Origin of the sequence: Pedobacter sp. MC2016-24 (genome assembly GCF_015223055.1) — a bacterium.
In the GTDB taxonomy this organism is placed as follows: Bacteria; Bacteroidota; Bacteroidia; order Sphingobacteriales; family Sphingobacteriaceae; genus Pedobacter.
Genome location: NZ_JADFBX010000001.1, coordinates 806877 through 922219, shown reverse-complemented (window position 1 = coordinate 922219; position 115343 = coordinate 806877). Strand labels below are relative to the sequence as shown.

Below are 115343 nucleotides of genomic sequence, written 5' to 3'. Positions count from 1 at the left end.
TCGTTTCCATTTTGAAATTGATTTTCATTGGATGACACTTTCATTTGAATGTCAATAATGCAATTAAGTTGCAACTGTGTTGCATGAATCACTACTTTTGAAGAAAAAACTATGGAAAATAAAACAAGCTTTGACGTGGTCATTATAGGTGGGAGCTACGCTGGATTGTCGGCTGCTATGACCCTGGGCAGATCTTTAAAAGAGGTTTTAATTGTGGACAGTCAGCGGCCCTGTAACCGGCAAACGCCGCATTCCCATAACTTCATTACTCAGGATGGTGAGAAGCCTGCTGAAATTGCTGCAAAGGCAAGGGCGCAGGTACTGGCCTATCCATCTGTAAAAATCCAGGCCGGACTGGTAACTGCGTTAGAGAAAAAGGATACAGGTTTTATGGTAAAAACAGAAGTGGGTGAAACCTTTACTGCCAAAAAGGTTTTGTTTGCTACCGGGATTGTGGACGAGATGTTGCCGGTTAAAGGATTTGAAAAATGTTGGGGTATTTCCATTCTGCATTGCCCGTATTGCCATGGGTATGAAGTGCGTAATCAGGCCTTAGCTGTACTGGCCAATGGTGATGCGGGTTTTGATTTTAGCTTGTTTATCAGGAACTGGAGTGAAAATCTGATGTTGTTTACCAATGGTCAGTCTACACTTAATGCGGTGCAAGGCGCTAAACTGGAAGATAAAGGGATTACTGTTGTAGAAACTGAAATTTCTGAATTTATACATGAAGACGGGCAGCTGCGATCGGTGGTATTCGCAGACGGGCGTGAAATTGCTTTGGATGCCATCTTTGCAAGGGTTGGATTTAAACAGCACAGTGAATTGCCATCGCAGCTGGGTTGTGCCCTGAACGAACAGGGTTTCATTCAAACCGACGATTTCCAGCGGACGAGTGTACCTGGTTTATATGCTGCCGGAGACAATTGCACGCCTTTCAGATCTGTTTCAGGAGCTGCTGCCGCAGGAACAAAGGCTGGTGCATTGATTAACAAAGAGCTTATTGAGGAGCAGGCTTAGCATTTTGGATGACATAGTAGATCAGCAGTTCGGCAATCAGTAAATTACCAAGCCATCCCAACCAGGCTACTACCTGGTAAACATCCATGGGCCGGGGTTCAAACAGCACAACAAACAGCCATTTCCATAACCTTAGGCTCAATGCCGATAAAGTTAAAGCATAGCTTCTGTACATCCAGATTTTATGGGCGCGGATATTACCGGTATAGGCTGCATAAAACGCCTTATAGGTGAACAAAATCCAAAGTATACTTAAGATGGAAAAGGCCAGTTGCGCAGTTAAACCACCATTGGCATGTATACTCATCACCAATCCGGCGGGGCCGGCAACAAATAGAATTGCCGCTACATAAAACCTGCCGAACCAGCGGTGAAAGCCAGGGTAGCTTTTTCTCAATTGTGCCGGAAATTGAATCATTCCGGCCAGGAGAATGAGCATGCTGGTGTAAACGTGACTAAAAAAAGCAATCTGATAATACCTTCTTCCCACCACATCCTCTTTGATGCTTAAAAATGCAGCCTGCAAGTTTACGGGTATGTACTGCAGCGTAATCAGCAACATCAGGTAACAGAAATAAACCAGCAAAAGATACCAGGTATAAAGTGCTGTTTTTTTAGCCCCTTCTGAAAACATCATAATTTAGACCGCTGAGGTAAATAGCTACTTTCATAGTTCAGATTTGAGGTTAAATATACGAAAGCTGTTTTATCCCAATTATTTTTTATTATTTGCGGTATGATAAGACTGAACAACGATACCCCTTCAGATGTGTTGCAGGACGTTAAAAAAGGCGATCTGGTGACAGATACTTTTAGTAAAACGGGCCTTGTTGAAGAAATTGAAATTTCTGATGATGGCTTATACCGGGTTTATAAATTTTTATTGGTTACCGGCAGGAGCATCACAGTAAAGAAATGAAAGCCATTCGGATCATCATCTGTTGTTGTTTGCTGGTGTTTACACAACAGGGTGTAAAAGCGCAATCTAAGGCAGAAATTAAACAGGCCAAACATCTTTTTGATGGGTATTGGTTTAATCAGCAAGCCAAACGTTTTCTTTTCATTACGATTGAAAACAATGGCGAGGTACTGATTAACGATTGGACAGGTTCTTTTAAAAAACGGGGACATGCAGATGCCTATAAAGCCCACATTAAGGGCAGTACATTACAAATGCCCGGAGCCGAAGATGATCATCATGCCCCCGACTGCGAGATGCTGATTAAAAATAAAAGACTGTTGTTTCAGTGTAAAGGTCTGCTGACCCATACGAATGATTTTGTGGACAAAACCTTTTTTACGAGGTTAAAGCCCCAGTGATATTTACCTTAAACTTTGAGTAAACCACGGAACCCCCTGGCTGCATAATACGATTCAGCGCCATTGTGGTAAAGGAACACTGTATCGTACCGGCGGTCGCAAAATACAGCACCGCGTAATTTCCGGATCGGAGCGGGGGTTTGTATCCAGCTGGAGGTCTTGGTGTCAAATTTTCCATGTTGCTGCAAATTCCGGTACTGTTCTTCCGATAGCAGTGTTATGCCCATCGCAGCAGCCATGTCAACGGCACTGTTTTCCGGCTTAAACTCTTTTCTGCTGTCAAGTGCTTCGCGATCATAACACAGGCTTCTGCGGCCTTTTGGACTTTCGGCGGCGCAGTCGTAAAAAACATATTCATCCGTGTGTTCATCATAATCAATCACATCCGGTTCGCCGCCTGTTTGTTCCATTTCGTAGAGTGACCAGAGTTTTTCGCCACTGGCTTCCAGTTTGGCCTGTACTTTTTCCCAGGCTACGTTTTGATGACGGCTGATGTTTTGCTCAAACCGCTTTTTCAATACACCGATTAATTCGGTCTGGTGTTCGTTTGATAATTTTTGATCACTTTTCATGCTATGTTATTTTACGATAATCAATTATTTTAATTTATCTCCAATTTCCTGTAAGCGGTTATGTGCCATATTGATGCCTTGTACAAAAGGCAATTGCAGCACCTGGTTTCTTTGAGCCTGCGATTCGTATACGCTGCGCATCACCAGCTTGCTGCTGTTGTCGCTCAGTTTCTTAAATTCCAGAAAGTCCAGCTGAACCCCAAAAGGCGTATTCTCCATTTCAAAAGTCCGGATGATTTGGTCATTCAGCACAAAACTATGGATTGTTCCATTGGCACGGAATACCACATCCCCCTTGGCATTTTTAGTCTCAAACTGATAGCTGCCGTGTGGCTTGCTTTCTAATTTCAGTACATTGGTACCCATCCATTGGGCTACAATATCAGCTTCTGCAAAGGCTTTGAAAAGCAATTCCACAGGCAGTTCAAATGTCCTGGTAATCACTACTTCTTGCTTGCCTTCCTCGGCGTTGACTTTAGTTTTTTGTTCCATATGCTGTTAGGTGGATTGATGGTTTTTCATGATGGCTTCCAGTTTGTTAAAACGCTCGTCCCACATTTGCCTGAAGGGCTCAATGAAGTCGGCTATGGCTTTCATTTTTGTAGCGTTGGTTTGATAGTATACTTCCCTGCCGTTCTGCTTTTGCTCCAGAAGTTCACATTCGGTCAGGATTTGCAGGTGTTTGGAAACCGTTGGCCTGGCCGTATCAAAATTTGTTGCTATTGCACCCGCAGTCATGGATTGTGAGGCAACCAGCAGCAATATGGCCCTCCTGGTCGGATCAGCTATGGCTTGAAATACGTCCCTTCTTAAATTCATCGTGTAGTTATTTGACTACTAATATAAGTGTAGTTATTTAACTACGCAAATGTTTTTTTATGCGTTTTACTTCTTTAAAAATATTTATTGCAGATATTTAATAAAATATGGCTTTGCATCATAAAAATGAACCTTTGCCGGTTTTTGGGTTACGAAAATTGTTTTTATGGCGTAAATGTGGTTAATTAGGGCTAGTAATTAGCTAAATAAATTATGCGCTTCACACTCTTATTTACCACATTATCTTTAATGTGTCTGGGGACAATCAAAGCCCAGGTAGCCCCTGCAGCAAATACGCAATTCAAAAAATTACCCAATGGTCTGGAAATCCTGGTTGTTAAGGACAGTACAGTGCCTTTGGTTACCATCGAGATTGCCTGTCGAAATGGTTCTTTTACTGAAACAGCTGATTACAATGGGCTGAGTCATTTGTATGAGCATTTGTTTTTCAAGGCCAATAAAGACTATCCGAGTTATGACAGTTTTACCAGTAAAAGCAACGAATTGGACATCAGTTCCAATGCCAGAACACAGGAAGAGGTAGTCAATTATTATTTTACATTGCCTGCTGCCAATTTGAAGCAGGGGATGAAGTTTATGAATTCGGCCATACGTTATCCAAAGTTTGCCAAAGCAGAAATGACCCAGGAGAACGAGATTGTAAATGCCGAGTTTACGCGGCATGAATCCAGTCCTTTGTTTGCTTTGATGGAAGCAAACTCAAGACACATGTGGGGGGATAATTATTCACGAAAAAATGTGATTGGCAATCATGATGTGATCCTTTCAGCTACACCTGCAAAAATGGATGCGATACAGGCCAAGTATTATTGGCCAAACAATTCTTTATTGGTGATTGCCGGAGATGTCAATGTGCAAGAAGCATTTGCGCAGGCCTAACAAATTTTTGGCAGCTGGAAGCGTTCTGATTTTGATCCATTTGAAAAATGGCCCATTCCGGAAATGAAACCATTGGCCAAGCATGACCATTATATCGTAGAATCAGACAAAACCCCAATTCCTTACCTGCTGATCAGCTGGCATGGCCCAGACACCAGGAACGATATTCCTGCAACTTATGCCGCTGATGTTTTTTCCTTTATCGTGAATCAGAATGGTTCAAAAATGAAGCAGGCCCTGATCAATTCCGGCCTTGCCCAGCAAGCAGATGTCAATTATTATACGCAGAAATATACAGGGCCGATCAGTTTTATGGTTAGTCCGAACCCGGGTAAAATTCAGGAGTGTTACCAGGAAGTGTTGAAGCAGATCTCCCGCTGGGATGAAGATGATTATTTGTCCGACGTTCAGATCGAGCGCGCCAAGCGTTTGTTGTCAATTGAGCAGGTAAAACGTAGGGAGGTCACTTCAGAATATGCACATTTACTTTCCTTTTGGTGGGCATCGGCTTCGGTTGACTATTATACCCATTATGAAGAGAACTTAAATAAAATTACACGGAAAGATTTGCTCGACTATGTCAGGGAATACATTAAAGATAAGCCCTATTGCGCTGGGATGATGCTGGATAAGGCTACCATTCAATCTGTTAAACCACAAGAATTTTTCAAATCCATTTAGTCGGTAATCATGAAACGATATTTATTTTTAATGCTTTTGTCGATTTGCTTTTTATCGTCATTTGCGCAGTATAAGACGGTGTCATTTGATGTCAACGGACTTAAAGTAATTTTCAGACCAACACAAAAAGAAACGGTCAGCATACGCATGTATTACAAGGGTGGCGTAATGAATTATGATCCTGAGCAGGGCGGGATTGAAAACTTAGCACTTTCGGCTGCGGCAACGTGTGGTACTACAAATTATAAAGTAGATGATTATCATGAATTGGCTGATGAATATGGAATTGAAATTCAAGGCGGATCAAAGCGCGACTATGGCATAATCGGTATGGATTGCATCAGCAAATACTTTGATCAGGGTTGGAAATTATTTGCCGCTGCCATTGTTAATCCGGTCTTCGATCCTGCAGAATTTCAGAAGGAAAAAGAGAGGGCCATATCTTCGGTTTATGCACTCAAGTCTGCTCCGGAAAGCCGGATTAATCAAATGTCTGCCGCCGTCATGTTCAATGGCAATGCCTACGGCACTGATCCATTGGGTACCGAAAAAACATTGGGTGGTTTTACGGCAGACAGTGTAAAAAACTATTACCATAACATTTTATTGAATAAGAACCGGATGTTCCTGGTGATTGCCGGCAATTTTTCAAAGGAAGCATTGGAAAAAAAGATTGCAGAAGCATTTGGCACCCTTAAAGCCAAACCCTATGCAGCAGCTGCCTATATACAAAAACCTTTAGAGGGGGAGCGTTTTTTTGCAGAGAACCGTGCATTGGCTACCAATTACCTGAGTTGCATACTGAATGCTCCGGCTTTAAACAATCCGGATCATTATCCTTTTATTTTGGGTGTTAATGCTTTAAGCAGTTTTTTATATTATGAAGTCCGCACCAAACAAGGACTTTCTTATGCACCCCGGGCCAGGGTAAACGTACAACAGATCCCTTATACTGCTATGGATGTGAGCACGACACAACCGAAAAAAGCATTTCAGGCCATGGTTAATGTATACAAGCGTATTTTATCCGGAGGTTATAGCCAGGATTTATTGGATGGCATGAAGAAGAACTACCGCAATCAATATTACAGAGATCAGGAGAGTTCCAATTCAATTGTTGATGATCTGGGCGATGCAGAGGTGCTGGGTGGATATGAGTTACATGAAAACAAAGTGTCTGTCATCAATCAGGTTAAGCTCCAGGATATGCATACTGCATTGAATAAATACTTAAAAGGGGCGGTATGGGTTTATCTTGGCGACGAACAATTGGGTAAGGCTGTTTTTCAATAAAGGGTCAAAACAATTTGGTAAGCGGTCTTTTTCTCCAGTCGGGCAATCAACCAGGCAATGAAACTCAACGTAAAGATGTCGTTGTTTTCTGCGCTGTTCAGCTGCGCTAAGACCGCTTTTTTATAGTTCACTTCCAAAGCTGCATCGGGTTTGAGCAGGTATTTTTCAACAAGCTTCAGGTACGATAATACGCGTTCCTCCGAAGTCTTCAATAAGTACTTCTTGTACCGGCGTTGGAAACTGTTTAACCGGGATATGGCCAGTTCGACATTGGCGAACTGCGCCTGTACTAAAATCTCCATCAGATTTTTTCTGATGGTCCACAGCATGCCCATCTTTTTTTCATACCAGGCATCGCTGCGAGTCAGTAAAGTCAGTTGTTTCAAACTGCTTCGGTCGTTACATAAGGCCAAAAACATGGTCAGGCAAATGCGTAAGTCCTCAATGTCTTCCGGTTTAGACGATTGCATGGTGCGGGAGAGGGATTCCTGCAATAATGCGATCGCATCCTCAGCAAAGCCGGTATAGAACAAGTTTAGCGCAGAAAGTAACTGGTGGCGTAGATAAAACAGCTTTTCATAACGGCTGTCTGTTGCCATTAAATCCATCATTTCTTTAAGATAGGATGTGCTTTTTGCAAAATCTTTTCGGCGCAGGTGAAAGTTTGCCAAAAAATATAAAATGGAGATGTGGTAAAAAAGATAGGATTGTTTTTTATGCACTTGCTCCTGCATAAATCGATTTGTTCTTTTGATATAGCGTTCAATCAAACCATAATTCTGCTGGATCGCTGCGTATTCATTGGCGATGAAAAGAATCTGGTAAATGGACTTGTACGTCATCAGGTCCTGTGCAGAAATTTTGTATTTCCGGATGGTCGTCAGGATCAGGGCTGTTAAGTTGACAATTTTCCCTTTCAGATGTATTTCCTGCAATTCCTGCCTCAAAAAGGCGTAGGCCATATTGAGTTTAGCTTCGCGTTGCATGTCCGTCTGGTTGCGCAGGAAACGTGCAGTCAATGCTTCCAGATTTTCTGCGCCAGGCAAATGTGCATACTGCAGTTTTAAAAGCAAGAGCTCATTTAACAAATTAAACTGCTCCAAATGTTCAGCCAAATGTTCTGCTTTGTTCAAGCATTTAAACGCGATCTTCACCGCATCATTTTCCAGCAAAAAGCGCCCTACCACAACCAGGCGCAGCGCGTCATGGGTTTCAGAATGGCTGCTTTCAAAGGTTTTCTGAGATAAAAAGAGCAGCAGATTGTCCTGCAGTCTTTTACGTAAAGCATGGTAGGCATCGTTGTTTTTTGCCGGACTGTAGAGCTTTTTTAAGCCATCAATGTCGTCAGTTTCTATCAAATCGAATAACTGCAGGTTTTTGACATCATCTCTTTTGTTTTTTTGCTGTAAAAACTGCCTGAAAAGTCTTTTATCGCTACTATTGAGTAAATTGATCAGCTCCTGAATTGCATCCATATCGGGGTTTTAATGGCTGTAAAGGTATAATAAATGCCAGTTAATATCGTCAGTAATTCTCAAAATCTGCTTTTTATAGCATTGTTTTACATCACATATTTGCTTCATATTAATTACTAAAACAAAATAATATGGAACCGCTACAACAAAGAACAGAAGAAAATTCAAGTGCCGTAAAACAGGCTGAAAAAATTAGAAACCCGTTTAAACCGACTGCAGCATTTATTGGTGCTTCCTGGTTTGCCTTATTGACAGGAGGGGTGGGCTATTGCATTGGCTTGTGGAATGCCACGATGGAGTTGAACGAAAAAGGGTATTACTTCACCATTTTATTGTTTGGTTTATTCGCAGTAATCTCGGTACAAAAAAGTGTCAGGGACAGGTCGGAGGGACTCGCTGTTACAGACCTTTATTACAGCCTGAGCTGGTTTGCTACGATCGCTTCAATGATCCTGTTGACAATTGGTTTATGGAATGCAGACATTACGCTCAGTGAAAAAGGCTTTTACGCGATGGCATTTTGTTTAAGCATGTTTGCTGCCATTGCCGTACAAAAAAATACCCGCGACGCCAAAATGTTCGATGATAAGGAGCTGTAACTTAGCGGTTGCCATCCCCGCAGTGCATTGCCAGGCAAGCCTGCGGGGTTATTTGACCGTTTATTTATCGCCAGGCTGCTTTAATTATTCTCTATATTTAGAAAAATAATCTCAATATGAAACAAGGTAAAAACTGGCATGACTTGCATACGGCATCATCTACTTTCGGTCAAAGGCTTGCAGATTCTGTAGCGAATGGCATGGGCTCATGGCGCTTTATTATGATACAAACGTTGGCAGTTGCTTTGTGGATGGGACTCAATGTAATTGCTTTCGTTCAACATTGGGATGCCTACCCATTCATCTTGTTGAACCTGCTATTTTCAACCCAGGCGGCCTATGCTGCACCCATCATTATGATGGCCCAGAACCGGCAGAGCCAGCGTGACCGCGTACAGGCTGAAAACGATTATAAGACCAATGTGGAGGCAAAAAAGGAAATTGAGCAGCTCATGACCCGGCTTGATCATATTGAAACGGAAAAACTGGATAAGATTATGCTCATGTTGAAAAAACTGGAGAAGCAGGGGGGAGCATAATCTTTTGCAGAGCCTCCTATCGGAATCGAACCAATGACCTACTGATTACAAGTCAGTTGCTCTACCAGCTGAGCTAAGGAGGCTTTCTTTAAAATTCCTGTATTTGACTAACATTCAAATCTCTTAAGAGATTTTGGAATTGTTTAAATGAAAGGCTGCAAAGCTAGAAAAAAGTATCTTAAAACAAAATAAAAATATTGAATTTCCGGGTACAAAGAATTTTACCTTAACATAAAGTTAACCTACCGGTAGTTTTAGCTTTTGTAGGTTTGCATTGTGAATAATTTGTCTGACTCGCAGTTACTGTCTTTAATGCAGGAAAATAATGAGCAGGCCTTTTCATGTCTGATGAACCGTTATCATCATGTGTTGTTCAGGCACATTTCCCGAAGGATCCAGTCGGCCGACGATGCTGCGGAAATTTTGCAGGACATTTTTATTTCTTTGTGGAACAAGCGTTTCTCTGTATATGCAGAAGAATCCATTTATCCCTATCTTTTTAGGGCTGCAAAGTATGAAACCATAGACTGGATTGTTAAAAGGCAAAAGCAGATAGCCAGGGAATCTGTTTTGCTGGCACAAGAAGAACAATACGATTTTCCTGCCGAGGATGTGCTGATTGCCCGCGAGCTCAACGACCTGTTAACCGCAGAGGTCAATCGGATGCCACCCACAATGCGGGCCGTGTTTCAGTTGAGCAGGGAGCAATCCCTCTCTGTCAGCGACATTGCGAAATCGCTATCATTATCAGAACAAACTGTTAAAAATAACATTTCATTTGCACTTAAGCGTTTGCGTGTTACCCTTAAGCAGGAGCATTACCTGACCGTGGCAGCGGCGATACTTTCGGCCTTACGTTAAATTAACACAAACATCATGATTGCTTAACGGTACCTGCCGGTTCTTTTTAGGGTTATAAGGCTGAATGGATACAACAAGCAAGCCGGCAGGGGCCAAAGCCCTGCTTAAAAAATACCAGGACGGAAAATGTAACCCGGAAGAAGAACGCCAGGTTTTACGTTGGTATTATTCGTTTAATGAAGCAGACGACCTCGACCTGGAAGAGACAAACAGGATTCAGCTGTTGAAGCAGGTGAACCACAACGTGCTTACCGCCATAAAAGATCAGGTTGATCCAAAGTATAAATTGAGGTTTCGCATGCGGGCAGTGATGAGTATTGCCGCATCGCTGGCGCTGTTTTTTTCTGTCGCCCTATTTTTTTACAACCAACAAATGGAGGGCCGGCACAGTGCAAAACTAAATTATAGGAAAGTAATCACACTTGCAGGCCAGCGCAAGATCATCAGCCTGGCAGATGGTTCTAAGATCTGGCTGAACAATTCCAGTACACTGCGCTACCCCGAGCACTTTGCCGACAGTACCCGCACCGTTTTTCTGGAAGGGGAAGCATTTTTTGATGTAGCCCATGATTTGCGTAAGCCCTTTATTGTTGGCACCGGAAAGCTCAGTGTCCAGGTACTTGGAACTTCTTTTAATGTAAAACATGACCAGGCCGAACATCACATGGAAGTGGTGGTGGCCAGTGGCCAGGTGGGGGTAACGGACCCGAGCAGCAAACATACCTGGATGTTGCATCCAGGAGAACAGTTGGTTTATAATACTTTAACAGAAAAATCGGAAATGCGGGTAGTCGACCCTACAGATTATACCGGTTGGCAGGCAGGAGTGCTGGTGTTTAGGCATGAAAAACTGGAGGCAGTCTGTAAACGCCTCGAAAGATGGTATGGGGTAAGTATCCTGATTAGAACAGCCGCGCTTAAGAACAGGAAGATTAGCCTGAGACAAAAAGATGAAAGTCTGGAGAAGGTGCTTAAAATGCTTGGAAAGGCAGTAGGTTTTAAATATGTAAAATTAAACGAGAAAGGAGACTATGCCATAAGCAAAAAATAATCCATATCAACAAGAGAAAGAAGGAACGGAGGCATCTGACCTCCTCCGCTCCGCTAAGCTTTCATAATCATTGAGTACGAACAAAATAATCATTTAAAAAAACTATGTACAATTCTACAAAAAGAAGTGTAATTAAACTATTATATTTTATGTCGAGATTAACTTTTCTGATCACTGTTATCACGCTCACCTTTACGGGAGTGATACTGGCGTCTGGAGTAAAGTCTCAAAACCTTAAAGCGGTGAGGCTCTCCGTGAATACAAAAGGCTTATTACTGAAGGACATTCTGGCCGATCTTGAGCACAGATCAGATTTTAACTTTGTCCTTACAGACGAAATCGGGGCGATTGGCAACATACGCCTGACAGATCAAACAATTACCCTGTACGCTATTTTAGCGGAAATCGCACAGCAAAAGAAACTGGAGTTCAGCCAGGACGGCTACCTCATTGCCCTAAGCAAACTGGCCATCCCTCCAAAGCCTGGCCACATCTCCGGAAAAGTCACAGATGAGCGGGGCGAACCATTGCCGGGTGCTTCCATCAAAATCATAGAAACCAAACAAATTGTACAAAGCGATCCTAACGGGCGCTACAACATCAGCCTCCAGCCTGGAAGTTATACCCTGGAGTTCAGTTATATCTCCTTTCAGGGCCAGCGGGTAACTGGTGTACTGGTCAATGAAAATAAAAACACGCCTTTAAACATCGTTTTAAAAGTTGATTCCAAAGGACTGAAGGAAGTCATAGTAACTTCTGGCTACAAGAAAGCTTCCATAGCCAGTCTGTATGCCTTGCAGCAGAATACCTCCAACCTTTCTGATGGAATTTCGGCCGAGCAGATTGGTGCTACGCCCGATAAACATGTAGGTGAAACGCTGAAACGCATTACCGGAGTAAGTACCACAGACAACAAAAAAGTGGTGGTACGCGGTATTGCCGAACGATATAATGTGTCACTGTTAAACGGAAGTACCTTACCAAGTACCGATGTGCAGGAACGTGATTTTGAATTTAACCTCATACCCACCAGCCTGGTAGAGCAAATTGTTGTGGCCAAATCCATCACCGCAGATATGCCTTACGGTTTTGCAGGTGGCCTTGTACAGATCACCACCAAATCAGTACCCAACAGTAATTTTTTATCCATCAGTGCCGGTACCTCATTTAACAGCATTACTACCGGAAAAGATTTTATGGGTTACGGAAGGGGCAAATACGATTATCTGGGATTTGACGACGGTACACGTAACCATTTTCCAAAAGGGCTGTATAATCTTGGCGAATATAATCCTTCATTGTCCGATGAGCAGAACACGATCAAGGCGGCGCAGATTGGCGAACAGAACAAAAGGATTGGTGGTACCGAAAGATTAGGAACCAGGATTTTTCAAGCCATGCCTTCACAAAATTACCAGTTAAGTCTGGGCAGAACATACGCCCTGGATACTGTTCAACAACGTAAAATCGGATTTGTAGCCTCGTTAAGCTACCGGAATACGCAAAACAATGATGATATTGCGAGCATGCGCAGGGGAAGATGGAGCCAGCAACCCGTTAGGGGAGATGATCCTGACGATATCAACACCGGCAATATTTATGGGTTTAACACCACCTGGGGCCTGTTGGTCAATGGTGGCTTTAAAACCGCAGATCATCAGATCAATACCTACAACCTTTATACCCGTATTTTTGACAATCGTTTTAGCCGTATTACCGGATGGACGCATGAAAATCCGAAGGATGACCTTGCTCAAAAATTCCCTTCCACACAAGAGGATGACCGGCCTAAATTTACCGACCTGCTGCAGAACAAGGTGAGCGGTACGCATAGGTTCAATGCCATTAAACTGGAATGGAGCGCAGCACGGACATCATTAAAATCACTGGAGCAAGATGCCGTGGCCGCACAGCTGAGCAGTAGGGAAATCGTCAATAAAGCGCCTTTTTCCGGCTATGGTCCAAATAGCGCATCTGAGCCTGGTTTTGGTGAAGTGCACCGGGATCAGTACATCTATCAGGAAAAGAACTTTGATGCCACATTTAGTGCAGCCTACGATTTTAAGGTTGGAAATACGGCAAATACTTTTAAAACAGGTGTAAATTACCTGAAAAAGCATGCGGATTATAACTGGGGCATCCTACCGATCAGCATGAGCAGTAAATCTACTGTTCCAATCAATCAGATTCCTATTCAGGAATGGGGCAATTACATGGGAATGGAAGATGATGGACACAATATCTTTTATTTTCCGGCAAGATACTCGCTCAATGCCTTCGAAGCCAAAAGCGTAAACAAGGGTGCTTTTATGATGATGGACCATAAATTGCTGCCAAACCTACGCGTGGTTTATGGGCTGAGGGCAGATTATTTCAGACTTGACACCATTCAAAATTCGGCAAGTTTATTACGTGACATCGCTAGCAAACTTGTTTTTGATGAGGCAAAAGACTGGTATTTTATGCCATCAGCAAATGTCACCTATACACCGGTAAAAGACCTGAATGTGCGTGCTTCTTATGCCAAATCTGCGGTACGGCCGGGATTAATGGAGAATTCACGGTTCTCCCGTTTCAATCCAAACTATGGTTCGTACGTAAAAAGCAGCGGCGTATCAAGCACCATTATCGACAATTATGATGCGAAGATCGAATGGTTCCCCGGGGCAGGAGAATTGTTATCTGTAGGTTACTTCTACAAGTATTTTGATAAACCAGCAGAATATTACAGGGTAGACCGGGAAAACAATGGCGTGGGATATATCATCATCTCTAATTCTGACTGGGCAAAGGTAAAGGGATGGGAATTTGAACTGCGTAAAAACCTGGGTTTCATTAGCGACAATGCTGCTTTCCTGAGCCATGTTTACCTGAGCGGGAACCTTACCCTGCAAAAGTCATCGGTAAGGGCACGCGAGCTGCAAACCAAAACACTTCCCAACAAAACCGATTCAGTTTATTACATCTACCAGAAGTACCCACGCGCCCTTTACGGACAAGTTCCATTGCTTTATAATGCAGGTATACAATATGCGGGCGAAAAGCTTGGGCTGAACCTTACCTACAATTATGCGGGCTACAAAACCTTCATTACTGGTATTAGTCCCGATTTGATTGAATACGAAAGGCCGCGCGCTCAAATGGATGCACAGATCAGCTACAGATTTTTAAAAGGGAAAATGGAGACCAAATTGAACATGAGCAACCTGTTCAATGCACCGTTCAGGTATTTCATTAATGACGCCAGCACCTACGAACAAAAACCGGGGACAGAAAACGAGCTCAACCTGGAATGGAATGATAAATATAGCTACAAAGAAGGCTTCTCAGAGAAATTTGAAGCGGGATATACTGATCCGGAAACGAACAGAAAAGTTGGCGACCGACAGAGTTCTACGCGTTATACAGGCCGGACATTCAGTTTGTCATTTTCTTATAACTTCTAATTCCGCACAGCAAAATGAAAACAATAAAAATTACCTATATCCTCGCATTCGTTTCGATTTTAATCTTCAGCGCCTGCGAAAAAGAAGGAACCGTTTTACTTCCTAAAATAAAAGCATTAAAACCTTTTGAAATGAGTGGATATGTACTTGGTGATACCATAGAACAATATTTCGATGGTGTTAAAGTGCGCGACTATTATGGCTGGGTTACGCTCGGGTCTGTGGCTCCCAGCATTGCTTTTGAAAATGAGGTCACCACAATGGAATTCAGAAAAAAAAGCACGGGACAAAAAATTTACGAACAAAAGTTCAAAATTACTGATGAAAATAACGTTGTACCCAAGTTCTATTTTGACGGAACTACGTTGAGTCCCCGTTATGATTATCCGGTTGCACAAGGGAAAGATTACCTCATTAATTTTTATTATGATGCGCCAAAAGGCAGTGCGGGTATTGATCTTTCGATTGATGTGCTGGAATATTATTACGATGTCGATAACAATTTGGTCGTCGTAAAAACGACGAGTTTTCCTTTGGCAAGTAACATTGAGATTGGGAAGTGGACAGATTTTATAAAGATCACGCCACCAGCACCGGTAGCGCTAACCCAGCCTGGTACCGATCTTTATCCGGTTGTGACAATGAGAAATTCGAAAACAAAAGAATACCTTATCGCTAATGATCGTGATAGGAGTACCCTGCAAATCGAAATTCCAGACGAGTTTACTTCAAGCGGAAAAGTGCAAAGCATACATCTGGCCAACAAGACCGAGAATAAAATTAACTACATGCAAGTTAATAATCTGGTACAGTTTTTTCCATAAAAGCAGGGGATTGGTGAAGTGGAGAAAACCCGGTTTAGGCCGGGTTTTCTCCGTTTGTATTTGATAGACTTGCTTAAAAGCCTGCCTGTTTTGGACTGCCGGTACCTCTTCCGCTGGTGGTGATGACCAGCAACTGGTAAGTTTTGCCCTCAATTGTTGATAATTGTTACCCCCTGCATTCCATTTTTTTTACAAACTCATCCCATCAGGAATAGCAATTAATGAGATTGTACCTTTTATTAGCAGATGACAATAACCTAATATTATAGATATTAGGTATTTTTGTTTTGAACATTTACTCCTATTAAAAAACAGATTATACAACTATGCCCTTACATATCAACATCCACGATCTAATAGCAGGACGAATCGTAGAAGATGAGCGAATAGAATATAAAAAAGGCTGGAACCCCGGTTCTGTATATAGGAGTATCTGTGCTTTTGCAAATGACTTTGATGATATTGGGGGTGGTTATATCATCATCGGGATTGAAGAGAAAAATGGAAGGCCGGTATTGCCTATCGCTGGTGTAGATGAGGAAGAAATTGATAAGATCCAAAAAGATATGATCGGGTTCAACAATCTGATCAACCCGGCATATCATGCGAAGGTGAGCATAGAAGAATATGACGGCAAGAAAATTTTAGTGATCTGGGCACTTAGTGGCAATTCCAGACCATATGAAGTTCCGGATGAGATCAAGGCCAAGGATAAAAAGTACCACTATTATATTCGTGTCATGGCCAGTTCGGTCATTGCCAATAAAGAGCAGCGAGAAGAACTGATTGCGCTGTCCAATAAAATTCCATTTGATGACAGGGGAAATACTAAAGTTGATACCAATGATATCTCTTTTACGCTTTTAAAAGAACATCTGAGGCAGACCAATAGTAGGTTATTGGAGTGGACAGATGAGCATTCTAAAACAGACGTACTGGCACTAATGGAACTTTTAAGCGGCCCTCCTGAATTGGTGCATCCCAGGAATGTGGCCTTGATGCTCTTTACTGATGATCCGGAAAAGTACTTTCCCAGTACCAGGGTTGAAATTGTTAACTTTCCGAATGGTGCTGATGACCCTGAGTTTTTTGAAGTACCAGCGATTGTCGGACCTGTACCCAATCAAATCCGTCAAACCCTTCAGTACCTTAAAACAAATATCTTAAAGCAAAAGACCAAAAAGATCGCTGGCCAGGCAGAGAGTGTGAAAGTCTGGAATTATCCTTATGAAGCTTTTGAAGAGATCATTGCGAATGCATTATATCACCGGGATTACCAGGAGCGGGAGCCGGTGGAGGTGAGGATTTACCCTGATCATATCATGGTCATCAATTATGGAGGCCCGGATCGCAGCATCAAGCCAATCGCATTCAAGAGTGGTACCATCATACCCAGGAGATACCGGAACAGGAGGCTTGGAGATTTTCTAAAAGAACTGGATTTAACTGAAGGAAAAGCCACAGGTATTCCCCGAATAAAGAAAGCTATGAAAATGAATGGATCGCCAGCGCCAGTTTTTGATACGGATGAAGACAGGTCTTATTTCCAGGTTACGCTCCACATACATCCGGAGTTTGCAGTTGAAGCCCACACAGGGAATGAAGCTACCAAACATACAACAGAAAACTTAGGCAGCATTGCAAACGGAGAAGCTAAAGTAGAAGGAAATGAGGGAGCAAACGTACAAGCAAATGAGGGAGCAAACGCTCAAGCAAAAAATAGAAAAGATGCGCTAAAAGGACAAATAGCAATACCAGGAGGACAAGTCAACATAAACGCGAAAGCAATCGAAGAAATAATTGAGGGAGCAATTGAGGGAGCAACGACAAGGAAGAGAGATAAGATAGCGAGAACACTAAAAGCAATTATAGAACACGAGAACAATCGGATACCTGAATACGTAAAGATAACAGGATATCATGCAAAGACTCTGGAATCATATATTAGACAATTGCGTGAAGCTGGGTTTATAGCTTTTACAGAAGGCGGTACTAAGATCGGAGGATATTATATCACAGATATGCTAAAAGCGAAACTGAAGGAAAGGGAAGTGTAACGAGTTCCGATAATTTAAACTGTGTCAGTTTCAAAATTAACGCCTCTCAGAAGCCTCTATTCTCCTGAAGAATTCTGTCACCAAATTTAATACCTTCAGAATTTTATTAGCCCAAATGCGAAATTGGGTACCTAATTTTGAATTTATTCTATAACTAACTGAAATGATAAGATCCAAATTATAGTGGATCACCTCTCTTTTTACAATTCTTGAGCCTTCTGTTTGAACTTGTGCAAATTTTGCATAGGTTGATATCTCCTCTAATTCTCCAGCTTTATCTATATTTCTAATGTGTTTAGCTAATGAGGTTCTGTCTGTTTTGAAAAGTACAGCAAGTTGCTGTTGGTTTAGCCAAATGCTATCATTTTCCAATGCTAGGAATCTTTCACATTAGATAATCTTTCAATGTTGGAAAATGCCAAGCAGGTTTCCAGAGTTAAACGGAGAGAAGTACTGATAGCATATGCTGCGCTGGGTTTTCGGATTTGGTAAATCTGTTTAGCTTTTTTATTCGTTTATATAAACAAAGCCGGAGATGGGGATTTGAGGGTGATACATAGGGGGATTAGTGAAATGGAGAAAACCCGGCCTAAACCGGGTTTTCTCCATTTGTATTTGACAGAATTGCTTAAAAGCCTGCCTGTTTTGGACTGCCGGCACCTTTTCCGCTGGTGGTGATGACCAGCAACTGGTAAGTTTTGCCCTCAATGGTGATGTTGGTTTTGTCGTAGGCTTCTAGAATGCTTACCCTTTTTCCCTCAAAGGTTGTTTCGTTGACCAGGTAAGATTGTTCACTGGCTTTAATACTTATTCCTTCTTTTGGGGCAGGAAGTTTAATGGCATTAAAGAGCGGTTCCAGCAATTCGTAAGACAGGTAATTACCCATGGGTTCTATTTTTTTATCGCTGAAAGCCTTTACGGTACTGGCCGTTAAGTTTCCTTTTGTTCCGGTCAGATTGATCTGGATCACATTTTTTTCTAAACTGATCGCAAAGTCAGTCAGCACTTCATCTTCTTCGGAAGGAACGTAGCTTGTTAATTCAGCCTCGCTGAATAATTTTCTGGGAATACAATATACCCCGCTTCCGGTGCAACCGTTAACTGCATTTCTATGTCGCCACCAGCGGACAGGGCCGGTTCCGTTTTTTGGTTTGCTCATTGCCGCATTTTCTTCCGCTTTTATGGTGTCTGTTTTTTTGCAGCTGTAGGCTATCGAGAACAATAAGACTATGGTCAGGACTTTTAATAATGATTTCATGATTTCAGGGTTTTAAGTAAAATTTAATGTTGTTCTGTTGGTATATCAAGGGGAGCCGATGATTGTTACCCCCTGCATTTCATTTTTTTTAAAACCACTGATTTGCGCTAATTTACTTTCAAAAAAATTATATCAATAAATATTCATGGGCGGGAATTACATGAATGATCTTTCCATTCTTTTCGAATTGATCTTTTTGTGAAGTAGTGATTAAAGCCCCTTCCTTAATATTAAATAATTCCAGGGCTTTAATCATACCATGCTTAGAAGTATCATAAAAAAAGTGTTTGATATGGAAATACAATAGTTTTGTTTACTAAACAAAACTATTGTATTTCCATATCAAAAGATATCTTTAATCTCATCGGTTTCAAATCAAATTCGAAATAAGTGGAGTCCTCATTTCAATGCATATTTTCTTAAAGATATAAGTGTAAGTAATTCTTATTATGGCTTGGAGTAATATCTAATTGAATTAAAGTATATCTTGTGAGAAGTCAATCAGCACAGTTGGAAGCATGGGAGGTGAGCGTTAGAACACCGAAGAGTGCATGCAAAAGTACTATAAACAGTAAAGCCCAACAATGTTGGGCTTTTAATTACTCAGCGGAGAGCGAGGGATTCGAACCCCCGGACCTATTACAGTCAACAGTTTTCAAGACTGCCGCGTTCGACCACTCTGCCAGCTCTCCGCGACAAAAGTACAAATATGAACCGGTTTCACAAATAAAAAACAGGCCCATAACCTCATCTATACTGATTATTAGGCTGTTTAAATTGAAATAACTTTTATTTCACGCTGAATAACGCCTTTTTTAGCCTTTCAAACCCCTTTTTCATGATCAAGATCATAGAAAAACCTGCTGCTGCTCACTTGAGGGCTGGGCAGTCCTGAATACATTTGACCATAATTTAAATGATTTCATTGTGAAAAAGGTATGGATACTCGCACTTTTATTAAGTGCAACATGTACAGGTTTTGCGCAACAAAAAGGGGAGTGGCGCGTAAGACTACGCGGAACAGTAGTTGCTCCTGACGCCAGCGCGACCATTAGTACAATCGGTGGCTCTGCAGACATCAGCACAACGGTAATTCCCGAATTGGATTTTACTTATTTTTTAACCAAAAACTTCTCGGCAAATTTAATATTAGGTACCACACGCCATAAAATAACGGCAACCCAAACTGCCCTGGGCGATGTAAACGTAGGCAAAGTATGGCTATTGCCACCAACTTTAACCTTTTTATATCATGCACCGGTTGCCAAAGGCGTTTTACCATACATAGGAGCGGGGGTAAATTATACGATTTTTTACGGTGCTAAAAACGGTCCCGCTATTGCTAAAACCGACTACGAGAATAAATTTGCTTTTGCTGCACAGGTCGGTAGTGACTTTGACATCGCCAAAAACCTCTTCCTGAATGTCGACGTAAAAAAGATCTGGTTGAGAACAGATGCTACAATAACCACACAACCGGGCGTTGCTGGTGGTGCAACCGTGGTGGCAAATACAAAAATTGATCCCTGGCTGATCAGCATTGGTATTGGAAAAAGATTTTAAGCAACTTTTATCATTCCTGTGGCTGATAAAATCCACAGGAATGATATATTTAGGCCATGAAATATGGCTACCTCCTTTTCTTACTATTGATCATTTCATGCTCCGGGCCAGCAAAAAATCCAGAGCCCAGTCCTGAAATCATCAATCAGTTTTACGATGCAGTATTTGCCGACCGCACTGCCGAGGCCTTAAAACTCATCAAAACAGGACAATTTCCGGCAGATGCTGAACCCAAAAATAAAATTCTCCCTATGCAGGCTGCCATTTGGCAAAACAACCTGCTGCTTGTCCAAACCCTTGCCGAAGGCGGGGCTAATTTAAACCCTAAAACCCTGTCGCTGGTCAACGTAGCAGCCGAAAAAGGTTTCCTTGATATTGTCAGATACTTACATGAAAAAGGTGCTGAAATCAATAAAGCACCCGCTGGAAGTTTTAGCGCGGCAGCAGCCAGTAAAAACTACGCATGTGCAAAATACCTCCTCTTAAAGGGTGCAGATCCGCGACTTGGCGAGCTGAGTAACAAATTAAATTACTTTTTAACAGCCGTTAAGCAGCACGATTACCAGGTAATTGATCTGTTGCAGCTTTCCAAATCAGATGTAGACTATAACGACTGTTCGGGTGAGACCGCTTTGATCATTGCCATCAAGGCCAATGATGCCAAAATGGTCGAATACCTCATCCATAAAGGAGCAGACAAAAGTAAACCCGAAACCTTTGACTGCGGTGATACCGAAAGTTTTGGCTTAAAACCCATTCAACTGGCAAAAAAAATGAACAACAAAACAATAATCGACTTATTAAAATAATCATTTTCTGAATCGATAAGAACGATCAAAACCTATCCTTTAAAGTGCGTTTCAACAATTTTTTAAAACAACCATTTCCGCTTCCAGAGCGTATCATACCCACAGCCCTAACCATTGGCGCAGGGATCAGTTTACTGATGCTCTTATTGCAGCCATTTGGCCTTTCAGGCGTTTCGGTTAGTCACCTTGGCTTGTTCCTGGCCGGTTACGGCCTGGTCAGCTGCCTAACCCTGCTTTTTAACGGCTTGCTGGTGCTCAGGTTGTTTTCCGATCTGCACTGGAATGTAATCCGGCAAATTGGCTGGACCTGCTGGTCGGTCTTTTGCCTGGGACTGGCAAATTATGCATATACCTATAGCTTGATCAGCGGTTTTCCATTTAGCCTCTCGGGTTTGCTTACGCTTCAGATTTATACTTTTTTTATCGGGCTCATTCCCATCACCATTTTGGTTCTGCTGCGGCAAAACAAACTGCTTCGCCTCCATAAAAACGCTGCCCAGGTTTTAAACGAGCAGGTTCCGGTTGTTCCTGTTTCCGCAGCGCCGGCCCAGGCTGTTGTTTTAACTGCCGAAAATGGCAAAACACAATTGAGCCTCCAGGTTGATGATCTGGCATTTATTGAATCCGAAGGCAATTACATCCAGGTTTATACGCGCAAAAATGGTTCAATGGCAGTCACTACCATTCGCAGCAGTATCTCTAACGCCGGAACAGAATTGGCCAGCTATCCGCAAATGATGAAATGCCATCGTGCTTTCATCGTCAACAAGGATTTTATCGAAGGCGTTAAAGGAAATGCACAGGGTTATCGATTGATAATTAAAGGATCCGACAAGGAGGTTTACGTATCCAGACAGTATACAAAGCTCATTAAAGCGTGTTTTTCGTCACAAAAGCATGCATTTCATCCCTGAAATTTTAGCCTTTCATTTCTTACCGATAACATTGCTCAGTATTCAAAAACTAAGCAAAAATGGACGTACTATTTAAAACATTACTGGTGTTGCACATTGCAGCAGGAACAATTGGATTAACTACCGGAACAATCAACATCATCGCAAAAAAAGGAGGTAAAAGGCATCGCATTGTTGGCCTGGCTTTTCTGTATAGCATGTTGCTGGTAGGCGCAACAGCATTTGTACTGTCGGTTCTGCATCCCAATTACTTTCTGTTCATCGTAGGTGTTTTTACATTATATATGGTGTGTTCCGGTACGCGATACCTGTATCTGAAAAACCTTTCCAATGGGCAGAAGCCCAAATGGATCGACTGGGTGCTGACCAGCTTTATGCTGCTTTTTGGCCTGGCATTCCTTATTTTTGGCATCTACCATTTGATTCATAAAAATGTATTCGGAGCCGTATTTATTGTCTTTGGAGCGATCGGATTAAGATTTGTGCGCACCGACTTTAGAAATTTCAGCGGTAAAGCTACGGTTTCCAATATCTGGCTCCTTGCGCACATCCAACGGATGACGGGTGCGTATATTGCTACACTGACGGCATTCCTGGTCGTTAACAATACGGCATTGCCGGGTTATATTGCCTGGTTACTTCCATCAGTGGTTTTAGTTCCTTTAATCGTGATTTGGGTTAGAAAGTATAAAGTTAAAGCCGCGAAAATTTGAGTTCCCATTCAAAACCAAATTTTTGAGATATTATTTAATATTTTGCATTATTTGTTAAATTTATTATTGTTTAAGTTTTGTATAATATTTTATTAGTTTAATATTGTTTGTTGTTGTGAATTTTTGCTCGTATTTTTGTGTCAAATCAAATATATGATGTCTGAGAATTTTACAACACCGGCAAGTTTCCTGGAGGGTAAAGCCGAACCACATGGATTTATTGATCCATATAGCGATTTCGGTTTTAAGCATATTTTCGGTAGGGAGCCTAATCGCGATTTTCTAATTAGATTTCTCAACGAGATTTTTAAAAATCGTAAGTTAATTGTCGATATACAATATAATACGAATGAATATAAAGGACCTGGAAAGGATTACAGAAAAACAATATTTGACCTGTATTGCACTGGTGATAAAGGCGAAAAATTTATTATTGAAATGCAAAATGCAAAAGCCATCAATTTCAAGGAACGTAGCATTTTTTACACAAGTAACCTGATAAACGAGCAAGGACTTGGCGTATTGGCTGATTGGGAGTACGTGCTACCAGAAATTTACTTTGTGGCAATAATGAATTTTAAGTTTGATGACAGCCACCCAGATCATTATATACACGATGTACGTTTGATCGATATCAAGACACAGGAAGATTTTTACCCTAAACTGGCATACATATTTATTGAAATGCCTAAATTTAAAAAATATGCAGGTGAATTATCGACAGAATTGGATGAGTGGTTGTATATACTCAATAACCTAAACAAAAATGAAGAAATTCCGCTATCTTTGAGAAGCAAGGCTGAATATAAAAAACTATTTGAAATTGCGGCAATTGGAAATTTAACCCGAGAAGAAATGAATGAGTACGAACAAAGTCTTAAAATCCAACGAGATAATCAAAGTACGCTAAGTTGTGCAAAAAAGGAAGGACGGGATGAAGGACGAATAGAAGGACTAGTAGAAGGACGGGATGAAGCAAATAAAAAAACTGCGATTACCTTAAAAAAGAATAATATTGATGCAGCACTAATCGCTGAAGCTACAGGTCTTACTATCGAAGAGATCAACGCATTGCTCTAACTAGTAATTTTTACTGGCATTCACCACATTGGTAATCAGCAAAAGCCATCAATTTCAAGTAACGTAGCATTATATACATGATGTACGTTTGATCGATATCAAGACACAGGAAGATTTTAACCCGAAAAAATATGAATGAGTACGAACAACGTCTTAAAATCCACCGAGATAATCTGGCCACGCTGAGTTATGCAAGAAACGAGGCAAGAATAGAAGGACGGGATGAAGCAAATAAAAAAATTGTCATTACCTTAAAAAAGAACAATATTGATATAGCACTAATCGCTGAAGCTACAGGTCTTACGATCGAAGAAATCAACGCATTGCCCTAACTAATACTTTTTACTGGCATTAACCACATTGGTAATCAAAATAAAAAATCCGGTAGCAAAACACACCCCGCCAATTAAACTGACAATTCCGGCAACAGAATAGTAAAAAGACATTCCCGATACCGGAATATTCCTGTTGTGTATAAAACTCGGCATTAAAGTAAAAAACACGGTAACCAGCAAAGCAATGCCCGATCCTACAAAAATCAACACCGCATCTGCTTTAACAATTTTAGAAAGGTAAAAACAAGAAGCTATAAATATAAGCAGTGGCGGCAGGATCGCCGAAAAACTTAGAAGAGACATGATTGAATCCATATTTTTCTTTTTATTTTAGTGCTGCAATTTTTCGGCCAGAATTAAAACATACATTATATATAAAATTGTATGTGTACTTGCAAAAAAATGCTTAGTTTTAGATGAGCTTATATCAAAATCATTATGGCTGCTTACGGCACACACACCGACCAGGAACTGTTGGAATTCATGTCTCGCGAAGACAAATACGCATTTACCGAGCTGTACAACAGGTATTGGAAAAAGATGTTGCTGGTGGCCTGGAACCATACCAAAGACAAAGTCAATGCCGAAGACCTGGTACATGAAGTATTCATTTCCTTATGGGACAAGCGGAACACGCAGGTGATCGAAAACGTGGCTGCATTTTTAACAACCTGCGTAAAGTACAGCATCTTTAAATACTACCAGAAGGAAAAGAAACGTGCGGCGCTGGCTTTAGCCAATTACGAGTTCAATGAAATTGCCGACGACGATAAAAAGCTGGATGCCCTTTTTCTAAAAGACTACATAAACGGCATCGTAGAGCAGCTTCCGGAAAAATGTAAGCTTACTTTCCAGTACAGCAGGGTAGATGGGCTGAGCAATGCAGAGATCGCCGAGAAAATGAACATCTCCGAAAAAGGCGTGGAAGCCAACCTCACCAGGGCTTTAAAAGTGGTAAAAGACAACCTCAATCATACCGGACTGGTCACTTTACTGGCTCCTGAAGTGGTTTCAGAACTGTATAAAAATATTTTTTAGTACCCATGTAGGGTAAAGTGTTTTTCAGCGTACAACCTTATAAACAACAAGTTTCTAGATTTCTATATGGAGCAGCAGGAAATAAACGGTTTAATAGAAAAGTACAAGGAAGGCATCGCCAGTCCCCAAGAAATAGATGCCCTGCAAAACTGGTACCGGAGCGTGGGTTATGCCGATGGCATTTACCCTGACCATGAAATTACCGTTAAAACCAGGATTCAGGACAGGCTCATCGCTACCATTCACCCGGTTAAACCGAATAAACTCTGGCCACGCATTGCCATCACTGCTGCTGCGGTAGCAGCCCTGATCTTCGGCGTTTGGTTATTTGAAGCCCATTATAGGAACGGTCGTCATCCTGAACTTGTTTCAGGACCTCAATACTCCAACGACGTTGCTCCGGGTAAAAACACCGCAACCCTAACCCTGGCCAATGGCAAAACCATCACCTTAAGCGATGCCAAAACCGGTGTTGTCATCCAAACATCTAAACTAACATATACCGATGGAACCGCAGTTTCCGGGCAGCACAGGCCCTCCAGGAGCGATGCCGAAGGCAGCGGGGCTAAAAATCAATTGCTTACCGCACAAACCCCGCTGGGTGGTACTTACCAGTTCACTTTGCCCGATGGCACACGTGTCTGGCTAAACGCCGACTCAAAAATTTCCTTCCCTATGCAATTTTCTGGTAAATCTCGCAAAATATTGCTTAGCGGAGAGGCTTATTTTGAAGTGCAGCACCTTGCCCTTGCTACGCCCTTCATCGTAGAAACCCCGGGCCAGCAGGTAACCGTATTGGGCACCCATTTCAACATCAATGCCTACAAAGATGAGGCAGACACCAAAACAACACTGTTACAGGGCTCGGTTAAAGTAAGCCAGGGCTCCGCGTTCTCCATCCTGAGCCCCGGGCAGCAGGCTATCCTCAGCGCTCAAAATATCAGCTTAAAAGCCGTCAATGTCAACGACGTCATCGACTGGAAAAACGGGGAATTTATTTTCAAAAACGAGCCCCTGCCCAATATCCTGCGGCGTGTGGCACGCTGGTATAACGTCACTGTAACATATCAGGCAAAATACGATCAAATACCTACTTACTCCGGCTCCGTATCGCGTTTAAACAACGTGTCGGAAGTGTTGCATATGCTTGAAAAAACGGGCGACAGCCGTTTTGAAATCAGGGGTAACCAGATTATTGTGAAGCCAAAATAAGAATCATCAATGCCGGGTTTAACCAACCCGGAAATTAACCCAAATATAAACCTTAAAATCAGTACAATGCAGCGCGTAATCCGACGGCAAAGCTAGGCCAGCAGGGGAAACAAAAAAGCCGAATAGTGAGTCTAAGCACTATCCGGCGAGTATTGAGTTAACCCAAAAACAAATTTCGACATCAGTTTAACGTATTAACCCAACAAACCAAAGGTATGAAATTAAATCCTTTTAAACCTGGTATGCCCTATGACTGGCTGCCATCAAAAATTTTACTAATTATGAGACTCGTCATAATTATCATGATCACCTGTTTTATGCAGGTTAGTGCTGCAAGCTTTGCCCAGCGCTTTACCTATGGTCCTAAAAAAGCGACCCTGGCACAGGTATTTGCCGAAATTAAAAAACAAACCGGCTTCAGGGTTTTGTACTCCGACCAAAAACTGGACGACCGTAAAGTCATTGCCGTAAACTTTAAAGATGCAGAACTCTTAGACGTGATGGATCTTTGCCTCAAAGACCAGGAACTTGTTTACGAACTTGACCGGGAAACCATATTAATCAAAGCGAAAGAGCCTTCCTTTCTGGACAGGGTGGTTGCCGCCCTTACTTATACTGACATCAGCTGCCGCGTGCTGGATGCTGATGGGAAAGCTTTACCTGGTGCTTCCGTTTCGGTTAAGGGGAAGAACAAAAAGGTAAGTACCGATAAAAATGGAAAGTTTGTGTTAAAAGGGGTAGAGGACAAGGACATCCTGGTGATCTCTTATATAGGCTATCAGCCCCTGGAGATTTTGGTGAAGGATGCGATGGTTCAGGAAAGTATTGTGTTGAAAGAAGTTGTAGGGGAATTGGATGAGGTTAAATTGATAGGATATGGTACAACTACGCAGAGGTTAGCTACTGGGAATACGAGTAGGATTACTGCTGCGGATATTGAGAAGCAACCGGTGGCGAATCCTTTGCAGACTTTGCAGGGTAGGATGCCGGGGGTGTTGGTGACGAACGGGCAGGGATTGCCGGGGACGGAAACAAAGATTCAGATCAGGGGGATTAATTCGATTCAAGGGAATAGGGATCCGTTGTATATTGTGGATGGGGTGCCTTTTTCGGCGACAGCTTTATATAGTTCTAAAACAGGAGGTGTTTTAACTAACTTTCGACATGCAGCTTCATTTCTGTCTTTCACTCCTTTTAATAGTTTGATCCCTTCAGATATCGAAAGTATTGATGTATTAAAAGATGCAGATGCAACAGCAATCTATGGTGCGAGGGGAGCTAATGGTGTAATTTTAATTACTACAAAAAAAGGAAAAGTAGGTGTTACGAAATTCGATTTTGATATGAGCCAAGGAATTTCACAAACAAGCCATTTACTCAAAGATTTTTTGCCAACTACTAAATATCTAGAATTAGAAACGGAAGGTGCTCAAAATGATGGTATTAATATTAATGATATTAAGGACTATTTACCAGAAATATTTAAATATGACCAGAACCAGAATACAGATTGGCAAAAAGTCATTCTAGGAAATACCGCTCATTTAACCAATGTAACTGGAAGTATTTCAGGAGGGAATTCAGGAACAACTTTTCTGCTGGGTGGAAATTACAGGAAAGAAGGTACGATATATCCTGGCGATTTGGGTTATATGCGCGGTGGAGCTCATATTAACTTAAATCATAATTCACAGAACAACAAATTCTATACTTCATTTAGTGCGATCTATACCTCGGACAAGAATTCCTTAATCACTCAGGGATTACCCATTTTTAATTTGCCAAATTTTCCATTGTCTAATCCAGACGGGACTAGAAATTATGGAGATAATAACAATTATCAGGCAAAATTAGAACAAAAAAGTACAACCAAGACAGATAATTTGGTTGCTAATGGACAATTTGGATATCACATTACTTCAGATCTAAATTTTAAAACCGCATTAGGCTTTAATCGGATTTCATTGAATGGTTTCAGTGTAGAACCTTTAAGCTCTTTTAACCCTGCAAATAATCCTATTAATTCTGCTCAATATGCCAATAACACTTCTACTACTGTCAATATGGAACCGCAATTAGATTATAACAAACTAGTTGGCCCAGGAAAATTGCAGGTACTTGTAGGTGGGACTTACCAATCTACAGTGTCCCAAGGCAATTTTATCAAAGGACAAAATTATAAAGATGAAAATCTCTTCGGGAATATTGGAGCCGCAGGAAATATCGATTTGCAAGGTGCTTCTCCTAATACTACGTATACACAATATAGATTGGTTTCCGCTTTTGGACGGATTAATTACAATATGAGAGACAAATATATTCTGAATGCAAATTACCGTAGGGATGGTTCTTCCAGATTCGGTCCGGACAAACAGTTTGGAAACTTTGGAACTATTGGTGCAGCCTGGATTTTTTCTAATGAAGATTTTTTTAAACGTAACATTTCTTTGATTAGTTATGGTAAATTTAGGGCAAGTTATGGTACTATCGGAAATGAACCTAGTTCAGATTATAATTTCTTACAGTCGTATAACTCTTCTCGCATATATCAGGGAAATCCAGGGTTGATTCCATCGAGAATTGGAAACCCGGATTACAAATGGGAGGTTGTTGAAAAATTGGACATAGGTTTGGATATTGGAGTATTTTCAGATAGGATTTTGATCTCCAGCTCTTGGTTCAGAAATCGAACAGATAATCAACTGGCGTATTATTCTCTTCCAGGTATAACTGGTTTTGAGATTTACGTAACAAATTTACCTGCTGTTGTCGATAACAAAGGCTTGGAGTTTTCAATTAATACAGAAAATGTAAAAGCAAAAGATTTCAATTGGCGGAGTAGTTTTAACTTATCTTTCAATACCAATACACTGGTTTCCTATCCAGGTATTGAATCTTCTACCTACAAAAATGCATATGAAATCGGAAAGTCATTAAGTATTATACGAAAGTATTCATTTTCTGAAGCAGACTCTAAAACTGGCAATGCTTTATATAATACTCATAGCGGAGAGAAAACAACTACGCCACAGTATGGGAATGATTTTTTTACGCTTGGTAAGAGCTTGCCGGATTATTATGGTGGGATTAGCAATAGTTTTACCTACAAAGGATTACAGTTAGATTTCTTATTCTGTTTTGTAAAACAGGAAGGTTATAGACCAGGATTTTCACCGGGGTATTTACATAGTTATATGCCAGAGGAGGCTTTGCGAAGGTGGCGGAAACCTGGTGATGTAACCAATGTACCAAAGGCTTCATTAGTCGGTGAGGATATTTATTATTATAATAGTTCAAGTCATTTCTGGGGAGATGCATCCTATATCAAACTTAAAAATCTTTATATCGGTTATCGGCTTCCAGGTTCTTGGTTGAACAGGGCCAAAATTAGCCAACTTAAACTGTATTTCCAGGGTCAAAACCTTTTGACCTTTACCCGATATAAAGGATCTGATCCCGAATTTCCAAGTGGTAATTTGACTGTACCAACGCTTCGAACCTTAACTGCAGGTATCCAGATAACCCTTTAACCTTTTTAATATGAAAAATTTCAACCAAAGTATAAAAATGTTGGGCTTAATCACCCTAATCATCGTGAGCGTGCTTTTTTCTTGTAAAAAGATGATTGCCATAGATGCACCTATCAACGAAAGTGTCGCTAGTAAAGTATTCAGTTCTGATGCTTCAGCCTTTAGTGCGTTAAATGGGCTTTATGCTACTTTTTTATATGACTTTGATAGGAATCAAATGTTACATCCTTCTCTGTCTTCAGATGAATTAACCACCAGTATAACAGACTATTTTGCCTTTAATACCAATGTCCTAAAAGCTGACGATTATAGTATTTCCCTTCTCTGGAATAACTTTTATAACCTCATTTATCAATCAAATTCTATTATTGAAGGTGTTCAAGAAAGTCGCTCTTTAAATGCCGGAGTGAAGGATCAATTGCTTGGAGAAAGTAAATTTATGCGTGCCTTTATGCATTTTGAACTATTGAATTTCTATGGGGATGTGCCTTTAATCACTGTTACAGATGTAAGGATCAATTCAGTTGCATTCAGAAAACCGATAGATCTAGTTTATCAGCAGATTATCACTGATCTTAAAGACGCTCAGAGTTTACTTAAGGATACTTATGTAAGTGCAGATCGGGCCAGGGTAAATAAAAGTACGGCAACTGCACTTCTTGCAAGAGTATATCTTTACCTAAAAGATTATGCAAATGCAGAGCTTCAGGCTACACATCTCATCAATAATTCTGCTTTGTACCAATTAGAATCTATAGATCAAACTTTCTTGAAATCCAGCAAAGAAACAATATTTCAAATCGCAAATTCTAATGGTTATACCGGAATCGCTGGTACTTTAATCGTAGGTTCTGGTGTGTCGCAGATCAATTATTTTTATACGTCTAGCTTCCAAAAGGCAATAGAATCGGGTGATAAAAGAAAAGATATCTGGATGAAAAGCATTGCAATTAATGGAGTCGATTATTTGTATCCTTATAAATACAGAAAGCTGAGTTCTACAGTAGGCTTATTGCCAGAGTATTTAGTCGTTTTTAGGTTAGCCGAACAATATCTGATCCGTGCCGAAGCAAGGGCACAGTTAGGAACTGACCTTAAAGGAGCAAGGGAAGATTTGAATTTCATTAGAAGAAGAGCAGGATTGCTTGATTATCAGCAGGGAACAAAAAGCGAATTGCTTGATGCAATAGAAAGGGAAAGACGAATAGAACTCAACACGGAATTCGGTCACCGGTGGTTTGATCTGAAAAGGACACAGCGGATAGATGCGGTAATGAGTGCAATAAAACCAAACTGGAAGCCGTCTTCTGCTCTATATCCAATTCCAGCTGCTGAGCTAAATAATGACCCGCACCTAATGCAAAATCCGAATTATTAAACACACAAATATGAAACTTAAAATTGTATTATTGCTTCTCGCCCAGATTGCATTGAGTCAAGCTATTTTTGCTCAGATGGTTATAAAGTCGTTGAAAAAAGGTGAACAAGTTCCTTCTGAACTATCATTAGGTAAAATTGTCAACTATAAATCTAAAAATGTGAAATTTTCTGAATTGAAGGGAAAGTTGGTAATTCTTGATTTTTGGTCAACTGGTTGTGGACCTTGTATCGCTAACTTACCAGATATGGAAAATCTACAACGAGAATTTGGAGATAAGATTGCTATTATACCTGTTACACATGAAGACTCCACTTTAATTGCTAATTATTTTAAAAGAAAAAAGCTGGGATTACCGTCAATAGTAAATGACTCATTATTATACGGTTTATTTCCTCATGTAGGTAATCCCTATGAGGTGTGGATTGATGAAACTGGCGTGGTAATAGCTACTACTGATTTTGGAGAGGTTAATTCTGCAAATATTTCTAGGTATCTTTTATCAAAAGAACATAATTTAAAAAATCGATCCAATGGTATGTTTGATCCAAATATACCATTGTTCGTAAATGGCAACGGAGGTGAGGAAAATCAGTTTGTTGCAAGATCAATATTCACAAATGAAATAGAAAATCTTCATTGGTTTGCAGACTCACACTCCGTCTTCGATGAGAAGACTAAAAGAAATAATATTAATAGCTATATAACTTTAAATAGTCAGTTATCATACTTGTTTCGAGAGTGTTTTTGGAATGCAATAAAGGAACCTCGATTACTTTGTAATCTAACAAGATTCTTTATTGAGCAAAATGATAAAGTAATTGTTCCTATGGCAGACTTTTCTTATTATCATTCTACGACAGATTCTATAGATAAATTATTAGGAAAGGAAAAGCACTGTTACAACCTCACTTTACCTGGAAATGGAGTGTCGGATTCCATTTTTTATAATAAATATATGCTCGAAGATTTGAATCGATATTCTAGTTTTAATGTTAGAATTGAGAAAAAGAAGTTACCATCGTGGGTAATTATAAATAAGAATAGACAATTTAATTATCTTTCAACGAATCTGAATAACTCTAATAGTAAGATAATATTTGATGATAATATCGAACATTCTTTTGTAGAAGAGATCGTAGATATTCCATTTAATCAGGTAATTGATTTTTTCAAAATGTATACTCTTTCTCCGCCGATGTTTAATGAAACCGGTTATAATAACGAAAAAATACACCTTAAGAATCTTCATTTGAAACATGGAAAAAGCTCAGTTGATGATGCTATTTTTCAGAAAATGAACCTGGAAGAATGGCGTGCCGCCTTCCAACGCAACGGCTTGGACATCAAAGTCGAAGACCGGGAGGTAGAAGTCATGGTTTTCAAGAAAAAAGAAACTCCCGCTAAGTAAGCCGCGCTCACCTGTTCCGTTCTAGGTTCGGAGCGGAACTACTTAAGAAAACAAAAACAACACATATGAAACCATCATGATTTTTCAAACCACACAGTGGGATAAATAAATCTGATAGCTTCATCACAAATAAAAAACAAATTATAAACAGATGAAAAAACAACTGATCACGCTGCTGGTCTTGCCACTGCTTTGGACAATTCATGCTAAAGCCCAGATCCTAAAACCTGTAAAATGGAGCTATGCCGCTAAGAAAACTTCGGATACTGAAGCAACGATCTTACTCAAAGCAGAGATCGAAGACAGCTGGCACATTTACTCTGCTTATCAAAAAGATGGCGGGCCGTTGAAAACCAGTTTTAAGTTCAGTCCATCCAAAGCATACATCCTGGTTGGCAAAATAACAGAACCCAAACCGCTATCCGTGTTTGATAAAAACTTCGGTATCCAGGTAGATTATTTTGAAAAGACCGTCACCTTTCAGCAAAAAATCAAACTCAAAGCCAAACAGACTACGGTAAAAGGCAAACTGGAGTTTATGGCCTGTACAAAATCACAATGCCTTCCACCTGATGAAGTTAATTTTTCCATTCCAATAAATTAGATATGATAGAAGAAGAAAAAATATTGAAAGACCTGGACAGGTTGATCCAGAGACACTTTCTGGAAGAGCGGAGCGCCGCATTTTATGCAAAACTGTTGAATATTCCTGCAGGATTGTTAAACAATATTACAGAAGAAAACCTGGGTAAACGCGTGCCGGGCCTGGTACGGCAATACCTGTTGAAGGAAGCCAAAATCCTGTTGTCCTGTACGGAGAATAACATGAGGCAAATTACCTTCCAGCTCAATTTTGCTTATCCGGCCTGCTTTACCCACTTTTTTAGAAGAGAAACCGGGTTGACACCCACCATGTTTAGGAAGCTACATGCCAAACTGGATGGTGTCACCCTGGAAGGTGGCAACTTAAAAGTGAATTTATAACCCCATTACATTTTAAGCAACGAGAAATGAAAAGACAACTCATATTATTTTTATTCATGCTTTGTACAGCCGGGGTTTTTGCCCAGCAAAACACCCGATGGACGGAGGCACAGGCAAATGCCTGGTACGCCAGGCAGCCCTGGCTGGTTGGCACCAATTATACCCCGGCCTATGCCATCAACCAGTTGGAGTTTTGGCAGGAAGAAACCTTTGATCTGAAAGCCATAGAAAAAGAACTGGCCTGGGCCGAAGCCCTGGGCATGAATACCCAAAGGGTGTTTTTACACGACTTATTATATAAGCAGGATAAAGAAGGTTTGTTCAGGCGCATGGATGCCTTTTTAAGCCTGTGTAAGATCCACCACATCAAACCACTGTTTGTGCTGTTTGACAGCTGCTGGGATCCGGCACCAAAGCCCGGTAAGCAAAACCCGCCCAGGCCACATACCCACAATTCGGGCTGGTTACAAAGCCCGGGCATTGCGGCCTTGCAAAACCCGGCCGAATATGCACGGTTGGAAGATTACGTAAAAGGAGTGGTTGGCCACTTTAAAAACGACAAGCGGATATTGGGCTGGGACATCTGGAACGAGCCGGAACACAGCAGCCATAAACTGTTTCCTGTTGAAGATTTAAGCGAGAAAGCTAAACTGGCTTTGGTGCTGCCTTTGCTGGAGCAATCTTTTGCCTGGGCCAGGTCGGCTTCGCCGAGCCAGCCGCTGACGGCTGCGATCTGGCAGGATTCGAACTGGTCGGTACGCGATAGTTTAACGGCTTGTCAGAAACTGATGCTGGACAATTCGGACATCATTACTTTTCACAATTATAGGGGCGGGGATAAATTTGAAATGCGTGTGAAATGGTTACAGCAGTACAACCGCCCGATCATTTGTACCGAGTATATGGCCAGGAATACCGGCAGCACTTTTGAAGCGGTACTTCCAATAGCGAAGAAGTACAAAGTAGGGGCCATCAACTGGGGTTTTGTAGCAGGTAAAACGCAGACCAATTATCCATGGCAGAGTTGGAGCGGACAGTTTACCGCCGAGCCGAAGTTGTGGTTTCATGACATCCTGCGGCCGGATGGGACAGCTTTTGATGCGAAAGAAACGGATTTGATCAAACAACTGACAAAGGCGAATTGATACTCGTCATTCCGGCGCTTGTGCTCGCGTCATTCCGGCGCAGGCCGGAAACTTAACTGAGGAGATCCTGAGATAAACTCAGGATGACGACAACAACAACAACAATACAACAACAACAATACAACAATACAACAACAACACATAAAATGAATAACGAATTTGCAAGATTAGGTCAATTAATTTTTGACCTCCACGCGGGCAAACAGTTTGACCTGAGCGAGGAAGAAAACTTTATTTTTTTAGAAGAAGAATACAAACGGATAACCATTCAACTGGGTGGAGTCTGGCATTATAAAGCCCTGGGTTGGACCTACGCACTTGATTTTCACGCCGCCGAAGGCCAGCGCTTACTCACCAAGCTCCGGATTGTAAAAGACGGAGATGAGTTACATGGCATGGATGAATTTGAGCGGGAACGCTTGATCAGGGCTTACAAAAACTTGTTCATGGGTTTGACTGAGCTGATTAGAAGGATTGACATTTTGCGTTTAGGCAAAGGCGTAGTGCCGGATGTGAATTAATTAAAGACATTAACGCTCTCCATTGTAATTTTGGTTTAGTAGCGGGACAGGTGTCATTTCCTGTTCCGCTGTATTACCATGGCAGCGCTGCCTTAGTACATCTATACATAAGAAAATGAAACTGGAAATTATGGAAACTGAACGCCTTTTTTTAAGGCGTTTAACAGACGAAGATTATGATCACATTTTTGAAAAGCTACCTGATGCTAAAATCATGGAGATGCTCAACATTAGCACTGCAACAGAATTGGCCTTAGAAAAACAGAAGCAAAAAAAGGGGTATGCCACTTTCAATAAGAAGGTGTTGATTTTTCAAATTTTTGAAAGGCATTCATTGGAGATTATCGGTTGGTGTGGGTACCATACCTGGTATATAGATCATCGTAGGGCAGAGATCGGCTATGTATTGACCAGTGAAGTGAAAAGGAATCAAGGCATCATGGCGGAAGCTTTAGCTTCCGTATTGGATTATGGGTTTAAACACATGAATCTGAACCGGATTGAAGCATTTATTGGATCGGATAATCTGGTATCCCAAAAACTAATTAAGAAATTTAAATTCAAAAAGGAAGGCTGCCTGAGGGCACATTACTTCTATAATGGGAAGTTCGAGGATTCTCTGGTTTATGGATTGTTAAAATCGGATTTAACCTTAGAAAGTTACTCTCGTCATTCCGGCGCAGGCCGTAAACTTACCTGAGTAGATCGTATAAACGTCATACTGAGTTTAGCTCAGTATCTTATGATATTAACGCTCTCTTTTTTTCATTAAGTTTTATTTGGTGCGGGGTAGAGTGGTTACTGCCCCGCTTTTTTTATGTAAACAAAAACGTGTTAACGTAAGATGTGCTGTGCCGTATCCACATCACTCCAGCGGTGACAAGAGAGTCGTTAGCTGATGTTGCTGGTATTACTGTCCATGATAGAGGTAGTAACTTGAGCGGGATTGTAACTTTTCCAGTTAAGAATGTAGATAGCTTAATCGTAAAGGCAAAGCTTGCCGAAAGAGGACTAAACGTTTCTGTGGGAGAACAACAAGCAACCCGGATGTATATGGACAATACTGGCCTTTCAACTGTCATGCCTGCTTCGATTCATTACTACAATACTATTCAAGAAATTGCAACCCTTTGTAGGGAACTGATAGCTAATAAATGACAGCGGTAACTTAATTTCGCTGCCATTCTGATTTTTACTCTGCGGTTTAAGAAAAACAAAGGTTCCGAAAAGCAATTCTCGATCTCGTACAACATTACTATCTTTGTAATGCAAGAAAGCCTTGCAGATCGAGTACCTATAAACTCACAAAAATGAGTAGACTCAAAAAGGCGGGAGCAGTGCTTAGTTTCAATTTTCTATACACTTTCCATTCATCAGTCATAACTTGAGAGTTTAGTTTCACCGTTTCATTAATTATCGGATTAACCACTTCTCCATTTGCCTTTTCTAGCATTGTAACCTTTACATTGCCACCTCTTTCAAGGATACCCAAGACAGCTGCCTTATCCTTTGTGCTTCTTCCTTGTGAGTTAGATACTCTTTTCCTCACATGGCGATTGGCATTTTTCCCACCTACATATGATTCGTCAATCTCTACTACCTTATCTCCTCCAATCATTTCAAAGCTTCCATTTCCTAGGCTAAATGTAACCTCTGCAATATGAACCATGCTGTTTTCTGCATTACTTATAGATCTCTTGCTAACTGAAGCGAAGATACCCCTTTCTTATGCGAGGTTAACAGGTACATACCTATAAACCATTTCTTTAGTGGAACTTTTGAGCTTTCGAATATTGTTCCAACTTTTGCGGTAAACTGTTCGTCACAGTCTTTATCTCCGCATTTGTATTTACCGCTTTTTAGAGCGCAAGTTTTAGTGCTTCCGTAGTGCGGACATGCACAATTTCCTTTCCACCTTAATTCTTCTAAATGCTTAATAGCTGTTTGTTTGTCTTTTAAGTACTCTACTAGTTCGAATAAGTTGGTGTAGTGTGGATTCATTTGGTTTTCTCGATCTTTGTTATAATTGGACATAAAGGTCCAATTATGACAAAAGGCGGTCCACCATTTACGTGAAAATACTTGCAAGAATTTCTGCGCCCTTAAATTATTATCGTTCCAACTCCCTTTCTTCTAATGAAAGTCCTATATAGTAGCGAAAAATTAGACGGAATAGGAATGTTAGGAATTAATATTAAAAAATATTTGGAGTTATCTAGATGATGTCTATATTTGTATTGTTAAATCCTATAAAGATGTCAAAAGATATTACAATACCTTCAAGCCATGTTAAGTATTTAGTACCTGCATATAGACAAAGAATTAATGCTATCGACGCAATGATTAAAGAGCTAGCTGCAGAGAGAAATGAACTGGAATCAGTTATTGCGAAGTATTCATCAAAAGAAGGAAATGCTCCTAGTCATAATGAAATTCAAGCTGTTACTACCCATACAGATGGATATAAATCAAATTGGACTTGGTTTGCAAAGGCTGAATTCATACTAAAAGCTTCAGAAAAGCCTCTGTCTACAGCTGAAATTGTAGAACAAATGATAAACTATGAACCGCTACTTGATAGGAGGAAGGCTTTAAGCTCTATGTCCGCAACACTAGCTGTCAAAACTACATCAGGTAAAATCAAAAGAATTATTAACAATGGTGCAGATCAAACTTATGAGTTAATTACATAAATAAAAAGCCCCATTTAAGGGGCTTAAAAAAGATACTTGATAAAGTAGACTAATGTGTAGCAATTATATACTACAGATCACATTAGAGTCATGGATATTAGAAGCTTCATCATAAGTCGTCATCTAAACACCATCATAGTCATACTTGTCAGTACAGGTTTTAGGCTGGACACCGTTAGTAATTGGGCTACTCGTAAGGGTAGCCCTTCCTGTTTACAATGTAAACATACACAACAACTTCTTCTTATGCAACAGTTATTGCTGTTATTCCTGTACCTACACTGTCTGCTCTTCCTTATAAGCTGCTTTTATAACGTCTAAACTTGGTTGTAAAATTCCTGCTTCACCATGAGTATTCTTCATATAAAGATATTTATCTTCTTCTAGATCGTATTCGGCTGAGACTTCTCCTGGGAAGTTCAGGCTAGCTTTATAATCACCTTTTAACTCTTCTATGGAGTCATATCTTTTATATACTATTTCATTTAGGTGTAACTTAAATAGGACATGCTGTTTTGCCATAATTGTAATTTTTACTTTGAAGATATGGCTTTTATCAAAACTATTAGGTATATATTCAATACCTAGACGTCAAATGTTAAATATCGTTGAATCCTACCCCCCTTTTTGTCTGTTGTATGGCAGGTTGTTTTTGGTTTCAGGAATAGCTAAAAGTGATAACTGTATCCAGTTTTGTTTCCACTTCGCTTCATAATCTGAAATGAGTTGATTAATCTGTTTTTCTAAGTCTTCTTTTTCTCTGCGGGCCTGCTCTCTCAAATTACCGTTATACATAAGTAATATTTTTACTGTAAACTTCCTACTTTACTTCTTCGGATTTTGCCAGCTTAAATTGAAGAGATGATCTTTAAGTTGTCAATTAGAAATTGCACTAGGGTAATTTGCTATATTGTCGCCTAATTTTATTGATCAATTGTCCTAAAGTAATATAACAAATGAAATGTGGTATATCGCAAAATCATGCAATTTCATTGTCAATCACAGAGCTACTGTAGTCATTTTATAAATTATGTTTATTTAAGATATTAGCGCGCTCAGAACTAATATTAGATTTATTATGCGGAACGGGCTGGTTACCTGTTTCGCGCTTTTTTTACTGCGTACAACCACCAGTAGCATCGCATCTTGAATTAGCTAGGAGGTTTGTTTTGGAAAATATTATAAAGTAGCTTGAATTGATGCTAAGAAATGATCAGATGTCATTTGCTGCCAAACTTTCTAAATGCATTAATGGTTTGGTAAACGCCATATCCAATAAAAATCCTGCTTAAAAGGATGATCAAATGTGTTTGCCAGGAGCTGTTCTCTTCTGACTGTTTTTTATATAAGGGAAATGAACTCAAAAAATCCATGAAGGAGTCAAATGTAGTCGCAACACTTGTTTTCAAATCAACTACGTTAAGCTCTAATGGTGATATGATTATCCCTTTCGACAGGCTTAGCTGATAGCTTATAAAGAGAACATAGGAAACAAACAGGGTAAATAAGATGCCTCTGGACCAACTTAAGCCGTGTTTATTAGAATAGTAATTTAGGTATAACAGCACCTTATCCCATCCAAATTTTAACTCTTTACGTAGGTAGTTCATCTCCATTGCTTTATAAATTAAAGCTGAATGTGTATTTCCTTGTTTTTCCATTGCTACCTTAAGCTGCCGATAACTTTCGCGGTAATAGATATCATTATTTATAATCTCATTTTTTTTGATATTGTAACCAAAAATTGGGTTAATTACACCAGTTTGTATGCGCGGAGGCAATATGGAATTTGAGAGTATAATATTACTAACCTCGCTTGTCGCGATTACGATCTCTTTAAACTTTCTAAAATCAACATTTACAAATTCAGTATTGCCTAAATTTGAATCGAAAACGATAAACATGGGACTTTCAGGTATCAGTTGGGTATTGGCAAAAGTTAGCTTACTATAGTTTTGTAAGTTTTTAAGCGTGATTAAGCGACTTAGTGTATTCCTAAAGAGAATATTACCAAAATTGTAGCAACCGACGTCAATAGAGGTTACAGGAATGTCTGTAAAAATCACATTTCCTTTTATGAACCCATCTAAGGAGCATGAGAAATAGTAATCTAAGTGCTGATCGCTTTGGCTATAATAATGACACTCAAAATTATTGTTGAAATCACAATTGTTTAGACTAACACCCTGGAGATTTCCATCTTGGTTGATACTCACATTCTGTTTTGCAATTATATTACTTAAATGGAGGCTTTCACATAAAAATTTATCTCTGAAAATAAACTGGTCGTTAAATGTTACAATATGAAAATCTAAAATCCCTTGCACATTGCCCTCACTAAGATCTAACATATCGTTAAAGATACATTTTCTGAAAATCATAAATCGGATATTAAGATCATCCCCATTAATGTTAAACTTGTTATTGATAATTGCCTTAAAGAAGTATACATTTTCAAAATCCCCTCCTTTAAGAGTGATTTCAGCATTAATTTCCTTACAGCTAAAATCTACCGTTTCATAATCACCAGATTCAAAATTTAAATAATTGACCGAATTAGCTCCCTTGTTAATTATCCCTTCAAATTTTATGGAGTGGAATTTACCGCCAGAAAATGTTAATGTTTCAAATTCCGGATCAATAAATAAAAGCTCGCTAGAAAATGTGCAGTTCAACAAAATTAAACCCGAAGGAAATTGGCATGAATTAAAGTTCACCTTTTTATCAAAATGACAGTTTGAAAAGGTTAGCGTTCTATCAAATTGAAGATTGTCAAACTCAACTTCCCCTAAAAAGTGACAATTGTTAATTTTGGTCAGTCTTTTCTGCCCATTAAATGGGAAACTAAAATCTTCTATGACTTTAACATTTGCCAATTGCTCTTGTCTTACCAGTTCTGCAAGTAATTTAAAATCAGTTTCTTCTCTTTTAAGCTTCGTCATGTATGATAAATATATTCCTTTTTCTCCATTGTCAGAAGATAAGTGGCATTTTCTTCCGTTGAACCGCAAATTTGATACTCAGAAATAGTTGGTGAGAAGATCTTGAACCCAATTCAGGATCCAAAAAAGCATAGGCCAAGCTTTAGCTTCAAAGCACATTGATCCCACCTTAACAGCATCTTTGTTCGCAAAACAGGTACCCTTTTGCGAACAAAGCTCGGGCAAAGTTGCCATTAAACCCGAAACGATGAGTTAAAATCATGGAGATGCTCAACATTAGCACTGCAACAGAATTGGCCTTAGAAAAACAAAAGCAAAAAAAGGGATATGCCACTTTCAATAAGAAGGTGTTGATTTTTCAAATTTTTGAAAGGCATTCATTGGAGATTATCGGTTGGTGTGGGTACCATACCTGGTATATAGATCATCGTAGGGCAGAGATCGGCTATGTATTGACCAGTGAAGTGAAAAGGAATAAAGGCATCATGGCTGAAGCTCTAGCTTCCGTATTGGACTATGGGTTTGAACACATGAATCTGAACCGGATTGAAGCATTTATTGGATCGGATAATCTGGTATCCCAAAAACTAATTGAAAAATTTAAATTCAAAAAGGAAGGCTGCCTGAGGGCACATTACTTTTACAATGGGAAGTTCGAGGATTCTCTGGTTTATGGATTGTTAAAATCGGACTGACATCAGGACATTATACCCTTTATCCCGGGACAAGCGGAATCCCCGAATATATTAAAGATATTAACGCTCTCTTTTTTTCATTAAGTTTTATTTGGTGCGGGGTAGCTGGTTACTGCCCCGCTTTTTTATGTAAACTATTTTAAAATAAATACATCGAAACTTGGTTATTGTGGTTGAAATTCTATTGATTCACACCAGGATTAAATAAAACCATTTTATGATGAATGAGTATGCAATTGCATTGCGAAAAAAGAATGATGAATTGTTGAAGGGAGCATTGGAAGCAAATTTTCCAGATTTTTTACGTTTTGTCTATCCCGATGCAGATCAGGTTGTTGATTTTAGTAAGGGAATTCAATTTATGGACAAGGAACTTTTCGCGATCATCCCTAACCGGGAGCGGAAAAGAGATGGTCGTAGGGCCGATTTGCTGGCTAAACTACATCTTAAAAACGGCACAGAAAAGTGGGTATTGCTCAATGTTGAAATTGAAGGGGGGAATGATGTTGATTTTGAAAAACGGGTTTATGAATATAACTATCGTATCCGTGATAAATACAAAGTCTCAGTAGCTACCATTGCTGTTTTTACAGGAGGTAAAAGTCAGCGCAAGCCGCGGATCTATCGGGATGAACTGCTGGGGACGGTACTTTCATTTAGTTATTTAACTTACCATATTTTTGACCACGATCAGGAAGTATTACTTAAAATGGATAATCCTTTTGCACTGATTGCGCTGGCTTGTCAAAAATCAATCCTGGAAGGCAAGATTCCGGAAAAACAACTTGGAGAGGAACGACTTATCATTGCCAAAGCATTGCTGAGCCATAATTATGACCACGACAGGATCATCAGTTTTCTGATTTTCATAAAAAACTTTATATACATTAACAATGAGGATATTAATTGTAAATTTGATCAGCTAATATCTGAACTAACAGGAGGAGAAATCAATATGGGAATTTTAGAAATAGTAAGAATGCAGGACAGGCGCGATGCCAAGCTTGAAGGAAAGTTGGAAGGACAGCATGAAGCCGCATTAAAAATTGCACGTGAACTTAAAAAAGAAGGATTAACTGTTGATTTTATTGCAAAAACAACGAAGCTTTCCCATAAAGAGATTACATCATTATAGCGCACACGATAGTATGAATCGTGTGCGAAGGATAACTTATTGCTTTCGTACACGATTCATACCATTATATATAAGGTATACACAAAACTGACCTTTAGCCTCCCACAAAAATAATATTCTGATTTTTAGTCAATAAGTCTTGAAAAAAAGTTTGTTTTGAATAAAAAATTTATATATTCGTGTACGTTAACGTTAACGCGTTTAACGAACCAAATATAGACAGGCTGTTGAGGATAGGAAATCGCTTTTATTGTAAAATAATCAAGGCGAATTTTTTTAAACTTTTTACGGGTACGTTAACGTAACGGTAATAGCCATTTTATTTAGGATTGAATTGCAGTTTAACTAAAAACAAATGGGGTCAGTAAAAGTAAATTCACTTAGTTCAAAACAAACATTAATCTCCATGTTTATCCTGGGAGGTTTGTTCTTCGTATTCGGTTTCATCACCTGGATCAATGCCATCTTAATTCCTTATTTCAAAATAGCCTGCGAACTGAGTAATTTCCAGTCCTACCTGGTCGCCTTTGCTTTTTACATCTCTTATTTCATCATGTCATTGCCTTCTTCTTACCTGTTAAAAAGGGTAGGCTTTAAAAAGGGAATCATGTATGGCCTTTGGGTCATGGCCATCGGGGTATTTATATTTATCCCTGCCGCACTCAGCCGGACCTATGAAATATTCCTGCTTGGCCTTTTTACCATCGGATCAGGCTTGGCCATTTTACAAACCGCCGCTAATCCATACATCACCATTTTAGGCCCCATTGAAAAAGCAGCCAAACGCATCAGCTTTATGGGCATTTGCAATAAAGCAGCTGGCATTTTAGCCCCGCTCATTTTCGCATCTGTCATATTTAAGGTGGCAGATAACGAAATGCTCAAACAATTGCCACTCATGGGAGCTGCAGAAAAAGACCAGGTGTTAGACGAGCTGATCAGCAGGGTAATCCTTCCATATGCAGTTTTAGGTACGGTGCTCACCACCTTAGGCATCCTGATCCGCTTTTCTCCACTACCCGAAATTGATACCGAACAGGAAACAGAAGAACTCTCTGCCCTGAATGCCGATAAGAAAAGCCTGTTTGATTTTCCATATTTAATACTGGGTGTTTTAGCCATTTTCTTTCACGTGGGTACCCAGGTGATTGCCATTGACACCATTATTGGTTATGCCACAGCGATGGGCATGCCCATCATGGAAGCCAAAGTTTTCCCTTCCTATACTTTATTTACCACCATCATCGGGTATGGCTTAGGTATTGTACTCATCCCAAAATACGTATCCCAGGTTAACGTACTGCGTTTTTGCACCTTGTTGGGCGCCGTACTTACACTTTTAATCATCCACACCTCCGGTTCTTATTCCATATTAGGGCATTCGATTGACATCTCCATCTGGTTCATCGTGCTTCTGGGTTTAGCCAACTCCCTGGTTTGGGCGGGCATCTGGCCCCTGGCTTTAAACAACCTGGGCCGTTTTACCAAAGTAGGGGCTTCCATGCTGATCATGGCCCTTTGCGGCAGTGCCATTTTTCCATTGATCTATGGACATGTAGCCGATTTATATGATGTGCGGACCGCCTACTGGATTTTATTCCCCTGTTACCTCTACCTCATGTTTTATGCCTTTTACGGGCACCTGATCAAACGCTGGATGCCCGGTTTTAAAAAGGAAAACATCCCTGGTTCCGAAATGATGAGCAAAGCCAATTCCTGACAACTACCAGATATAGACAACCATAAACTAAACTAAACTAAACCAAACTAGATATGAACATAGAAACACTCTAAAATTAGCTTAAGATAACAATTAGTCTCTGGACAAGTATGTCCATAATTATTAAAATTTTAACTCAAAAGAATGAAAAAACAATTATTATTAGGCAATTATTCTTTTCTTGACTTTTTTAGTACTTTTAATCAAAAGCGCGCTTTGTTATGCGCTTCGGTTTTAATCTTCTCTTCAAGCGTACATGCTTCAGGGAAATTTGTTAAGGAAACAAAAGTTGAGCATATCGCGATCAGTCCGGCAGCTGCCAAAGATATCCTGATCAAAGGAAAAGTAAAAGGCGAGGCCGGTGCTGCCATGTCCGGCGTTAGCGTAACGGTAAAAGACAGTAAAATTGGTACCCAAACCAATGCCGATGGTGAATTTCAAATCAAAGCACCTGAAGGCTCCACATTGGTGTTTACCTATGTAGGTTTCGTGTCCCAGGAAATCCCTGTTGGTACCAGGACACTCATCAATGTGACCATGTTAATCGACGAAGGTAAATACCAGATGAATGAGCTGGTGGTAGTGGGTTACGGTACACAAAAACGTTCAGACATTACCGGCTCGGTAACTTCAGTACCAAAAGAAAGGTTAGCTGGTTTACCGGTTACCAATGTGCTGTCTGCCATTCAGGGTACCACGGCAGGATTAAACATATCCTCAACTTCGTCTGTACCGGGCAGCTCGCCTTCGGTATTGGTTAGGGGGGTGAATTCAATTAATGCGGGAACGGGACCCTTAACCGTGATCGATGGGGTGCCATTCAGTAACCTCGGCGGTTCCATGAATGACATCAACCCGAATGACATCGCCTCCATCGAGATTCTTAAGGATGCGTCAGCAGTGGCCATTTATGGTACACGCGGTTCCAGCGGGGTCATCTTAATCACCACAAAAAGAGGGAAAACCGGCGAACCGACCATCAGGTACAGTGTTTATGCCGGCCCGGAATACCAGGTTAAAAATTTACACCCCCTGAGCGGACCGGAATATGCGGAGAAATACCTGGAGTTTTTGAGACAAAGTAACCGTCCGGTTGCCAGTCCGCCAGTACCCAACCAATATGAAATTCCCAATTATAATGCCGGTAATACGGTCGACTGGCTAAAAGAAATCTCGCAATCAGGTAACATCCAGGATCATAACGTGAGTATATCAGGCGGTACAGAGAAGGTTAAATACTTCGTGTCTGGTGCTTATCAAAAACAAAAAGGGGTATTGAAAGGCTATCAGTTTACCCGTGCTTCGGTGCGCTCCAACCTGGATGCAACAGTTACTTCATGGTTAACAGCGGGTACTTCCTTGTTTTTTGCCAACAGCAACTCGGATGGTGGAACCGTAAATTACAGCAGTGCACTTCAGATGAGCCCTTATGGACGCATACGTGAAGAAAACGGGGATTATACGATTTTCCCGATGTTTGGCGAAACCCTGTTCAGAAATCCATTGCTGGGTTTAAACCGGGATGTCATCAATCGCGATAAAAACCTGAACGGTACTTTTTATGCAGAAGTGAAACCGGCCTTTATTCCAGGATTAAAATACAGGTTTAATGGAAATTATACTTTCCAGCCTACCAGGGATGATACGTACACCGGCCCGGATGCAGGTGACACTTTCTCGGGAACCGCAGAAGTACAAAAAGAAGAAAACGAAGGCTGGTTACTGGAACACATCCTGTCTTACAACAAAGACTGGAACGACCACCATTTTGATGTAACCGCATTGTATGGTGCACAGAAAAAGGAACTTTCCAGGTTATATGTTAAGGGTACCACCTTTGTAAATGATGATTTATCCTTCAATAACATTGGTGCAGCTGGTGCGGTTGTACCCAGTTCCATCTATTCCAGGGAATCCATGATTTCTCAGATGGGCCGTTTAAATTATGCGTATAAAAGTAAATACCTGATTACGGCCACCGTAAGAAGGGACGGATTTTCGGCCTTTGGATCGGCAACAAGCAAGTACGGTACTTTTCCTTCTGTTGCTGTAGGCTGGAACATCTCTAACGAGGATTTCTTAAAAAATGTGTCACAGATTGACAACATCAAACTGAGGGCTTCTTACGGAAAATCCGGAAATCAAGCGATCAGTGCTTACCAGACGATTACCACGCAAGGTGTGACCAAATACATCTACAATGGGGTAACCACTACGGGTTTGGTGTCCAGCTCTTTACTGGTCAATGGCGTATTGGGAAATACGAAACTCAATTGGGAAAGTACTACCGGAACAAATTTAGCTGTTGATTTCTCTTTATTAAACAGCAGGATTACAGGTACGGTAGAGGTGTATAAAACGGAAACTAAAGATGTGCTATTGAGACGCAGGTTACCGGCCATCATTGGCTTTCCAAGCATCTTTGACAACTTAGGTAAAGTAGCCAACAGGGGGATAGAGTTTACTTTAAATACGGTAAACATTAAAAACGACAATTTCAACTGGTCTACCAACTTCAACTTCGCGGCCAGCAGAAACAAAATTGTGTCCTTGTATGGTGATGGCCTGGATGATATCGGTAACAAATGGTTTATCGGTAAATCATTGTATGCCATATATGATTATAAGCTGGAAGGCATCTGGCAAACTGGTGAAGATCCTTCAAATGTTGACGCCACGGCCAAGCCTGGAGACTTAAAGTTTGCGGATCTGAACGGCGATAAAAAAATCACGGAAGCGGATAAGACGTACCTGGGTACCAGCCTGCCTAAATGGACAGGTGGTATGATCAACAATTTCAAATACAAAAACTTTGGCCTGAGTGTTTTCGTTCAAACGGCGCAGGGATCATTGATCAATAATCCGATACTAAACCTGCAAACCTATGGCGGTCGTGTAAACATACCAAGGGAACTGAGCTATTGGACGCCAACAAACAACAACAATGAAGCGCCTTCTTTAACGTATTCAAACCCGCGCTTGTATGCTTATCCGGTAAAACAAAACTATGTGAGAATAAAAGACGTTACGCTGAGCTATAATTTATCCAGTAAAGCTGCCGAGCAGTTAAAAATAGGCAGCTTGTCGGTGTTCGCAAGCGGTCGTAACCTGCACTCCTTTACCAATTGGATCGGAACAGATCCGGAGTTGAGTGTAAATGGCGTAGACAGACAAGCTGGGGCGGCCAACCAACCCCTGGCTTACGGCGTATACCCATTAGTGACTAGCGTTGTCTTTGGTTTAAACATCACATTACGTTAATCTTTAAAAATAAAATTATGAAAAAGCATATTCTTTTATCATTCATATTTATTGCAAGTGTTGGCTTATTTTCCTGTAGCAAAAGTTTTTTAGACGAAAAATCTGACTCGAGTTATTCGCCGGGCAGTAGTTTTAAAAATGTTGCAGGTTTAGAGGCTGGAATTGCAGGTTTGCAGGCAACCGTAAGGGAGCAATATACCATGCAAATGCCACACCAGTCGCTACTCGCTATCTTCCAGGTAGGAACAGACGTAGCAATTAGCGGCCAGGAAAATCCGGAGTTGATCCCGTATCACGATTATTCACGGCTTTTGCCTGTAGATCCTTCGGCCTTGTACTACTGGACCTGGTCTTACCGCGTAATTACCAACGCCAATCAGATCCTGAGAGGTACAGCAGATCCTACAGCCACCTTAACGGATGCCCAACGTAAATTATATACGGCCGAGGCGCGCTTTTTCAGGGCTTATGCCTATAATTTCCTGGTTACCTTATGGGGGGAAGTGCCATTGCTCGATCGCCCGTATGATGAACCTAAAACAGATTTTACCCGTGCCAGCGTAGCCGATCTGGACAAATTCATCAACGATGACCTTTTGTACGCTACGGCCAATTTGCCGGCCATTGATGCGGTTTCTAAGCCTGGTCGCATCAGCAAAGAAGCTGCTGCGCAGTTGTTTGCAGAAGTGTATTTGAGACAGGGTAAAAATGACCTGGCAGAGGCGCAATGCCTGGCGGTTATTGCCAGCAATTTCAAATTGGTGGACACCAGGTACGGGATCAAAAAAACCGAACCGGGTGATGCTTTTGCTGACATGTTTATTTATGGCAACCAACGCCGCCGTCAGGGAAATACCGAAGCCATCTGGGTACAGGAACTGGAATTCAACATACCGGGTGGTGCAACAAATTTGGATCAGCACCGCAGGGTTTGGGTGCCTTTTTATGGCAATGTTTCGGGCATGCTGGTTTGCGATTCACTGGGCGGACGTGGCGTTGGCCGTTTGCGCTTAAGCCCTTGGGTGATCAAAAGCGCTTACACCGGATCCGGGCCTAACGACATCCGCAACTCTAAATACAATCTGCACCGTGATTTTTACTATAACGACCCGAGTAAGCCTGCTTTATTCGGCAAAAAAGTAGTACCTACTCCGGCTGATACTTTATGGAGCATCGTTCCTTATACCACAAAATGGAACCACTTTATCGCTTCAGATCCTACTGGAAATGGGGCCTTTAAGGATTTAATCATGATGCGCCTGGGAGAAACCTATTTGTTACTGGCAGAAGCACAGTTCAAACAAAACAGACCTGGTGATGCAGCGACCAGCATCAATAAGTTAAGGACCAGGGCCAATGCGGCACAGGTATCTGCAGCTGACATTACGCTTAATTTCATTTTGGACGAACGGGTCAGGGAACTGATCGGCGAGGAAAACAGGAGAATGACGCTGGTGAGGACAGGCACTTTACTGGATAGGGTAAAGCGCTTAAACATTAGGGAAAATGCTACCATTCAACCTTATAATGTGCTTTTACCGATTCCACAAACGGAGATTGACTTAAACAAAGACGCGAAACTGGGCCAGAATACGGGCTATAACTAGCACTACTTCAGACTTAAAAACATCTTGATCAGATGTTTTTAAGTCTTGAATGCATACCTGTCTATTTTTTAATTTAATGATGAAAAATTTATTTGTACCGTTCCTCGATCAATATGCTGCCACCGAAGGCATTGAAAAAGTCGCTGCCCTGCTCAATGCCATACCGAAAAATGAAATCGGCGATCAGCCATGGCCAGAATTTAAATGTGCTTTGCAGGCCAATTTTACCATTGCACACAGCAATGACACGATCTGGTTAAAATATGAAATAAATGAGGATGCGATCCGGGTGGTGACTGCGGAAACAAATGGTGCAGTGCATAAAGACAATTGCGTGGAGTTCTTCGTGTCTTTCGGCGCCGAGAAATCTTATTATAACATAGAGGTGAATTGCATGGGGGTATGTTTAATTGCCTACGGAAAGGGCCGGTCAAACCGGAAATACCTGCAAAAGGAGGTGGTAGAGCAGATAAAAACACATGCTGTGGTTAAACAAACCGCCGAAAATCATCAGTTCAGATATGCCTGGGAAATTACCCTGATGATTCCCCTGGCGGTATTTGAATACAGCAACATCACCAGCCTGAGCCAGCAAACGGGCTTTGGCAATTTTTTTAAATGTGGGGACGATTTACCTCAACCACATTTTTACAGTTGGAATGGCATTGAGGCCAACAGCCCCGATTTCCATTTACCCGAGTTCTTTGGGGCATTGACATTTGCTTAAAGCCCTTTGAACTCCAAATAGAAAATCTACATATGAAGAAAGTTAAAATAATCAACGGCCGGATCATTACTCCTTATCGCATCATTAAAAACGGTACGATATTGATTAAAGGTCATCAAATAGAAGCGATTGTGGAGGGCGATGCCGATGCACCGGATTATGAAGTCATAGATGCCATGGGAAATTACGTGTCTCCGGGCTTCATCGACATTCACATTCATGGTGGTGGCGGGCACGATTTTATGGACGGAACGGAAGAGGCTTACCTGAAAATTGCAGAAATCCACGCCACTTACGGCACCACAGCTATAGCCCCAACCACATTAACCTGTGCCAGGGCAGACCTGCTCAAAGCCATCGATCTGTATAAAGCTGCCGATGCTAAAAATACCAGGGGCGCCCAGTTTGTCGGGATGCACCTGGAAGGGCCTTATTTTGCCCTGAGCCAGAGCGGTGCGCAAGACCCGAGGTACATCAGGAACCCCGATGTAGCAGAATACAAAGAAATCATCGCCTATGGCAAAGATGTGGTTAAACGCTGGAGCGTAGCCCCCGAATTGCCCGGTGCGCTTGACATGGGGAAATACCTGAAATCACAGGGCATCATTGCTGCCCTTGCCCATACCGATGCCATTTATGAAGAGGTTTTGGAAGCCGTAGAAAATGGCTACAGCCTGGCCACGCACCTGTACTCGGCCATGTCCGGGGTAACCAGGCGCGATACTTACCGCTATGCTGGTGCCATAGAAGCTGCTTTTTTAATTGAATCCATGGATGTAGAGATCATTGGTGATGGGATTCATGTGCCACCGCCCTTGTTAAAGCTGGTCTATAAAATTAAAGGACCCGACCGCATTGCCTTGATTACCGATGCCATGCGGGGGGCAGGAATGCCCGAAGGGGAGAGCATCCTGGGCAATAAAGACAATGGCATGAAAGTGATCATCGAAAATGGCGTGGCCATCATGGCCGACAGGTCTTCTTTTGCCGGTAGTGTGGCCACCACAGACCGCCTGGTGAGAACAATGGTTCAAATGGCCGATATCCCGCTGGTTGAGGCCGTTCGGATGATGTCCAGAACACCGGCCACCATCCTGGGCCTGGAGCGTAGCAAAGGAACACTAACCGCTGGCAACGACGCTGATATTTTAATTTTTGATGAAAATATCAACATCAAAACCACCATCATCAATGGCAACCTGAGCTATGTATCGGCAGATTTTGAAACATTAACAACAACGATTTAGATGAAAGAATTTATAAAAGACAAATTGACCATCAAGGTATTTGAGAACCGGAACCTCATGGGCGCAGCGGTTGCTACTGCTGTTGCAACGCGAATTAACCTATTGCTGAGCAAACAACCTTACGTAAACATCATATTTGGCGCTGCGCCTTCCCAGAACGAATTTTTTGAGGAATTGCTCAAAAAGGAAATCGACTGGTCCAGGCTCAACGCCTTCCACATGGACGAATACATCAACCTGGATGCAGATGCACCCCAGGGCTTTGGCAATTTCATTAAAGCCCGTTTATTTGATCTGGCACCTTTCCATTCGGTAAATTACATCAACGGCAATGCAGCTGATGATGAGGTCGAGTGCTTGCGTTATACCGCCTTATTGAAAGATTTTGAAACGGATATTGTATGTCTGGGCATTGGGGAAAATACACATTTAGCCTTTAATGATCCGCACGTGGCAGACCTCCATGATCCGTATTGGGTAAAGCGCGTAGACCTGGACGCCCAGTGCCGCAACCAGCAGGTAAACGACGGTTGTTTTGACACCTTAAACGAAGTGCCAACACATGCACTGACGCTAACCCTGCCGGCTTTGTTGAAAGCGCCATACGCCTTTTGTACCGTGCCGGCCCAGAAAAAGGCCCAGGCCGTTTACCATACGTTAAATGAGGAAATCAGCGACCGCTATCCCTCAACGCATTTAAGAAACCACCCAAACGCAGTCCTGTTTTTGGACGATCAAAGCAGCGCGCTGATCTGATCCAGGCAAAACGATTTTTAAACCTAAATAACCAATACCATGAAATGTGAATTAAGTAAAGAGCAGATTCAGTTTTTTCAAACCAACGGATTCATTGTCATCGAAGATTTTCTTTCTCCGGAAGAGTTGACACAATGGCGTGAAGCGGTTACGGAAGCAGTAAAGGATAGAAATGGCATAAAAATGCCCGGCAAGGAAGGAAAAGTAGGCATGGATGACGGCATCAACAAAGACGCTGAATATTTTTCTAAAGTTTTTGACCAGTTGCTGAACCTCTGGCAAACCAATGATAAGGTCAAAGAGATCATGCTGGATGAACGCATCGGTAAAATGGCTGCAGAACTTTCTGGTGCAAGCGGGATCAGGATCTGGCACGATCAGGCTTTATTCAAACGCCCCTGGGCAAACCCGACTTCCTGGCACCTGGATACGCCGTTCTGGTCTTTTTCAGATCGGAAAGCTTTGTCCATCTGGGTAGCCCTGGATGATGCCACTTTAGAGAATGGCTGCCTGTACTTTATTCCGGGATCTTTCAAAGAAACCACTTTTGTAAACAAGGGCATAGGCAAAAACATGGATGGCATTTTTGAAGCTTATCCGCAATTTGCGCAGGTGGCTTCAGTATCTGCCGCAATGAAAGCCGGCAGTTGCTCTTTCCACAATGGCTTAACCATACACGGCGCCGGTGCCAATATGAGCAGTGGCTACAGAAGGGCCATGACTTGCGCCTATATGCCTGATGGCAACACCTTTAACGGGGAGGCGAACATTTTACCCGAGCCTTACCTGAGTACGCTTAAAGTTGGCGACTTGCTAAATAACGACGAACAAAACCCGCTGATCTATAAATCCTAAATAATGAGTGTAGTGCCAAAGTTTTTGTGCCCGCGCTGGGGTTTTGAAGCGCTGCCCTGGCCGGTTTTTTTGAAACAGGTTAAAGAAGCCGGTTATGCAGGCATCGAGTGGTTCCCTTTTGGTGAAAATACCGATGTGCAGGAGGTACTCCGTTTACTGGAAATACATGACCTGGATTTTGCCATTGTGATGGCCGTAATTAAACCGTATACCGGTTTTGAGCGTTACCTTCAGGATCTGGAGCAGGACCTGGACCAGCTGATGGCAATCCGGACAGCAACTAAAGCACCGCTATTTTTTAGTGCCCAGACCGGCAGGGAATTCTTTGACGCCGCGCAGATCCAGGCTTGTTTAACGCTTTGCAATGCGGCTGAGGCAAAATACCAGACACCGGTACACCAGGAAACGCACCGCAACAAATGGTCTTTTGCAGCACACCAGGTGGCGCCTGTGCTGACTGCAAACCCGGATTTGAAATTAACCCTCGACGTTTCGCATTGGTTTTGTGTTTCTGAAAGCTATTTAGAGGATCAGCAGGCTGCAGTAAACAGCGCAATCCAACATGCCCGGCACATCCACGCCCGGGTAGGGAGTACGCAAAGTTCGCAGGTCTGGGATCCGGCAAATGCCGAATACGCAGAAGCCCTGGCCGCTCATGTTCAGATCTGGGACAAATGGGTGCAGCACATGAACAGCAACAACAGGCAAATCACCATCACGCCGGAGTTTGGGCCAAGCCCTTACCTGGTTAAAGGAAACAGGACCACAGATTTAAGGGCCGAACAATGGCGGATCAATTTATGGATGAAAGATTTTTTACAAAAGCGCTACAGTTAACCCGGAAATTATGAAAAGGAAAACATTTTTACAGCAAAGTGCTATTTTTTCTGTGGCCAGCTTATTGATGCTGAAAAATAATGCTTTTGCCAATTCGCTGGCAGATACACTGATCGCCGATCCGGATGATGAACTGTATCAGCAATTTAAAAACCCTTCCATGGGCTACCGGCCATTTGTGCGCTGGTGGTGGAATGGGAACAAAATAGAAAGAACGGAATTGGCCCGTGAGCTGAAACTGCTCAAAGAAGCCGGGATTGGTGGGGTAGAAATTAACCCGATTTCCTTTCCCTCCAATACAGACGATATGGATATTCCATCGGTAGACTGGCTAAGCGACGAATGGGTGGATTTATTGAAATTTACCCTCACCGAAGCCAAAAAGCTGGACCTCACCTGCGATCTTTTGGCAGGTACCGGTTTTCCTTATGGTGCCGGATTTTTAGCGCCTGAGGAATGTGCAGAGGTGGTCGTCATTGCCGTGAAAAAACTAACCGGCCCTTTAAAAACGGAAGTCTCTTTATTTGATATTTTTAAAGAAGCTGACCCCGCAACTTTAAGCCCCTATACCGGGCGTAAAATGGAACTGCTGGGCCTCAGCATAGTGCCAGACCCGCTGACCAGTATGGATCAGGTGAAAAACATCACCAGCCGGGTGCGCAATGAAGGGGTGAAAATTGACCTGCCAAAAGGAAATTTTGCCTTGTATGGCCTGGTGAAAATAAACGGTTTCATGAAGGTCATCCAGGCTGCGCCTGGCGGGACCGGACCGGTATTGAATCATTTCAATGAAAAGGCAGTCAAGAGTTATCTCCATAAAATTACCGATACCATTCAAAACCGCATTGGCCCACTGGCACCGGATGTGCGTTCTTTTTTCCTGGATAGCCTGGAAATGGAAGGCGCCAACTGGACAACCGATATGATGGCCGAATTTCAGAAACGAAGGGGCTATGACCTGTTTCCATACCTGCCTTTCATCTTGTTTAAAACCGGCAGGATGGGCAATACCGTCGACTTAAATTATGCGGTAAACACCAGTCCGGAAATGGACCGCATGCTGCGCCGCATGCGCTATGATTTTGAATATACCAAGGCGGAACTGTTCCGGGAAAGGTTTTCAAAAAGTTTCGTCGACTGGTGTGCCGAAAACAAAATCAAATCCAGGGGCCAGGGCTATGGCCGGGGGCATTTTCCTTTGGAAGGAACCTTTGATATGGACATTCCGGAAGGGGAAACCTGGATGAAATATGGCATTGGCGAAGAGATCTCTGAACGGGATTTTATGAAATATCCCTGGCATCTGGGGCGTGGCAATACCATGATCAATAAATTTGTGTCTTCGGCAGCGCATTTGAAAGGTAAAAAGCTGATCAGCTCTGAAGAACTCACCAATACCGATATGGTATTCAACGAATCCCTGGAGCTATTCAAAATAGCCGGTGATCAGAGTACGATCTCCGGAATTACCCATCCCATTTTTCATGGCTTCAATTACTCCCCGCCGGATGCTGCTTTTCCAGGCTGGATTACCTATGGCGGCTATTTCAATGAACAGAATACCATGTGGCCGTATTTTAAACTGTATACGGATTACCGGGCAAGGCAGTCTGCCTTGCTCCAACAGGCCACTTTTTTTGCCGACATCGCGATCATGGCGCCAATTGGCGACATGTGGTCTGAATTTGGGGCACAAATGGAACCTTTTCCTTCGCGCGTAACTCCTGCATATCAGCAGCTGATCTGGGAATCTATGCACCAGAACGGAAATGCCTGTGACTATGTTTCGGAACAGGTTATTGCCGATGCTGATTTTAAAGGTGGTTGGATGACCTATGGCCCAAGAAAGTACCACAGCTTGTTCTTGATAGAAGTGAAAAGCATCTCGCCGCAAACGGCAAAAAAATTACATGATTTTGTGAAGGCCGGAGGCCGGGTTTTTTGTATTGAAACCTATCCGGAGCAGGCATTGGGCTGGCTGAATCATGAACAGAACGATGCGGAAGTGAAAAAATGGGTAGCCAAATTAAAAACTTATCCGGATCAGTTCATCTTCCTGCAAAAACCAGCGGCAAACTTTAAGGAATGGTACCAGACAGTACAGGCCAGATATAAGCTCAATCCTTATGTTAAAATCGCCAATCCAAATGCTTTTGTCACCCAGGTGCGCTACCAGTCAAAAAATGCAGAGATCTTTCTGTTTAACAACGCAAGTGCACACCTCAGTATCGATTTAGATGCGACATTTTTACCAGAGATTGCCGATAAAAGACAAGCCTGGATTTGGGATGCAGCCACTGGCGAACGCTTCAAATTAGACTTGAAAGATAGAACCCTGAAACTCAGACTTTGTCCGGCCGATTCCAGGATCATTGTGTTCAACAAAGACAGAAATGGTAAGGATTGGGATCCGGTTCCCGAAATCAGCGCCAGGCCAATGGCCTTAAAAACGGCCTGGAACGTCGAGTTCAGGCACATGGACGGTACAGTGAAAATCCAGGAAATGACAGAACTGGGCGACTTAAAAGAGCTGCCCGATTTTACTTATTTTTCGGGTACGGTAGTTTACAAAAAGAGCATTACGGTAGAAAATCCTGCAAGCCTGCGTTATGCAGATCTGGGCCAGGTATTTGGCATTGCGGAACTGATTGTGAACGGGCAAAACCTGGGCACCCAATGGTATGGGCGCAGGGCCTATGCGCTCGGGAACCTCTTGAAAAAGGGCACAAACCAGGTTGAAATTAAAGTAACCACAGTGATGCTGAACTACATGAAATCATTAACGGAAAATCCAACTGCACAATACTGGTCAAATAATAAAAAGAAAGAACAACCACTGCAATCGATGGGCTTGGTTGGCCCTGTCAATCTGTTTTAACCAATATAAAAAGATGAAACCAAACTATACAATTATGAAAAATCAAAAGAAAGTGATACTGGTGCTGTTCATCCTGCTCCAGGGTATGGCTGTTTTTGCAAAAGATTACAAAGCCTCGTTTTTCCACATCAAATCTGATGGCTCAACCATGAATACCCGTTCCATTCAGTTTGCCATAGATTACATCAGTAAAAATGGTGGCGGCAGACTCGTTTTTTACGTGGGCAGGTATTTAACCGGTTCCATTTACCTGAAATCCAACGTCACCATTCAGCTGGAGGAAGGTGCCGTTTTACTCGGCTCAACCAATCCTTTTGATTACGACAGAATCGGCAATACCGCACTGATCCATGCCCGTGATGTAGAAAATGTTGGCATTACCGGTAAAGGCATGATCGACGGGCAGGGCCGGCCCCTCGCTAACAATTCCATTGCTTATGCCAACGATGGACTCATAGTAGATATCCTCAAATATGACCGCACGCGGGAATCCATCCGCCCGATGGTGATCTATTTTTACAACTGCGTCAATGTAAACATCAAGGACCTGATCCTGCAAAATTCTGCCTGCTGGTTGCAGACTTACGAACGCTGCAAAAATATGGTCATCGACAACATTACGGTAAACAACGTGGCCTATTGGAACAGCGATGGGATTGACATTGTAGATTGTGATAACGTAGTGATCACCAACAATAAAATCGATGCTGCCGATGACGGGATTTGTCTCAAATCACATACAGAAGGTTTTTACTGCCACAATGTGCTGATTGAAAACAACATTGTACGCACCAGCGCCAACGGCATTAAATTGGGTACTGCGGGTAAAGGTGGCTTCAGAAACATCAAGATCCTGAACAATACCGTATACAATACCTATCGCTCTGCGATTGCTTTACAAAGTGTTGACGGTGGCTTTTTGGAAGACATTGTAGTAGATGGCTTAAAAAGTACCAATACAGGTCATGTGATCTTCTTACGGTTAGGGGAGCGTATTCCCGGTAAAAAGTCGACCTTGAAAAGGGTATCCATCAAAAATGTGGTGGCGGATGTGCCTTTGGGTAAAGCCGATGCCGGTTACGATTATGAAGGGCCGATTGAGGACATGCCAAGAAACATTTCTCCGATCATCATTGCCGGTTTACCCGGACAATACATTGAGGACGTAACCTTCAGCAATTTTGAAATTACGTATCCGGGCGCCGGAACCAAATACATGGCCTACGTGCCATTGGATAAATTAGACAGCATTCCGGAAGAGGCCGCTGGTTATCCGGAGTTTTCGATGTTCAAAGAAATCCCGGCATGGGGCATTTATGTGCGGCACGCAAAAAACATCAATTTCTCTAACCTGCAGTTGAAAGCAGAAAAGAAAGATTACCGCCTGCCCATCGTCATGGACGATGTTCATGGTGCCGAATTGAAAAAAATTACCTTTCAGCAAATTGACCAGAAAAAATTATTGCATACGTATAAGTCAACCAATGTAAAGGTTAATTAAATGACCTATATTTAATTTCATGAGGTTAGTCATATTTTACAGCATCCTGGTCATGCTTTGTTTTACCCTGGGTAAGGCGCATGGTCAGGATGAATTTCAAAGGATTGAATCCAGGATTACAGATTTTATCAAAGCAGATGCTGAAATCAGCGCATCCGCTCAGGACTTTAAAAAGCATGTACTAAGCATTCAACCTGAGGGGCGCTGGCCCGACATTGATTATGCCAGTCGCGCAGAAACCAATTGGGCGCCGCTAAGCCATTTGAACCGGCTGAAACAGTTCGCACTTGCTTTACACACCACTGGTACGCCGGTTGATGGGCAACTGGCCCGGAAAATGGTCTCCGCTTTGCGGTATTGGCTGCAACAGCGGCCGGTAAGCACCAACTGGTTTCAAAACGACATTGCATCGCCAACCGCCATCGGCGAGATCCTGCTGCTTTTAAAAGGCAGCAATACCTTACCGGCAACTTTGCAGGATTCTTTAATCAGGGCCATGAAACAAGGAGATGTGCTGCGGGTAGTAGGTGCCAATAAAGTAGACATTGCGGTGCACATGATGTATCGGGCTTGCCTGACCAAAGACCAAACCCTGATGGATTCGGCCGCGCATCAGGCTTTTTTACCCGTTACCCTGGGAAACCGGCAGGGCCTGCAACAGGATTATGCTTATCTGCAGCACGGACCGCAATTGCAGATTGCCAGCTACGGTCAGGTCTTTCTAATCGGGGCCTATAAAGTAGCCTCCTGGTTGCGGGGTACTGCTTATGCGCTCCCCGAAGAAAAGCTGAAGATCTTAGACCATTATTTAACGGGTACTTTCTTAAAAACAATCCGCGGCCGCTACATTGATTTCAATACCGAAGGCCGGGGCATTTCCAGAAACGATGTACTGGATAAAATGAACATCAGTACCCAGGCCGGAACACACAGTTTACTGGCCCTGGCCAAACTGGTGAATCCTGAAAATGCCGTGTTATTGGATGCGGCCGATCAACGGATCCAGCAAATCCGGGCCCCCGATTTTGGGATTAAACCCGGCCATACCCATTTTTACAAAGGCGATTACACCATACACAACCGCCCGGCTTACTCCTTTAATGTGCGCACAGTTTCTAAACGCACCGTCAGGACAGAATCTGGAAATAAGGAGAACCTGAAGGCTAAATTTTTACCGGATGGCTCCACCAATATCCAACGTACCGGTGCCGAGTATTTCAACATAATGCCGGTTTGGGAATGGGATAAAATACCGGGCGTAACCGGCAGGGATTATCCCGTAGATCAAAAGATGACGATTGACTGGGGCGAAAGAGGGGTAGGGGCCTTTATTGGCGGAACATCCGACAGCATATACGGAACAACCGTTTATCAGTTGAATTACGATGAGGTAACCGCAAAAAAAGCCTGGTTTTTCTTTGACGATGAGGTGGTCTGCCTGGGGGCCGATATCAGTAGCATGGCTAAGGAAGTCATCACCACCACGGTTAATCAGGCCTGGGCAAAAGGCCCGGTAAAGGTTTTCGACCAGGGGATCAAGCGCATCTGGCAGGACAGCATTGCCTATTATTTTCCTGCGCAGGGCAATGTCAGATGGACCAGCGAAAAGCAAACCGGCAGTTGGTTCCTGATCAATGCAAACCGGTCTAAAGCGCCGGTACAGGGAAAGGTGTTCAAGTTGTGGTTCGACCATGGCCATGATCCGCTCCGGCAAACGTATGCCTATGTGGTCAAACCTGGCATGAGCGAGCAGGAAATGATAAACAATCCAACTTTAAATACCCGGATCCTGGCCAATACGCCTGCCATACAGGCGGTGGAAAACGAGACTTTGCAAATGGTTCAGGTGGTATTTCACGAAGCCGGAACTTTGCTGCAGCCCGATTTTTCAATCACCGCAGATCAGCCTTGTGTGCTCATGGTGAAAAACCTTAAAACCAGGAGTCCGGTGCTGTACGTTGCAGATCCTACGCAGACTTTGACAGATCTGCACCTGGGTTTTCGTTCTGCACAACTTGAAATTAAAGAACCTTTTCCGGTCAGCCTGCCACAAGGGGACCAGAAAGGGGCAACCGTAACTTTCCAATTGAATTAAATAAACCAAGTAACATTTAATATCCATCCAGATATGAAGAGAACAGCAGCACTTTTTATTTTAATGACTTCCATCCTTTTTCAAAGCCTGGCCCAGAAAAAGCCATTGGTAGATGTGGATCAGGCATTTGGCCTGGCTGCAAAGCAATATCAGCTGATGCTGGCCAGTCACCCGGACCTGACTAAATTTCCGCAATCTACAAAACCCAACGGGGAACCGTACGACAGGACCTCTGATTGGTGGTGCAGCGGCTTTTTCGGCGGTGCGTTATGGTATTTGTATGAATATACCGGCGGGGCTGAATGGAAAGCTGCGGCAGACCGCTGGACCCGGGCTTTGGACAAAGAAAAGCACAATACCAGTACGCATGACCTGGGTTTTATGCTGTATTGCCCTTACGGAAATGGTTACCGGCTGACCGGCAATAAAGATTACATAGAACCCATGGTAACGGGAGCAAATGCTTTGGCTACCCGGTTTAATCCTGCTTATGGGCTGATCAAATCCTGGGACAAACATGCAGACTGCGAGTATCCGGTAATCATAGACAACATGATGAACCTGGAGTTTTTATTCTGGGCGGCCAGACAATCAAAGGATAAAAAGCTGTATAACATTGCAGTAACGCATGCCGACAATACCTTAAAACACCATTTTAGAAAAGATTACAGCAGTTACCATGTGATCTGTTATTTGCCGGGGACGAAAGTGTTCAGGAAAAAAACACACCAGGGTGCCGCAGATTCATCGGCATGGGCCAGGGGACAAGCCTGGGCAGTATATGGCTACACCATGATGTACCGGGAAACGAAAGATAAAAAATACCTGAAACAAGCAGAAGGTATCGCCAACTTTGTGATCAACCATCCTAATCTTCCGGCCGATAAAATTCCGTATTGGGATTTTGACGCACCAAACGAAGAAAGGGATGCCTCGGCAGCTGCGGTATTTGCATCGGCTTTTTTAGAATTGAGCACCTATAGCAAACAGCATAAAGATTTGTACTTCCGTACAGCCGAGCAAATGCTGGCGAGTTTGTCCTCGCCCGCTTACACTGCTAGTGTAAAGGAGAACAACTACTTCATCCTGAAACATTCGGTAGGGCATAAGCCGGGTAAATCTGAAATCGATACGCCAATCATTTACGCAGATTATTATTACCTGGAAGCCTTATTGAGGTATAAAAAACTAACAGCTGTATAGGCTGTTAGTTTCGGTATGATTTGTAATTCTCTCTGGTAATGATGTCGATCGGCATGTAATGCGTGGCTTCGGTTTCTCCGTTTAAAACCACGTTTTGATACAAGGTCATGATGCCTTTATACCCTTGTTCCTGGGGTTTCTGACAGATCAGAAAGTCGATCACCCCTTTTTTCAAATGCTCAATACTTTGCGGTAAGAAATCGTAACCCACCAGGAAAATATGTTCCTGTTTTGTTTTTTCTAAAAACTGGGCCACAGAAAATACCCTGGAATTGGTCACAAAAATGGCCTTGATATCACTGTGTTCCTTCAATACCTCGGTCAGCCGTTTGGCCACAGACAGGTAATCTGTATCCTGGGTAATGTCTGTTTTTACAATCCGCACCTGCTTGTCATGGTCTTTGAAATAGGCCCTGAAACCTTCTTCCTTTCTGGACAGGTGATGGTAGCTGTCGATCTCTTTAGAGATGTTGACCACCAGTATTTTATCGCCTGCTTTAACCAGGTAGTTCACCATATGGGCACTCAGGTGTCCGCTTTGAAATAAATCCGGACCAATATAACTTAGCCTGGATTCATTCGGGATATCAGAATTGATGAATACCTGCGGAATTTTCTTCAGGTTGCAGAGCTTGGAAAAGGCCAGCGACTCCTCAATAAAAATCGGTGCAACCAATACACCGTCCACCTCAGTTTTAAGGATGTTTTTGGTTTGTTTTACAAAAGACTGTTTGTCGTTCTGATCGTAAAAATATTTATCGATCACAATGCCAAATTGCTTGATCTCGGCCTCGGCCATTTCAATGCCTTTACCCGGGGCATCCCAAAAGTCAGTTTCTGCAGAAACAGCAGGTATTAAACTGGCAAAGTGCAGTACTTTTTTAGAGGCCAGTCTACGGGCTAAAATGTTGGGCTGGTAGTCCAGATCTTTCATAATGGCCAATATCTTGTTCCTGGTCGTATCTGAAACTCCAGTCCTGTTGTGTAGTACCCGATCAACAGTTCCTATAGAAACATTTGCCCTCCTCGCTATTTCCTTCACACCAGTTTGCATATTTGTTTTCATTTGCGCTTATCTCGAATTCCTTTTGTAAAAGTATTATTAAATCCGGGAAAAAAACCAAATGTGTAAAAAGAATACGCGGCTTTATTTCACTAAAAAATTCGCATCTTCCTGTATTCCTTCACTGTTTGATGCCAGTAAAGTCTCATCGTTTACCACCTGTATGGCTTCGGTTGCGGAGGGGTAGTTTCCTTTGTAAGGTTTGTTGCTGATCAGGTTATAGGCCGAAATCAGGGACCATCTCGGGGCATCGCTCAGGTTCGCATCCGAACGGTGTAAAGTGTTGCTGTGGAAGAATAAAGTATCGCCCGCTTCCATCTCTACATACACCAGTTCCAGCCGCTTCAACAATTCGTCTACTCTTTCCTGGTTGGCACCAACCTGTTCGCCGCTAAAGCCGTGTTCGATCCTTCCGGTCAGGTGTGAGCCCTTAATGACTTGCAGGCAACCGTTCTCCCTGGTCGAAGGGCTTAAAGCCGTGAGCACGCTCAACATCTGCGGATACAGGAAGCCATCGCGGTACCAGTAGCCATAATCCTGGTGCCATTCCCAGGCACCACCTACTTTGGGCTCTTTCTGCATCAGCTTGGAATGAAAATGAGCAGGTTCTCCGCCAAGCAACAAGGCTACGCCTTCAACAATACGTTTGGAGCGCGCCAACAGGCTATAGGCATCGTCGCCCAGGGAATACCACAGGGCCAGTTTGGTTCTGAGGCCATTGGCATCTCCTCTGTCAAATGATTTATTGCTGATCACCTGGTCGTGAATCGCAATGTCATACAGCTTTTTTACTTCCTCCGGGTTGAGCATTCCTTTGATCAGTACATAGCCGTTTTCGCTAAAAGAGGCCTGCGCTGCCGCACTTAATTTTTTATAGTCCATATGCTTATGATTGATTTGTTTTGATTGCAGGTATTAAACGGTTCAGCAGGAAATAACCCAGGAGATAGGTGCAGCCTACCAGCATGAAGATGCTGCTGTAGCTACCAGTCAGGGCTAAAATTCTTCCGGTGAGCAGGGATAAGACAATGCCACCGCTCACGGCAGAAAGTGTGGCTACACCCATCACTGTTCCCACTTCTTTCTTCGGAAATACGTCTGTGATGGTGGCAAATAAATTGGCAGTCCAGCCACAATGAGCAGCCGCGCCTAAACCGATCAGGGCCACCGCCATCCATAGGTTATCGGTAAAACCGACACCACATAACAATAGGGCAATTACCGCACAGATCAGCAGGGCCTGCTTCCTTGCCGCATATACGCCCTTGCCTTTCCTGATCAGGTGGGAAGAATAGGCGCCGCCAGCAAGACTGCCGATATCGGCCAGTACGTAAACGGTAACCAGGGGCCAGCCTAGGGCTCCGGTGCTTACCGCTTTGGTCTCATTTAAAAACTTGGGCAGCCAGTAGAGCAAAAACCACCAGGTTGGATCGGAAATGAAGCGCACCAGGCAAATGGCCCAGACCTCTTTCTGAAAAACCACCTGCTTCCAGCTTTTTGCGGGCACTTCGTCCTGTATTTCTGCTGTTTGTACTGCTGCTGATTTGATTTCTGCCGGTTTTTTATACGTGATGCTCCAGAAAAATACCCAGATAAAACCCAGGGCACCGGTTAAAATAAAGGCCCATTGCCAGCCGAATCTATACGCAATAAAAGGAATCAACAGCGGGGCCACAATGGCCCCGATATTTGAGCCCGCATTGAAAAATCCGGTGGCAAAGGCCCTTTGAGAAGCGGGGAACAATTCGGCCACAGTTTTTACACTGGCCGGGAAGTTAACAGACTCACCCAGACCTAAACTGAAACGGGCCATCCCAAAACCTATTGCGCCTTTGGCAAAGGCATGTGCCATCCCTGCGGCGCTCCATAAAGCTACGCCAATGGCGAATATCCATTTGGTACCAAACTTATCCAGCAATTTTCCGGTTAAAACCACACCTAAGCCATACGAAACCTGGAAAGCAGTGACAATATAGCTGTACTCTACTTCGCTCCAATGGTACAAATGCTGTAGCTCTGGTGCCAGAATACTGAGCACATGCCTGTCCAGGTAATTGATCGTGGTGCTAAAAAAAAGGAGGATGCAAATTTTCCATCCATAAGAAATTTTCATGTGGCCCGGTTAAAGAATGAAAAATCATTCTGCGTTGTTTAATGATTTGGTTGAAACGAAGCTAGGACAAAAATGAGACGAAGTTTAGCGCTAATTTTGCTTCTTATAGTACAAATTTTGCTATCATGGTGTTTTTTGGAATTAAATGATTAATTTTTGTGCAATGAAAGCACTTCACCTCAAAGTTCCGGCTTACAGCCAGTTTTACATTGATGCCAGAAGGGAACAGGTCAGTTATTTTGCTAATCCCTGGCATTTTCATGATGAACTGGAAATCACTTTTGTGATCAAAAGCGAAGGGACTAAATTTATAGGCGACCACATTTCTGAATTTAAACCCGGGGAGATCATCCTGCTCGGCTCGCGTTTACCGCATTACTGGCGTAACCACAATAGTTACTATGAGCAACCAATGACAGGGGCCGCAGAGGCAATCATCATTCGGTTTAACCAGGATTATGCCGGCACTGAGTTTCTGAAAATTCCACCCATGAAACCTGTTTTTGATTTGCTGAACAATGCCAGGAGGGGCATCCACATCCGGAAGCCACACCGCGATCTTCAGCAAAAACTGACCGGCTTTTTAACGCTGGACGAGTCGCAAAAAACCATCGCATTAACCGATATTTTATTGAGCATCGCCACACAGAAATCCTATGATTATCTATGCAGCATCGGCTATGCCCACCAATACAAAAGTAACGACATTGAAAAAATAGATGCCGTGTATAATTATGTGCTGAACAATTTTAAAGCAGACCTGAGTCTGGATGACATCGCCTTAAGATGTAACATGAATACCGCTGCCTTTTGCCGGTATTTTAAACGCAAAACCGGTAAGACCTTTGTCGATTTTATGAACGAAATCAGGCTGGGCAATGCCGCTAAATTGTTGTTAAAAGGAGATTTAACCATAGCCCAGGTGGCTTTTGAATCTGGTTTTAACAATCCCTCTTATTTTAACCGGTTGTTTAAGCGCCTGAAAGGATTAACGCCAACCCATTACCAGTCACAATACCTCCAAACCAAATAATTACCGGATGAAAATTGAATTTTATATCCCCAGGTGGGGGAACAGGCATTTGTCATGGCCTGATTTTGCCAGTAAAGCCAGGCAGGCCGGCTATACAGGAATAGAAGCCAACTTACCTGCCGGTGCCGAAGAGCAGCAAGCCATGTTTAGCGCGTTAAAGGATCAGGGACTGCACTGGATCGGTCAGCACTTTGAAACCGCTACCGCCGATTTTAAGGAACATCTGAGGCAATATGAAAGCCGCCTGTATACCTTAACAGCTGCCAAACCCATTTTGATCAATTCCCAGACAGGGAAGGATTTTTTTACCTTTGAACAGAACAGTGAACTGATCATGCTGGCGGCGAAGATCAGTCGCGAAACAGGAATCCGGATCCTGCACGAAACACATCGTGGTAAGTTTAGTTTTTGCACCACCAATACAGCGGCCTATCTGCAACAGTTTCCGGATTTGAGGTTAACCGCCGATTTTTCGCATTGGTGCTGCGTAGCAGAATCGTACCTGCAGGACCAGCAGGAAATACTTCAGCTGGCGATCGGTCGGGCAGATCACTTCCATTCCCGGGTAGGCTTTCCAGGCGGGCCCCAGGTGAATCACCCGGGAGCCCCGGAATGGGAAGAGGCGCTTGGTTTTCATTGTGCCTGGTGGGATGCCATCGTGCAAAATCACCTGCATTTAAAAACTGAAGTTTTAACTGTGACCTGCGAATTTGGCCCTTATCCTTATATGCCGCAACTGCCATTTAGCCGTGAGGATGTGAGTGATTTATGGGAGCTGAACCGCTTTATGAAAACTTTCCTGGAAAAAAGATATGCGCATTTAGCGGTTTAACCAATAACCCAATATGGATATGCCTCTCGGATACCAGTAACCAATCCAAACCTCATCTTTTTTTAACAGCCCGTCGTTATAAGCATACGGGCTGTTTTTATTCCATTGGTAGATATAGGCTGCTGATGAGTGTTTAATGCCATACCATTGCGCGGCCACCACATCGGCAACAATCGTTTTGCTGAACCAGGTGGTACCTTCGTCTGTGGTCAGTTTGATGCCGTAATCGGTTATACTTTGTGCGTAGGTAGCAGCATAGTCCTTTTTCAACACTGCGGCAAGCGCATAGAGTATGGGTAATTTGGTACCCGCAAGGCCCGGTAAAAACAGCCCTTCACCAATCACCACCGAGCGTTGTTTCCATTTGGGAAACTGCTCATCTAAACTGACCGGAATAAAGCCATATTTCTGCTGTGCCTTTTTCAGGGTGCTCAGGATAAGCTGTGCTTCCTGCTCGAAACGAACTGCCTGTTTGTTTCTCAGTCCTTCATTATTTACGGCAACACCCAGGTTTTTATAGCCGCTGCCCTCACCGTCAACAACACCTTTTTTTGTCGCGTCGATCGTATGGACCTGGGCTTTATTGGCCAGTGACCGGAACATTTCTGCAGCCACAGCATAGGCACTCAGTTGTTTGGCGCCCAGAAAGGTATTGTCTGGCGAAAGTTTCAGCGCCTCATTGGCATCATAGGTCGTCCATCCGTAGGCTTTATCTGCAATGCCATTGCCATTGGTATCCCTGTTGATCACAGATTGCAACAACACCTCTACGGTACCGAGCATCGACCTGACAAAGGCATCGTCGCGACTGATTTTCCAATAGTAATACAGCAGCAGTACAAAGGAAGTGTTTTCTTCTACGGCCATATGTGGACCGTAATTGTAGTTTGCCGTTTCATTCACAAAAGGCAAATCGCCCACGTCATGGTACAGGTAAGGGCCATATTCTGCGGCAGTCATACCTTGCTGGTAGGCGGGTTTGTTCTGGGCCGGGTTGGCCGCTACGGTCAACTCTGCCCGGGCGATATAATGGATCCACTGGCTAAGCTGAAGTTTCAGGCGCCAGGGGCAAAAAACAGCACTGACTTCCGTTTCATGTGCCACATCTACGGTGCTCAGGTGTTTAAACCGGCCTTCTGAAACGTAGAAACGGGCGACTGCATTTTTATCCAGCAAAAAAAAGGTATTGGCCAGATCGGTGTGGAAGGCTAAGGCCAAAACCCATTTTTCCTGGGCAGTTAAGGCCGAATGCATTAAACTGTCCTCAAATTTTTGAGTCAGCATGATGTTTTGTGTATAATTTTTACTCGCGTAATCCAATACTTCTGCAATGTTTTTCCAATACCGGGTATAGTAAAATTTAAGCGGCAGGTTGACGCGTTTGTCTTCAATTACCGTCTGGTCGTGGTGACTGGCGTAGACCTGGTTAAATTCTTGTCTGGCTTGTGGGGCTAAACTAAACTCATAAAATAATCCACCAAAGCCGGCTTCACTAAATGTCCCTTTTGCGGGTGTTTGGATGGCGGCTAAGGCCAGTTTTCCATTTAAGCTGGCATTGTCCCTAAAAAATACCGCCTGTTCGGTATTTTCCGGTTTCATCGGTTCCAGGCTCATGAAGTTGAAAGTCTTTACCGGTGTTTTTGCCAGGGCCACTTTAAGTTTGCAGTTTACCGGGGCCCGGCCTGCATTGTTGACCTGAACCTGCAAATAAAAACCCGGGAAGATCTGGGTTTGGATGGCTGCGCTATCGTCCAGGTCTTTGGATGGTGTAAAAGCCGAAATCAGGCTAAAGTTAACCTGGATGCCTTCGGGCGTTTCGCCGCTGATCAGCATCGATGTTGGTCCGAACCGGAGTTGCTGGTTGTTAAAATAGCTGGTGTTTCGGGGTAGTTTGGTTGTGCGAAAGCAATAGTTTTTTTTGCCGATGGTCAGGCCAATCAGTAAGCCGGTTTGCTCGTCCATATCGAAGCCCAGACTGCCACTTTGCATACTTTGTTTCTCATTGAGCAAGGAGAACGTGAAGCGGCTGCCCAACCGTGAGTTGAGCAGGGAGAAATTTGTACTGTCTGTAAGTGGTGTGGAGATCAGGTCCTGATCAACTTTGAAACTTTGTGCAGTAACGCTTAAAGACAAGCAGAGGGCCAGGGCGGCAAAATATATTTTTTGAATGTTCATTTTGAGCGATCTAAATGGTTAATTGCTTTTAAAACTTGAAGCGGGCAGGCCTTCCTGGTTGTACAGGTTGGCGCCGTCGGGGCTGTCGGCCCAGGCATAACGTACAGCAACCGGTTTGGCCATGTCATCGCGCCAAACGACCACCTGCTTGCCCAGAATTTTGGCTTGTGCAGGGACAAATTGCTTTCCGTCAGCAGAAATGCTGAACTGGTTTAGTTTTTCGCCTTTGCAGGTTAGTCCTGTTCCAATATGGTCAAAGGAGACGTAAACCTGGTTGCCCTCAATTTTTATCGCTTGGTATAAAGGTCCCGAATATTCAATGTTTTCGTGATAGGCAAGCTTCCGGGCTGCCAAAGCCAGGCGCTTACCCACATCTGATTTGTTTTTAGGATGTAGGTCAGTCTTTTCCCCAACATCATGGATCACTGCCATGGCGGTATGCGGTACTTTTAAAGTCCGCATCTGCGCTTCCCTCAATAAAGCCCAGTTGCTGGTTTCAGGTTCAGCAGGTGTGCTTAAATAATTGGCCAGCTGTACGTATAAAAATGGCAGGTCAGGCTGCTGCCAGTCCTTGCGCCACTGTGTAATCAATGCGGTTAACAAGGGCTCATATTCTGCAGGTCTGGGCACATTGCTTTCTCCCTGGTACCAGAGGATGCCTTTAATGCGGAAATCTGCGAGTGGCTTGATCATCGCGTAATAATAGGCTGTCGGGCTGTGCTGCGACAAGCCGTTGCCCTTGGGCAAAAGCTCTTTTTTCAGGCCAAACCTGAATACCCAGGCTTGGTCAAGCTGGATTGTCCCATTGGCAAATTTGAGCTGGTAAACGTTTTTTGGGTTGAAAGCAATGCCGGTAGTCGGACTGATCATCCTGATGCTGATCTCGTTTTTCCCTGCTTTCAGCAATCCGGCTGCAACAGCATAATTGCGGTCGGTATAGCCACTGTTAATGGATCCTATTTTTTGTCCGTTAAGGTAAGTTTCATCTTCGGTTTGCATGCTGCCCAGGGAAAGTGTTGCTGCCATACCTGCCAGGTGCGCCGGCACATCCACTGTGGTTTTAAACCAGATGGTGCCATATGGGGGACTGCTGAATTTTTTACTGAACTGCGTTAAATCCTGGATTTTCTGCCAGTTTTCTCCCGGCGCATAGCTTGTCAGAAACCACTTTTCAAGGATGCCTGAATCAGCTTCCTGAACGGATTTATACCAGGCTGCTGATTTTAAGCGATGGGCAGTTAAAATACGGGAAACCTCAGCGGTGTCTTTCAGCTTTTGAGCGATCTCGTCATAGGCCGGAAAAGATTTTAAGGATTCACTGTTTACCCAGGATTGTACCGGTGTTCCGCCTACACTGGAATTGATGATGCCAATCGGTACTTTGTATTTTTCGTACAGGTCTTTCGCAAAAAAGTACGCTACCGCCGAAAAATTCAATACCGTCTCTGGATTGGTACTTACCCAGCCCTGATCTGAACTTACCGCTTTGATGGGGTTAAAAGCCATATCCCTTTTAACCGTAAACTGTCTGATCATCGGGTAATTGCTGTTTTTAATTACCTCCTGGTAGTTTTCCTTGATGTTTGCCCGGTTCATCACAGCCTCCATGTTCGACTGCCCGGAACAAAGCCAGACATCACCGATCAGCAGGTCCTGAAGCCTGATGTTGTTGATCTGCATCACATAAGGACCGCCGGCTTGCTGCGGTTCAATAACCACTGTCCAGCGCCGGTTTGCATCAGCTTTTGTTTGGTAGGTCTTATTTCTGAAAGTCAGTGTAACGGCTTCATTTGGATTAGCCCAACCCCAGATCCGGATCTTTTGATCCCTTTGCAGGACCATTCCGTTACCAATCAATTGGGGGAGTTTGACTTCAGCTTTTGCCGTAATGACCATAAAAAGCAGGCTGACGATGCAATAGATTAACTTTTTCATACTGGAATATTTGGTGTAACAATGGTTACTTCAAATATAGTATAAAAACCATAAGTTATCGTACACGAAGCTTGATTAATGATTTTTATATTTGTGGTTTTAAAGCATCCATCCAGGCCAGGAAGTCAAAGTATTTGAGTAACTCCTTTTCATCTGCTTTCCGCTTGAGTTTATCCTTCAGCTCCTGCTGTTTTTTCCAGATCGGTCGCATTTTAGCCGTACTGCTGCGCCGGGGATTGGATAAGAATACCTGGAACAGCAAGCGTTCCAGGGCAAAGGATTTTCCAGTTTTATGAAACAGCCTTTTGTGTGTCCGGATTTCATACTCCAGATAGTCCAGGTTGTCCATCTCAAAATGGATCACCATCCTGAGTAACCTGGAAACCCGGTAAATGAGGTGTTTTGATCCCTGTTTGTCTTGTAAGATGCCAAGTGCAATATATTTGTTGGCCATATGGAGGTCTTTATTCAGGAAATAGCTGACCGAAAGAAAGAACAGCAGTTCCAATTGCTTGTCGCTATTTACCGCCTGCTTGCTCTTTGGCAGGAAGGACTTGTTTTTTTCGATCAGGGTCAGTGCCCCGGCATAGTCCTTTTTTCCGATCGCAGCATTCAATTCATAGATCAGCAGGCTTTGTCTGGCAGCCTGTAAAAAATGATCGGGATAGTTGCCGGTACTCAGCATTTGGATTTTTCTGGTAAAAAAATCCATTTCTTCATGGTAACCAATACTGCGCAGGCTGTCCAGGATCCCGTCTAAGGCAGAGAGGTAATCGTAAGGTGGCCAGGACCACAATTGCGGGTGTTGTTCAAACAACACATTCAGGGCTTTGAATATATTCAGGGCCGAACTGTAATCGCCGATCCGGCTCAAAAAGAAAGCCTGGAACAAGAGGTGCAGTTTCTTGGATTCAAATGATTGCTGGCTGCCGCGGGTAGTTATACTGAGTTCGCTCAGGATCAGATCGTTCAGCTTTTTGTCCGCCTGATCTCCGCTCGGAATGTCCTGTGCGCGCAGGCGATGATTCAACAATTCAAAAAGAGAATAATGTTCATGGGTTTGCCTTAAATTCTGAAGACTGCGTTTTGCTTTCATTTGCAGATCTACCAGTTGCTGTTCGCTCAGGTCGGGAAAGCTGTCTTCGGATAGGCTCGAAAGCTCCATTCTGGAAGCTGCGTAATGCATCAGGTTATCCTGTCGCTCTTTAGCCATAATTTTGATCTTGCCCAGTTCTTTTAAACCACGTTCTGGTATAGAACGCTCAAAGCACAGCTGTGCTTTCATAAGGCAATGGTGACTGTAAAACCAGTTGTCGTGGTCAATACGCATTTGAACCAGCATATCGGTCAGCACTTTGTACAAATAGGCCGCAGTATTGTCAAACGATTTTTTAGGATGTGCTTTTTTAAAGCGGGATTCTATATCGTCCGCAAGATCCTTTCCGTCTTCCTTACACATCAAATCAAATAAATTCATATAGTCTTTATCTGCCCCGGGAGCCGCATATCCACTTTTAAAATGTCTTCTTTCTGAACCTGATAACGATAGTACGAGTTTTTTAAGGTCTTGTTTTAACATAGGTTTCATGAAAAGATCGGAAATCCGACCTGTTAAATTGTTGATATACAGCTTGTGTTTGTGAAACTAATAAATTTTTTAAACAATTACAGTTCATAGATTATTAAAAAGTTGGTATGTTTTAATTGACAATTCAAATTAAATTTGGATCACAAGCTAACCAAATAGACTTAACATGTTGAATAAAATTATTGTAACAGGCAGTATGAATATGGATATGGTGGTGAAAACCGATCATATCCCTAAACCGGGTGAAACGGTACTTGGCGGTACGTTTTTTATGAACCCTGGTGGCAAAGGAGCAAACCAGTCTGTCGCGATTGCGCGTTTGGGCGCTGAAGTTGTTTTTATCGGAAAAATAGGGGACGATATCTTTGGTAAACAGTCTGCCCAGCTCTTTGATGAGGAGGGTGTGGATATCGGCGGCATCATCTCTGACGAAAGTTCCTCCTCTGGAATTGCCCTGATCACAGTGGATCGTCAGGGCGAGAACAGCATAGTGGTTGCTCCGGGCGCCAACGCAAAGCTGAGTCCGGCCGATGTAAGCGCGGCAATCAAAAGGTATGCGAATTACAAGATCTTGTTGCTCCAGCTGGAAATTCCAATGGAAACGGTTGCCTGTGCCTTACAAACAGGCAAGGAACTCGGAATGAAAGTGATCCTGAACCCGGCACCCGCCAATAAAGAGGTTAAAAATTATTTCCACCTCATCGACATCATTACGCCAAATGAGCACGAAGCTGAAATGCTTTCGGGTATAAAAATCGAAAACCTGGACTATGCCCAGGCAGCTGCCCGCAAGCTTCAGGAAATGGGTGTTAAAAATGTAATCATCACCCTTGGTAAATCGGGGGCCGTTGTTTTGGAAAATGACGACTTCTATCATGTTCCTGCTCCGGTTGTGGAGGCTGTGGATACCACTGCGGCTGGCGACGTGTTTAATGGCGCATTGGCAGTGGCGTTATCTGAAGGGAAAAGCCTGAAAGAAGCTGCCGGGTTTGGCTGCATAGCGGCCTCGATAGCGGTTACCCGTATGGGTGCTCAATCGTCTATTCCGTACCGCAATGAGTTCATTTTAGAACAGATGAAAAAAATGAAATAATCGAGAGATTATCAATACCATTTACACCAAATATAAACCGATCATTATGAAATTATCAATCTACAGGGCGCTTGGCGCAGTGTTGTTTTGTGCCATACTTATGGGCCAGGCCAAAGCACAGGAATATAGTAATACCGTAAAACCCGTAGTCAATGATGTGGTGCCAACGGTCTGGGATATCCAGCTGCCGGCGCAGAATACCTTAACGGGCTATCTCGGCGACCGCTATACGGAAAACCTCAAAAACAGGTTGCTGCATATCGATGAGGCTGGTCTATTGGATGGCTTTACGCACAGACCGGGTAAACACCGCTGGATAGGTGAACACGTGGGTAAATACCTGGAAGCAGCCGCCAATACCTGGAAAATTACCAAAGATCCGGCCTTGAAAATACAAATGGATCGCATTGCCAATACCCTGGTGGGTACACAGCTTCCTGATGGTTACCTGGGTACTTATCTTCCCGAAAACTATTGGACATCATGGGATGTCTGGTCGCACAAATATAATCTGATTGGTCTGATGGCTTATTATAGCGTGAGTGGCGACCGCAAATTTTATTCCGCTGCGGTGAAGATCGGGGATTTGTTGTGTCGTACATTTGGCGACAATCCTGGTCAGAAGGACATCATTAAGGCTGGTTCTCATGTTGGGATGGCCGCAACCTCGGTCATCGACCCAATGGTTGATCTGTACCGCTGGACCGGCGATAAAAAATACCTCGACTTTTGTCGTTACATCATTTCTGCATACGATCATCAGGGTGGGCCAGCCATCATCAATTCCTTGTTAAGGCATCAGCAAGTCAATAAAGTGGCAAACGGTAAGGCTTATGAAATGCTGTCAAACCTGGTAGGGGTTATCAAACTTTACCGCGTAACCGGGCAGCCGGAGCTGTTTCAGGCTTCAAAAATTGCTTTTGATGACATTGCTTCCAAAAGATTGTTTGTGTCTGGAACCACCAGCGACCACGAGCGCTTTAAAGATGATTTTGAATTGCAGGCAGATACGGCCGCACATATGGGCGAAGGTTGTGTGACAACGACATGGATCCAGTTCAGTATGCAATTGCTGGGGATAACCGGAGAGATGAAATATTTCAATGAGATCGAAAAATCAGTATACAATCATTTACTGGCAGCCGAAAACCCGGCAACTGGTTGTGTGAGTTATTATACACCGCTGATTGGCATTAAACCTTACCGTTGCCACATTACCTGTTGTTTATCCAGTGTACCCAGGGGCATTGCGCTGATCCCTTATTTAAATTATGGGCAGCTGGAAAAAATACCAACAGTGTTCTTTTATGAACCTGCAGCGATCAAAGACCGCATACTGGTAAACAACCAAACCATGCCGCTGGGGCTCAACATTCAAAGTAAATTTCCGCAAGAGGGTAAGGCAGTAATTGCCGTTGATGTACCAAAAGCAGCAACCTTTGCCATCCAGCTGCGGGTGCCGGCATGGGCCACAGCATTTAAGGCTACCGTGCATGGTAAAGTATATTCCGGTAAGCCCGATCAGCTGATCAAAATTGCCAATCACTGGAAAGCCGGGGATCAGATTGCGGTTACTTTTGACATTCCGGTACAGGTTTTACCTGGTGGCAAAAGTTACCCCAACGAGATTGCCATTAAGCGCGGTCCGCAAGTGTTGGCGTTAGATGCGACCTTAAACAAGGCTTTGGATGACAAATATACCATTAACACTGGTCCTGCATTGATCAGTCAGGGTAAATTGCCTGCCGATTGGTTGGGTAAGCAGGTGTATCAGTTGCCGGTCCTGCGCAAGGGCGGTGTGAAATCAGCCTTAACCCTGGTGCCTTATGCAGATGCCAGTCAGACCGGTGGTCATTCCTCCGTTTGGATCCCTGCTGCAGTTCTATCTAAATAATCAATCATTCTCTAAATCACAGGATCTATGTTTATCGTCAACAGTTATACACTGGCCATAGTATTTTGCATCATCACGATGTTATGCTGGGGCTCATGGGCAAATACACAAAAGCTAGCCAGTAAAAACTGGCGCTTTGAATTGTTTTATTGGGACTATGTCCTTGGAATTTTGATGTTTTCCATCATTTCGGCTTTCACACTTGGAAGCATGGGGTCGGAAGGCCGCAGCTTTTTACCTGATCTGGCCCAGGCTTCCAATGCCAATATCCTGGGGGCCTTACTGGGCGGCGTCATTTTCAATGCCGCGAACATTTTGTTTTCTGCAGCGATAGCCATTGCGGGTATGGCCGTAGCCTTTCCGCTGGGCATTGGCCTGGCATTGGTCCTGGGGGTAATCATCAACTACATGGCTTCGCAAAAAGGTGATCCTTTAATGCTCTTTATTGGGGTCGGTTTTGTGATGCTGGCCATCATCATCAATGCCCTGGCCTATAAGAAAGCTTCGAAGGTGAAAAATGTCGTTTCTTCCCGGGGCATTTTGCTGGCCTTGATTGCCGGTACCCTGATGTCTTTCTTTTACCGCTTTATCGCCGCATCCATGGATCTGGATAATTTCGCAAATCCCGAGGCCGGAAAGATGACCCCATACACGGCAGTATTCATTTTTTCAGTAGGCATTCTGATCAGCAATTTTCTCTTCAATACCATTCTAATGAAGTATCCTTTGGAGGGGGAGCCGACCAATTACAAAGCCTACTTTAAGGGTAAAACCGGCACGCACCTGGTCGGGATATTGGGTGGTTTGATCTGGGGACTGGGCAATTCCTTAAACATCATTGCTGCCGGACAGGCCGGGCCTGCCATATCTTATGGATTGGGGCAGGGTGCCACTTTGATTGCTGCGCTTTGGGGCGTATTTGTATGGAAGGAGTTTAAAGGTGCACCCCAGGGAACAAAGTCGTTGATTGTCCAGATGCTGTTGTTCTTCGTCATTGGAATCGGCTTTATCATTTACGCAGGAATCAAGGCTTAAACATCCAGGCTACCCTGTTGGCCATGTTTAAAAATGTAAGAAACTAACCGGCTGTAGTCATTGCGACGAACAGGCCGGCTTTAAAAAAACCAAATATTAAACCAATTGAATTATGTTTATTTTAGAAAAATCTAAAGTAATAAGGGCTTATTGCAGGCCACTTATTCTGGCTGGCAGTCTGGCCCTCTTTTTCAGTCCATTTCATGGTTTAGGGAAATCCACAAATGTTTTCATCGGGTCTGAAACGAAATGGAATAACATCACTGTCCAGGGAAAAGTATTGGACGAAGATGGTTTTCCGCTGATCGGTGCAACAATTGCTGTGAAAGGCACTAAAGTTAAAACGCTGACCAATGAAAAGGGCGAGTTTAGCCTTAAGGATATTGCAGACGATGCCGTATTGATTGTTTCCTATGTTGGTGGTAATCCCGCAGAATACCCGGTCACAGGGAGAATGATGACCATTAAATATGTGTTCAAAGACAATACCTTAAATCAGATTGTCGTAGTGGGTTATGGAACGCAAAAGAAATCTAAAATCACTGGTGCGATTTCGTCTGTGGGTTCAGAAGTATTTGAGAACCGGCCCCTGACCAATGTAACACAGGGCTTGCAGGCTTCAATACCCAATTTGAACATCATTCCGAACAATGGAAGCCCCAATGTGGCCCCGGCCATTAACATCAGGGGCACCATGTCCATCAACGGTGGCTCGCCACTGGTACTGGTAGACGGAGTGGAAATGAACATGAACCTCATCAATCCAAACGACATTCAGAATGTGACGGTGTTAAAAGATGCAGCCTCTGCGGCAATTTACGGGGTTAGGGGTGCTTTTGGAGTCATATTAATTACCACAAAAACAGGTGCCAATACGGATAAAACCACCATCGCTTACACCAATAACTTTGGTTTTTCAAGACCAAGTGTGTTTCCTGAAATCACCAAAACCAATTATGAACATGCCGAATTTGTCAACAAAGCCCTTCAGAATGCGGGCCTGGCCGACTTATTCAGTGCCGGGGAGATCAGCAGGATGAAAGCCTGGACTGCAGACCGGTCCTTACCAGAATATGTAATTGAAGCGGGTAATTATGTGTTTAATGGGTATAACAATTGGATTGATATGCTGGTAGATAATTATGCGCCTTCTCAAAGACACAACCTGTCTTTATCCGGAGGAAACGCCAAAACCAAATTTTTCAGTTCCATTGGTTATAACAACCAGCAGGGCATTCTGAAAGTAAACCCGGATATCTATTCGAGGTTAAATACCCGTTTGAACATAGAGAATACGCCGTACGACTGGTTAAAAATAGGTTTCACCACCTTGTTTAACAGCAATAAATTTGATGAGCCTTACCAGTATGCCGGCAATACCTGGAACCAGTTCGTATTTGCCAGTCCGCTGAGGAGAAACAAATGGGAAGGCAATTCCGCGTATCCGGAATACGACAAATACATTGGCATGTATTTCAACGACCAGAATCCACTGGCTTTACTGGATAAAGCCGGACGTGTCATTAGCCGCAACAATGACCTTTGGAACAATGCCAAAGCAGATTTTACCCTGAGCAAAAACTGGCGGGCACATGCTGATTTTAACTACAACATCAACTGGGATGAAAACACCGCACACCGCAAAGCTTTTACCATGCTGGGCGGTAATTTTGTACCGGGCGAGGGGCCAACAACACCAAATTCTTACCAGGTAAGTAATTATAAAAGAAATTATTATTCACTAAACCTCTACACAGAATACGAACAGACCTTCAATAAACACTACCTGAAAGGGATGTTGGGTTACAATCAGGAGCTGACCAGGTACCGCAGTCAGGTGGTATCCAGAACAAGCTTACTAAACCAGGAACTGCCAACCTTAAGCCTGGGTACAGGCGAGCAAAAGGTTGCTGAAACTGGCTATGAATGGGCTTTAAGGGGCGGCTTTTTCAGGCTGAATTATGCTTACGACGACAAATACCTGTTGGAACTGAACGGCCGGTATGATGGTACATCGATTTTTCCAAAGGATAAGCGATTTGCTTTCTTCCCTTCTTTTTCTGCAGGATGGCGCCTGAGTAAAGAGAACTTTATGAATTGGCTGCAACCCGTAGTGAACGATTTTAAAATCAGGGGTTCTTATGGTACTTTGGGCAATCAGCTCTTAAATTCTTCGAGCTGGTCGGGCAATATCAAATACTATCCTTACATCCCATTCCTGAGCTCGTCTTTTTCTAATAATTATGTGTTTGGTAGCAATACAGAGCTGGTTATCGAGCCTTCAACACTGGTGTCCAATAGCCTCACCTGGGAAAAAGCAAGTACCATAGATATCGGTGCTGACCTCGCTATGTTCAAATCCAGGCTGTCTATGGGCTTCGACTGGTACCAGCGTACCACCTCGAACATGTTGATGTCAAAAGAGTATCCTGAACTTTTGGGCGCGAGTTCTCCGGTAGAAAACTTAGCTTCATTACGTACGAGAGGCTGGGAGTTTAGCCTGAACTGGAGGGCGCAGAAAAATGATTTTAATTATGCATTGGGACTGATTTTGAGTGATTCGCAAGCGGAAATTACCAAATTTTACAACCCAACAGGTACCTTGACCAATTTTTATGTAGGTCAGAAACTGGGCGAGATCTGGGGATATACTACAGAAGGATTTTATCAGTACGATGCGGATGTGACCAGCCATGCCAGCCAGACGAATATTGCCAGTGCCTGGGCACCAGGCGACATCATGTATAAAGACCTGGATGGCGACAACAAAATTACAGTAGGGGACAATACCATTTACAATTCTGGCGACCGCCGGGTAATCGGCAACAATACCCCACGTTACAACTACGGATTTAATGGTTCTGTTGGTTATAAAGGATTTGAGTTGTCTGCCTTTGTTCAGGGCGTTGGTAAACGCGATTTCTGGCCTCGTGATCAGGCTTTCTGGCCGGTAGCCACCCAGTTCTTTTCTACCCAGGAATGGTTCCTGAAAGAATCCTGGACAGAAGACCATCGCGATGCGTATTTCCCGAGGCCGGTAGCCAGAAGTACTAAAAATCAGCAGGTTCAGACACGCTATCTGCAAAACGCGGCCTATCTCCGCCTAAAAAACCTGACACTGGCCTATAACTTTAAGAAGACCTGGCTGAATAAGATCAGGATGAGCGGACTTCAGGTGTATGCCAGCGGAGAAAACCTGTTCTTCATTTCCAAAGTGAAAGGCGCTTACGATCCGGAAGCTGCTGGCGGAAGTGGCGCCATGCTTTACCCTTTCCAAAGGATTTACTCACTTGGCTTAAGTTGTACTTTTTAATCCTCACATCATGAAAAATCTATTGTATATACTCATTATTGCCAGTTTTTGTTCCTGTAGTAAAGATTTCCTGGACCGGAACCCGACTACAGATTTAAACAACAATACGTTTTGGAATACTGAGGCCGATCTGAAATCGTTTTCGAACGGTATTTATAATGATGCAGGCAATAACGCCCTGTATACGTTTTACCTGGGTTTTACCAATATCCCTTTTGGTAGTGCCACACATGCCGTGGTTCCTTATGAAGTTTCCTCAGACAACCATGCTTCGCTGGCCGCGGAACACATTGCGTTTGCCAGGGTGTCTGCGGGACAAAATTTTGTAGCTACCAATGCCAGCGATGCAGGCTGGAACTGGGGGATTTTGCGAAAATGCAACATCATGCTCAGAAACTACACAAAGGCGCAAATTCTGGAGTCCATCAGGAACAACTATGCCGGGGAAGCGTATTTTTTCCGCGCCTGGTTTTACCTGGACAAAGTGCAGAATTTTGGTGATGTACCTTACGTGAGTAAGCCTTTGGACAATACTTCTGAGGAGCTTTTTGAAGCCCGGCAACCAAGAAAGCAGGTCATGGATTCGGTATTGCGGGATATTGATATGGCAATCAATTATTTACCCGCAAGCTGGAGCACACCGGGCAGGGTAAATAAATATGTGGCACTGGCCCTAAAATCCCGCCTTTGTTTGTATGAAGGCACTTATCGGAAATACCACAATTTAGGTGATTATGAAAAATACCTGAACCAGTGTGTGGACGCTTCAGCATTGCTGATGAGTTCTGGAAAGTATTCACTATACAAAACCGGAAATACTGCAGCCGATTACAAAACTTTGTTTGTAACTAAGGATTTAAGCACCAATCCGGAAGTGATATTTTCCAGGGCCTATGTACAAGGGGTGCTTACCCACAACATGAGCGGTTATGTGGCTTCACAGCTGGCAGGCCCAACCCGGGATTTTGTAGAAGATTTCCTTTGTCTGGAAAGCGATGGCTCTGCAAAGCCTGTTGCTTTAAGTACAGCTTACTCCAACAGTACGATGGAAGCTGAGTTTAACAACCGAGATCCAAGATTAAAGCAGATTGTACTAGACCCGCGGGAGGAGCAGGCCGTGTTTAAAACACAGGTGGGATATCCACGTTTGCAGGGCATGCAGGGAAATGTGAGTCCGACAGGCTATCATTTAATTAAATATTACGATTACAACCAGATGTTGTTGTCTACCAATCAGGATACCGATGCACCGCTTTTCAGATACGCTGAAGTTCTGCTGAATTTTATTGAAGCCAAAGCGGTATTGGGACAGGCCACTAAAACTGATCTTGACCAGTCTGTTAACCTGGTTCGCAGGCGGGCAGGAGTGCCTGACCTGACCATGACCCCGGTGGCAGACCCCAAATATGCTGGTCTGGGACTGGATCCTTTAGTCGTTGAAATCAGGCGCGAAAGAAGGGTAGAGCTCTGCTATGAACAATTGCGGTACCAGGACCTGATGCGTTGGAAAATGGGCGCACAGCTCAATAAGCAAGTCCTGGGTATTCGCTTTGAACCTACCGATCGGGCCAACCCGAAATTTGCGGCAGTCAGCAGCAGTGTGAAAACCACTACCGTGAATGGTAAAAATTACATCGATGTACTGGCTTCTTCTGAACTGCGGAATCGGAAATTTACTGAATCGAAGAATTACCTGTTTCCAATACCCATTAACGTAATTTCTAAAAACCCGGCAATCGGTCAGAATCCGGACTGGTAAGGCCTTTTATATGTAGCACCCGCATCAGGATAAATGATGCGGGTGCTTTGATTTCTGGTAAAGAATAGCTAAAATTAGAAATTGAATTTTTGATTGCTCATCAATAGCTATAGACCGTTTCACCCATGTAAACAATGGCATGGTATTTAGAAGAAAAGAAACATATGAACAGAAATCGGGTTTTAAGCTTTCAGGTAGCCGCTTGGCTTTCCTTTTCTATTGCAGTATTGTCGGCCTGTAACCCTTTTCCCAAAAAGGATACGCATCCCGAAGTGCCTTTCTTAATGGATCTTGTAAAAGACAATACTAAGTTTGTCAAAGTAATCGGTCATGAGCACCTCTCTGAACTGATATTCCTGAAAGATGACAGGATATTAATTAAGCCAGACAACAGCAATATTCCCTTTAAAATCATGGATCTGCAGGGAAAGCTGATCATCGCGCAGGTTTTTGACTGGAAGCTACCTTTTTATGTGGATAAGCAGGGAAATTTATACTTTAACAGGGAGAAATACAATTATCCGGACTATAAACAACATGCTCAGTTTAAAACAGTGGTTTTTAAAGACAGCATCGATAAAAAGTCTGAAGCCTTGGGTGATCAGTTTCCCGATAGTGTAAAGTTTAAAATGATTGATGCTTATGAAGTTAAACTATTACAGCCTTACGGATTAAAGCCCTGCGAATATCAGGTGGTAAATCAGGAAAAATGCCATGTTTTTGAAGTAAGGAATAATACCTTACTGGTGAGGCAGGATGAGTTGTTTAAAAGTGATTTTTCCAGAGCAGCTGTAGAAGCAGATCGGTTTGATGACGATGTGTTGATCCGCTGGGAAAATGGAAGGATTGCAAGTCCCCGTTATATGTCTTATTATCAAATTGGTCAATATAAAGCCAAGTGTGACGACGGTACCTTACCCACATTGATTAAAATCAAAGGGCAAAACTATTTATTTGCTTACGCCCTGGGGCTTTTTTTAATCAAGTAGTACCACCCTCCCTTGTGGGGAGAGTGGTTTGAAATTCATATAGTGTTGAAATTAAGGCGCTGCCTCAGCGTAAGTAGAGGCGATTTTTAACGCATGTACCCGATTTTCAACCAAGGTCGCACTTGCACCGTATACGCCCCATTTCGGATCGCAATAATCAGCATCTAATGTCCGGCCCATATAACGCTGCAAACCATTGCTCAAGGTCTGTTTGGTGCCATTGTACCAAAATTCAATAAAGCCAATGCTGGCATCCCTGGAAACTTTGATCCGGATGACAAATCGGTTCCAGCTATTGACGGACATGGGCGTACTCCAGATATAGGTTGTGGTTCCGCCCGGTGCGGCATGCATCAATTTCAGATCTCCATTTACGGCTTTGATCACGATCGGATAATTCTGTAACATGTTGCTGCCATAGGCTTTCCATTGGAAAAAAGCATTTGTTGTTGTGTTGACAGGCATTGCGACCTGCGAACGCCAGCCAATATAAATGTCATCACCTTCATCTGCCTGAAAGCCAGAAGCCGCGTGTACTTCACAACGGTTGCTGCCCACAGGCTTGCTAAAGCGCCAGATTTTTCCATAAGTGGTATTGTTGGCTGCTGCGATGGTAGATCCGTCTTCGACATTTAAGGTCTTAAATACACCCGTTCCGGAATTTGCATCGCCATCCCAGAGAATGGATGCAATGGATAGATCGTTGCTTTGTAAAGCTGATTTCGAAACACCAGCAGCGTTTGTGTTGATGGCTTCCGGACTGCTGAGTTGTTCTTTACAGCTCCCTGCGGTCAATAGGATCAGCAGCAGTGCCGCCGGATTAAGAATTGATTTTTTCATTGTTTTGAAGTTTTAGGTTATGATTGTTATTGTATTTTTTTTGAAAAACAAATTGACAAACCACTACCACGGCCCGGCTAAAACAAGAATTGTCAGTCATATTTGGTAAGTGTAATTAACTAAGAAGATTTGAAGATTTAATTGATGAAATTGGCCAATGGTTCAAACATCTTGTCAATCTAATGTGGGTATGATAGCTAGATTGTGAATTATGCGGATTTATTAAAAAAAACTATTTTTGAATACTGAATAAGATATTTATCAAGGTTTAAATAGGAAAGTATTGATCTTTATAAAATGCTGGAAGTAGAAATTAAGCCTAACGTTTTAGATCGGGTTCGGAAATTGATCATCAGTTCTGATATCGTCACTTATGAGGATTCAAACTGGAAAGCTGTTCCGAATACTACGTTTAATAAAGATGAAATTGAGGCCCTTAGATTTGGTATAGAACCCATTCAAGGATATGTCTTTACTATTGGTTTGACATATTGCGTAGACATTAAGGGGCTTGATGGCAGCGTAATGAAAATTAGATTTACTTCTTTATATGGAATCAGAGGCAAGCAATTGCATGAAAAATATGTCAGTATTCTCAACGCCTTATTCAATACACATCAGGAAGACATCATCAACAGGCATATAGAATCATTTAATGGAAATTCATTTGTAGAAATTCTGGGAACAACTTTCAATACAGAAGGGGTGATTCTAAATGGAACTGATATACGCTACGGTGATTTAGGGTTTAAGGAATATAAGGGCTACTACGCGTTATTCTCCAAGAGTAATCCAAAGCTTTATAAAGCATATAGCTATTTAAAGGACTGGAATTCTGCAGTTGTTTACAGTCTGTCAAAGCAGTTATTGGCTGACGTAGCTGGAGAACAGTGAAATCTATATTGGAGACTGAATTTGCAGCACATATCTGAATGGGGTAATTTTTATTGTACAGTTCTTGTTACCTACAAAAACCGGATCAATTCATCAGGTGGTAAAACAGTTATTCCAGCATCTTTAAAATCCTTAAGATTCCTGGTCACAATGAAATCTATATTGGACACTGAATGTGCAGCATATATCTGAATAGCATCTTCAAAATCTTTATGGTTAGATATCAGGCTTTTTTTAATAATAGAAATGTCAATCGAGATCAGCTCCATAAAGTCCAGAAGGGAATAAAGTATCTCCCTTAACTCTTTTTCTTCTATATATTTTTTTAGTAAATAATGTGTTGTCGCAAATGAATGGGAGGAGGTAAAGAGCTGTACCTGCTTTCGTTCTGCTAAATCAAAGATTTCCACGGCAAACTTACTGAACGGAGCTCTGTCGGCTAAGAGGTCGATCAGGATATTTGTATCAACAAACACATTCTTCATAAATGCTTGTTTTCAAAATAACCGGTTAATTCTTTCTTTTCATCGAAATCTGACGGCAGTTTAATCGATCCTACTAGTTTCTTAAGCTTGGGAGAAATCTGTTTTGTTTCCAGGTGTTCATCTGTTAGGGTCTCCAAATACTTTTCAATCAACTCCGACAAGCTTCTGCCAGTTTGCTTTGCATAGGACTTCGCTTTTTTTATAACGTCCTGCTCTACAGTTAATGTTAATTTCGTTGTCATGATACGTGTATTTAAAACAAATATACGTATTGGCTTTAAAATAAAAAATAAGGTTTTTTGATTTAAGGGTGCGGTGATTCATCTCAAGGCGATTAGGTAGGATGTACGACAAGTTTCTAGGTTTAGACGCTCGAATTTGTCTTAGCAATATTTAAGGAATCTATGGAATACGCTACTAGGTAAATTTTATTCAGATTGTTGTCCGAAGAAGAGATTGAGTTATATTTTAGTTAACTGGCAGGCGCGTAGGCCCAATCCATTAGCTATTTAACCTAGTTCTTTTTTAGCTAAAATCGCAAGTCTTCCTGTAATCCTCCCGGATTTCGAACCGGTCTGTTGACGATAATTCAAATCATAACTGGGCTGGTTACAAGCTGATTGTTAGCTTCATTTATGCCATAAATGTGGAATGTCTGAGTTATTTCATCATGAGCAGTGCTAATGACCAATTTGTATAATCTAGTTTTTGCACGTGTATTACCTTTTAGATATATCATTTTTTCTATTTTTAAGCTTACGTCTAAAACACATCATGGGAGATATCATAGGCACATTTTACTTTAAAAGAACTAAATCAGGAAATCTTATAGGTAAATATACAAATTGCGGAATAGATGCTGTAGATGCTGAAGTAGCCAACACTAGAAGTTTCCATGCTGTACAGGCAAATGTTCAATTTTGAATAACGAAATTATCAACTGATGAATATAGATTGCAAAAAAGGTGATGCAACAACCCCTGAAAACAAAGGGAATAAAATAATAGTACATGTCTGCAATGATATTGGTGCCTGGGGAAAAGGCTTTGTGATGGCAATTTCAAAACGTTGGAAAGAACCAGAACGTAGCTATAGACATTGGTTTAAGACAAAAGACAACTTCGTTCTCGGTCAAGTCCAATTTGTACAGCTTGAAGATGAGCTTTGGGTTGCTAACTTAATCGGACAGCATAAGATCTATAAAGACGAGCAAGGGAATGCACCAATTCGCTATGAAGCAATTTTATCAGGGCTGGATAAAGTAGGGCAATTTGCATTAGAGAATAATGCTACAGTTCATATGCCGAGAATTGGTTGTGGATTAGAAGGTGGAACCTGGGACAAAATAGAACCATTAATCCAATCTACTTTGATAGAAAAAAACATACTGGTAACGGTTTACGACTTTTAATATTCTGAACGGTTACCGTTTAGCGTAATATTATCAGACCTGGTATGGTTCAATAGTGGCCAGTTTTATGATATTTTAGCAGCCAATGCCTATGGCAGACAGCTCAATGAAGAATTAAGATCGCTAAGCGAAAAGCAAAAAGAGAATATAAAAAAGTATTGGAAAAACGGAGAAATTGCCAAAATACTATTCCGAAAAAACCAGCAGGTTACTGAACTGGACAAATTCAAATCGCCCACTGTTGTATTTGTGTACCTGACAAACGGATCTTCGCCCCGAAAGTTATGGGAAGAAAAAATTAAGGATGCCACTGGCGCAAAATCATTGCTGGCGATGGTTTTATATTTTCTTTTAATTCTTTGCTGGTGGTGGGGCTTTCATTTCTGCGGGTTTCTGGTATTTGTCCGATAAATTCTCCGTATCAATTCCTTTCATCTTGCCGCTTATTTTTTTTAAGCCATATTTATCGGTAACATATCTGTCAGTCATACGAAATGCGCCAATATAATCATAGTGGTCAGTTATAACCGTTAAAGTATCGTTTTCTACCTTATAAAAAACCTTTATGAATAATTTTGCCATTTCTCGTTGCGTATTTTGTGATTTCCATTTCGCTCGACTTTCGCTTATCAAATGTGATTTTATATACTTCTAATGTATCGCCATTGATTTGTCTTAAATCTGAGTTTATGGCTTGATAACCTAAATAAACATTGAATTTTTCCTTTTTAATTTTAAAATCTTCTTTCCATTTATCGTTCTTAGCTATATCGGAAGTTCCAACAGTTCTTAATTCTGGTTTTGGCTTTTTTTGTGAAAAAGCATTTGTAAAAAATGTTGTGAATAGTATAAGCGTAAATATTCTTTTCATTGATTTATGTTTTAAGTACGGTCGGTCAGAAAATTACTGCCAACGTTTTGGGTGTTGCCGAAAGGTGGGAAATAGTAGCACTACCTTTCAGCTAATGTACAAATTTTGATAGAAGCTCAAATGTTAGTACACATTAAACTTCCTGATGCAAAATCCTTCGCCTCAGGTATTTCATTTTTCCGCGCAAATAAAGGAGGCATTATAGAAGTCAATCATCTGGGTATGAAAAGACATCATGGTTCTGATTTCTTCCAGATCAGCATATTCAGAGGTATGATATAAAGATTTCTTCTATAATGAATGGATTAATGACATAATAATTGATTGTTTTAATGGATATCTTTAAGCCTTTTGACTTTAGTATTTATATTAACAGCAAATTTGCTATTAATATATTTGTTTTATGGGTGTCTATTTGTTTTGTGAAGTATTTAAAAGACGAAGATTTTATTAAGAAGTTTGGACAAATTTTCTGATTTAAAAGTTAAAGACAAAAAATCATAGCTTTATTCAAATTAACGTCAGATATATAGACGCTCAATGTGGTTTTATATCTGAAAAAATAAGAAAACAAATGTCTAAACGTCAAATTTTTGGAATAGTAATAATCATTTTAGGTATTGGAATGCTTTTATATGGGGTATCGATGTTTGCCTATCAGGGCCCTCCATTAAACCCTGTTGTGAGTAAAATTGGAGAATATTCCTTTGTTTTCTGGCTGCCAATGATAATTGTAGGTACATGCTTGCTCACCATAAAAAAAAGATAAGAGCTTAGAGACTAGATTTTCTTTAAGTTGAATATAGAATAAAGAAGAATTATATAAATGAGGAACATACCTTATAAGATACAAAAGAATATTGATCACATTGAGGTGTTAAAAAAACAAATATCTCAGTGGAGAAAACTTAGTATTGAGGATCTTTTTCAAAGTGTAAAGGAATTTGAAAAGACCCCAAGACTAGAAGTATCGATTTATTATAACGATCTTTTTAATGATGTAAAGTTTTCTGAAATACTTTTAGACATTTATAAAAGCAATGCTGATCATGCCAAAATGGCTATCCTTCTTATTTCTGCAATAGGAAATATGATTCAAAGATACAACTTGCCGGAATCCCAAGATATGTATGATTTTATGGTCGAAAATGCTTACAAAAAAAATGTGGGGCCTTATGTGGCGATATTTCTTCCAAGACTGAAACACTTTAAAAATTATAGCAAAAAATGGCAGTATTTTATGAATGTGAAGGAATTGTCTCCTAAAAAAGTAGCAGAAAGTTCTTTCGAGGCCATTATGGCTTTGTATGGTAATCAGATACCCGAGGAAAATAAAGAAGAAGTAGTCCGTTACTTCAACAAAAAATCTGAAAAATCAAACAATGTATATGGTAGACAGCACTATTTAGATTTAGCAAATAAATTTAAATAATGCTGAGCTGCGATCAGACAAAATATTGAAATCAATGAACTTAATTCTTTATGGTTAGATATCAGGCTTTTCAAAAATAACCGGTTAATTCTTTCTTATACAGGCAAATGTTCAATTTTGAATAACGAAATTATCAACTGATGAATATAGATTACAAAAAAGGTGATGCAACAACCCCTGAAAACAAAGGGAATAAAATAATAGTACATGTCTGCAATGATATTGGTGCCTGGGGAAAAGGCTTTGTGATGGCAATTTCAAAACGTTGGAAAGAACCAGAACGTAGCTATAGACATTGGTTTAAGACAAAAGACAACTTCGTTCTCGGTCAAGTCCAATTTGTACAGGTTGAAGATGAGCTTTGGGTTGCTAACTTAATCGGACAGCATAAGATCTATAAAGACGAGCAAGGGAATGCACCAATTCGCTATGAAGCAATTTTATCAGGGCTGGATAAAGTAGGGCAATTTGCATTAGAGAATAATGCTACAGTTCATATGCCGAGAATTGGTTGTGGATTAGCAGGTGGAACCTGGGACAAAATAGAACCATTAATCCAATCTACTTTGATAGAAAAAAACATACTGGTAACGGTTTACGACTTTTAATATTCTGAACGGTTACCGTTTAGCGTAATATTATCAGAACTGGTAGGGTTCAATAGTGGCCAGTTTTATGATATTTTAGCAGCCAATGCCTATGGCAGACAGCTCAATGAGAAGTAAGCTCGCTAAGCGAAAAGCAAAAAGAGAATATAAAAAAGTATTGGAAAAACGGAGAAATTGCCAAAATATTATTCCGAAAAAACCAGCAGGTTACTGAACTGGACAAATTCAAATCGCCCACTGTTGTTAACGACATTTCGCTGGTTGCTAACAATAAAGTTATGGATACAATTGTGTCCAAATATAAAGGAAAGGTTGTTTTTATTGACCTTTGGGCAACATGGTGTAGTCCTTGCCTGGATGCAAAGAAGGAATTCAGAAATACAAAGGGAGAGTTTCACGATAAGAACGTTGTATTTGTGTACCTGACAAACGGATCTTCGCCCCGAAAGTTATGGGAAGAAAAAATTAAGGGAATAGGCAGTGAACATTATTATCTGAAAAGCACTCAGTGGGAGTACATCATGGATCATTTTAGGCTCGAATATATTCCGTCGTATCTTTTGTATGATATTTAGTTATGCTCAAGGTGATATTCAGGATTTTAGCTGCATTATATGTATTTTTGGTCAACACCATTTGTTGCTAATAAACTTAATATGTTGGAAAAACAATTTGCCCAAGTGATTGATCTCATTAAAGAGTCTCGATTTAATGCCTTGAAATCTGTTAATACTGAATTAATTGATCTTTATTGGAAAATTGGAAAGTATATTAGTAGCAAGATTGAGAACTCTGATTGGGGCCAGTCAGTTGTTGATCAGCTGGCTGAATTTTTGCAGCGCAACGAGCCAGATCTAAAAGGTTTTTCAAATAAGAATCTTTGGCGAATGAGACAGTTTTATGATGTTTATAAGGACTCTCCAAAACTCTCACCACTGGTGAGAGAAATTAGTTGGACAAATAATCTAATCATATTTTCCCGAGCTAAAACTGAAGAAGAAAAAGAATTCTATCTAAAACTATGCATTCAGGAGAGATATGGTAAACGCGAATTAGAAAGGCAAATAAGCACTAGTTTTTACGAAAGAGTGATGATAGGTAAAGCAAATCTCTCACCAGTGGTGAGAGAAATTAATGTTGATTTGGCTAGTAGTTTTAAGGATAGTTATGTTTTTGAGTTTTTACATTTGCCAGAACCGCATAATGAAAGTGATTTGCAGAGGGGGTTGATTCAGCAGATGAAAATTTTTATTCTCGAGTTGGGGAAGGATTTTATCTTTATAGACGAAGAATATAAAGTGATGGTTGGAAGTAGCGATTTTTATATTGATCTATTATTTTTCCATAGAGGATTGCAATGCCTGGTTGCATTTGAGCTAAAAGCAGATAAATTTAAGCCTGAGCATTTAGGTCAGTTAAATTTTTATCTGGAAGCACTCGATAGAGATGTGAAAAAACAAAATGAAAAGCCCAGTATAGGCATTTTACTATGCAAGGATAAAGATAGTGAGGTCGTCGAATATGCGTTAAGCCGAAGTCTTTCTCCGACGATGGTCGCTGAATATAAAACTCAATTGCCAGATAAAAAAATATTGCAAAGAAAGTTGCATGAATTGTTTGATGAAGGTAATGGTTTAATGTAATTGACTTAATTAAAGCTGGCAAAGGTTTATTTAATTTATCATTTGACAACTACATCGAAATTGATGACAATTGTGGCTTTGGTATGAAACAAAGAAGCCTGAAATCTTACAATTTCAGGCTTCTTGTACGGCTTTGATCACCATTTTGGCGGAGAGCGAGGGATTCGAACCCCCGGACCTATGACAGTCAACAGTTTTCAAGACTGCCGCATTCGACCACTCTGCCAGCTCTCCGGGGGCAAAAGTACGAATACCATTCGATTTTGCAAATTTAGATTAACTTATTTTTATATTAATTTAACATTGCCTTCCTGTATTCATTTTAATGATTTTATAATCAGGTTTTTACGGCTTATATTTTTTTACACATGGCCTTGTTTTTTATCCATTTTCCCAATATCTTCCATCAAATAACAGCAAAACTACTGGATAACTAAGGTTGCCCAAACCCAAAACTTGCGCTTTTTAACTTTTACTGCGGCTGTTCAAACATCGCCATCATTTTCGCCAGCGCCCCATTTTCATGCATCCATAAAGTGTTGTCAAGTGATTCCCCGGCAACTTGAGCCGTTCTTTCCAGCATCTTGCTTTCAAAACTGGCAATGGCCGATTGCAGGTCTTTAAATCCATCATCCAGAAGATGTTCAGACAATTCAAGTGCATCTAACATGGCCATGTTTACACCTTCACCTGCATAAGGAGGCATTAAATGCGCGGCATCACCCAACATGGTTAAATTTGGCTGGGCATCCCACTGCTGATCCAGTGGCATACAATACAAAGGTCTTGGGATGAGCGCGCCACTTGCATAGGTAAACAAGTCCTGCCAGATGCTGTCCCATGTTTCAAATTCCTGCTTAAACCAATTCAGTACACTTGCCGGATCTGCAAAATCAATTCCACTCAGGTTTGTCCAGTTTTCTGCTGCCCGGAAGCCGGCATAAAAAGCCAAGCTGCCATCGCCTTTTGAACTCACGATGATCGTTTGTCCATTACCCAAAGCAAATATTTTACCACCTTTTAACAAGTCATAAATGCGTGGGACGCGTTGCTCCGCATCATATACACTACCTTCAAGCGCGGTAACGCCGGAGTAAAATGGACGAATAGAAGTAATCAAAGGCCTGATTTTTGAATTTGCACCGTCGGCTGCAATCACCAGGTCAGCCACAGCTGAGCTGCCGTTTTGAAATGTCAGCTCCCAGCCATCACCCTTTTGCTGCATGGATTTAAAATGGCTGTTCCAAATTACAGTGTCCGGATCCAGCGAATCCAACAGCATTTTGCGCAATGGGCCACGGTCTATTTCCGGACGAAAGTAAAGATCGCCAAAGGCCTCTTCTTCCTGCTGCACGGCATGGTCATCCAGAAAAATCTGCGCATCCTGGTCAACAATACGTGTTTTATCTGCACCAGGCCGGTAATTGGCCCTAAAGGCATCCATTAAACCAGCCTTTTCCAGTGCTTTCAATCCGGAATCGGTATGCAGATCGAGCGTGGCTCCCTGCACCCTGGCATGTTTGTCCAGGTCGCGTTCATATACTTGTACTGCTGCACCGTTCATTTGCAGCAGTCTGGCCAGTGTAAGCCCCCCGGGACCACCACCAACAATTGCTATTTTTAAATTTTGAATGCTCATGTTGAATATCATTTAACATGAGCAAAACTATTGCTTCTTCAATGCCGATAATTGTATAAATCGGTCGTTTTTATTTTTAGCCAATTCACCAGGAACTACGCCTGAGAATTTTTTGATCTCCCGGATAAAATGCGCCTGGTCGGTATAGTTCTGCTCCGGGTAAAGTTTTCCTTCATTAAGCTGTTGAAAAGAAGCGCTGAATCTCAATAAATTACAATAAAGCTTCAATGAAATGCCGAATTGCTGGTTGAAATACCGGTTGATCTGTCTGCTGCTCCAGTAAACCTTATCCGATAGCTCTTTAACCGTCAAAGCGCCATTGGAAGCGTAAATAAGTTCAAACAGTTTCCTTTTCCGAGCGTCCATTTTTTCTCTGATCAGCGTTTTGATTTTGTTGGAAGCTTTAACATGAAAATCATCAAAGTTTTGCAGGTCATCAGAATTGAATCCCCAAAAGTCGGCCGGGAGTGGCCTGACCTGGTTCACCAGATCAGCAATACTCGTTTTGAATAGATACTCAATAGCCGGTAACTTAAAGCTGATGGCAAAAATCTTCATGTTGGGACTAAGCGAGGTCTGGCTGGCTTCATTTTCAAGTCCCATCAGCATGATGTGAAAAGGCTCTGATGAAGCGTTAGAGAGGGATAGGTCTATGGTCGCATTGGGCAAAACAACAATTTCCTTGCTTTCTGCTGAAAGATTGGCGATCATCCAAAAACTCTCTATATAATCGGACAGTTCAGGTTCGGGTTTGATTATTTTATACGCAATATCTTCCATGGATGAATAGATTTCACAGCCATTTGATTTTTAATGATCTTCCTCGTGCTGACTTTGCTTTTTAAACAAATTGAAATTCGTTTTGATGATTTTAATGCTGCGTTTAGAAAGGTCTACGCTGGCGTTCAATTCAAAACCAATCAACAGGATCAATGAGTTCAAATACAGCCAGATCATCAGCACAATCAACACACTGATGGAACCATACACTTTATTGTAAGAACTGAAATTATTGATGTAAAAGGAAAATCCCCAGATGGTCAAAAAGGCCAGGATGGTAGCCAGCCAGGAACCTGCACTAAAAAACTTCCACTTTTTGGAATGCGCCGGGCCATAGCGGTATAAAATTGAAATGGTCACAAAGTATAAAATTCCCAATAAAGACCACCTGGTCAGCTGGATCAGGTAAGCAATTAAATTGCCCTTGATGTCCAGCTCACTATCTATATATTTTAAGGCAAATTCACCAACCGTCATGGCTACAATGCAGATGATTACGGACAATGCAATGATGATCGTGAGTACAATGGCCATCAAACGCTGCTTAACCCAGCTTCGTGTTTCAATCAGTAAAGACGACTTGTTAAAGGCCATCATTAAGCTGTGGACACCGTTTGTCGCAAAAAACAAGGACAAGATAAAACCGAAAGACAATAAACCTCCGTTTTGCTTATTCACAATTTCGTTCAAGGTGGCTTCAAAAGCTCTGTAAGCATCCGCAGGCAAAATCAATACAATAAAGTCCATCAATTGCTTCTGAAAACCAATTCTTTTTGGAATAAAAGGAATCAGCGTAAACAAAAAGATAATTGCCGGGAATAGGGCAAGCATAAAATTATAGGCCAGTGAAGAGGCTTTGTTGACCAAAGAATCCTTTCCAATTTCTTTAAAAAAGAAACTGGCAACAGTATAAAGTGGGAGGGGACTAAAGCCGGGAAGTACACAAACTTTTGTCCATTCAATGAACAAAGCGTAAATCCTGATTTTTAACAGCTGTTGATGTACCCACTCCATTGATCAAATTTAGTCAAAAAATCCCCGCATTTTTTCCATAAAATCTTCTGGAGGAAGGCAAGGTTTATTTTTAACCATATCCACAAAAACAAGGGTCGTAGCGCCAATATTAATCAGTTCCTCAGCTTCGTTAAATAGTTCGTATTTAAAATAGATGCGTACCCCCGGAAGTTCTGCTACCGTTGTTTTAATCGTAATTTCCTGGTCGTACAACGCTGGTTTAATATACTTACAGTTCAGCTCCAACACGGGCATCATCACCCCGGTTCTTTCCATTGATGCATAATCCATACCCAGACTGCGTAGCATTTCTACACGCGCAACCTCATAATACTCGGCGTAATTACCGTAGTAAACATAACCCATCTGATCCGTTTCGCCGTATCTGACCCTTACTTTAGTGCTGTGTATATACATTTATTTGAAAATATTACGCTTGTTTAAAGCATCCCTGTATTTTTTTGCATTCCTTTCATGTTCCTGAACCGTGACTGCAAAATTGTGATAACCTGAAAAATCTTCTTTGGCGCACATGTAAATGTAATCGTTTTTCTCCCGGTTCAGCACCGCATCAATGGCATTGATACTTGGCATCATGATTGGCCCGGGAGGCAGACCTACATACTTATATGTATTGTATTTAGATTGAACCTGAAGTAAGGCGTTTGTTACCCTTTTCACTGTAAAATCATCGTTTGCAAAAATCACAGTCGGATCTGCCTGCAGCAAAATGCCTTTATTTAAACGGTTGAGGTACAAACCTGCAATGGTAGGCATTTCTTTATCGTACAAAGCTTCGGCATCTACAATAGAGGCCAAAATGGAAACCTGGATAGGGGTTAAATTCAAGGCTGCTGCTTTTTGCTTGCGCGATGCATCCCAGAACTTATCATATTCGCTATGCATTCTTTCAAAAAATGCGATCGGTGTAATGTTCCAGTACAGCTCATAAGTATTCGGAATAAACATCACATAGCTGTTGTCTTTATTGAAGCCATATTTTTCAATCAATGCTGCAGAATCCAGCAGATTGATGAAAGTCAATGAATCTGCTTCCATATTTTTACCTAAAAAGCCAGCAAAATTTTCTTTCTTACGAAGGTTCTGGAACTTAAGTTTTACCGGATCCTGGTTCCCCGATTTCAGCATATTGATGATGCTGCGGTTGTTCATACCCTTCAAAAGTTTATAGCGGCCAGGTTTTAACGCCGCATACAATCCCATTTTTGCAGAGGCCTCCTTAAAGGTTCCGATATTGGTCAAAACATCTTTTAACCGCAGTTCCTGCAATAGATCATCCAGTTTATAACCGGTTCTGACATAAATGTATTTTGCTTTACCTGTGGTATTGGGCGCAAAATAAACCTTGTAAAACTGAAATCCAAAGTAAGCACCAACCACTAAAACTGCCAATACCAGGGCCAGAATAATCTTGCCTTTAGATGTTTTCTTTTCGTTTGTCATATATACAATAAAGTAATAATCTGTTATTTATTTGAAAGCGTAATGTTAACCGGGGTACCCATTTTTACCTGTGTTAAAGAATCCGTCACTGCCGGGGTTTGTCTGATCACCACTGCCGTTGCAGAATCCGTGATCGTACCTTCATAACTGATGATTCCAATGTTCAAAGTGGTTCCGTTTCTAAGTGCAAACAAAGCTTCATCCTTGGTTAATCCAACAAGCTCCGGAATGTCAACCAGCTCATTGCCTCGTCCGTCGCCCAGTACCAGGTCAATTCTTGATCCTTTTGGTAAGGTTTCGCCAACCCTGATTTCTTGTCCACCGAAAGAGGTTCCCAAAACTACGTCCCTGCTCACATCTGCTTTATAGGTTGTATCCCCAAGTTTCAGGCCAAAATTTTCAAGCATCCCCAAGGCCTGTTTCAATGGCTTATCCAGGATATCCGGGAACTTTACATTTGGTGCCAGACCAGAGTTGATGGTCAGGTATATCGTACGATTGTCTTTTACAAAAGTGTTGGGATCCGGATCCTGGTCAATCACAATACCCGGAGGCGAATCCATCACATATACCGAATCTACTTCATAACGTAGGCCGAGTGCTTCCAGTTTGCTTACAGCTTGTGTAAAAGCCAGGCCCTTTAAGGCAGGCACACTTAAGCCTTGTCCATGTTTGGTGTAATACCTTAAACTAAAGAAAGCAATCAATAAAATGACAACCACAGTGAGTATCGCGGCAATGAAATTGTTCCTGAATGATGTTGTCTTTAGATAGCTTATAAATTTGCCCATGTTTGTTTGTATCTCATTAAAGGTATAAAGGCCAAATTTAGGCTAAAAAAATATTTTATTGGAATTAAAATGACATCTGCACCAACTAATTTATATTTGTAGCCATAACTAACACGTTACCTGTATCCATTAAAAGATAAACTAAATACCAATGAAAAAAACACTTGCTTTACTTACAGGTGGCACCACTGGCGAGTGGGTTGTATCCGTTAAAAGTGCGGCTACAATTGCCCAGAATCTGGATCCGGATAAATTTGAGGTATATAAAATTATGCTCAGTCAGCAGGGATGGTATTACGAACCTGAAGATTCTGTGAAAATTGAGGTAGACCGCAACGACTTCTCTCTAAACATTAAAGGAAAAAAAATCACCTTTGACGGGGTCTTTATAGCCATTCATGGCGCTCCCGGTGAAGATGGGAAGCTGCAAGGTTATTTCGATATGCTTGGTTTGCCTTATACTACCTGTGATGCGCTCACTTCGGCCGTAACCATGAATAAAGGGTATACCAAGGCCATCGTCAATGGTATTCCTGACCTGAACATTGCCAGGTCTGTCCAGATTTTTAAAACCGTACCTTATGATATTGAGCAGATTAAGGCCGATCTGAAATTGCCTTATTTTGTTAAACCCAATAATGGTGGCAGCAGCATCGGCATGAGTAAGGTGACACATGCTGAAGATCTGCAGGCTGCAATAGACCGTGCCTTTAAAGAAGATACACAAATCCTGATTGAAGAATTCATTTCAGGACGCGAATTTACCATCGGCATTGTTAAACTGGATGGTGTAGTTACCGCTTTACCGGCAACGGAAGTGGAAACGGCCAAAGAGTTTTTTGATTTTGAAGCAAAATATACACCAGGTGTAGCTACAGAAACTACGCCAGCCAACATCAGACCTGAAACGCAGCTTAGGGTAGAAGAGGTTGCCAAAGCTGTTTACCTTAAATTAAACTGCAGGGGCGTGGTGCGTATGGACTTCATCCTGACCGGTGATGAAGGCGATTTGTTTTTCATTGAAATCAATACCATCCCCGGGCAAACCGCAACCAGTTTCATTCCCCAGCAAGTTGCAGCATCAGGCATGAAACTCAATGATTTTTATACCAAACTGGTTAGAGAAACCATCGGCTAGCGACCAGACCCGATTGGCCTATGAACATTCAGTATTTAATAGATCACAATTACCCCATTGTGCAATACAAAAAAGGGGCAGTCATTTACGAGCCCGGAGCAACGCCCCGGGCTGTATATTTTATTAAGCGTGGCGAAGTGCGGATGGTCACCGTAAACGACGATGGTAAAGAGTTTATCCAGGGTATTTTCAAAGCCCATCAATATTTTGGTGAACCGGCACTCCTGGTCAACAAACCTTACCTGGCTTACACCATTGCGACCCAGGACAGCGAAATCATTCCCGTAAATCGTACCCAGTTCTATCAATTGATTGATGAAGACCGTGATTTTAACATGGAACTGATCAAAACGATGAGCAACCGCTTATTTTACAAATCTATGATGCTGGAGGAACTGGCCAATGAACAGGCCGAACATCGCGTCCGGACACTCATCAGCTACCTGTTTAAAAGCCTCGAAAAAGACGGCGTATTGGATGTTACGCGACAGCAACTGGCTGATATGAGTGGTTTAAGGGTGGAGACTGTCATCCGTATTGTCAAAAAACTGGCTGCGCAGAAAGAACTCAGGCTGCTGCGGGGTAAAATCATCAAAACCTAAGTCAAAGCCCCAAAAATGGTAATATGATCCAGATCATAAATTAGAAACTCAGGCTTCCTTATCTTTGTAGTACACATTTTAAATGATCTGCTACTATGGAACCAATTTCAAAATTACGCGCTGTTGTTGAATGCAAATGTCCAAGATGTCGCAAAGGCGATATATTTTACGGAAAAGCATATTCACTGAAAGGTCAGGGTACCAATGAATATTGCCCGAGTTGTAACCTCCGTTTTGAACGCGAACCAGGCTATTTTTACGTGTCCATGTTTGTGAGTTATGCGATGAATGTAGCCGAAATGGTAAGCATCAGCGTAGCTGCATATATACTCGGTCTGCCGCTTGTATATGATAATCTGTGGCTCTATGCCGGTATCATTCTGGTGGGGGTGCTTTTATTTGCACCTTTCAATTACCGTTACTCCAGGGTGATTTTACTCCATTGGTTAACTCCGGGTTTAGGTTATATGCCCAAACCCGAAGAATCCAGTCTTAAACTTTAACTGTTTTCCATTTGCCTTTTTTAAACAATAAGAAGGCCGCAATGGCGATTGCAGTTTCGGCTACCGGTATGGCAATAAATACACCGGTAGGCCCTAAGTTGAAGTGTTTGGCCAGTACATAAGCCATCGGGATCTGGAACATCCAGAAACCGAAGAAGTTAATCCAGGTGGGTGTCCAGGTATCTCCCGCACCATTAAAGGTGCTCATCAGTACCATGCCGATGCCGTAGCAAATGTAGCCCACACTCATAATTTGCAATGCTTTCAGGGCCACCTGCTGAATCAATACATCATTGGTGAAAAATGCAATAAAGAATTTGCCGCCGATGAAAGTGAACACCATCACAGACAGCATATAGATGACAATGTATTTGGCCGTTTTCATGACCGACTGTTCTGCACGTTCGATTTGTTTGGCACCTAAGTTCTGGCCCACCAGTGTTGCTGCCGCATTGCTCATGCCCCAGGCCGGCAACATAAAGAACATCATGAGCCGCAATGCGGTCTGGTATCCGGCCGACCCGTGGTCGCCACCCGTAGTTGCCACCAGTTGCGCCAGAAAAATCCAGCTGCAGGAAGCGATGACGAACTGAAAAATACCTGGCGTTGCAATTTTGAGTAAAGCTTTGATCTGTTCCCAATGTGGTTTTAAATAAGACAACTGAATCTTCAGCACGCCTTTTCCATTAAACAGGTGGTACAATTGATAGCATACACCAAGCCCACGACCAATGGAAGTGGCCATGGCTGCGCCTGTTAAACCAAAAGCCGGAATAGGACCGAAGCCATTGATCAACACCGGACAAAGAATAATATTCGCGATATTGGCAATCCACAAGCTTTTCATGGCGATGGCGGCATTACCGGCACCTCTGAAAATTCCGTTGATCAGGAATAACAGTACAATAATGACACTGCAGCCCATCATGATGCGCATAAAGGGTGTTCCTTGTGCCGCGGTTTCTGCCGATGCACCCATCAAGAGTAAAATGTCTGTAGCAAAGATCACCCCAACTACACTGATGATCAGGTTAAATACTACAGCCACAAAAATGGCTTGCATCCCCGCTTTTCCTGCTGCTGCAGGATCTTTTTCGCCAACCCTTCTGGCAACCACAGCTGTGGCGGCCATACTCATGCCGATGGCCAGTGAATAAATCACCGTCAGTACAGATTCTGTTAAACCAACGGTTTGTATGGCATGACTGCTGTTGTGTAAATGACCTACAAAATAAAGATCTACCAGTGCAAAAACCGATTCCATTGCCATTTCCAGCATCATTGGAATGGCTAGCAGCAGCACTGCTCTGCGCATACTACCTTGTGTAAAGTCGAGGTCTTCGCCCTTTAGCGCTTGTTTTAAAAGGTTAAAAATTTGAGATAGCTTACCCATGGAAGCCGTTTTTTGTTGTGACATATGGTGGAAAAAAGTAGATAAATAAAACCGGTTTCAGACAGATTTGTCTGAGCAACTGTATTGGGGGAGTGGAGTCCTTGGTTGTTAGAACCTCAAACGGACTGCAATTACTTTCATCGTATCGCGGTTTTGTTAGGTTGCAAATATAAAAGATTTTATAAAACCGGCAACATGATTTTTGCTTTTTTATGATCCGTCAGGATGCTGAGGCAGGACCCAAATTTAGGTTATTGGCCATAAATGTTATATATTGCTCAATTTTCACTTAAAAATGAAAGCGTGACAAATCCATGTATTTATATGAAAAACATGGACTTGATATGGACTTGACATGGACTTAACATGGACTTTAGCCGATAAAAATGGTATTTTTTCAATATGCAGCTGGTTGAAACTGTTGTCGGTTTGTTCGGTTTAAATGCTGTATGCCTCGATCATTGCCTGGTTTACTTTGCAGCCTTTTCCGGTTGCAGTGTCGATCATGACATAATCAAACCAGCCGTCGGAAGCGATTTTACCAGTACGTTTGTTTTCTATTTCGAATTGTACCCGGCATCCTTTTTCGTTGATGGTTAAAATACCCGTTCTGATGGCAATGACATCGCCCAATACCAGGGGCCGCTTAAAGTCAACCAGTGCAGTGCGTACCACCCAGCCATATCCACTGCTTAGAAAAGATTCCATGGGCATTTTGTAGAATTCAGCCATTTGATCGTAGCGGGCAGCAAGTACATAATCAAAATATTTACTGTTGTGTACATGGTTAAACATGTCTATGTCGTCCGGGCGTACCTTTAACTCGCTTTCAAATATGCTGTATTGTGTCTTTTCCATGGCTGAAATATTGATGTGGCAAAAATAGGATTTAGAATTTACTTATGTTTGTGATGCGGAGTGATATGTAAACCAAATGACATTTAAATATCTGTTCATCGATATACTTGCTAATCATTAAAACATACAGTATCTTTGCGCTCAATTAATTAATTTTTATAAACTTTAGTATCATTCAAGAATGTATTTAAGTAAAGAGTCAAAAGCCGAAATTTTCAAAAAACACGGCGAAGTAGAAACAAACACGGGTTCTGCAGAAGGTCAGGTAGCGTTATTTACATATCGTATTGCGCACTTAACAGAGCATTTAAAGAAAAATCGTAAAGATTTCTCTACTCAGTTAGCACTACAAAAACTAGTAGGTAAACGTCGTGGTATCTTGGCGTATCTATTTAAAAAAGATATTGAGCGCTATCGTGCTATCATCAAAAACTTAGGTTTAAGGGATATCATCAAGCCTTTGGGGTCAAAAGACAACAAATAAGCGTATTATTATCAAGGAAAAGCCATTCTTCAGGGAATGGCTTTTTTACTTTTACCGATAAAATAGTTGCAGAGTTTGATTTTTTCAGCAAATTCGCGTAAGTTTTATCCTAACTTAGAAAAGTAAAAAAACTATATATAAACAAGGTGTGTGGAAAGAGGAAAACACACCACAACAATTATTAAATGAATGTAATAAAAAAATCGTTCGACTTGGGCGATGGCAGAACAATCGAAATTGAAACAGGAAAATTAGCGAAACAAGCTGATGGTTCTGTAGTTGTCAGAATGGGTGATACCATGCTTTTAGCTACTGTAGTATCTACGGTAGGTGCAAAAGCAGGGGTTGATTTTTTACCGCTATCGGTAGATTATCAGGAGAAATATGCTGCTGCGGGACGTATCCCTGGCGGGTTTCTTCGTCGTGAAGCCAGATTATCTGACTATGAAGTTTTAATTTCCCGTTTGGTTGACCGCGCACTACGTCCGATGTTCCCGGAAGATTATCACTCTGATACCCAGGTGATGATTTCCCTGATCTCTTCGGATAAAAATATTATGCCAGATTGTTTAGCTGGTTTGGCAGCTTCGGCAGCAATTGCAGTTTCAGATATTCCGTTCAACGGACCAATTTCTGAAGTGCGTGTAGCTAAAATTGACGGTAAATTTGTAATTAACCCTTATGTGAGCGACTTAGAGCGTGCTTCTTTAGAATTCCTGGTTGCAGGTACGGAAAGAGATATCGTTATGGTTGAAGGTGAATGTGATGAGATCTCTGAGACTGAAATGGTTGAAGCGATTGAATTTGCACATAAAGCCATCATCATTCAGGTACAAGCTCAAAAAGAACTGGCTGAATTGGTGGGTAAAACTGTAAAACGTACTTACTCTCATGAAGACAGCAATCCTGAGTTGAAAGAGCAGGTTTATGCGGCTACTTACGATAAAGTATATGCTGTAGCAAAAAGCAACACCAGTAAAGGTGAGCGTGGAGATGCTTTCGGTGCTATCCTGATGGACTTTATCGCTACTTTAGGTGAAGGTATCGATGACGTTACCGGCTTCCTGGCTAAAAAATATTTCCATGATGTACAATATGATGCCATCCGTAACCTGGTATTAGACGAAGGAATTCGTTTAGACGGTCGTGATGTGCGTACAGTACGTCCAATCTGGAGTGAAGTAGGGTATTTACCTTCAGCACACGGATCGGCCGTATTTACACGTGGTGAAACCCAATCTTTGACTACTGTTACTTTAGGTTCTAAAGACGACGAGCAAATGATTGATGGTGCTTTCATCAATGGTTACAATAAATTCTTATTGCACTATAATTTCCCTGGTTTCTCAACTGGTGAGGTTCGTCCGAACAGGGGAGCTGGCCGTCGTGAAATTGGTCACGGTAACCTGGCGATGCGCTCTTTGAAGAAAGTATTACCAGGACTGGAAGAAAATCCATATACCATCCGTATCGTTTCTGATATTTTAGAGTCGAACGGTTCTTCATCTATGGCAACTGTTTGTGCCGGTACATTGGCGCTGATGGATGCAGGTATTAAAATCAAAGCACCAGTATCTGGTATTGCGATGGGTTTAATTACCGATGAGAAAACTGGTAAATATGCCATCCTTTCTGATATCCTGGGTGATGAAGATCATTTGGGTGATATGGACTTTAAAGTTACAGGTACTGAAAAAGGTATTGTAGCTTGTCAGATGGACTTGAAAATCAATGGTTTGAAATGGGAAGTGTTGACTAACGCTTTGATTCAGGCTAAAGAAGCGCGTTTGCACATCTTGAACGAGATGAAGAAAACAATTTCTGCACCTCGCGAAGATTATAAAGACCATGCTCCACGTATTGTATCTTTATCAATCGATAAAGAATTTATCGGTGCGGTAATCGGGCCAGGCGGTAAAATTATTCAGGAAATGCAACGTGAAACCGGCGCATCGATCTCTATCGAAGAGGTGGGTAACAAAGGTATCGTTGAGATTTTTGCGGATAATAAAGCAGCTATTGATGCAGCAGTATCACGTATCAATGCGATCGCAGCTAAACCAGATATCGGTGCAACTTACGATGGTAAAGTAAAATCAATCATGCCATTTGGTGCTTTCGTAGAAATTATGCCAGGTAAAGACGGTTTATTGCACATCTCTGAGATTGCATGGGAGCGTTTAGAAACCATGGACGGTGTATTGAAAGAAGGTGATAAAATCCAGGTTAAATTGTTGGACATTGACAAACAAGGTAAAATGAAACTTTCCAGAAAAGCTTTATTGCCTCGTCCGCCGAAACCAGAAGGAGCACCTGCTGCAAATAAACCAGCTTAATTGGTTTTACTGTAAACAGTAAATACATATAAATTGCATTTCTGCAAAATAAATAACCCCCGGAGTTTAATTACTTCGGGGGTTATTTATGATAAGATTGTCCGTTAGTTTCGATGCCAGATTTCTCCCTTTTCTATAAATTTATCAAACGATGCCGAATACATGGAAATATCCTTATGATCTGCTATGGCTTCTAAAACCCTATTTTTAGTCATGGTATATAGGTATGGTTCAATTTTAGCGGTTTGGGGGATATCTTCTCGTTTTTTCCAGAACGTCAAAAATAGCTCTTTAACTATTTCTTTAGCTTGTTCAAAATCACCTAGTTTTTGATAAGCATGTATGTGAAGATTGCGCTGGTAACGGTTAAAAATTTCAATAAAAGCATTTTCGTCTCCATTTCTTAAATACGCAAGAAGATCGGCATCCGAAAGGGCCTTGTATTCAGTAATATTATCCATGTGTATTCCCTAATGATTATAGATTTTTAAGTTAAATGTATATCTTAAAGTTTAGCTTGTTCATTTTGTGCATTATATCTTCGAAAACAAGCTTTAAATGAGCTTTTTGAGTGCTTTTCTACTTTTTTTAAAATGAACACTATTGCTCAGGCTGAAACAAAAGATGATTTGCCTGCAGTAAGCATTCAAGATCTTGTTGAAAGTCGCACAGCTGAAGCATCTTTGCCTGGCTCAGATTGCTATCCAGTAGTGTGTTTGTCAACACGTCAGACAGTATCTGGCTTTCATGCAGGGCATATTTGTTAAAGAAATTTCTGATGACTGCTGCTGGTGAGCACTGCGCCGAGACCTGTTCCAGGGGTTTTTGAAGTTCATCTTCATTTTCTCCAGCATGGCTTTCCTGTAATGTGCTGATTTGTTGGATACTGAGGTAGATGGTGGTTAGCTTGTTGATGAAGTTAAAAGTTTTGCTGTACTGATTTTGGCTTAGGTGGCTCAGACTTTTGCATTGAAAGGCCTTCACCAGGTTAATCAATAGAACCGTAGATTCCGCATGATCGTATTCGGAACATAGATCGGCAATTAAGGTGACCGCTTTTAGGGCAGACTGATCGTAATTTCTTTTCATATTAAATAGCTGTTAGTTGCAATTTTAAATTATTATTCCTTTTCAGAGGTGCTGTTGATGCTATCGTAATGTACTTTTTTAGTATCAGAGTCGTATGCATCTTGTTGATCCTCACCGGTAAATATAATTAATTAATCAATATAATATATTAAAATATATAATTTAAGTTGAACTGAAGCTGTGGATCTTTTCTATTTTATCTGCACTGTTTTTTTATTTAGTTATCTTTACCATATTTAGAAAGCCAATAACCTATTTTAACCGGACACTGAAATGAAACACCTGATAGCTCCTTCCGTACTTTCTGCCGATTTTGCGAATTTACAACGCGATACTGAAATGTTAAATGCCAGTAAGGCCGACTGGATTCACGTGGATGTAATGGATGGTGTTTTTGTGCCCAATATCTCTTTTGGTTTTCCGGTCATGGAGGCCATTAAAAAACATGCCCGTAAACCGCTTGATGTGCATTTGATGATTGTAAATCCAGATCAGTACATTGAACGTTTTGCTGCTGCCGGCGCTGCCGTGATTACGGTGCATTATGAAGCTTGTGTGCATTTACACCGAACCGTTCAAGCCATACATGCTGCCGGTTGTAAAGCTGCTGTTGCACTGAACCCACATACGCCCGTTGCCCTGTTAAAAGATATCCTGGTGGACCTGGACATGGTGCTGATCATGTCGGTGAATCCGGGTTTTGGCGGACAACAATTTATTCCCAATACTTTAAATAAAATTGCAGAACTGCGGGCTATGGCAGATCAGGTAAAACCGGAATTGCTCATCGAAGTGGATGGTGGGGTAGGATTACATAACCTTGGGCAACTGATCGCGGCCGGTGCCGATGTCTTTGTAGCTGGAAACGCGGTCTTTGCGGCTCAGGATCAGCTTCAGATGATTTCGGATATGAAAGAATTTGATCAACATCTATCGAAACTATAATGCCTTAATGCTCAGAAAATACGGCTTGTTTTTTTTACTGTTATTCGGCTTTACTTATGTGAAAGGGCAGCCCATGGTAAAAATTTCGGGTGCAGTATCGGATGAACTTGGCGGCGTGCTGACCCATGTGACTGTTACTGTAGTGGGTCAAAGCCAGTCGACCATTACCGATGATGTCGGCCATTATAACATTTATTCCAAAACCAAGGAGTTTACTTTAAAGTTCAGTTTACTGGGCTATAATCCTTTATTGATTCCTGTTAAGATGCTCAAACCCGGTCGGCTTACCCAGGACGTTGTGCTAGCCATCAATCCAAATGAGCTGGAACAGGTAACGATCACCACCAAGCAGAACCAGTTGAGTAACAGCACAACCATCAACATCACAGATGCTTCAACGTTGCCTTCGGTATCAGGAAATTTTGAAGCCATGTTAAAAATGCTTCCGGGAGTATCTACCAATAACGAATTGAGTAACCAGTACAGCGTGCGTGGCGGTAGCTTTGACGAAAACCTGATTTATGTGAACGATGTAGAGATCAACCGTCCCGTATTGATTAGAAATGCCCAGCAGGAAGGCTTAAGTTTCATCAACCGCGATTTGTTGAGTGCAGCTAAATTCTCGGCAGGAGGATTTGAGGCGCGTTACGGCGATAAACTATCATCGGTGCTGGATGTGAAGTACGAGCGTCCCGACAGTACCTCGGCGATACTAAATGCCAGTTTACTTGGGATGTCTTTTGGCGCGAAAGTATTGCAAAAAAACAGCTATATACTTGCGGGTTTGAGGTATAAGAACAATACCAGTATTTTGAGTAGTCAGGATAACAAAGGTAGTTATATGCCTAATTTTACCGACGTACAGCTGGTTTATCAGCAGAACTTATCCGATAAGTTTAGCTTGAACTTTTTTGGAAATTTCAACAGTGGGGTATTTAAGCTGATTCCGGAAAGCCGGCAAACTGAATTTGGTACACTGAGTACACTGATGCATCTGAATGTGGATTACGATGGCAAGGAGGTCGATGATTATCAAACTGCAGGCGGGGCAATAACCGCGAAATTTATTCCCAGATCCAACCTGGTGATCAAATGGATCAATAGCTATTTTAAAACCATTGAAAGGGAGCGGATAGACATGACCGGCTGGTACGAACTAAACGAGTTGTACAAGGGGCAGGTTGGTGTACCGGGTACAAACATCAACAGGGGGTATGGTAGTTATACCAATTATGCCCATAACGATTTAAACTCAACAGTATTGAGCTCGGAACTGAAAGGTGATCAAAATCTGGATAGCCATACTTTTTCCTGGGGTTTTCGTTTTGAGCAAAAGAAGTACCGTGATGATTTGAACGAGTACAGCCTGATCGATTCTGCAGGGCACCCGGTTCAGGGGAATGTGGGGAGTTTTTACCAGGACAATGCCATCGCAACCAGGAATAGCCTGGCTATTGAATACCTGACCGCTTATATACAGGACAGTTATAGCTTGACTGCGCGGACAGACTTGCAGCTCGGTGTGCGGGCAAATTTCAATAGTTTAAGTAAGCAATTGCTGATTAGTCCGAGGCTATTACTGGCCTACCGCCCGGAGCGGAACAACAAAATTCTCCGTTTTACAGCAGGAATTTACCAGCAGGCACCTGATTACCGGACCATTCGCGATTTTAATGGCCGGTTAAATCTGCAGCAGCAGGCCCAGCGTTCTTATAATGGCTCTGCCGGATATGATTATGCCTTTGATGCCCTGGGTACACGATTGAAATTTACTTCAGAATTCTATTTTAAATACACAGACCGGCTTATTCCGTATATGATGGACAATGTACGGATCAAATATCTGGCAGATGAGCTGGCCAAAGGCTATACTTACGGGGCTGATTTTAGCATCGGCGGAGAATTTGTGAAAGATTTGTTGTCTTATTTCCGGGTTTCGGTGATGAAAGCCAATCAGGATATTTTAAATGACGGAATTGGCTATTTAAAACGTCCTACAAATCAAAGTATTAATTTTTCGGGGTATTTTCAGGATCGGTTATTGAACAGTCCGACTTACAAGGTGCATTTGAACTTGTTGTACGGTTCAAAACTGCCATTGGGTTCTCCGTTGGTGCACAGATATACCGATGATTTTCACATACCGGCGTACCAAAGGGTAGATATTGGCTTCTCTAAAGATTTTTTAGATGATCTTTCTGTCAAAAAATCACCCTTCCTGGATAAATATTTTAGTTCGTTTTCCGTGTTTGTGGAAGTATTTAATTTGTTAAACATGAATAATACAGTTTCCTATCTGTGGTTGAAGGATATAGATAACGTACAATATGCTGTTCCTAACTATTTAACGGGTAGACGTATTAACCTAAAATTAGTCATCAAGTTCAAAAAATCGAAATGATAAACGGTATAAAACTGTTACATTTACCATCAATAAAAATCAGTATATAAAATGAGACATAATTTCGGCGCAGGACCCTGTATTTTACCTCAGGAAGTTTTCAAGCAAGCATCAAGAGCTGTTTTAGATTTTAAAGACGGCCTGTCTATTCTAGAGATCTCTCACCGTACACCTGAATTTGAAGGTGTTGTTGAAGAGGCTGCAAAATTGGTTAAGGAATTGTTAGCTGTTCCGGCCGGTTATTCCGTTTTGTTTTTACAGGGGGGGGCAAGTTTGCAATTTGCGATGGTTCCTATGAATTTGTTGCCTCAGGGCAAATCTGCAAGTTACCTGGAAACCGGAGTATGGGCTAACAAGGCAATTAAAGAAGTGGTTAATTTTGGAACAGCCAACATTGTGGCTTCTTCAAAATCGTCCAATTATACTTTCATTCCAAAGGATTATACCATTCCTGAGGACAGTGCTTATTTCCACTGCACGTCTAACAATACCATTTATGGTACCGAAATGTTCAGTTTACCTGAAACCAAAGTTCCTGTTGTGTGTGACATGTCATCAGACATCATGAGCCGTGTAATTGACGTTTCAAAATATGACCTGATTTATGCGGGAGCACAGAAAAACATCGGGCCTGCAGGTTTAACAGTGGTTATTGTTAAAGATGAGATTTTAGGTAAATCTGGTCGCGGCCTTCCATCTATGCTAGACTATAAAGTTCACATCGAGGGCGGTTCTATGTACAATACGCCACCGGTATTTTCAATCTATGTAGCGATGCTAAACTTAAGGTGGTTAAAAGCCAAAGGTGGGGTTGCTGAAATTGAGAAAGAGAACATTGCAAAAGCAAATGCTTTGTATACCGAGATCGACAGAAACCCATTGTTTAAAGGTACTTGTGCTGTTGAAGACCGTTCAAGAATGAATGTTTGCTTTGTGATGGAAAATCCTGAACTGGAAAAACCATTCCTGAAATATGCAGAAGAAAATGGAATTGAAGGCATCAAAGGACACCGTAGTGTAGGTGGATTCAGGGCTTCGATGTACAATGCTTTGCCGATTACAAGTGTACATACCCTTGTTGAATTGATGCAGAACTTTGCAGAGAAACACAATTAAATAACAAGAACCACATATAAAACAAATTAATGATTAAAATACTTGCAAACGATGGGATTGATCCCATTGGTAAATCCATGTTAGAGCAAGCTGGTTTTGTAGTTGATACAGAAACAGTACCACAAGATCAATTGGCTGAAGCTTTAAAGAACTACGACGGTATTACTGTACGTAGTGCAACTAAAGTACGTCAGGAACTTATAGACCAATGCCCGAATATCAAATTAATTGGTAGAGGTGGTGTAGGTATGGACAATATTGATGTTGACTATGCACGTAGTAAAGGTGTTGCCGTAGTGAATACACCGGCAGCTTCCTCTTTGTCGGTAGCAGAACTGGTATTTGCACATTTATTTACCGGTGTTCGTTTTTTACAGGATGCGAACCGTAAAATGCCGGTAGAAGGAAATACCAATTTCAATGGTCTGAAAAAGGCTTATGCAAAAGGTGTGGAGTTGAGGGGCAAAACCATTGGTATCATTGGTTTCGGACGTATCGGTCGCGAAACGGCTACTGTAGCTTTAGGCTTAGGGATGAACGTGCTGGCATATGACCTGTTCCCTTTTGAGGGTAACCTGACCTTAAATCTTCAGGGTGGTATCCAGGTACCTATTCCAGTGAAAACCGTAAGTCTTGACGAAGTAATTGCCAATAGTGATTTCATCAGTTTGCATACACCTTTTGCAGATAAACCGATTTTGGGTGCCGAAGAGTTTGCTAAAATGAAAAAAGGCGTTGCTGTAGTCAATTGCTCGAGAGGTGGTACCATTGATGAAGCTGCATTAATTGCTGCTTTAGACAGCGGCCAGGTTGCTTTTGCAGGATTAGATGTTTTTGACAACGAACCAACTCCTTCTGCTGATATTTTAAAGCATGCTAAAATTTCATTAACTCCGCATATTGGTGCGGCTACGAATGAAGCTCAGGAACGCATTGGTGTGGAACTGGCTACGCTCATTATTGAGCATTTTAATAAGTAAGAACTGAAAAAGGGGCTGTCCCAAAGGTAAAATAAGCTGAGCATCTGCTTTCCGATTTTTCCTTTTAGACAGCCTTTTTTGATTTTAACAACCAAATATATGCCTACAATTAAGCCCTTTTGTGCGCTTAAACCTGCTGTAAATTTGCAAGGACAGGTGGTGACCCGTCCCCTGGAAAATTACAGTACGGGTGAAGCCAGGTTAATTGCATCTGAAAATGAACATAGCTTTCTGCACCTGATTGATCCGGAGCTGGACAACCCATATTTGCGTGGGACCCGGCAGGAGTTGATTTTTAAAAAGATCAGCGAAAATCTGGAGGGTTTTATCGAACAGAAATTCCTGGTTAAAGCGGAGTGTCCGGCCATTTATATTTACCGTACGCAACACGATGGCTTAGTTCAAACGGGCATCTGGACTTTAACGCATATTCGCGATTACCTGGAAGGAAGGATAAAGAAACACGAATCTACTGTGGAACGCAGGGAAAAGCTGCTGGCAGATTATCTGCAGCAAACTGGTCTTGATGCCAACCCGGTGCTCATGACTTATCACCCGGAACCCATTGTGGAAAGCATGGTTGATCAATACGTCGGTTTAAGGCCGGAGCTGGACTTTACTTTTGCTGATGGTACATCGCATCAGATTTGGGCAATTACGGACGCTGAGGATCTGGAAAAGCTTATACGGGCATTTGAACGCATGCCCTGTGTGTACATTGCTGATGGACACCACAGAGCAGCATCAATGGCAAAAATGGGCTTGCAGAAGGCAGAATTGAATCGCTCAAAACATCAGGGTGCCGAAACCTACAACTACTTTAGTACCGTGTACATGAATACTTCCGAAGTGAAGGTATTGGAATTTAACCGCCTGGTTAGGGATATGGGCAGGCTTACGAATGCTGAATTTATGACTGCAGTTGAAGCCGCTTTTCAAATCTCACTTTCAGATGGTATGGTTAAGCCTGCTGCCTTGCATGAAATTGGCATGTATTTCAATGCGCAGTGGTACCGGCTTGTTCCCAAAGCTGGATTGTATAATGCTAATGATCCTGTAGAAGTACTGGATGTGAGTATTCTACAGAATCTCATACTGGGGCCAATTCTGGGTATTCATGATCCGAGAACTGATGCCAGATTAAGCTTTGAAGGCGGGCGTACGCCGGTGGCCGACTTGCAGGCTAAGGTGGATAATGGCCTGTTTGCCATCGCTTTTGTGTTGCATCCTACCTCAGTGGCGCAGGTGATTGCCGTGGCAGATGCCGGGGGTGTAATGCCTCCGAAGTCGACCTGGGTAGAACCGAAGTTTTTAGTCGGTTTGCTGACCAGTTATTTCAATTGAGCGAATGGGTCAGCGTCCAGTACTTGTACCCTAAAATTGCTTTCTGCAGATTGGTGAGTTTCGTTGGATCTTTTTTATAAAGACTGGGCAATAATTTGTTGTTTATTTTAACCAGCGTTTTGAAGAATAGCCTTTTCATACCTTTTTCATTTTAAATAGATAGATCAGTAATCCGATCAGGGTCAGTATTAAAACAACGATGATCAGCATAGAAAAGTTTTTACTTTTTTCTGCGGCTGCGACATCTTGTTTTAATTTTTCCTGTTGATCCTGTAGCTTTTTGATGCTCAGCATGTAGTTCTGCACGCGACTGCCGGAAGTGCTGACTTCGGTTTTTGTTTTTTCTACTTCCAGATCTTTGTAGTCCATCAATATTTTAATTTCTTTAAAAATATCGTTGTCGTTTAAAGTGATTTGTCTTAAGATCTCATTGGAATTCCGGATGTCTTTCTTGGTCTGCAAGCCAAATATGCCGGTTCTGGCATGCAAACTTTCATCATATTGCCCGAATTTGAGGCTCCGTTCAGCCAATAGTTTATTAATTTTTAAGCGCTGGATGTTATAAGCACTGGTGTCGGGCTGGACAGCCTGAGCGGAAACAGCCAGAAACAATAGTGAGAAAATTAGGAAGTTTCTAATCATGATTTGCTTTTTCCTTAAGGAACAAGCAAACTCCATGCCTCGGCTTTACTTTTAAAATTGGGTTTAACCACAGCCCAGGTTTGTTGGAAGAAGGGCGACTTCCGGTAGTTTTCCAGTTTGGTTGCATCATCCCATGTGCTGATGGTGAAAAACACTTCGGGATTATGCTCATCCTGTAAAAGCTGGACGCCCTGACAACCTTCAAAAGCCGCAATTTTAACCTGCAACGATTGAAAAAGAATTTTGAACTCGGCAATGAAGTCTGCCGATAGATGCATTTTGACGACTCTTGTCAGCATAGCTTATGGATGAAACTCAATTCGGATGATGTCATTTAGCTGTAGTCCGAGTAAACCGCTTGCCTTGCCTTTATTGATGGCGATTTCCAGGTGATTGCTGATCCCAAACAGACATAATTTTTCACCTTCGGGTACTTCATTGTAATGCCAGCTCAACTGACTGATGGTTTCACTTTTTCTGAAGTATAAAGTGAAATCCCTGTTGCGTTGAATCCTGGTAAACAGCTCCTTGGTGATGTTGGTGATCACGTTTGAAAAAGTATCGATGTAAATGACGCTTCCGCGGATGATATCCCGTTCAATAACCGGATTCAGCAGCATGCGTTCTTCTACATTTGCGGTAGGTACCCCGATGTCTTTCAGTTTGGCACCTTTAGCCAGTTGCGTGGCTGCTTTGACAAAAATGTCGACCAGGGGAAAATGCAGGTATTTTAAATCCTGCATGATGTTTAGTTCTACAATCTCCTCAGGCTTTTCTTCAAAAAGCAATGAAAATATGCCGTTATCCGCACCTACAAAGAAATGGTCTTTGTATTTTAAAGCAATGTATTTGGTGTTTTCGCTAAATACAGAATCGATCCCGATCAGGTGAACGGTCCCTTTAGGAAAGTACGGGTAAACGTTTTTTAATACGAAAGCTGCATGGGAAATATTGAAGGAAGGAACCTCATGTGTCACATCAACAATGTTTGCTGTAGGCAAGATACTCAGTATACTTCCCTTAAGGGCAGCCTGATAGAAATCTTTAGAGCCTAAATCTGTTGTTAATGTAATAATAGCCATTAAAAATTGAATATTTATTCTTAATCTTGCGTAAGCGGCAAATCGCGTACAAATATTCAATTTTTATATCAAAATATACACCTCTATCTAAAAAACAATATTTTGAACGAACTGAAATTAACATTAGAATCGGTAAATCCGGTACAATTTTGGGGTACAAATAATGAGCATTATGAGCTGATTAAAAACGCCTTTCCAAAGTTAAAAGTAGTAGCAAGGGGAAACGAAGTGAAGGTACTTGGTGATGATCAGGAGCTTAAGGCTTTTGAGCAAAAGTACAATCAGCTGTTGCAACACCTGGAGCAGTACAGCAATTTGACACCAAATGATGTAGAGACCATTTTAGTTTCGAAAAGGTCAGCATCGGCTGCAGAAAACGGCACTGAAAAACCTGCTGCAACCGGTGGGGGTGGAGAAGTGATTGTATTTGGTACCAATGGACTGATGGTGAAGGCCCGCACGGCCAACCAGCGCAGAATGGTAGACAGTATTGTGAAGAATGATGTTCTGTTTGCGATTGGTCCGGCCGGTACAGGTAAAACCTATACGGCGGTCGCATTGGCAGTTCGTGCCCTGAAAAACAAAGAGATCAAAAGAATTATTCTGACACGTCCGGCAGTGGAAGCAGGTGAAAGTCTGGGTTTTTTACCGGGCGACCTGAAAGAAAAAGTAGATCCTTATCTGCGTCCGCTATATGATGCACTCGATGACATGATCCCGGCAGAGAAATTGAAAACCTATCTGGAAAACCGCACCATTGAAATTGCACCACTGGCTTTTATGCGGGGCAGGACGCTGGACAACTGTTTTGTGATCTTAGATGAGGCACAGAACTCGACGGACTTGCAATTGAAAATGTTTTTGACCCGTATGGGGCCTTCTGCAAAATTTATTGTGACCGGAGACGTGACCCAGATCGATTTACCTAAGAAACAGATGTCGGGCTTACACAATGCATTGCGTATCCTGGACGGTATTCCCGGAATTGAAATTATCTATCTGACGGGTGAAGATGTGGTACGACACAAATTAGTGAAGAGAATATTAAAAGCCTACGGCGATATACAATAAGTTACTATATTAAAATGACAGCAATTAAAGAAACAAATTTTAGCTTTCCAAAACAGACTAGTTTTTACAAGGGAAAAGTGCGTGATGTGTATACCATTGACAATCAATTCATGACGATGGTGGTTACAGACCGGATATCTGCATTTGATGTGGTTTTACCAGAGGCGATTCCATTTAAAGGACAGGTATTGAATCAGATTGCTGCTAAGTTTTTAAATGCAACCAGGGATATTGTTCCAAACTGGGTAATTGATGTGCCTGACGAAATGGTCACCATTGGCCGGATTTGTGAGCCTTTTAAAGTAGAAATGGTGGTGAGGGGATATCTTGCCGGCCACGCCTGGAGAGAATATAGTGCCGGAAGAAGGAGTGTTTGTGGTGTGGCACTGCCAGAAGGATTAAAAGAAAATGACAAATTACCTGAGCCGATCATTACACCAACAACGAAAGCTGCTGTAGGCCATGATGAAGATATTTCTAAAGCCGATATCTTGTCTAAGGGAATCGTATCGCTTGAAGATTACGAACAACTGGAGAAATATACATTGGCTTTATACGCCCGTGGTACAGAAATGGCTGCAGAACGTGGCCTGATCCTGGTAGATACCAAGTACGAGTTTGGTAAAGTAGGTGAGGAGATCTTTTTAATTGATGAGATCCATACACCGGATTCTTCCCGTTATTTTTATGCGGAAGGTTATGCGGAACGTCAGGCCAATCATGAAGCGCAGAAACAGCTGTCTAAAGAGTTTGTTCGTAAATGGTTGATCGAAAATGGTTTCCAGGGTAAAGAGGGACAGTCTGTTCCTTTGATGACGGAAGAGATTATTCTTTCCATTTCAGATCGTTATATTGAACTTTATGAGCAGATCACAGGCGATAAGTTTGTTAAAAACGAACTGGCAAATGTTGTGGAACGGATAGAAAAGAATGTAAATGATGCGCTGGAAAGGCTTTTAGCGAAGTAATTTTGTTTAAACTGAATTGTGTTAGCAAAAATAGTACCAGATACAGATTAAATTAATTACTTTCGTATTCAGACTAAAATATCAATATCATGAAGTTTTCAGTAGATAAGCATGAAAAGTATGTTGTGTTGAAACTTAAAGAAAGTAAGTTTACAAACGACAATACCCCGAAGTTGAAATCTGAGTTCATTTTATTG

Annotated in this window: 110 protein-coding genes and 3 tRNA genes (1 of these 113 only partly in view); 72 read left to right on the top strand and 41 right to left on the bottom strand. The window is 42.0% G+C overall.

From position 1 onward, the window contains the following. Window positions 1-111: 111 nt before the first annotated feature. Window positions 112-1020: an NAD(P)/FAD-dependent oxidoreductase gene (locus tag IM797_RS04215; RefSeq protein WP_194125831.1), complete on the top strand. Its 909-nt coding sequence runs from the start codon at window positions 112-114 to the stop codon at window positions 1018-1020. Here IM797_RS04215 and IM797_RS04210 read toward each other — a convergent pair. Further along, entirely contained in the window at window positions 1001-1657 is a 657-nt protein-coding gene (locus IM797_RS04210; RefSeq protein ID WP_228098702.1) for a DUF2306 domain-containing protein, read from the bottom strand. The two genes, IM797_RS04215 and IM797_RS04210, sit on opposite strands and share 20 nt — an antisense overlap. A gap of 99 nt (window positions 1658-1756) precedes the next feature. Between IM797_RS04210 and IM797_RS04205 the strand changes: the two genes are divergently transcribed. After that, window positions 1757-1939 (top strand): hypothetical protein, encoded by a 183-nt coding sequence (locus IM797_RS04205; protein WP_194125830.1) that lies wholly within the window; start codon window positions 1757-1759, stop codon window positions 1937-1939. Continuing rightward, window positions 1936-2340: a hypothetical protein gene (locus IM797_RS04200; RefSeq protein WP_194125829.1), complete on the top strand. Its 405-nt coding sequence runs from the start codon at window positions 1936-1938 to the stop codon at window positions 2338-2340. Before IM797_RS04205 ends, IM797_RS04200 begins: the two co-directional genes overlap by 4 nt. A gap of 8 nt (window positions 2341-2348) precedes the next feature. Here IM797_RS04200 and IM797_RS04195 read toward each other — a convergent pair whose 3' ends face one another. From IM797_RS04195 to IM797_RS04185, 3 genes are read right to left on the bottom strand one after another with little or no spacing between them, the layout of a single operon-like run. Next, window positions 2349-2912 (bottom strand): DUF4256 domain-containing protein, encoded by a 564-nt coding sequence (locus tag IM797_RS04195; RefSeq protein WP_194125828.1) that lies wholly within the window; start codon window positions 2910-2912, stop codon window positions 2349-2351. A gap of 24 nt (window positions 2913-2936) precedes the next feature. Beyond that, window positions 2937-3404: an SRPBCC domain-containing protein gene (locus IM797_RS04190; RefSeq protein WP_194125827.1), complete on the bottom strand. Its 468-nt coding sequence runs from the start codon at window positions 3402-3404 to the stop codon at window positions 2937-2939. Window positions 3405-3410: 6 nt separating this feature from the next. Then, entirely contained in the window at window positions 3411-3731 is a 321-nt protein-coding gene (locus IM797_RS04185; RefSeq protein WP_194125826.1) for a helix-turn-helix transcriptional regulator, read from the bottom strand. A 213-nt stretch (window positions 3732-3944) separates the two neighbouring features. Between IM797_RS04185 and IM797_RS04180 the strand changes: the two genes are divergently transcribed. The 3 genes from IM797_RS04180 to IM797_RS04170 are packed head-to-tail and all read left to right on the top strand — an operon-like array spanning window position 3945 to window position 6605. Beyond that, window positions 3945-4631: a pitrilysin family protein gene (locus IM797_RS04180; protein ID WP_194125825.1), complete on the top strand. Its 687-nt coding sequence runs from the start codon at window positions 3945-3947 to the stop codon at window positions 4629-4631. 3 nt (window positions 4632-4634) lie between these two features. After that, window positions 4635-5312: an insulinase family protein gene (locus IM797_RS04175; RefSeq protein ID WP_194126123.1), complete on the top strand. Its 678-nt coding sequence runs from the start codon at window positions 4635-4637 to the stop codon at window positions 5310-5312. A 9-nt stretch (window positions 5313-5321) separates the two neighbouring features. Then, complete coding sequence (locus tag IM797_RS04170) at window positions 5322-6605, top strand: pitrilysin family protein (RefSeq protein WP_194125824.1); 1284 nt, start codon at window positions 5322-5324, stop codon at window positions 6603-6605. Here the strand turns inward: IM797_RS04170 and IM797_RS04165 are convergent. Further along, the gene (locus tag IM797_RS04165; RefSeq protein WP_194125823.1) at window positions 6599-8080 is read right to left on the bottom strand and encodes a hypothetical protein; all 1482 of its coding nucleotides are present in this window, start codon (window positions 8078-8080) and stop codon (window positions 6599-6601) included. The two genes, IM797_RS04170 and IM797_RS04165, sit on opposite strands and share 7 nt — an antisense overlap. 131 nt (window positions 8081-8211) lie before the next feature. Between IM797_RS04165 and yiaA the strand changes: the two genes are divergently transcribed. After that, window positions 8212-8679 carry an inner membrane protein YiaA gene (yiaA, locus tag IM797_RS04160; RefSeq protein WP_194125822.1) on the top strand — a complete coding sequence of 156 codons (468 nt, stop codon included), beginning with the start codon at window positions 8212-8214 and terminating at the stop codon, window positions 8677-8679. Between the two features lie 116 nt (window positions 8680-8795). Then, window positions 8796-9218 (top strand): DUF1003 domain-containing protein, encoded by a 423-nt coding sequence (locus IM797_RS04155; protein WP_194125821.1) that lies wholly within the window; start codon window positions 8796-8798, stop codon window positions 9216-9218. Window positions 9219-9228: 10 nt separating this feature from the next. Here IM797_RS04155 and IM797_RS04150 read toward each other — a convergent pair. Then, a tRNA-Thr gene (locus IM797_RS04150) sits at window positions 9229-9301 on the bottom strand. 229 nt (window positions 9302-9530) lie between these two features. On the opposite strand from IM797_RS04150, the gene IM797_RS04145 reads away from it, so the two are divergent. The 5 genes from IM797_RS04145 (at window position 9531) to IM797_RS04125 (ending at window position 17457) form a co-directional block, all read left to right on the top strand. Next, the gene (locus IM797_RS04145; RefSeq protein WP_194125820.1) at window positions 9531-10079 is read left to right on the top strand and encodes an RNA polymerase sigma factor; all 549 of its coding nucleotides are present in this window, start codon (window positions 9531-9533) and stop codon (window positions 10077-10079) included. Between the two features lie 64 nt (window positions 10080-10143). After that, window positions 10144-11130 (top strand): FecR family protein, encoded by a 987-nt coding sequence (locus tag IM797_RS04140; protein ID WP_194125819.1) that lies wholly within the window; start codon window positions 10144-10146, stop codon window positions 11128-11130. A 149-nt stretch (window positions 11131-11279) separates the two neighbouring features. Beyond that, window positions 11280-14576 (top strand): TonB-dependent receptor, encoded by a 3297-nt coding sequence (locus IM797_RS04135; protein WP_194125818.1) that lies wholly within the window; start codon window positions 11280-11282, stop codon window positions 14574-14576. A gap of 14 nt (window positions 14577-14590) precedes the next feature. Beyond that, window positions 14591-15400 carry a hypothetical protein gene (locus IM797_RS04130; protein ID WP_194125817.1) on the top strand — a complete coding sequence of 270 codons (810 nt, stop codon included), beginning with the start codon at window positions 14591-14593 and terminating at the stop codon, window positions 15398-15400. A 326-nt stretch (window positions 15401-15726) separates the two neighbouring features. After that, window positions 15727-17457: an RNA-binding domain-containing protein gene (locus IM797_RS04125; RefSeq protein WP_194125816.1), complete on the top strand. Its 1731-nt coding sequence runs from the start codon at window positions 15727-15729 to the stop codon at window positions 17455-17457. A gap of 36 nt (window positions 17458-17493) precedes the next feature. Here the strand turns inward: IM797_RS04125 and rhuM are convergent, their stop codons facing one another. From rhuM to IM797_RS04110, 3 genes are all read right to left on the bottom strand, one after another. Next, window positions 17494-17829, bottom strand: a complete 336-nt coding sequence (gene rhuM / locus IM797_RS04120) for a RhuM family protein (protein ID WP_194125815.1) — start codon at window positions 17827-17829, stop codon at window positions 17494-17496. A 256-nt stretch (window positions 17830-18085) separates the two neighbouring features. Next, window positions 18086-18715 (bottom strand): hypothetical protein, encoded by a 630-nt coding sequence (locus IM797_RS04115; protein WP_194125814.1) that lies wholly within the window; start codon window positions 18713-18715, stop codon window positions 18086-18088. Between the two features lie 607 nt (window positions 18716-19322). Continuing rightward, window positions 19323-19407: transfer RNA gene (locus IM797_RS04110), tRNA-Ser, on the bottom strand. 235 nt (window positions 19408-19642) lie between these two features. On the opposite strand from IM797_RS04110, the gene IM797_RS04105 reads away from it, so the two are divergent. The 6 genes from IM797_RS04105 (at window position 19643) to IM797_RS04080 (ending at window position 24126) form a co-directional block, all read left to right on the top strand. Then, entirely contained in the window at window positions 19643-20278 is a 636-nt protein-coding gene (locus tag IM797_RS04105; protein ID WP_194125813.1) for an OmpW family outer membrane protein, read from the top strand. Window positions 20279-20334: 56 nt separating this feature from the next. After that, complete coding sequence (locus IM797_RS04100) at window positions 20335-21087, top strand: ankyrin repeat domain-containing protein (protein WP_194125812.1); 753 nt, start codon at window positions 20335-20337, stop codon at window positions 21085-21087. A 44-nt stretch (window positions 21088-21131) separates the two neighbouring features. Next, window positions 21132-22001, top strand: coding sequence for a LytTR family DNA-binding domain-containing protein (locus IM797_RS04095; protein WP_194125811.1), 870 nt, complete (start codon window positions 21132-21134; stop codon window positions 21999-22001). A 59-nt stretch (window positions 22002-22060) separates the two neighbouring features. Continuing rightward, window positions 22061-22714, top strand: a complete 654-nt coding sequence (locus IM797_RS04090) for a DUF2306 domain-containing protein (RefSeq protein WP_194125810.1) — start codon at window positions 22061-22063, stop codon at window positions 22712-22714. Between the two features lie 153 nt (window positions 22715-22867). After that, complete coding sequence (locus IM797_RS04085) at window positions 22868-23794, top strand: Rpn family recombination-promoting nuclease/putative transposase (protein WP_194125809.1); 927 nt, start codon at window positions 22868-22870, stop codon at window positions 23792-23794. Window positions 23795-23925: 131 nt separating this feature from the next. After that, complete coding sequence (locus IM797_RS04080) at window positions 23926-24126, top strand: hypothetical protein (RefSeq protein ID WP_194125808.1); 201 nt, start codon at window positions 23926-23928, stop codon at window positions 24124-24126. On the opposite strand, the gene IM797_RS04075 is transcribed toward IM797_RS04080, so the two are convergent. After that, window positions 24127-24444, bottom strand: a complete 318-nt coding sequence (locus tag IM797_RS04075; protein WP_194125807.1) for a hypothetical protein — start codon at window positions 24442-24444, stop codon at window positions 24127-24129. 123 nt (window positions 24445-24567) lie between these two features. Here IM797_RS04075 and IM797_RS04070 point away from each other — a divergent pair, with 123 nt between their 5' ends. The 11 genes from IM797_RS04070 to IM797_RS28635 all read left to right on the top strand — a co-directional run bounded on the left by IM797_RS04070 (window position 24568) and on the right by IM797_RS28635 (window position 36506). Then, the gene (locus tag IM797_RS04070) at window positions 24568-25167 is read left to right on the top strand and encodes an RNA polymerase sigma factor (RefSeq protein WP_194125806.1); all 600 of its coding nucleotides are present in this window, start codon (window positions 24568-24570) and stop codon (window positions 25165-25167) included. Window positions 25168-25233: 66 nt separating this feature from the next. Then, window positions 25234-26379, top strand: coding sequence for a FecR family protein (locus IM797_RS04065; RefSeq protein WP_194125805.1), 1146 nt, complete (start codon window positions 25234-25236; stop codon window positions 26377-26379). Window positions 26380-26660: 281 nt separating this feature from the next. Then, window positions 26661-29909 (top strand): SusC/RagA family TonB-linked outer membrane protein, encoded by a 3249-nt coding sequence (locus IM797_RS04060; protein WP_194125804.1) that lies wholly within the window; start codon window positions 26661-26663, stop codon window positions 29907-29909. Between the two features lie 10 nt (window positions 29910-29919). Then, window positions 29920-31287: a RagB/SusD family nutrient uptake outer membrane protein gene (locus IM797_RS04055; protein ID WP_194125803.1), complete on the top strand. Its 1368-nt coding sequence runs from the start codon at window positions 29920-29922 to the stop codon at window positions 31285-31287. Between the two features lie 10 nt (window positions 31288-31297). Beyond that, on the top strand, window positions 31298-32698 hold the full coding sequence (locus IM797_RS04050; RefSeq protein ID WP_194125802.1) for a TlpA disulfide reductase family protein: 1401 nt from the start codon (window positions 31298-31300) through the stop codon (window positions 32696-32698). A 151-nt stretch (window positions 32699-32849) separates the two neighbouring features. Further along, window positions 32850-33302, top strand: coding sequence for a protein-disulfide reductase DsbD N-terminal domain-containing protein (locus tag IM797_RS04045; RefSeq protein WP_194125801.1), 453 nt, complete (start codon window positions 32850-32852; stop codon window positions 33300-33302). A gap of 2 nt (window positions 33303-33304) precedes the next feature. Then, the gene (locus IM797_RS04040) at window positions 33305-33682 is read left to right on the top strand and encodes an AraC family transcriptional regulator (protein WP_194125800.1); all 378 of its coding nucleotides are present in this window, start codon (window positions 33305-33307) and stop codon (window positions 33680-33682) included. Window positions 33683-33708: 26 nt separating this feature from the next. After that, window positions 33709-34827, top strand: coding sequence for a cellulase family glycosylhydrolase (locus IM797_RS04035; protein WP_194125799.1), 1119 nt, complete (start codon window positions 33709-33711; stop codon window positions 34825-34827). Window positions 34828-34973: 146 nt separating this feature from the next. After that, a complete protein-coding gene (locus tag IM797_RS04030; protein WP_194125798.1) occupies window positions 34974-35348 on the top strand; it encodes a hypothetical protein in 375 nt (124 codons plus the stop codon). A gap of 115 nt (window positions 35349-35463) precedes the next feature. Next, entirely contained in the window at window positions 35464-36048 is a 585-nt protein-coding gene (locus IM797_RS04025; protein ID WP_194125797.1) for a GNAT family N-acetyltransferase, read from the top strand. Window positions 36049-36194: 146 nt separating this feature from the next. Then, window positions 36195-36506 carry an aminotransferase class V-fold PLP-dependent enzyme gene (locus tag IM797_RS28635; RefSeq protein ID WP_370583063.1) on the top strand — a complete coding sequence of 104 codons (312 nt, stop codon included), beginning with the start codon at window positions 36195-36197 and terminating at the stop codon, window positions 36504-36506. A gap of 136 nt (window positions 36507-36642) precedes the next feature. On the opposite strand, the gene IM797_RS04015 is transcribed toward IM797_RS28635, so the two are convergent. Together IM797_RS04015 and IM797_RS04010 are read right to left on the bottom strand one after the other, a co-directional pair. Then, complete coding sequence (locus IM797_RS04015) at window positions 36643-37017, bottom strand: transposase (RefSeq protein WP_194125795.1); 375 nt, start codon at window positions 37015-37017, stop codon at window positions 36643-36645. A 17-nt stretch (window positions 37018-37034) separates the two neighbouring features. Further along, complete coding sequence (locus IM797_RS04010; RefSeq protein ID WP_194125794.1) at window positions 37035-37382, bottom strand: transposase; 348 nt, start codon at window positions 37380-37382, stop codon at window positions 37035-37037. 221 nt (window positions 37383-37603) lie between these two features. Here IM797_RS04010 and IM797_RS04005 point away from each other — a divergent pair, with 221 nt between their 5' ends. Continuing rightward, window positions 37604-38041, top strand: coding sequence for a hypothetical protein (locus IM797_RS04005; protein ID WP_194125793.1), 438 nt, complete (start codon window positions 37604-37606; stop codon window positions 38039-38041). Between the two features lie 276 nt (window positions 38042-38317). Here IM797_RS04005 and IM797_RS04000 read toward each other — a convergent pair whose 3' ends face one another. The 3 genes from IM797_RS04000 to IM797_RS03990 all read right to left on the bottom strand — a co-directional run bounded on the left by IM797_RS04000 (window position 38318) and on the right by IM797_RS03990 (window position 40983). Continuing rightward, entirely contained in the window at window positions 38318-38563 is a 246-nt protein-coding gene (locus tag IM797_RS04000; RefSeq protein WP_194125792.1) for a hypothetical protein, read from the bottom strand. Between the two features lie 93 nt (window positions 38564-38656). Further along, window positions 38657-38836, bottom strand: coding sequence for a hypothetical protein (locus tag IM797_RS03995; protein ID WP_194125791.1), 180 nt, complete (start codon window positions 38834-38836; stop codon window positions 38657-38659). Between the two features lie 425 nt (window positions 38837-39261). Beyond that, window positions 39262-40983, bottom strand: a complete 1722-nt coding sequence (locus IM797_RS03990) for a pentapeptide repeat-containing protein (RefSeq protein WP_194125790.1) — start codon at window positions 40981-40983, stop codon at window positions 39262-39264. Between the two features lie 266 nt (window positions 40984-41249). Between IM797_RS03990 and IM797_RS03985 the strand changes: the two genes are divergently transcribed. The 14 genes from IM797_RS03985 (at window position 41250) to IM797_RS03920 (ending at window position 61500) form a co-directional block, all read left to right on the top strand. Continuing rightward, window positions 41250-41678, top strand: a complete 429-nt coding sequence (locus IM797_RS03985) for a GNAT family N-acetyltransferase (protein ID WP_194125789.1) — start codon at window positions 41250-41252, stop codon at window positions 41676-41678. 217 nt (window positions 41679-41895) lie between these two features. Next, window positions 41896-42813, top strand: coding sequence for a hypothetical protein (locus IM797_RS03980; RefSeq protein ID WP_194125788.1), 918 nt, complete (start codon window positions 41896-41898; stop codon window positions 42811-42813). 355 nt (window positions 42814-43168) lie between these two features. After that, window positions 43169-44533: a sugar MFS transporter gene (locus IM797_RS03975; RefSeq protein ID WP_194125787.1), complete on the top strand. Its 1365-nt coding sequence runs from the start codon at window positions 43169-43171 to the stop codon at window positions 44531-44533. A 144-nt stretch (window positions 44534-44677) separates the two neighbouring features. Next, window positions 44678-47794 (top strand): TonB-dependent receptor, encoded by a 3117-nt coding sequence (locus IM797_RS03970; protein ID WP_194125786.1) that lies wholly within the window; start codon window positions 44678-44680, stop codon window positions 47792-47794. A gap of 17 nt (window positions 47795-47811) precedes the next feature. Then, complete coding sequence (locus IM797_RS03965; protein WP_194125785.1) at window positions 47812-49401, top strand: RagB/SusD family nutrient uptake outer membrane protein; 1590 nt, start codon at window positions 47812-47814, stop codon at window positions 49399-49401. Between the two features lie 76 nt (window positions 49402-49477). Then, window positions 49478-50128, top strand: coding sequence for a carbohydrate-binding family 9-like protein (locus IM797_RS03960; RefSeq protein WP_194125784.1), 651 nt, complete (start codon window positions 49478-49480; stop codon window positions 50126-50128). 32 nt (window positions 50129-50160) lie between these two features. Then, window positions 50161-51375: an N-acetylglucosamine-6-phosphate deacetylase gene (nagA, locus tag IM797_RS03955; RefSeq protein ID WP_194125783.1), complete on the top strand. Its 1215-nt coding sequence runs from the start codon at window positions 50161-50163 to the stop codon at window positions 51373-51375. Next, complete coding sequence (locus tag IM797_RS03950; RefSeq protein ID WP_194125782.1) at window positions 51376-52131, top strand: 6-phosphogluconolactonase; 756 nt, start codon at window positions 51376-51378, stop codon at window positions 52129-52131. 39 nt (window positions 52132-52170) lie between these two features. Continuing rightward, window positions 52171-52986, top strand: coding sequence for a phytanoyl-CoA dioxygenase family protein (locus tag IM797_RS03945; protein WP_194125781.1), 816 nt, complete (start codon window positions 52171-52173; stop codon window positions 52984-52986). 3 nt (window positions 52987-52989) lie between these two features. Beyond that, window positions 52990-53823, top strand: coding sequence for a sugar phosphate isomerase/epimerase (locus IM797_RS03940; RefSeq protein ID WP_194125780.1), 834 nt, complete (start codon window positions 52990-52992; stop codon window positions 53821-53823). Window positions 53824-53833: 10 nt separating this feature from the next. Beyond that, window positions 53834-56701 (top strand): glycosyl hydrolase, encoded by a 2868-nt coding sequence (locus tag IM797_RS03935; protein WP_194125779.1) that lies wholly within the window; start codon window positions 53834-53836, stop codon window positions 56699-56701. Between the two features lie 34 nt (window positions 56702-56735). After that, complete coding sequence (locus tag IM797_RS03930) at window positions 56736-58202, top strand: glycoside hydrolase family 28 protein (protein ID WP_194125778.1); 1467 nt, start codon at window positions 56736-56738, stop codon at window positions 58200-58202. Between the two features lie 19 nt (window positions 58203-58221). Further along, window positions 58222-60297: a polysaccharide lyase family 8 super-sandwich domain-containing protein gene (locus tag IM797_RS03925; protein WP_194125777.1), complete on the top strand. Its 2076-nt coding sequence runs from the start codon at window positions 58222-58224 to the stop codon at window positions 60295-60297. 33 nt (window positions 60298-60330) lie between these two features. Next, window positions 60331-61500 carry a glycoside hydrolase family 88 protein gene (locus IM797_RS03920; RefSeq protein WP_194125776.1) on the top strand — a complete coding sequence of 390 codons (1170 nt, stop codon included), beginning with the start codon at window positions 60331-60333 and terminating at the stop codon, window positions 61498-61500. Between the two features lie 4 nt (window positions 61501-61504). Here the strand turns inward: IM797_RS03920 and IM797_RS03915 are convergent, their stop codons facing one another. From IM797_RS03915 to IM797_RS03905, 3 genes are all read right to left on the bottom strand, one after another. Beyond that, the gene (locus IM797_RS03915; RefSeq protein WP_194125775.1) at window positions 61505-62566 is read right to left on the bottom strand and encodes a LacI family DNA-binding transcriptional regulator; all 1062 of its coding nucleotides are present in this window, start codon (window positions 62564-62566) and stop codon (window positions 61505-61507) included. A gap of 81 nt (window positions 62567-62647) precedes the next feature. Further along, the gene (locus tag IM797_RS03910) at window positions 62648-63445 is read right to left on the bottom strand and encodes a phytanoyl-CoA dioxygenase family protein (RefSeq protein WP_194125774.1); all 798 of its coding nucleotides are present in this window, start codon (window positions 63443-63445) and stop codon (window positions 62648-62650) included. A 4-nt stretch (window positions 63446-63449) separates the two neighbouring features. Then, window positions 63450-64676 (bottom strand): MFS transporter, encoded by a 1227-nt coding sequence (locus IM797_RS03905; protein WP_194125773.1) that lies wholly within the window; start codon window positions 64674-64676, stop codon window positions 63450-63452. A 163-nt stretch (window positions 64677-64839) separates the two neighbouring features. On the opposite strand from IM797_RS03905, the gene IM797_RS03900 reads away from it, so the two are divergent. Both IM797_RS03900 and IM797_RS03895 read left to right on the top strand, forming a co-directional pair. After that, window positions 64840-65709: an AraC family transcriptional regulator gene (locus tag IM797_RS03900; RefSeq protein WP_194125772.1), complete on the top strand. Its 870-nt coding sequence runs from the start codon at window positions 64840-64842 to the stop codon at window positions 65707-65709. Between the two features lie 7 nt (window positions 65710-65716). After that, complete coding sequence (locus IM797_RS03895; protein WP_194125771.1) at window positions 65717-66541, top strand: sugar phosphate isomerase/epimerase; 825 nt, start codon at window positions 65717-65719, stop codon at window positions 66539-66541. On the opposite strand, the gene IM797_RS03890 is transcribed toward IM797_RS03895, so the two are convergent. From IM797_RS03890 to IM797_RS03880, 3 genes are all read right to left on the bottom strand, one after another. Then, window positions 66530-68716: a glycoside hydrolase family 52 protein gene (locus IM797_RS03890; protein ID WP_194125770.1), complete on the bottom strand. Its 2187-nt coding sequence runs from the start codon at window positions 68714-68716 to the stop codon at window positions 66530-66532. The two genes, IM797_RS03895 and IM797_RS03890, sit on opposite strands and share 12 nt — an antisense overlap. Before the next feature lie 18 nt (window positions 68717-68734). After that, the gene (locus IM797_RS03885; RefSeq protein ID WP_194125769.1) at window positions 68735-70651 is read right to left on the bottom strand and encodes a sialate O-acetylesterase; all 1917 of its coding nucleotides are present in this window, start codon (window positions 70649-70651) and stop codon (window positions 68735-68737) included. 85 nt (window positions 70652-70736) lie between these two features. Next, window positions 70737-72230 carry a hypothetical protein gene (locus IM797_RS03880; RefSeq protein ID WP_194125768.1) on the bottom strand — a complete coding sequence of 498 codons (1494 nt, stop codon included), beginning with the start codon at window positions 72228-72230 and terminating at the stop codon, window positions 70737-70739. Window positions 72231-72405: 175 nt separating this feature from the next. Between IM797_RS03880 and rbsK the strand changes: the two genes are divergently transcribed. The 6 genes from rbsK (at window position 72406) to IM797_RS03850 (ending at window position 82322) form a co-directional block, all read left to right on the top strand. Beyond that, window positions 72406-73332, top strand: coding sequence for a ribokinase (rbsK, locus tag IM797_RS03875; protein WP_194125767.1), 927 nt, complete (start codon window positions 72406-72408; stop codon window positions 73330-73332). A 46-nt stretch (window positions 73333-73378) separates the two neighbouring features. Next, a complete protein-coding gene (locus tag IM797_RS03870; RefSeq protein WP_194125766.1) occupies window positions 73379-75226 on the top strand; it encodes a beta-L-arabinofuranosidase domain-containing protein in 1848 nt (615 codons plus the stop codon). Between the two features lie 27 nt (window positions 75227-75253). Beyond that, on the top strand, window positions 75254-76261 hold the full coding sequence (locus IM797_RS03865) for a GRP family sugar transporter (protein WP_194125765.1): 1008 nt from the start codon (window positions 75254-75256) through the stop codon (window positions 76259-76261). A 112-nt stretch (window positions 76262-76373) separates the two neighbouring features. Continuing rightward, window positions 76374-79574 (top strand): TonB-dependent receptor, encoded by a 3201-nt coding sequence (locus tag IM797_RS03860; protein WP_194125764.1) that lies wholly within the window; start codon window positions 76374-76376, stop codon window positions 79572-79574. Between the two features lie 10 nt (window positions 79575-79584). After that, window positions 79585-81333, top strand: a complete 1749-nt coding sequence (locus tag IM797_RS03855; RefSeq protein WP_194125763.1) for a RagB/SusD family nutrient uptake outer membrane protein — start codon at window positions 79585-79587, stop codon at window positions 81331-81333. A gap of 164 nt (window positions 81334-81497) precedes the next feature. Continuing rightward, complete coding sequence (locus IM797_RS03850; RefSeq protein ID WP_194125762.1) at window positions 81498-82322, top strand: hypothetical protein; 825 nt, start codon at window positions 81498-81500, stop codon at window positions 82320-82322. Window positions 82323-82373: 51 nt separating this feature from the next. Here the strand turns inward: IM797_RS03850 and IM797_RS03845 are convergent, their stop codons facing one another. Continuing rightward, the gene (locus tag IM797_RS03845) at window positions 82374-83162 is read right to left on the bottom strand and encodes a heparin lyase I family protein (protein ID WP_194125761.1); all 789 of its coding nucleotides are present in this window, start codon (window positions 83160-83162) and stop codon (window positions 82374-82376) included. 297 nt (window positions 83163-83459) lie between these two features. Here IM797_RS03845 and IM797_RS03840 point away from each other — a divergent pair, with 297 nt between their 5' ends. Further along, window positions 83460-84056: a hypothetical protein gene (locus IM797_RS03840; protein WP_194125760.1), complete on the top strand. Its 597-nt coding sequence runs from the start codon at window positions 83460-83462 to the stop codon at window positions 84054-84056. A 71-nt stretch (window positions 84057-84127) separates the two neighbouring features. Here IM797_RS03840 and IM797_RS03835 read toward each other — a convergent pair whose 3' ends face one another. Both IM797_RS03835 and IM797_RS03830 read right to left on the bottom strand, forming a co-directional pair. After that, window positions 84128-84541, bottom strand: coding sequence for a PIN domain-containing protein (locus IM797_RS03835; protein WP_194125759.1), 414 nt, complete (start codon window positions 84539-84541; stop codon window positions 84128-84130). Then, entirely contained in the window at window positions 84538-84783 is a 246-nt protein-coding gene (locus IM797_RS03830) for a DUF6364 family protein (RefSeq protein WP_194125758.1), read from the bottom strand. Before IM797_RS03830 ends, IM797_RS03835 begins: the two co-directional genes overlap by 4 nt. A gap of 701 nt (window positions 84784-85484) precedes the next feature. Between IM797_RS03830 and IM797_RS03825 the strand changes: the two genes are divergently transcribed. Further along, window positions 85485-85952, top strand: a complete 468-nt coding sequence (locus IM797_RS03825) for a macro domain-containing protein (protein ID WP_194125757.1) — start codon at window positions 85485-85487, stop codon at window positions 85950-85952. A gap of 351 nt (window positions 85953-86303) precedes the next feature. Here the strand turns inward: IM797_RS03825 and IM797_RS03820 are convergent, their stop codons facing one another. Beyond that, window positions 86304-86534, bottom strand: a complete 231-nt coding sequence (locus IM797_RS03820) for a hypothetical protein (RefSeq protein ID WP_194125756.1) — start codon at window positions 86532-86534, stop codon at window positions 86304-86306. Continuing rightward, the gene (locus IM797_RS03815) at window positions 86503-86823 is read right to left on the bottom strand and encodes a hypothetical protein (protein ID WP_194125755.1); all 321 of its coding nucleotides are present in this window, start codon (window positions 86821-86823) and stop codon (window positions 86503-86505) included. Before IM797_RS03815 ends, IM797_RS03820 begins: the two co-directional genes overlap by 32 nt. A gap of 826 nt (window positions 86824-87649) precedes the next feature. Between IM797_RS03815 and IM797_RS03810 the strand changes: the two genes are divergently transcribed. The 4 genes from IM797_RS03810 to IM797_RS03795 all read left to right on the top strand — a co-directional run bounded on the left by IM797_RS03810 (window position 87650) and on the right by IM797_RS03795 (window position 90506). Further along, window positions 87650-88255, top strand: a complete 606-nt coding sequence (locus IM797_RS03810) for a hypothetical protein (protein ID WP_194125754.1) — start codon at window positions 87650-87652, stop codon at window positions 88253-88255. 140 nt (window positions 88256-88395) lie between these two features. Next, a complete protein-coding gene (locus IM797_RS03805) occupies window positions 88396-88863 on the top strand; it encodes a macro domain-containing protein (RefSeq protein ID WP_194125753.1) in 468 nt (155 codons plus the stop codon). Between the two features lie 278 nt (window positions 88864-89141). Further along, entirely contained in the window at window positions 89142-89438 is a 297-nt protein-coding gene (locus IM797_RS03800; protein WP_194125752.1) for a thioredoxin-like domain-containing protein, read from the top strand. 81 nt (window positions 89439-89519) lie between these two features. Further along, window positions 89520-90506: a YhcG family protein gene (locus IM797_RS03795; protein ID WP_194125751.1), complete on the top strand. Its 987-nt coding sequence runs from the start codon at window positions 89520-89522 to the stop codon at window positions 90504-90506. A gap of 146 nt (window positions 90507-90652) precedes the next feature. Here the strand turns inward: IM797_RS03795 and IM797_RS03790 are convergent. The 7 genes from IM797_RS03790 to IM797_RS03760 all read right to left on the bottom strand — a co-directional run bounded on the left by IM797_RS03790 (window position 90653) and on the right by IM797_RS03760 (window position 96194). Beyond that, window positions 90653-90740, bottom strand: a tRNA-Ser gene (locus IM797_RS03790). 238 nt (window positions 90741-90978) lie between these two features. Next, window positions 90979-92145 (bottom strand): NAD(P)/FAD-dependent oxidoreductase, encoded by a 1167-nt coding sequence (locus IM797_RS03785; protein WP_194125750.1) that lies wholly within the window; start codon window positions 92143-92145, stop codon window positions 90979-90981. A gap of 27 nt (window positions 92146-92172) precedes the next feature. Beyond that, entirely contained in the window at window positions 92173-92925 is a 753-nt protein-coding gene (locus tag IM797_RS03780) for an AraC family transcriptional regulator (protein ID WP_194125749.1), read from the bottom strand. A gap of 30 nt (window positions 92926-92955) precedes the next feature. Continuing rightward, complete coding sequence (locus IM797_RS03775) at window positions 92956-93939, bottom strand: YihY/virulence factor BrkB family protein (RefSeq protein WP_194125748.1); 984 nt, start codon at window positions 93937-93939, stop codon at window positions 92956-92958. A 9-nt stretch (window positions 93940-93948) separates the two neighbouring features. Continuing rightward, a complete protein-coding gene (locus tag IM797_RS03770; RefSeq protein WP_194125747.1) occupies window positions 93949-94356 on the bottom strand; it encodes a thioesterase family protein in 408 nt (135 codons plus the stop codon). Then, complete coding sequence (gene mltG / locus IM797_RS03765) at window positions 94357-95403, bottom strand: endolytic transglycosylase MltG (protein ID WP_194125746.1); 1047 nt, start codon at window positions 95401-95403, stop codon at window positions 94357-94359. A 23-nt stretch (window positions 95404-95426) separates the two neighbouring features. After that, on the bottom strand, window positions 95427-96194 hold the full coding sequence (locus IM797_RS03760) for a PASTA domain-containing protein (protein ID WP_194125745.1): 768 nt from the start codon (window positions 96192-96194) through the stop codon (window positions 95427-95429). 151 nt (window positions 96195-96345) lie between these two features. On the opposite strand from IM797_RS03760, the gene IM797_RS03755 reads away from it, so the two are divergent. From IM797_RS03755 to IM797_RS03745, 3 genes are all read left to right on the top strand, one after another. After that, complete coding sequence (locus tag IM797_RS03755) at window positions 96346-97332, top strand: D-alanine--D-alanine ligase (protein ID WP_194125744.1); 987 nt, start codon at window positions 96346-96348, stop codon at window positions 97330-97332. 20 nt (window positions 97333-97352) lie between these two features. Beyond that, window positions 97353-97934, top strand: coding sequence for a Crp/Fnr family transcriptional regulator (locus IM797_RS03750; RefSeq protein ID WP_194125743.1), 582 nt, complete (start codon window positions 97353-97355; stop codon window positions 97932-97934). Window positions 97935-98029: 95 nt separating this feature from the next. Further along, the gene (locus IM797_RS03745) at window positions 98030-98437 is read left to right on the top strand and encodes a DUF983 domain-containing protein (protein ID WP_194125742.1); all 408 of its coding nucleotides are present in this window, start codon (window positions 98030-98032) and stop codon (window positions 98435-98437) included. Here the strand turns inward: IM797_RS03745 and IM797_RS03740 are convergent. Continuing rightward, window positions 98427-99854 carry an MATE family efflux transporter gene (locus IM797_RS03740; protein ID WP_194125741.1) on the bottom strand — a complete coding sequence of 476 codons (1428 nt, stop codon included), beginning with the start codon at window positions 99852-99854 and terminating at the stop codon, window positions 98427-98429. The two genes, IM797_RS03745 and IM797_RS03740, sit on opposite strands and share 11 nt — an antisense overlap. Before the next feature lie 414 nt (window positions 99855-100268). Then, complete coding sequence (locus tag IM797_RS03735; protein ID WP_194125740.1) at window positions 100269-100688, bottom strand: thioesterase family protein; 420 nt, start codon at window positions 100686-100688, stop codon at window positions 100269-100271. Between the two features lie 181 nt (window positions 100689-100869). Here IM797_RS03735 and rpsO point away from each other — a divergent pair, with 181 nt between their 5' ends. Together rpsO and pnp are read left to right on the top strand one after the other, a co-directional pair. Continuing rightward, window positions 100870-101172, top strand: a complete 303-nt coding sequence (gene rpsO, locus IM797_RS03730) for a 30S ribosomal protein S15 (RefSeq protein WP_194125739.1) — start codon at window positions 100870-100872, stop codon at window positions 101170-101172. Window positions 101173-101357: 185 nt separating this feature from the next. After that, window positions 101358-103508 carry a polyribonucleotide nucleotidyltransferase gene (gene pnp / locus IM797_RS03725; RefSeq protein WP_194125738.1) on the top strand — a complete coding sequence of 717 codons (2151 nt, stop codon included), beginning with the start codon at window positions 101358-101360 and terminating at the stop codon, window positions 103506-103508. Window positions 103509-103612: 104 nt separating this feature from the next. Here pnp and IM797_RS03720 read toward each other — a convergent pair whose 3' ends face one another. Together IM797_RS03720 and IM797_RS03715 are read right to left on the bottom strand one after the other, a co-directional pair. After that, on the bottom strand, window positions 103613-103969 hold the full coding sequence (locus IM797_RS03720) for an RNA polymerase sigma factor (RefSeq protein WP_194125737.1): 357 nt from the start codon (window positions 103967-103969) through the stop codon (window positions 103613-103615). A gap of 139 nt (window positions 103970-104108) precedes the next feature. Further along, complete coding sequence (locus IM797_RS03715) at window positions 104109-104597, bottom strand: hypothetical protein (protein WP_194125736.1); 489 nt, start codon at window positions 104595-104597, stop codon at window positions 104109-104111. A 273-nt stretch (window positions 104598-104870) separates the two neighbouring features. Here IM797_RS03715 and rpe point away from each other — a divergent pair, with 273 nt between their 5' ends. The 5 genes from rpe to IM797_RS03690 all read left to right on the top strand — a co-directional run bounded on the left by rpe (window position 104871) and on the right by IM797_RS03690 (window position 111383). After that, window positions 104871-105542, top strand: a complete 672-nt coding sequence (rpe, locus tag IM797_RS03710) for a ribulose-phosphate 3-epimerase (RefSeq protein ID WP_194125735.1) — start codon at window positions 104871-104873, stop codon at window positions 105540-105542. A gap of 7 nt (window positions 105543-105549) precedes the next feature. Next, a complete protein-coding gene (locus IM797_RS03705; protein ID WP_194125734.1) occupies window positions 105550-107943 on the top strand; it encodes a TonB-dependent receptor in 2394 nt (797 codons plus the stop codon). A 51-nt stretch (window positions 107944-107994) separates the two neighbouring features. Next, window positions 107995-109059 carry a 3-phosphoserine/phosphohydroxythreonine transaminase gene (serC, locus tag IM797_RS03700; protein ID WP_194125733.1) on the top strand — a complete coding sequence of 355 codons (1065 nt, stop codon included), beginning with the start codon at window positions 107995-107997 and terminating at the stop codon, window positions 109057-109059. A gap of 29 nt (window positions 109060-109088) precedes the next feature. After that, window positions 109089-110039 carry a D-2-hydroxyacid dehydrogenase gene (locus IM797_RS03695; RefSeq protein ID WP_194125732.1) on the top strand — a complete coding sequence of 317 codons (951 nt, stop codon included), beginning with the start codon at window positions 109089-109091 and terminating at the stop codon, window positions 110037-110039. 99 nt (window positions 110040-110138) lie between these two features. Continuing rightward, the gene (locus IM797_RS03690; RefSeq protein ID WP_194125731.1) at window positions 110139-111383 is read left to right on the top strand and encodes a DUF1015 domain-containing protein; all 1245 of its coding nucleotides are present in this window, start codon (window positions 110139-110141) and stop codon (window positions 111381-111383) included. On the opposite strand, the gene IM797_RS03685 is transcribed toward IM797_RS03690, so the two are convergent. From IM797_RS03685 to IM797_RS03670, 4 genes are read right to left on the bottom strand one after another with little or no spacing between them, the layout of a single operon-like run. Next, window positions 111376-111522 (bottom strand): hypothetical protein, encoded by a 147-nt coding sequence (locus IM797_RS03685; RefSeq protein ID WP_194125730.1) that lies wholly within the window; start codon window positions 111520-111522, stop codon window positions 111376-111378. The genes IM797_RS03690 and IM797_RS03685 overlap by 8 nt on opposite strands. Then, the gene (locus IM797_RS03680; protein WP_194125729.1) at window positions 111519-112025 is read right to left on the bottom strand and encodes a hypothetical protein; all 507 of its coding nucleotides are present in this window, start codon (window positions 112023-112025) and stop codon (window positions 111519-111521) included. Before IM797_RS03680 ends, IM797_RS03685 begins: the two co-directional genes overlap by 4 nt. Before the next feature lie 14 nt (window positions 112026-112039). Then, a complete protein-coding gene (locus IM797_RS03675) occupies window positions 112040-112324 on the bottom strand; it encodes a putative quinol monooxygenase (RefSeq protein ID WP_194125727.1) in 285 nt (94 codons plus the stop codon). A 3-nt stretch (window positions 112325-112327) separates the two neighbouring features. Beyond that, window positions 112328-113107, bottom strand: a complete 780-nt coding sequence (locus IM797_RS03670; RefSeq protein ID WP_194125726.1) for an S-adenosyl-l-methionine hydroxide adenosyltransferase family protein — start codon at window positions 113105-113107, stop codon at window positions 112328-112330. 102 nt (window positions 113108-113209) lie between these two features. On the opposite strand from IM797_RS03670, the gene IM797_RS03665 reads away from it, so the two are divergent. The 3 genes from IM797_RS03665 to IM797_RS03655 all read left to right on the top strand — a co-directional run. Continuing rightward, window positions 113210-114178 carry a PhoH family protein gene (locus IM797_RS03665; RefSeq protein WP_194125725.1) on the top strand — a complete coding sequence of 323 codons (969 nt, stop codon included), beginning with the start codon at window positions 113210-113212 and terminating at the stop codon, window positions 114176-114178. A 14-nt stretch (window positions 114179-114192) separates the two neighbouring features. Further along, complete coding sequence (locus tag IM797_RS03660) at window positions 114193-115146, top strand: phosphoribosylaminoimidazolesuccinocarboxamide synthase (protein WP_194125724.1); 954 nt, start codon at window positions 114193-114195, stop codon at window positions 115144-115146. An 89-nt stretch (window positions 115147-115235) separates the two neighbouring features. After that, window positions 115236-115343, top strand: the 5' portion of a protein-coding gene (locus tag IM797_RS03655) for an STAS domain-containing protein (RefSeq protein WP_194125723.1). Its footprint extends 279 nt past the window's final position; 108 of the gene's 387 nt are visible here — the first part of the coding sequence; the start codon lies at window positions 115236-115238; its stop codon lies off the right edge, out of view.

Bases quoted from the DNA above. Each gene is read 5' to 3' on its own strand.
- IM797_RS04065 (WP_194125805.1), top strand. From the start codon at position 25,234: ATGGAGCAGCAGGAAATAAACGGTTTAATAGAAAAGTACAAGGAAGGC.
- IM797_RS03695 (WP_194125732.1), top strand. From the start codon at position 109,089: ATGATTAAAATACTTGCAAACGATGGGATTGATCCCATTGGTAAATCC.
- IM797_RS03840 (WP_194125760.1), top strand. From the start codon at position 83,460: ATGCTGGAAGTAGAAATTAAGCCTAACGTTTTAGATCGGGTTCGGAAA.
- IM797_RS03980 (WP_194125788.1), top strand. From the start codon at position 41,896: ATGATGAATGAGTATGCAATTGCATTGCGAAAAAAGAATGATGAATTG.
- IM797_RS04215 (WP_194125831.1), top strand. From the start codon at position 112: ATGGAAAATAAAACAAGCTTTGACGTGGTCATTATAGGTGGGAGCTAC.
- IM797_RS04200 (WP_194125829.1), top strand. From the start codon at position 1,936: ATGAAAGCCATTCGGATCATCATCTGTTGTTGTTTGCTGGTGTTTACA.
- IM797_RS03720 (WP_194125737.1), bottom strand. From the start codon at position 103,969: ATGGATAATATTACTGAATACAAGGCCCTTTCGGATGCCGATCTTCTT.
- IM797_RS03800 (WP_194125752.1), top strand. From the start codon at position 89,142: ATGGATACAATTGTGTCCAAATATAAAGGAAAGGTTGTTTTTATTGAC.
- IM797_RS03905 (WP_194125773.1), bottom strand. From the start codon at position 64,676: ATGAAAATTTCTTATGGATGGAAAATTTGCATCCTCCTTTTTTTTAGC.
- IM797_RS03870 (WP_194125766.1), top strand. From the start codon at position 73,379: ATGAAATTATCAATCTACAGGGCGCTTGGCGCAGTGTTGTTTTGTGCC.
- IM797_RS03915 (WP_194125775.1), bottom strand. From the start codon at position 62,566: ATGAAAACAAATATGCAAACTGGTGTGAAGGAAATAGCGAGGAGGGCA.
- IM797_RS04115 (WP_194125814.1), bottom strand. From the start codon at position 18,715: ATGAAATCATTATTAAAAGTCCTGACCATAGTCTTATTGTTCTCGATA.
- IM797_RS03830 (WP_194125758.1), bottom strand. From the start codon at position 84,783: ATGACAACGAAATTAACATTAACTGTAGAGCAGGACGTTATAAAAAAA.
- IM797_RS04040 (WP_194125800.1), top strand. From the start codon at position 33,305: ATGATAGAAGAAGAAAAAATATTGAAAGACCTGGACAGGTTGATCCAG.
- IM797_RS03820 (WP_194125756.1), bottom strand. From the start codon at position 86,534: ATGGCAAAATTATTCATAAAGGTTTTTTATAAGGTAGAAAACGATACT.
- IM797_RS03795 (WP_194125751.1), top strand. From the start codon at position 89,520: ATGTTGGAAAAACAATTTGCCCAAGTGATTGATCTCATTAAAGAGTCT.
- IM797_RS03785 (WP_194125750.1), bottom strand. From the start codon at position 92,145: ATGAGCATTCAAAATTTAAAAATAGCAATTGTTGGTGGTGGTCCCGGG.
- mltG (WP_194125746.1), bottom strand. From the start codon at position 95,403: ATGACAAACGAAAAGAAAACATCTAAAGGCAAGATTATTCTGGCCCTG.
- IM797_RS03690 (WP_194125731.1), top strand. From the start codon at position 110,139: ATGCCTACAATTAAGCCCTTTTGTGCGCTTAAACCTGCTGTAAATTTG.
- IM797_RS04180 (WP_194125825.1), top strand. From the start codon at position 3,945: ATGCGCTTCACACTCTTATTTACCACATTATCTTTAATGTGTCTGGGG.
- IM797_RS03760 (WP_194125745.1), bottom strand. From the start codon at position 96,194: ATGGGCAAATTTATAAGCTATCTAAAGACAACATCATTCAGGAACAAT.
- IM797_RS03975 (WP_194125787.1), top strand. From the start codon at position 43,169: ATGGGGTCAGTAAAAGTAAATTCACTTAGTTCAAAACAAACATTAATC.
- IM797_RS04125 (WP_194125816.1), top strand. From the start codon at position 15,727: ATGCCCTTACATATCAACATCCACGATCTAATAGCAGGACGAATCGTA.
- IM797_RS03705 (WP_194125734.1), top strand. From the start codon at position 105,550: ATGCTCAGAAAATACGGCTTGTTTTTTTTACTGTTATTCGGCTTTACT.
- IM797_RS03900 (WP_194125772.1), top strand. From the start codon at position 64,840: ATGAAAGCACTTCACCTCAAAGTTCCGGCTTACAGCCAGTTTTACATT.
- nagA (WP_194125783.1), top strand. From the start codon at position 50,161: ATGAAGAAAGTTAAAATAATCAACGGCCGGATCATTACTCCTTATCGC.
- IM797_RS03775 (WP_194125748.1), bottom strand. From the start codon at position 93,939: ATGGAGTGGGTACATCAACAGCTGTTAAAAATCAGGATTTACGCTTTG.
- IM797_RS03825 (WP_194125757.1), top strand. From the start codon at position 85,485: ATGAATATAGATTGCAAAAAAGGTGATGCAACAACCCCTGAAAACAAA.
- IM797_RS04155 (WP_194125821.1), top strand. From the start codon at position 8,796: ATGAAACAAGGTAAAAACTGGCATGACTTGCATACGGCATCATCTACT.
- IM797_RS04210 (WP_228098702.1), bottom strand. From the start codon at position 1,657: ATGATGTTTTCAGAAGGGGCTAAAAAAACAGCACTTTATACCTGGTAT.
- IM797_RS03845 (WP_194125761.1), bottom strand. From the start codon at position 83,162: ATGAAAAAATCAATTCTTAATCCGGCGGCACTGCTGCTGATCCTATTG.
- IM797_RS04060 (WP_194125804.1), top strand. From the start codon at position 26,661: ATGAGACTCGTCATAATTATCATGATCACCTGTTTTATGCAGGTTAGT.
- IM797_RS04010 (WP_194125794.1), bottom strand. From the start codon at position 37,382: ATGTCCAATTATAACAAAGATCGAGAAAACCAAATGAATCCACACTAC.
- IM797_RS03740 (WP_194125741.1), bottom strand. From the start codon at position 99,854: ATGTCACAACAAAAAACGGCTTCCATGGGTAAGCTATCTCAAATTTTT.
- IM797_RS03850 (WP_194125762.1), top strand. From the start codon at position 81,498: ATGAACAGAAATCGGGTTTTAAGCTTTCAGGTAGCCGCTTGGCTTTCC.
- IM797_RS04085 (WP_194125809.1), top strand. From the start codon at position 22,868: ATGATGTCTGAGAATTTTACAACACCGGCAAGTTTCCTGGAGGGTAAA.
- IM797_RS04130 (WP_194125817.1), top strand. From the start codon at position 14,591: ATGAAAACAATAAAAATTACCTATATCCTCGCATTCGTTTCGATTTTA.
- IM797_RS03860 (WP_194125764.1), top strand. From the start codon at position 76,374: ATGTTTATTTTAGAAAAATCTAAAGTAATAAGGGCTTATTGCAGGCCA.
- IM797_RS04050 (WP_194125802.1), top strand. From the start codon at position 31,298: ATGAAACTTAAAATTGTATTATTGCTTCTCGCCCAGATTGCATTGAGT.
- IM797_RS03780 (WP_194125749.1), bottom strand. From the start codon at position 92,925: ATGGAAGATATTGCGTATAAAATAATCAAACCCGAACCTGAACTGTCC.
- IM797_RS04185 (WP_194125826.1), bottom strand. From the start codon at position 3,731: ATGAATTTAAGAAGGGACGTATTTCAAGCCATAGCTGATCCGACCAGG.
- rpe (WP_194125735.1), top strand. From the start codon at position 104,871: ATGAAACACCTGATAGCTCCTTCCGTACTTTCTGCCGATTTTGCGAAT.
- IM797_RS03880 (WP_194125768.1), bottom strand. From the start codon at position 72,230: ATGTTAAAACAAGACCTTAAAAAACTCGTACTATCGTTATCAGGTTCA.
- IM797_RS03715 (WP_194125736.1), bottom strand. From the start codon at position 104,597: ATGAAAAGAAATTACGATCAGTCTGCCCTAAAAGCGGTCACCTTAATT.
- IM797_RS03685 (WP_194125730.1), bottom strand. From the start codon at position 111,522: ATGAAAAGGCTATTCTTCAAAACGCTGGTTAAAATAAACAACAAATTA.
- IM797_RS04075 (WP_194125807.1), bottom strand. From the start codon at position 24,444: ATGGATTCAATCATGTCTCTTCTAAGTTTTTCGGCGATCCTGCCGCCA.
- IM797_RS03950 (WP_194125782.1), top strand. From the start codon at position 51,376: ATGAAAGAATTTATAAAAGACAAATTGACCATCAAGGTATTTGAGAAC.
- IM797_RS04005 (WP_194125793.1), top strand. From the start codon at position 37,604: ATGTCAAAAGATATTACAATACCTTCAAGCCATGTTAAGTATTTAGTA.
- yiaA (WP_194125822.1), top strand. From the start codon at position 8,212: ATGGAACCGCTACAACAAAGAACAGAAGAAAATTCAAGTGCCGTAAAA.
- IM797_RS03670 (WP_194125726.1), bottom strand. From the start codon at position 113,107: ATGGCTATTATTACATTAACAACAGATTTAGGCTCTAAAGATTTCTAT.
- IM797_RS03660 (WP_194125724.1), top strand. From the start codon at position 114,193: ATGACAGCAATTAAAGAAACAAATTTTAGCTTTCCAAAACAGACTAGT.
- IM797_RS03985 (WP_194125789.1), top strand. From the start codon at position 41,250: ATGCTCAACATTAGCACTGCAACAGAATTGGCCTTAGAAAAACAAAAG.
- IM797_RS03940 (WP_194125780.1), top strand. From the start codon at position 52,990: ATGAGTGTAGTGCCAAAGTTTTTGTGCCCGCGCTGGGGTTTTGAAGCG.
- IM797_RS04000 (WP_194125792.1), bottom strand. From the start codon at position 38,563: ATGGCAAAACAGCATGTCCTATTTAAGTTACACCTAAATGAAATAGTA.
- IM797_RS04195 (WP_194125828.1), bottom strand. From the start codon at position 2,912: ATGAAAAGTGATCAAAAATTATCAAACGAACACCAGACCGAATTAATC.
- IM797_RS03735 (WP_194125740.1), bottom strand. From the start codon at position 100,688: ATGGAAAAGACACAATACAGCATATTTGAAAGCGAGTTAAAGGTACGC.
- IM797_RS04090 (WP_194125810.1), top strand. From the start codon at position 22,061: ATGGACGTACTATTTAAAACATTACTGGTGTTGCACATTGCAGCAGGA.
- IM797_RS03745 (WP_194125742.1), top strand. From the start codon at position 98,030: ATGGAACCAATTTCAAAATTACGCGCTGTTGTTGAATGCAAATGTCCA.
- IM797_RS04205 (WP_194125830.1), top strand. From the start codon at position 1,757: ATGATAAGACTGAACAACGATACCCCTTCAGATGTGTTGCAGGACGTT.
- IM797_RS03835 (WP_194125759.1), bottom strand. From the start codon at position 84,541: ATGAAGAATGTGTTTGTTGATACAAATATCCTGATCGACCTCTTAGCC.
- IM797_RS04030 (WP_194125798.1), top strand. From the start codon at position 34,974: ATGAATAACGAATTTGCAAGATTAGGTCAATTAATTTTTGACCTCCAC.
- IM797_RS03885 (WP_194125769.1), bottom strand. From the start codon at position 70,651: ATGAAAAAGTTAATCTATTGCATCGTCAGCCTGCTTTTTATGGTCATT.
- IM797_RS04025 (WP_194125797.1), top strand. From the start codon at position 35,464: ATGAAACTGGAAATTATGGAAACTGAACGCCTTTTTTTAAGGCGTTTA.
- IM797_RS04045 (WP_194125801.1), top strand. From the start codon at position 32,850: ATGAAAAAACAACTGATCACGCTGCTGGTCTTGCCACTGCTTTGGACA.
- IM797_RS03930 (WP_194125778.1), top strand. From the start codon at position 56,736: ATGAAAAATCAAAAGAAAGTGATACTGGTGCTGTTCATCCTGCTCCAG.
- IM797_RS03895 (WP_194125771.1), top strand. From the start codon at position 65,717: ATGAAAATTGAATTTTATATCCCCAGGTGGGGGAACAGGCATTTGTCA.
- IM797_RS04015 (WP_194125795.1), bottom strand. From the start codon at position 37,017: ATGGTTCATATTGCAGAGGTTACATTTAGCCTAGGAAATGGAAGCTTT.
- IM797_RS03750 (WP_194125743.1), top strand. From the start codon at position 97,353: ATGAACATTCAGTATTTAATAGATCACAATTACCCCATTGTGCAATAC.
- IM797_RS03680 (WP_194125729.1), bottom strand. From the start codon at position 112,025: ATGATTAGAAACTTCCTAATTTTCTCACTATTGTTTCTGGCTGTTTCC.
- IM797_RS03770 (WP_194125747.1), bottom strand. From the start codon at position 94,356: ATGTATATACACAGCACTAAAGTAAGGGTCAGATACGGCGAAACGGAT.
- IM797_RS04145 (WP_194125820.1), top strand. From the start codon at position 9,531: ATGCAGGAAAATAATGAGCAGGCCTTTTCATGTCTGATGAACCGTTAT.
- IM797_RS03815 (WP_194125755.1), bottom strand. From the start codon at position 86,823: ATGAAAAGAATATTTACGCTTATACTATTCACAACATTTTTTACAAAT.
- IM797_RS03810 (WP_194125754.1), top strand. From the start codon at position 87,650: ATGAGGAACATACCTTATAAGATACAAAAGAATATTGATCACATTGAG.
- rbsK (WP_194125767.1), top strand. From the start codon at position 72,406: ATGTTGAATAAAATTATTGTAACAGGCAGTATGAATATGGATATGGTG.
- IM797_RS04165 (WP_194125823.1), bottom strand. From the start codon at position 8,080: ATGGATGCAATTCAGGAGCTGATCAATTTACTCAATAGTAGCGATAAA.
- IM797_RS03890 (WP_194125770.1), bottom strand. From the start codon at position 68,716: ATGAACATTCAAAAAATATATTTTGCCGCCCTGGCCCTCTGCTTGTCT.
- IM797_RS03910 (WP_194125774.1), bottom strand. From the start codon at position 63,445: ATGGACTATAAAAAATTAAGTGCGGCAGCGCAGGCCTCTTTTAGCGAA.
- IM797_RS03855 (WP_194125763.1), top strand. From the start codon at position 79,585: ATGAAAAATCTATTGTATATACTCATTATTGCCAGTTTTTGTTCCTGT.
- rpsO (WP_194125739.1), top strand. From the start codon at position 100,870: ATGTATTTAAGTAAAGAGTCAAAAGCCGAAATTTTCAAAAAACACGGC.
- IM797_RS03935 (WP_194125779.1), top strand. From the start codon at position 53,834: ATGAAAAGGAAAACATTTTTACAGCAAAGTGCTATTTTTTCTGTGGCC.
- pnp (WP_194125738.1), top strand. From the start codon at position 101,358: ATGAATGTAATAAAAAAATCGTTCGACTTGGGCGATGGCAGAACAATC.
- IM797_RS03960 (WP_194125784.1), top strand. From the start codon at position 49,478: ATGATGAAAAATTTATTTGTACCGTTCCTCGATCAATATGCTGCCACC.
- IM797_RS04055 (WP_194125803.1), top strand. From the start codon at position 29,920: ATGAAAAATTTCAACCAAAGTATAAAAATGTTGGGCTTAATCACCCTA.
- IM797_RS04100 (WP_194125812.1), top strand. From the start codon at position 20,335: ATGAAATATGGCTACCTCCTTTTCTTACTATTGATCATTTCATGCTCC.
- IM797_RS03965 (WP_194125785.1), top strand. From the start codon at position 47,812: ATGAAAAAGCATATTCTTTTATCATTCATATTTATTGCAAGTGTTGGC.
- IM797_RS04070 (WP_194125806.1), top strand. From the start codon at position 24,568: ATGGCTGCTTACGGCACACACACCGACCAGGAACTGTTGGAATTCATG.
- IM797_RS04035 (WP_194125799.1), top strand. From the start codon at position 33,709: ATGAAAAGACAACTCATATTATTTTTATTCATGCTTTGTACAGCCGGG.
- IM797_RS04170 (WP_194125824.1), top strand. From the start codon at position 5,322: ATGAAACGATATTTATTTTTAATGCTTTTGTCGATTTGCTTTTTATCG.
- IM797_RS03925 (WP_194125777.1), top strand. From the start codon at position 58,222: ATGAGGTTAGTCATATTTTACAGCATCCTGGTCATGCTTTGTTTTACC.
- IM797_RS04080 (WP_194125808.1), top strand. From the start codon at position 23,926: ATGAATGAGTACGAACAACGTCTTAAAATCCACCGAGATAATCTGGCC.
- IM797_RS03920 (WP_194125776.1), top strand. From the start codon at position 60,331: ATGAAGAGAACAGCAGCACTTTTTATTTTAATGACTTCCATCCTTTTT.
- IM797_RS04135 (WP_194125818.1), top strand. From the start codon at position 11,280: ATGTCGAGATTAACTTTTCTGATCACTGTTATCACGCTCACCTTTACG.
- IM797_RS03755 (WP_194125744.1), top strand. From the start codon at position 96,346: ATGAAAAAAACACTTGCTTTACTTACAGGTGGCACCACTGGCGAGTGG.
- IM797_RS03675 (WP_194125727.1), bottom strand. From the start codon at position 112,324: ATGCTGACAAGAGTCGTCAAAATGCATCTATCGGCAGACTTCATTGCC.
- IM797_RS03805 (WP_194125753.1), top strand. From the start codon at position 88,396: ATGAATATAGATTACAAAAAAGGTGATGCAACAACCCCTGAAAACAAA.
- IM797_RS03995 (WP_194125791.1), bottom strand. From the start codon at position 38,836: ATGTATAACGGTAATTTGAGAGAGCAGGCCCGCAGAGAAAAAGAAGAC.
- IM797_RS03970 (WP_194125786.1), top strand. From the start codon at position 44,678: ATGAAAAAACAATTATTATTAGGCAATTATTCTTTTCTTGACTTTTTT.
- IM797_RS03990 (WP_194125790.1), bottom strand. From the start codon at position 40,983: ATGACGAAGCTTAAAAGAGAAGAAACTGATTTTAAATTACTTGCAGAA.
- IM797_RS03865 (WP_194125765.1), top strand. From the start codon at position 75,254: ATGTTTATCGTCAACAGTTATACACTGGCCATAGTATTTTGCATCATC.
- IM797_RS03945 (WP_194125781.1), top strand. From the start codon at position 52,171: ATGAAATGTGAATTAAGTAAAGAGCAGATTCAGTTTTTTCAAACCAAC.
- IM797_RS04190 (WP_194125827.1), bottom strand. From the start codon at position 3,404: ATGGAACAAAAAACTAAAGTCAACGCCGAGGAAGGCAAGCAAGAAGTA.
- IM797_RS04140 (WP_194125819.1), top strand. From the start codon at position 10,144: ATGGATACAACAAGCAAGCCGGCAGGGGCCAAAGCCCTGCTTAAAAAA.
- serC (WP_194125733.1), top strand. From the start codon at position 107,995: ATGAGACATAATTTCGGCGCAGGACCCTGTATTTTACCTCAGGAAGTT.